Origin of the sequence: Stutzerimonas kunmingensis, assembly GCF_900114065.1 — a bacterium.
GTDB lineage: Bacteria > Pseudomonadota > Gammaproteobacteria > Pseudomonadales > Pseudomonadaceae > Stutzerimonas > Stutzerimonas kunmingensis.
The window spans coordinates 1-112,465 of sequence record NZ_FORS01000001.1; the positions used below are offsets into that span (position 1 = coordinate 1).

The 112,465-nt window shown below is 62.8% G+C and carries 106 protein-coding genes, 1 tRNA gene and 2 pseudogenes; 59 read left to right on the plus strand and 50 right to left on the minus strand.

Annotated elements, in window-relative coordinates; all coding sequences use genetic code 11:
• On the plus strand, nt 1-335 hold a 335-nt coding region (locus BM275_RS00005; RefSeq protein WP_139229561.1), incomplete at its 5' end, for an integrase core domain-containing protein.
• A 2-nt stretch (nt 336-337) separates the two neighbouring features.
• Here BM275_RS00005 and BM275_RS00010 read toward each other — a convergent pair.
• Nucleotides 338-1,111, minus strand: a pseudogene (locus BM275_RS00010) (cupin domain-containing protein); the annotation flags it as partial.
• 282 nt (nt 1,112-1,393) lie between these two features.
• Here BM275_RS00010 and dusA point away from each other — a divergent pair.
• Both dusA and tal read left to right on the plus strand, forming a co-directional pair.
• Entirely contained in the window at nt 1,394-2,452 is a 1,059-nt protein-coding gene (gene dusA / locus BM275_RS00015; RefSeq protein ID WP_090518894.1) for a tRNA dihydrouridine(20/20a) synthase DusA, read from the plus strand.
• Between the two features lie 131 nt (nt 2,453-2,583).
• Nucleotides 2,584-3,510 carry a transaldolase gene (gene tal, locus BM275_RS00020; protein WP_090518895.1) on the plus strand — a complete coding sequence of 309 codons (927 nt, stop codon included), beginning with the start codon at nt 2,584-2,586 and terminating at the stop codon, nt 3,508-3,510.
• Here the strand turns inward: tal and rssC are convergent, their stop codons facing one another.
• A complete protein-coding gene (gene rssC / locus BM275_RS00025) occupies nt 3,511-3,993 on the minus strand; it encodes an anti-sigma factor antagonist RssC (RefSeq protein ID WP_003301853.1) in 483 nt (160 codons plus the stop codon).
• A complete protein-coding gene (gene rssB, locus BM275_RS00030; RefSeq protein ID WP_090518896.1) occupies nt 3,990-5,174 on the minus strand; it encodes a two-component system response regulator RssB in 1,185 nt (394 codons plus the stop codon). The genes rssC and rssB overlap by 4 nt, the downstream gene beginning before the upstream one ends.
• A gap of 194 nt (nt 5,175-5,368) precedes the next feature.
• Between rssB and BM275_RS00035 the strand changes: the two genes are divergently transcribed.
• On the plus strand, nt 5,369-5,668 hold the full coding sequence (locus BM275_RS00035; RefSeq protein WP_014820049.1) for a PilZ domain-containing protein: 300 nt from the start codon (nt 5,369-5,371) through the stop codon (nt 5,666-5,668).
• Between the two features lie 39 nt (nt 5,669-5,707).
• On the opposite strand, the gene BM275_RS00040 is transcribed toward BM275_RS00035, so the two are convergent.
• Nucleotides 5,708-6,409: an MlaA family lipoprotein gene (locus tag BM275_RS00040; RefSeq protein WP_023447141.1), complete on the minus strand. Its 702-nt coding sequence runs from the start codon at nt 6,407-6,409 to the stop codon at nt 5,708-5,710.
• Nucleotides 6,410-6,638: 229 nt separating this feature from the next.
• On the opposite strand from BM275_RS00040, the gene BM275_RS00045 reads away from it, so the two are divergent.
• Nucleotides 6,639-6,905, plus strand: a complete 267-nt coding sequence (locus BM275_RS00045; RefSeq protein WP_011912816.1) for a DUF4404 family protein — start codon at nt 6,639-6,641, stop codon at nt 6,903-6,905.
• 39 nt (nt 6,906-6,944) lie between these two features.
• Here the strand turns inward: BM275_RS00045 and queF are convergent, their stop codons facing one another.
• The 8 genes from queF to BM275_RS00085 form a co-directional block, all read right to left on the minus strand.
• Complete coding sequence (queF, locus tag BM275_RS00050; protein WP_090518897.1) at nt 6,945-7,775, minus strand: NADPH-dependent 7-cyano-7-deazaguanine reductase QueF; 831 nt, start codon at nt 7,773-7,775, stop codon at nt 6,945-6,947.
• Between the two features lie 93 nt (nt 7,776-7,868).
• Nucleotides 7,869-8,648, minus strand: a complete 780-nt coding sequence (locus BM275_RS00055; protein WP_014820047.1) for an ABC transporter permease — start codon at nt 8,646-8,648, stop codon at nt 7,869-7,871.
• The gene (locus BM275_RS00060) at nt 8,645-9,574 is read right to left on the minus strand and encodes an ABC transporter ATP-binding protein (protein WP_090518898.1); all 930 of its coding nucleotides are present in this window, start codon (nt 9,572-9,574) and stop codon (nt 8,645-8,647) included. The genes BM275_RS00055 and BM275_RS00060 overlap by 4 nt, the downstream gene beginning before the upstream one ends.
• A gap of 92 nt (nt 9,575-9,666) precedes the next feature.
• Complete coding sequence (locus BM275_RS00065) at nt 9,667-10,659, minus strand: succinylglutamate desuccinylase (RefSeq protein WP_090518899.1); 993 nt, start codon at nt 10,657-10,659, stop codon at nt 9,667-9,669.
• A 12-nt stretch (nt 10,660-10,671) separates the two neighbouring features.
• Complete coding sequence (locus BM275_RS00070) at nt 10,672-10,953, minus strand: topoisomerase II (RefSeq protein ID WP_090518900.1); 282 nt, start codon at nt 10,951-10,953, stop codon at nt 10,672-10,674.
• A gap of 57 nt (nt 10,954-11,010) precedes the next feature.
• The gene (locus tag BM275_RS00075; RefSeq protein ID WP_014820044.1) at nt 11,011-12,231 is read right to left on the minus strand and encodes an aspartate aminotransferase family protein; all 1,221 of its coding nucleotides are present in this window, start codon (nt 12,229-12,231) and stop codon (nt 11,011-11,013) included.
• A gap of 139 nt (nt 12,232-12,370) precedes the next feature.
• Entirely contained in the window at nt 12,371-13,060 is a 690-nt protein-coding gene (locus tag BM275_RS00080) for a crotonase/enoyl-CoA hydratase family protein (RefSeq protein WP_090518901.1), read from the minus strand.
• Nucleotides 13,061-13,189: 129 nt separating this feature from the next.
• Nucleotides 13,190-14,476 (minus strand): HD-GYP domain-containing protein, encoded by a 1,287-nt coding sequence (locus BM275_RS00085; RefSeq protein ID WP_046621120.1) that lies wholly within the window; start codon nt 14,474-14,476, stop codon nt 13,190-13,192.
• Between the two features lie 206 nt (nt 14,477-14,682).
• On the opposite strand from BM275_RS00085, the gene BM275_RS00090 reads away from it, so the two are divergent.
• Nucleotides 14,683-14,772 (plus strand) — tRNA-Ser (locus tag BM275_RS00090).
• 156 nt (nt 14,773-14,928) lie between these two features.
• Nucleotides 14,929-15,366 (plus strand): DUF1810 domain-containing protein, encoded by a 438-nt coding sequence (locus tag BM275_RS00095; RefSeq protein WP_090518902.1) that lies wholly within the window; start codon nt 14,929-14,931, stop codon nt 15,364-15,366.
• Between the two features lie 12 nt (nt 15,367-15,378).
• Here the strand turns inward: BM275_RS00095 and BM275_RS00100 are convergent, their stop codons facing one another.
• Complete coding sequence (locus BM275_RS00100; RefSeq protein ID WP_090518903.1) at nt 15,379-15,891, minus strand: hypothetical protein; 513 nt, start codon at nt 15,889-15,891, stop codon at nt 15,379-15,381.
• 348 nt (nt 15,892-16,239) lie between these two features.
• Here BM275_RS00100 and BM275_RS00105 point away from each other — a divergent pair, with 348 nt between their 5' ends.
• From BM275_RS00105 to pdeM, 7 genes are all read left to right on the plus strand, one after another.
• Nucleotides 16,240-16,596 (plus strand): rhodanese-like domain-containing protein, encoded by a 357-nt coding sequence (locus BM275_RS00105; RefSeq protein WP_014820040.1) that lies wholly within the window; start codon nt 16,240-16,242, stop codon nt 16,594-16,596.
• A gap of 132 nt (nt 16,597-16,728) precedes the next feature.
• Nucleotides 16,729-17,868 carry a mechanosensitive ion channel family protein gene (locus tag BM275_RS00110; RefSeq protein WP_090518904.1) on the plus strand — a complete coding sequence of 380 codons (1,140 nt, stop codon included), beginning with the start codon at nt 16,729-16,731 and terminating at the stop codon, nt 17,866-17,868.
• A gap of 113 nt (nt 17,869-17,981) precedes the next feature.
• The gene (locus tag BM275_RS00115) at nt 17,982-20,426 is read left to right on the plus strand and encodes an acyl-CoA dehydrogenase (RefSeq protein ID WP_090518905.1); all 2,445 of its coding nucleotides are present in this window, start codon (nt 17,982-17,984) and stop codon (nt 20,424-20,426) included.
• Nucleotides 20,427-20,546: 120 nt separating this feature from the next.
• Nucleotides 20,547-21,563: a ligase-associated DNA damage response exonuclease gene (locus BM275_RS00120; RefSeq protein ID WP_090518906.1), complete on the plus strand. Its 1,017-nt coding sequence runs from the start codon at nt 20,547-20,549 to the stop codon at nt 21,561-21,563.
• 79 nt (nt 21,564-21,642) lie between these two features.
• Entirely contained in the window at nt 21,643-23,352 is a 1,710-nt protein-coding gene (locus BM275_RS00125; RefSeq protein ID WP_090518907.1) for an ATP-dependent DNA ligase, read from the plus strand.
• 134 nt (nt 23,353-23,486) lie between these two features.
• Nucleotides 23,487-26,075, plus strand: a complete 2,589-nt coding sequence (locus BM275_RS00130) for a ligase-associated DNA damage response DEXH box helicase (protein ID WP_208607432.1) — start codon at nt 23,487-23,489, stop codon at nt 26,073-26,075.
• 28 nt (nt 26,076-26,103) lie between these two features.
• Nucleotides 26,104-26,793 carry a ligase-associated DNA damage response endonuclease PdeM gene (gene pdeM, locus BM275_RS00135; protein WP_044315303.1) on the plus strand — a complete coding sequence of 230 codons (690 nt, stop codon included), beginning with the start codon at nt 26,104-26,106 and terminating at the stop codon, nt 26,791-26,793.
• Here pdeM and BM275_RS00140 read toward each other — a convergent pair.
• Nucleotides 26,771-27,004, minus strand: coding sequence for a hypothetical protein (locus tag BM275_RS00140; RefSeq protein ID WP_023447125.1), 234 nt, complete (start codon nt 27,002-27,004; stop codon nt 26,771-26,773). The two genes, pdeM and BM275_RS00140, sit on opposite strands and share 23 nt — an antisense overlap.
• 191 nt (nt 27,005-27,195) lie before the next feature.
• Here BM275_RS00140 and BM275_RS00145 point away from each other — a divergent pair, with 191 nt between their 5' ends.
• The gene (locus BM275_RS00145; RefSeq protein WP_090518909.1) at nt 27,196-28,530 is read left to right on the plus strand and encodes an erythromycin esterase family protein; all 1,335 of its coding nucleotides are present in this window, start codon (nt 27,196-27,198) and stop codon (nt 28,528-28,530) included.
• Nucleotides 28,531-28,592: 62 nt separating this feature from the next.
• Here BM275_RS00145 and BM275_RS22195 read toward each other — a convergent pair whose 3' ends face one another.
• The 7 genes from BM275_RS22195 to BM275_RS00175 form a co-directional block, all read right to left on the minus strand.
• A complete protein-coding gene (locus BM275_RS22195) occupies nt 28,593-28,730 on the minus strand; it encodes a hypothetical protein (RefSeq protein ID WP_167362140.1) in 138 nt (45 codons plus the stop codon).
• A gap of 108 nt (nt 28,731-28,838) precedes the next feature.
• A complete protein-coding gene (locus BM275_RS00150; protein ID WP_090518910.1) occupies nt 28,839-29,378 on the minus strand; it encodes a DUF2058 domain-containing protein in 540 nt (179 codons plus the stop codon).
• 110 nt (nt 29,379-29,488) lie between these two features.
• Entirely contained in the window at nt 29,489-30,319 is an 831-nt protein-coding gene (mazG, locus tag BM275_RS00155; RefSeq protein WP_090518911.1) for a nucleoside triphosphate pyrophosphohydrolase, read from the minus strand.
• 184 nt (nt 30,320-30,503) lie between these two features.
• Nucleotides 30,504-32,747 (minus strand): GTP diphosphokinase, encoded by a 2,244-nt coding sequence (gene relA / locus BM275_RS00160; RefSeq protein WP_090518912.1) that lies wholly within the window; start codon nt 32,745-32,747, stop codon nt 30,504-30,506.
• 105 nt (nt 32,748-32,852) lie between these two features.
• Nucleotides 32,853-34,205, minus strand: a complete 1,353-nt coding sequence (rlmD, locus tag BM275_RS00165; protein ID WP_041013656.1) for a 23S rRNA (uracil(1939)-C(5))-methyltransferase RlmD — start codon at nt 34,203-34,205, stop codon at nt 32,853-32,855.
• A gap of 85 nt (nt 34,206-34,290) precedes the next feature.
• The gene (gene cysM, locus BM275_RS00170) at nt 34,291-35,193 is read right to left on the minus strand and encodes a cysteine synthase CysM (protein ID WP_046621148.1); all 903 of its coding nucleotides are present in this window, start codon (nt 35,191-35,193) and stop codon (nt 34,291-34,293) included.
• 115 nt (nt 35,194-35,308) lie between these two features.
• Complete coding sequence (locus BM275_RS00175; RefSeq protein WP_044315305.1) at nt 35,309-36,202, minus strand: HTH-type transcriptional regulator ArgP; 894 nt, start codon at nt 36,200-36,202, stop codon at nt 35,309-35,311.
• Between the two features lie 140 nt (nt 36,203-36,342).
• On the opposite strand from BM275_RS00175, the gene BM275_RS00180 reads away from it, so the two are divergent.
• The 5 genes from BM275_RS00180 to BM275_RS00200 all read left to right on the plus strand — a co-directional run bounded on the left by BM275_RS00180 (nt 36,343) and on the right by BM275_RS00200 (nt 43,461).
• Nucleotides 36,343-36,969 (plus strand): trimeric intracellular cation channel family protein, encoded by a 627-nt coding sequence (locus BM275_RS00180; protein WP_003283735.1) that lies wholly within the window; start codon nt 36,343-36,345, stop codon nt 36,967-36,969.
• 91 nt (nt 36,970-37,060) lie between these two features.
• Nucleotides 37,061-39,817: a response regulator gene (locus tag BM275_RS00185; RefSeq protein ID WP_208607433.1), complete on the plus strand. Its 2,757-nt coding sequence runs from the start codon at nt 37,061-37,063 to the stop codon at nt 39,815-39,817.
• 70 nt (nt 39,818-39,887) lie between these two features.
• The gene (mnmC, locus tag BM275_RS00190; RefSeq protein ID WP_090518913.1) at nt 39,888-41,870 is read left to right on the plus strand and encodes a bifunctional tRNA (5-methylaminomethyl-2-thiouridine)(34)-methyltransferase MnmC2/FAD-dependent 5-carboxymethylaminomethyl-2-thiouridine(34) oxidoreductase MnmC1; all 1,983 of its coding nucleotides are present in this window, start codon (nt 39,888-39,890) and stop codon (nt 41,868-41,870) included.
• A gap of 104 nt (nt 41,871-41,974) precedes the next feature.
• Nucleotides 41,975-42,532, plus strand: coding sequence for a Tll0287-like domain-containing protein (locus BM275_RS00195; protein ID WP_090518914.1), 558 nt, complete (start codon nt 41,975-41,977; stop codon nt 42,530-42,532).
• 173 nt (nt 42,533-42,705) lie between these two features.
• The gene (locus BM275_RS00200) at nt 42,706-43,461 is read left to right on the plus strand and encodes a sulfite exporter TauE/SafE family protein (protein WP_090518915.1); all 756 of its coding nucleotides are present in this window, start codon (nt 42,706-42,708) and stop codon (nt 43,459-43,461) included.
• Here BM275_RS00200 and BM275_RS00205 read toward each other — a convergent pair.
• The gene (locus BM275_RS00205; protein ID WP_023447115.1) at nt 43,455-43,691 is read right to left on the minus strand and encodes a DUF1127 domain-containing protein; all 237 of its coding nucleotides are present in this window, start codon (nt 43,689-43,691) and stop codon (nt 43,455-43,457) included. The genes BM275_RS00200 and BM275_RS00205 overlap by 7 nt on opposite strands.
• A 96-nt stretch (nt 43,692-43,787) precedes the next feature.
• On the opposite strand from BM275_RS00205, the gene BM275_RS00210 reads away from it, so the two are divergent.
• Nucleotides 43,788-44,642 (plus strand): LysR substrate-binding domain-containing protein, encoded by an 855-nt coding sequence (locus tag BM275_RS00210; RefSeq protein WP_090518916.1) that lies wholly within the window; start codon nt 43,788-43,790, stop codon nt 44,640-44,642.
• A gap of 12 nt (nt 44,643-44,654) precedes the next feature.
• Here BM275_RS00210 and BM275_RS00215 read toward each other — a convergent pair whose 3' ends face one another.
• On the minus strand, nt 44,655-45,032 hold the full coding sequence (locus BM275_RS00215; protein WP_090518917.1) for a transcriptional regulator: 378 nt from the start codon (nt 45,030-45,032) through the stop codon (nt 44,655-44,657).
• A 144-nt stretch (nt 45,033-45,176) separates the two neighbouring features.
• Between BM275_RS00215 and BM275_RS00220 the strand changes: the two genes are divergently transcribed.
• Nucleotides 45,177-45,473: a hypothetical protein gene (locus BM275_RS00220; protein WP_090518918.1), complete on the plus strand. Its 297-nt coding sequence runs from the start codon at nt 45,177-45,179 to the stop codon at nt 45,471-45,473.
• Between the two features lie 16 nt (nt 45,474-45,489).
• Here BM275_RS00220 and BM275_RS00225 read toward each other — a convergent pair whose 3' ends face one another.
• Nucleotides 45,490-46,821 (minus strand): DEAD/DEAH box helicase, encoded by a 1,332-nt coding sequence (locus BM275_RS00225; protein ID WP_090519496.1) that lies wholly within the window; start codon nt 46,819-46,821, stop codon nt 45,490-45,492.
• Nucleotides 46,822-46,970: 149 nt separating this feature from the next.
• On the opposite strand from BM275_RS00225, the gene BM275_RS00230 reads away from it, so the two are divergent.
• The gene (locus tag BM275_RS00230; protein ID WP_044315313.1) at nt 46,971-47,405 is read left to right on the plus strand and encodes an anti-virulence regulator CigR family protein; all 435 of its coding nucleotides are present in this window, start codon (nt 46,971-46,973) and stop codon (nt 47,403-47,405) included.
• A 46-nt stretch (nt 47,406-47,451) separates the two neighbouring features.
• On the opposite strand, the gene BM275_RS00235 is transcribed toward BM275_RS00230, so the two are convergent.
• Entirely contained in the window at nt 47,452-47,772 is a 321-nt protein-coding gene (locus BM275_RS00235) for a hypothetical protein (protein WP_023447110.1), read from the minus strand.
• Nucleotides 47,773-47,833: 61 nt separating this feature from the next.
• Here BM275_RS00235 and BM275_RS00240 point away from each other — a divergent pair, with 61 nt between their 5' ends.
• From BM275_RS00240 to BM275_RS00250, 3 genes are all read left to right on the plus strand, one after another.
• The gene (locus BM275_RS00240; RefSeq protein ID WP_014820018.1) at nt 47,834-48,742 is read left to right on the plus strand and encodes a LysR family transcriptional regulator; all 909 of its coding nucleotides are present in this window, start codon (nt 47,834-47,836) and stop codon (nt 48,740-48,742) included.
• A gap of 28 nt (nt 48,743-48,770) precedes the next feature.
• A complete protein-coding gene (locus tag BM275_RS00245; RefSeq protein WP_090518919.1) occupies nt 48,771-49,325 on the plus strand; it encodes a peptidylprolyl isomerase in 555 nt (184 codons plus the stop codon).
• Nucleotides 49,326-49,422: 97 nt separating this feature from the next.
• Nucleotides 49,423-49,845 (plus strand): DUF6306 domain-containing protein, encoded by a 423-nt coding sequence (locus BM275_RS00250; RefSeq protein WP_090518920.1) that lies wholly within the window; start codon nt 49,423-49,425, stop codon nt 49,843-49,845.
• Nucleotides 49,846-49,854: 9 nt separating this feature from the next.
• Here the strand turns inward: BM275_RS00250 and BM275_RS00255 are convergent, their stop codons facing one another.
• From BM275_RS00255 to tcdA, 3 genes are all read right to left on the minus strand, one after another.
• The gene (locus tag BM275_RS00255; protein WP_090518921.1) at nt 49,855-50,985 is read right to left on the minus strand and encodes a GNAT family N-acetyltransferase; all 1,131 of its coding nucleotides are present in this window, start codon (nt 50,983-50,985) and stop codon (nt 49,855-49,857) included.
• Between the two features lie 83 nt (nt 50,986-51,068).
• Complete coding sequence (locus tag BM275_RS00260; RefSeq protein WP_090518922.1) at nt 51,069-52,373, minus strand: OprO/OprP family phosphate-selective porin; 1,305 nt, start codon at nt 52,371-52,373, stop codon at nt 51,069-51,071.
• A 168-nt stretch (nt 52,374-52,541) separates the two neighbouring features.
• A complete protein-coding gene (gene tcdA / locus BM275_RS00265) occupies nt 52,542-53,351 on the minus strand; it encodes a tRNA cyclic N6-threonylcarbamoyladenosine(37) synthase TcdA (protein ID WP_090518923.1) in 810 nt (269 codons plus the stop codon).
• A 127-nt stretch (nt 53,352-53,478) separates the two neighbouring features.
• Between tcdA and dapE the strand changes: the two genes are divergently transcribed.
• From dapE to BM275_RS00280, 3 genes are read left to right on the plus strand one after another with little or no spacing between them, the layout of a single operon-like run.
• Nucleotides 53,479-54,627, plus strand: coding sequence for a succinyl-diaminopimelate desuccinylase (dapE, locus tag BM275_RS00270; protein ID WP_090518924.1), 1,149 nt, complete (start codon nt 53,479-53,481; stop codon nt 54,625-54,627).
• On the plus strand, nt 54,621-55,427 hold the full coding sequence (locus BM275_RS00275) for a putative RNA methyltransferase (RefSeq protein WP_046621181.1): 807 nt from the start codon (nt 54,621-54,623) through the stop codon (nt 55,425-55,427). Before dapE ends, BM275_RS00275 begins: the two co-directional genes overlap by 7 nt.
• 56 nt (nt 55,428-55,483) lie before the next feature.
• Nucleotides 55,484-55,855 (plus strand): hypothetical protein, encoded by a 372-nt coding sequence (locus tag BM275_RS00280; RefSeq protein WP_003303949.1) that lies wholly within the window; start codon nt 55,484-55,486, stop codon nt 55,853-55,855.
• A 99-nt stretch (nt 55,856-55,954) separates the two neighbouring features.
• Here the strand turns inward: BM275_RS00280 and BM275_RS00285 are convergent, their stop codons facing one another.
• The 4 genes from BM275_RS00285 to BM275_RS00300 all read right to left on the minus strand — a co-directional run bounded on the left by BM275_RS00285 (nt 55,955) and on the right by BM275_RS00300 (nt 59,866).
• Complete coding sequence (locus tag BM275_RS00285) at nt 55,955-56,164, minus strand: cold-shock protein (protein ID WP_003283763.1); 210 nt, start codon at nt 56,162-56,164, stop codon at nt 55,955-55,957.
• A 204-nt stretch (nt 56,165-56,368) separates the two neighbouring features.
• A complete protein-coding gene (locus BM275_RS00290; RefSeq protein ID WP_090518925.1) occupies nt 56,369-58,204 on the minus strand; it encodes a GldG family protein in 1,836 nt (611 codons plus the stop codon).
• 10 nt (nt 58,205-58,214) lie between these two features.
• Complete coding sequence (locus BM275_RS00295) at nt 58,215-58,946, minus strand: ABC transporter permease subunit (protein WP_014820009.1); 732 nt, start codon at nt 58,944-58,946, stop codon at nt 58,215-58,217.
• Nucleotides 58,943-59,866: an ABC transporter ATP-binding protein gene (locus BM275_RS00300; protein WP_090518926.1), complete on the minus strand. Its 924-nt coding sequence runs from the start codon at nt 59,864-59,866 to the stop codon at nt 58,943-58,945. Before BM275_RS00300 ends, BM275_RS00295 begins: the two co-directional genes overlap by 4 nt.
• A 270-nt stretch (nt 59,867-60,136) precedes the next feature.
• Here BM275_RS00300 and BM275_RS00305 point away from each other — a divergent pair, with 270 nt between their 5' ends.
• From BM275_RS00305 to BM275_RS00325, 5 genes and pseudogenes are all read left to right on the plus strand, one after another.
• Complete coding sequence (locus tag BM275_RS00305) at nt 60,137-61,471, plus strand: serine hydrolase domain-containing protein (RefSeq protein ID WP_090518927.1); 1,335 nt, start codon at nt 60,137-60,139, stop codon at nt 61,469-61,471.
• Nucleotides 61,472-61,593: 122 nt separating this feature from the next.
• Nucleotides 61,594-62,081: pseudogene (locus tag BM275_RS00310) on the plus strand (GNAT family N-acetyltransferase).
• A gap of 95 nt (nt 62,082-62,176) precedes the next feature.
• Nucleotides 62,177-62,959 (plus strand): class D beta-lactamase, encoded by a 783-nt coding sequence (gene blaOXA / locus BM275_RS00315; RefSeq protein WP_090518928.1) that lies wholly within the window; start codon nt 62,177-62,179, stop codon nt 62,957-62,959.
• 74 nt (nt 62,960-63,033) lie between these two features.
• Nucleotides 63,034-63,744: a class I SAM-dependent methyltransferase gene (locus BM275_RS00320; protein ID WP_090518929.1), complete on the plus strand. Its 711-nt coding sequence runs from the start codon at nt 63,034-63,036 to the stop codon at nt 63,742-63,744.
• Between the two features lie 36 nt (nt 63,745-63,780).
• Nucleotides 63,781-64,155, plus strand: coding sequence for a hypothetical protein (locus BM275_RS00325; protein ID WP_244153823.1), 375 nt, complete (start codon nt 63,781-63,783; stop codon nt 64,153-64,155).
• 17 nt (nt 64,156-64,172) lie between these two features.
• Here BM275_RS00325 and katG read toward each other — a convergent pair whose 3' ends face one another.
• The gene (gene katG / locus BM275_RS00330; protein ID WP_090518931.1) at nt 64,173-66,401 is read right to left on the minus strand and encodes a catalase/peroxidase HPI; all 2,229 of its coding nucleotides are present in this window, start codon (nt 66,399-66,401) and stop codon (nt 64,173-64,175) included.
• Nucleotides 66,402-66,831: 430 nt separating this feature from the next.
• Here katG and plsB point away from each other — a divergent pair, with 430 nt between their 5' ends.
• Nucleotides 66,832-69,333: a glycerol-3-phosphate 1-O-acyltransferase PlsB gene (gene plsB / locus BM275_RS00335; RefSeq protein ID WP_090518932.1), complete on the plus strand. Its 2,502-nt coding sequence runs from the start codon at nt 66,832-66,834 to the stop codon at nt 69,331-69,333.
• A gap of 5 nt (nt 69,334-69,338) precedes the next feature.
• On the opposite strand, the gene BM275_RS00340 is transcribed toward plsB, so the two are convergent.
• Entirely contained in the window at nt 69,339-69,767 is a 429-nt protein-coding gene (locus BM275_RS00340) for an N-acetyltransferase (RefSeq protein WP_090518933.1), read from the minus strand.
• 191 nt (nt 69,768-69,958) lie between these two features.
• Between BM275_RS00340 and BM275_RS00345 the strand changes: the two genes are divergently transcribed.
• Nucleotides 69,959-70,630: a DUF4197 domain-containing protein gene (locus tag BM275_RS00345; RefSeq protein ID WP_090518934.1), complete on the plus strand. Its 672-nt coding sequence runs from the start codon at nt 69,959-69,961 to the stop codon at nt 70,628-70,630.
• 25 nt (nt 70,631-70,655) lie between these two features.
• Here BM275_RS00345 and BM275_RS00350 read toward each other — a convergent pair whose 3' ends face one another.
• Entirely contained in the window at nt 70,656-72,272 is a 1,617-nt protein-coding gene (locus BM275_RS00350; protein WP_046621220.1) for an ATP-binding protein, read from the minus strand.
• Between the two features lie 11 nt (nt 72,273-72,283).
• Nucleotides 72,284-73,000 carry a winged helix-turn-helix domain-containing protein gene (locus BM275_RS00355; protein WP_090518935.1) on the minus strand — a complete coding sequence of 239 codons (717 nt, stop codon included), beginning with the start codon at nt 72,998-73,000 and terminating at the stop codon, nt 72,284-72,286.
• A 707-nt stretch (nt 73,001-73,707) separates the two neighbouring features.
• Between BM275_RS00355 and BM275_RS00360 the strand changes: the two genes are divergently transcribed.
• The 3 genes from BM275_RS00360 (at nt 73,708) to BM275_RS00370 (ending at nt 80,941) form a co-directional block, all read left to right on the plus strand.
• The gene (locus BM275_RS00360) at nt 73,708-76,587 is read left to right on the plus strand and encodes a ribonucleoside-diphosphate reductase subunit alpha (protein ID WP_090518936.1); all 2,880 of its coding nucleotides are present in this window, start codon (nt 73,708-73,710) and stop codon (nt 76,585-76,587) included.
• A 478-nt stretch (nt 76,588-77,065) separates the two neighbouring features.
• Nucleotides 77,066-78,313 carry a ribonucleotide-diphosphate reductase subunit beta gene (locus BM275_RS00365; RefSeq protein WP_023445554.1) on the plus strand — a complete coding sequence of 416 codons (1,248 nt, stop codon included), beginning with the start codon at nt 77,066-77,068 and terminating at the stop codon, nt 78,311-78,313.
• 78 nt (nt 78,314-78,391) lie between these two features.
• Nucleotides 78,392-80,941 (plus strand): toll/interleukin-1 receptor domain-containing protein, encoded by a 2,550-nt coding sequence (locus BM275_RS00370; protein ID WP_090518937.1) that lies wholly within the window; start codon nt 78,392-78,394, stop codon nt 80,939-80,941.
• Between the two features lie 452 nt (nt 80,942-81,393).
• On the opposite strand, the gene gcvA is transcribed toward BM275_RS00370, so the two are convergent.
• Nucleotides 81,394-82,293, minus strand: coding sequence for a transcriptional regulator GcvA (gcvA, locus tag BM275_RS00375; protein ID WP_090518938.1), 900 nt, complete (start codon nt 82,291-82,293; stop codon nt 81,394-81,396).
• 117 nt (nt 82,294-82,410) lie between these two features.
• On the opposite strand from gcvA, the gene BM275_RS00380 reads away from it, so the two are divergent.
• The 4 genes from BM275_RS00380 (at nt 82,411) to BM275_RS00400 (ending at nt 85,228) form a co-directional block, all read left to right on the plus strand.
• On the plus strand, nt 82,411-83,136 hold the full coding sequence (locus tag BM275_RS00380; protein ID WP_090518939.1) for an FMN-dependent NADH-azoreductase: 726 nt from the start codon (nt 82,411-82,413) through the stop codon (nt 83,134-83,136).
• Between the two features lie 80 nt (nt 83,137-83,216).
• Complete coding sequence (locus BM275_RS00385; RefSeq protein WP_090518940.1) at nt 83,217-83,567, plus strand: TfoX/Sxy family protein; 351 nt, start codon at nt 83,217-83,219, stop codon at nt 83,565-83,567.
• A gap of 107 nt (nt 83,568-83,674) precedes the next feature.
• Nucleotides 83,675-84,367, plus strand: a complete 693-nt coding sequence (locus BM275_RS00390) for a GNAT family N-acetyltransferase (protein ID WP_090518941.1) — start codon at nt 83,675-83,677, stop codon at nt 84,365-84,367.
• A 282-nt stretch (nt 84,368-84,649) separates the two neighbouring features.
• Complete coding sequence (locus tag BM275_RS00400; RefSeq protein ID WP_244153825.1) at nt 84,650-85,228, plus strand: MFS transporter; 579 nt, start codon at nt 84,650-84,652, stop codon at nt 85,226-85,228.
• 41 nt (nt 85,229-85,269) lie between these two features.
• Here the strand turns inward: BM275_RS00400 and BM275_RS00405 are convergent, their stop codons facing one another.
• The 3 genes from BM275_RS00405 to BM275_RS00415 all read right to left on the minus strand — a co-directional run bounded on the left by BM275_RS00405 (nt 85,270) and on the right by BM275_RS00415 (nt 87,606).
• Nucleotides 85,270-85,878 carry a DJ-1/PfpI family protein gene (locus BM275_RS00405; protein ID WP_090518942.1) on the minus strand — a complete coding sequence of 203 codons (609 nt, stop codon included), beginning with the start codon at nt 85,876-85,878 and terminating at the stop codon, nt 85,270-85,272.
• A 164-nt stretch (nt 85,879-86,042) separates the two neighbouring features.
• Nucleotides 86,043-86,786 (minus strand): class I SAM-dependent DNA methyltransferase, encoded by a 744-nt coding sequence (locus BM275_RS00410; RefSeq protein WP_090518943.1) that lies wholly within the window; start codon nt 86,784-86,786, stop codon nt 86,043-86,045.
• Between the two features lie 172 nt (nt 86,787-86,958).
• Nucleotides 86,959-87,606 carry a TetR/AcrR family transcriptional regulator gene (locus BM275_RS00415; protein WP_244153827.1) on the minus strand — a complete coding sequence of 216 codons (648 nt, stop codon included), beginning with the start codon at nt 87,604-87,606 and terminating at the stop codon, nt 86,959-86,961.
• Nucleotides 87,607-87,679: 73 nt separating this feature from the next.
• Between BM275_RS00415 and BM275_RS00420 the strand changes: the two genes are divergently transcribed.
• The 3 genes from BM275_RS00420 (at nt 87,680) to BM275_RS00430 (ending at nt 90,771) form a co-directional block, all read left to right on the plus strand.
• Entirely contained in the window at nt 87,680-88,783 is a 1,104-nt protein-coding gene (locus tag BM275_RS00420) for a DUF2855 family protein (protein WP_090518945.1), read from the plus strand.
• A 104-nt stretch (nt 88,784-88,887) separates the two neighbouring features.
• Nucleotides 88,888-89,274, plus strand: coding sequence for an ester cyclase (locus tag BM275_RS00425; RefSeq protein WP_090518946.1), 387 nt, complete (start codon nt 88,888-88,890; stop codon nt 89,272-89,274).
• 186 nt (nt 89,275-89,460) lie between these two features.
• Complete coding sequence (locus tag BM275_RS00430) at nt 89,461-90,771, plus strand: methyl-accepting chemotaxis protein (protein ID WP_090518947.1); 1,311 nt, start codon at nt 89,461-89,463, stop codon at nt 90,769-90,771.
• Nucleotides 90,772-90,809: 38 nt separating this feature from the next.
• Here BM275_RS00430 and BM275_RS00435 read toward each other — a convergent pair whose 3' ends face one another.
• Complete coding sequence (locus tag BM275_RS00435) at nt 90,810-91,592, minus strand: NAD(P)H-dependent oxidoreductase (protein ID WP_090518948.1); 783 nt, start codon at nt 91,590-91,592, stop codon at nt 90,810-90,812.
• A gap of 84 nt (nt 91,593-91,676) precedes the next feature.
• Here BM275_RS00435 and BM275_RS00440 point away from each other — a divergent pair, with 84 nt between their 5' ends.
• Nucleotides 91,677-92,567, plus strand: a complete 891-nt coding sequence (locus BM275_RS00440; protein ID WP_090518949.1) for a LysR family transcriptional regulator — start codon at nt 91,677-91,679, stop codon at nt 92,565-92,567.
• Here the strand turns inward: BM275_RS00440 and BM275_RS00445 are convergent.
• Nucleotides 92,564-92,947, minus strand: coding sequence for a winged helix-turn-helix transcriptional regulator (locus BM275_RS00445; RefSeq protein WP_090518950.1), 384 nt, complete (start codon nt 92,945-92,947; stop codon nt 92,564-92,566). The two genes, BM275_RS00440 and BM275_RS00445, sit on opposite strands and share 4 nt — an antisense overlap.
• 88 nt (nt 92,948-93,035) lie before the next feature.
• Between BM275_RS00445 and BM275_RS00450 the strand changes: the two genes are divergently transcribed.
• The 3 genes from BM275_RS00450 (at nt 93,036) to BM275_RS00460 (ending at nt 95,192) form a co-directional block, all read left to right on the plus strand.
• On the plus strand, nt 93,036-94,094 hold the full coding sequence (locus BM275_RS00450; RefSeq protein ID WP_090518951.1) for an SDR family oxidoreductase: 1,059 nt from the start codon (nt 93,036-93,038) through the stop codon (nt 94,092-94,094).
• A 72-nt stretch (nt 94,095-94,166) separates the two neighbouring features.
• On the plus strand, nt 94,167-94,634 hold the full coding sequence (locus BM275_RS00455; protein ID WP_090518952.1) for an RNA methyltransferase: 468 nt from the start codon (nt 94,167-94,169) through the stop codon (nt 94,632-94,634).
• A gap of 135 nt (nt 94,635-94,769) precedes the next feature.
• Nucleotides 94,770-95,192 carry a DUF2141 domain-containing protein gene (locus BM275_RS00460; protein ID WP_090518953.1) on the plus strand — a complete coding sequence of 141 codons (423 nt, stop codon included), beginning with the start codon at nt 94,770-94,772 and terminating at the stop codon, nt 95,190-95,192.
• Between the two features lie 81 nt (nt 95,193-95,273).
• Here BM275_RS00460 and BM275_RS00465 read toward each other — a convergent pair whose 3' ends face one another.
• A complete protein-coding gene (locus tag BM275_RS00465; protein ID WP_090518954.1) occupies nt 95,274-95,522 on the minus strand; it encodes an FmdB family zinc ribbon protein in 249 nt (82 codons plus the stop codon).
• 317 nt (nt 95,523-95,839) lie between these two features.
• Here BM275_RS00465 and BM275_RS00470 point away from each other — a divergent pair, with 317 nt between their 5' ends.
• Entirely contained in the window at nt 95,840-96,931 is a 1,092-nt protein-coding gene (locus tag BM275_RS00470) for an SMP-30/gluconolactonase/LRE family protein (protein WP_041013596.1), read from the plus strand.
• An 89-nt stretch (nt 96,932-97,020) separates the two neighbouring features.
• Here the strand turns inward: BM275_RS00470 and BM275_RS22515 are convergent, their stop codons facing one another.
• The 3 genes from BM275_RS22515 to BM275_RS00475 form a co-directional block, all read right to left on the minus strand.
• Nucleotides 97,021-97,143 (minus strand): hypothetical protein, encoded by a 123-nt coding sequence (locus BM275_RS22515; RefSeq protein ID WP_003281475.1) that lies wholly within the window; start codon nt 97,141-97,143, stop codon nt 97,021-97,023.
• Between the two features lie 130 nt (nt 97,144-97,273).
• Nucleotides 97,274-97,417 carry a hypothetical protein gene (locus tag BM275_RS22200; protein WP_167362141.1) on the minus strand — a complete coding sequence of 48 codons (144 nt, stop codon included), beginning with the start codon at nt 97,415-97,417 and terminating at the stop codon, nt 97,274-97,276.
• Between the two features lie 124 nt (nt 97,418-97,541).
• On the minus strand, nt 97,542-97,943 hold the full coding sequence (locus tag BM275_RS00475; RefSeq protein WP_090518955.1) for a MerR family transcriptional regulator: 402 nt from the start codon (nt 97,941-97,943) through the stop codon (nt 97,542-97,544).
• Nucleotides 97,944-98,005: 62 nt separating this feature from the next.
• Between BM275_RS00475 and BM275_RS00480 the strand changes: the two genes are divergently transcribed.
• Nucleotides 98,006-98,653 (plus strand): cation efflux transmembrane domain-containing protein, encoded by a 648-nt coding sequence (locus BM275_RS00480; RefSeq protein ID WP_090518956.1) that lies wholly within the window; start codon nt 98,006-98,008, stop codon nt 98,651-98,653.
• 19 nt (nt 98,654-98,672) lie between these two features.
• Here BM275_RS00480 and BM275_RS00485 read toward each other — a convergent pair whose 3' ends face one another.
• Entirely contained in the window at nt 98,673-100,583 is a 1,911-nt protein-coding gene (locus tag BM275_RS00485; RefSeq protein WP_090519498.1) for a metallophosphoesterase family protein, read from the minus strand.
• A 139-nt stretch (nt 100,584-100,722) separates the two neighbouring features.
• Complete coding sequence (locus BM275_RS00490) at nt 100,723-101,559, minus strand: CAP domain-containing protein (RefSeq protein WP_046621769.1); 837 nt, start codon at nt 101,557-101,559, stop codon at nt 100,723-100,725.
• 153 nt (nt 101,560-101,712) lie between these two features.
• On the opposite strand from BM275_RS00490, the gene BM275_RS00495 reads away from it, so the two are divergent.
• The 3 genes from BM275_RS00495 to BM275_RS00505 all read left to right on the plus strand — a co-directional run bounded on the left by BM275_RS00495 (nt 101,713) and on the right by BM275_RS00505 (nt 105,067).
• Nucleotides 101,713-102,114, plus strand: coding sequence for a hypothetical protein (locus BM275_RS00495; protein ID WP_090518957.1), 402 nt, complete (start codon nt 101,713-101,715; stop codon nt 102,112-102,114).
• A gap of 199 nt (nt 102,115-102,313) precedes the next feature.
• On the plus strand, nt 102,314-104,314 hold the full coding sequence (locus tag BM275_RS00500) for a peptidase U32 family protein (protein WP_090518958.1): 2,001 nt from the start codon (nt 102,314-102,316) through the stop codon (nt 104,312-104,314).
• 219 nt (nt 104,315-104,533) lie between these two features.
• Complete coding sequence (locus tag BM275_RS00505) at nt 104,534-105,067, plus strand: hypothetical protein (protein WP_244153828.1); 534 nt, start codon at nt 104,534-104,536, stop codon at nt 105,065-105,067.
• An 84-nt stretch (nt 105,068-105,151) separates the two neighbouring features.
• Here BM275_RS00505 and BM275_RS00510 read toward each other — a convergent pair whose 3' ends face one another.
• Nucleotides 105,152-106,342: a sugar transporter gene (locus BM275_RS00510; protein ID WP_090518960.1), complete on the minus strand. Its 1,191-nt coding sequence runs from the start codon at nt 106,340-106,342 to the stop codon at nt 105,152-105,154.
• Nucleotides 106,343-106,703: 361 nt separating this feature from the next.
• Here BM275_RS00510 and BM275_RS00515 point away from each other — a divergent pair, with 361 nt between their 5' ends.
• Both BM275_RS00515 and BM275_RS00520 read left to right on the plus strand, forming a co-directional pair.
• Entirely contained in the window at nt 106,704-107,567 is an 864-nt protein-coding gene (locus BM275_RS00515) for an SDR family oxidoreductase (protein WP_046621776.1), read from the plus strand.
• A 180-nt stretch (nt 107,568-107,747) separates the two neighbouring features.
• Complete coding sequence (locus BM275_RS00520; RefSeq protein WP_041013588.1) at nt 107,748-108,344, plus strand: hypothetical protein; 597 nt, start codon at nt 107,748-107,750, stop codon at nt 108,342-108,344.
• Here BM275_RS00520 and BM275_RS00525 read toward each other — a convergent pair.
• Nucleotides 108,341-109,090: a DUF72 domain-containing protein gene (locus tag BM275_RS00525; RefSeq protein WP_090518961.1), complete on the minus strand. Its 750-nt coding sequence runs from the start codon at nt 109,088-109,090 to the stop codon at nt 108,341-108,343. The genes BM275_RS00520 and BM275_RS00525 overlap by 4 nt on opposite strands.
• An 87-nt stretch (nt 109,091-109,177) precedes the next feature.
• Between BM275_RS00525 and BM275_RS00530 the strand changes: the two genes are divergently transcribed.
• Both BM275_RS00530 and BM275_RS00535 read left to right on the plus strand, forming a co-directional pair.
• Complete coding sequence (locus BM275_RS00530) at nt 109,178-109,966, plus strand: ion transporter (protein ID WP_090518962.1); 789 nt, start codon at nt 109,178-109,180, stop codon at nt 109,964-109,966.
• A 94-nt stretch (nt 109,967-110,060) separates the two neighbouring features.
• The gene (locus BM275_RS00535) at nt 110,061-112,421 is read left to right on the plus strand and encodes an SUV3 family DEAD/DEAH box RNA helicase (protein WP_090518963.1); all 2,361 of its coding nucleotides are present in this window, start codon (nt 110,061-110,063) and stop codon (nt 112,419-112,421) included.
• The last annotated feature ends 44 nt before the right edge of the window (nt 112,422-112,465 follow it).

Genomic DNA, 112,465 nt, shown 5'->3' on the forward strand with positions numbered 1-112,465 from the left:
AGCGTGGCAAACCGCAGCAGGTACTGTTTCATTCCGATCAGGGCAGCCAATACGCTAGCCGCCTGTTTCGGCAACGGTTGTGGCGATATCGGATGGAACAGAGCATGAGCCGCCGGGGCAACTGCTGGGATAACTCGCCGATGGAGCGATTGTTCCGCAGTTTGAAATCGGAGTGGATTCCACCGACCGGTTACCTGACAGCTCAGGAGGCCCAACGGGACATCAGTCATTACCTGATGCACCGCTACAACTGGATCAGGCCGCATCAATTCAACGATGGGCTACCGCCTGCGGTGGCCGAAGAAAAACTTAACCCACTGTCCGGGATGGGTTGACCACTACACGGCGTGGTGCCGACCTTGCGTTCGAACAACAGATAGAGCGAGCGCAGGCTCATGTTGGCCAGCTCGGCCAGCTGTTCGACGGATATGTCCCGCTTAAGATGCTCATCTATATAGTCAGCAATCCGCCCGAAGGACGGGCAACTGTCACCAAACGGATCGCGGCGGATGTTGCTGGCCAAACTGCAAAGCAGCTTGCTGGCGATGATCCGGCTGTACTGTTCCTGAATCTGCGGAATGCTCTGCTCAGAGCCCGCCTCTTGGCAGATCAACCCAAGCAGGCTGCCAAACCCATCGAGTTCACTAAGCGCGTGACGGTTGCTGCCGAAGCGAATCCCCTCCGCCGGAGCCTGCCACTGGTTCTCGCTACAGGCCTTCTCCAAAAAGGAAGCCGGCAGTTTGACGATGAGCTTCTCACAGTCATCCGAATAGGTCAGGTCGACCGGATCGTCCGGATTGATCAGCAGCAGCTCGCCGGGGGTGAAATAGTGCTCCTGGCCCCGGCCGCGCCACAGGCAATGGCCGCGCTGCAGCAGCTGCAGGTGGTAGATGGTCTCGAGCGCCGGCGAAGTGACGTGAACGCTGCCGCCATAACGGATCTGGCAGAGGTCGAGTTTGCCGAACTTGCAGTGGCTCAGGCTCGCCTGCGGGCTGCCCGTGCGCGGCAGACGAATGCAGTGCGCCCCCACGTGCTGATTGACGTAGTCCGAAACGGCATGCGGATCGGCATGCTCGAAGATCCTGCTTTTTTCGTTCAGCAGTCGTTCCATCACCAGACACTCGCATTGTTCTTATAGTCGGCCGGTCCATCGTCAACGACGCCGGCGGCGATTCCTGCCACGCACATGCATGCTCAGGCTTGATCTGCGTCAAGACTATCGCTTCGTTCGAGCATAGGAGATTCGACCAACGAACGACACCCCGTCGTTCGGTGACCGCACGGTTTTTGGCTGGACCGCAAGACGGGCACCTGGAAAAGGCAGCCGCCACTGATCCGGACCGGACGAGAGGCTTGCAAGCCGGGCGCTGGCCCATGGGCAGCATCCTGTATAATGCCGCCCCCATTTACCGCTCGTGTGCGCCTGCACCGACTCTCCAAGTTATCCGGCCCGATAGTGCAAAGTCCTCGTTCGAATCAGTCTGTTGCAAGTAGAAAGTTCTCCGTCGCACCCATGATGGACTGGACGGACCGCCGCTTTCGCTACTTTGCCCGGCAGTTTTCGCAGCACACCCTGCTCTACACCGAGATGGTGACGACCGGCGCGCTGCTGCATGGCGACGCCTCGCGCTTCTTGGGCCACGACGAGTGTGAACACCCGCTGGCGCTGCAGCTCGGCGGCAGCGTGCCGAGCGATCTGGCAGCCTGCGCCAAGCTTGCCGAAGCCGCGGGTTATGACGAGGTTAACCTCAACGTCGGCTGCCCCAGCGATCGGGTGCAGAACAACATGATCGGCGCCTGCCTGATGGGCCACCCGTCACTGGTAGCCGATTGCGTAAAGGCAATGCGCGATGCAGTGGATATCGAGGTCACCGTCAAGCATCGCATCGGTATCAATGGACGCGACAGCTATGCCGAGCTGTGCGATTTCGTCGGTCAGGTTCGCGACGTCGGATGCCGCAGTTTCACCGTGCACGCGCGCATAGCAATCCTCGAAGGGCTGTCACCGAAGCAGAACCGTGAGGTGCCGCCATTGCGTTACGACATCGCCGCGCAGCTGAAAAAGGACTTCCCGGACCTCGAGATCATCCTGAACGGCGGCATCAAGACGCTGGACGAGTGTCGCGCGCACCTGCAAACCTTCGATGGCGTCATGCTAGGGCGCGAGGCCTACCACAACCCCTATCTGCTGGCCCGCGTCGACCGGGAGCTGTTCGGTAGCGAAGCGCCGGTGATCAGCCGGGCACAGGCACTACGCAATATGCGACCCTACATTGAGCGCCACTTGAGCGACGGTGGCGCGATGCATCACATCACCCGTCATGTGCTCGGTTTGGGCCAGGGCTTTCCCGGCGCGCGGCGCTTCCGCCAGCTGCTCTCGGTGGACATCCACAAGACGAGCAACCCCCTTGCGCTGCTCGATCAGGCGGTGGCGCTGCTCGAAGGGCACTGACGCTCCACGTTCAAGGAACGCAACCCCGGCATCTGAATCAAAGGCCAGGCGCATCCGGGTCCACCCGCTCGTTGAGCGGGCTGACTGGCTCGGGTAAGGTCATGCCACTCACAGGACGGAGCCCCTCTTACATGACTTCCAAGCTGGAACAACTCAAGCAGTTCACCACTGTCGTCGCCGATACAGGCGACATCGACGCCATTGCTCGCCTGAAACCGGTGGACGCCACCACCAATCCTTCACTGCTGCTCAAAGCAGCGGCTATGCCGCGTTATGCCGATGACCTGGCGAACGCGATGAAGCAGTGCCACGGCGATATCGGTCTGGCGTGCGACCTGTTCGCCGTCGCGGTAGGCAAGCAGATTCTGGAACTGATCCCCGGGCGCATCTCCACCGAGGTCGACGCGCGATTGTCTTTCGACACTCAAGCCATGGTCCAGCGCGGTGAGCGCCTGATCGGCCTTTACGAGCAGGCTGGCATCAGCCGCGAGCGCGTTCTGATCAAGATCGCTTCGACCTGGGAAGGCATCCGCGCAGCCGAACAGCTGGAGAAAGCCGGCATCCAGACCAACCTTACCCTGCTGTTCACCTTCACCCAGGCCGTGGCATGCGCCGAGGCCGGTGTGTTCCTGATTTCACCGTTCGTTGGCCGCATCTATGACTGGTACAAGAAGCACGAAGGTCGTGACTACCAAGGCGCGGAAGATCCGGGCGTGCAGTCGGTCAGCCGCATCTACGACTACTACAAGGCTCACGGATACAAGACGGTAGTGATGGGCGCGAGCTTCCGCAATGTCGGACAGATCGAGGCACTGGCCGGTTGCGACCGGTTGACCATCAGCCCGGAACTGCTCGGCGACCTGGCCGCAGCCAGCGGCGCGCTGGAACGCAAACTGCAGCCCGGCCGCGAGTCAGAAGCGCGTATCAGTCTGGATGAAAAGAGCTTCCGCTGGGGCCTGAACGAGGATGCGATGGCGACCGAAAAGCTTGCCGAAGGCATCCGTCAGTTCGCGCGGGACCAGGAGAAACTCGAAGCCCTGCTGGCCAAGCTGGCCTGATCAGGACCGCTCCAAGGCGGTGACGAGGTCATGGAAGGCCTCGCGGTTGGATTCATTGAGGCTCATCAGGATGCGGTGAGCCTCGAGCACCTTGGCCTTCACCACCTCTTCGGATTGATCCTGCGATGGCAGATCGGCCAGGCATTCCGGGCAAGGCAACGGTGTATCGACGATGTTGAACACCTGATCGAAGCCCATAGACTGCAACAGCCGGGTGATGTCCGGGTGGGTGGTGACCAGCGTCGGTAACATACCCACCTTCTGCCGCGACAGTATCGACAGCTTGGCCAACAGGCCCAAGGTGGTGCTGTCAATGCTTCGGCTTTCGGTCAGATCAATGACAATCGAAGAAAAATTGCGCGACGAGAAGATCTTCTCGATCGTTGCATCCAGCGCCGAACAGAGCGTCAAACGGATTTCACCTATGAACTTCAGAACAAAGGTGCCATCCATCTCGGCGAACTGGATTCTACCAGTACTCATGCAAGGTTCCTGCTCAACACCAGCAAGGCGATATCGTCGGGCATGTCAGCCAGCTCGGCCAACCCGAAGACTCGACGTAATCCATCCAGCGTGCCACCAGCATCGGTAATCAGACCGGGCAGCGCGGACTCTTTTTCTTTGAGTGTGTCGCCGGGCAAAAGGTCCAGAATGCCGTCGGAGAGCAAGGTCAAGCTGAACGTCTCGGGCAGCTTCAGCTCGAAATTCTGATAGGTCGCCTCGACGAACAACCCGACCGGCAACCCACGCCCTTCGAGATAGTGCGCGCCCTCTCCCGTGTACAGCACCGGCATAGGCAGATGACCGCCAATGCTGTAGTGCAGCACGTCATGCTCCTGATCGATAACGCCGCCCAGCATGGTCACGTGCTTGCCCAGCTTGCAATTGATCAGCCCGCGGTTGATGTGATCTAGCACTTCCGACGGTTTGAACTCGCGCAGCGTGCCGCTACGGCGCGACTCGTACAGCAGTCGGGTCGTCATGAACTTGAGCAGCACGGTCACGAACGCCGAGGAGGCACCATGGCCGGAAACATCGGCCAGGTAGAAACCGATGCGCCGCTCATCCACGCGGAAATAGTCGACGAAGTCACCGGACAGGTACAGCGAAGGGATGATCTGGTGGGCGAAATCGAAGCCATCGACGCTCCAGGGCGTCACCGGCAGCATGTTCATCTGCACTTGGCGACCGGCGTCCTGGTCTTCCTGCAGCAGGTGCAGGCTCGCTTGCAGATCACGATTGGCCGTCTCCAGCTGTTCACGATAGCGGCGATTTTCCAGCCGCAGACGAGAACGGTCCAACGCCCGGCGTACCGAGTGCTCGAGCATCGCCAGGTCTTCGAGTGGCTTGATCAGGTAGTCGGCAGCGCCCAAGCGCAGGGCCTCCACCGCGTCGCTCATCACGCCGGCACCGGAAACCACGATCACTGGGAGGTCGAGCTGGCGCTCACTGATCTGACGGATCAGCTCAAGGCCATCCATCTGCGGCATGCGCAGATCGCAGATCACCAGATCGGGCTGCTCCGACTCGAAGAGCTCCATGCCCTGCGGGCCATTGCCGGCCTGCAAGACACGAAAACCACTGTCATCCAGATAGGCAGCCAGACTGGCTCGAACCACATCGTCGTCATCTATGATCAGCAGCGTCGCGCTTGGTTTATGCATGTTCCTACCAGGCGGGGTCGCCAGGATGATTGGCGAAAACATTGGCCCCGCATGACGCCGGGCTTGGGTTCGTTTCAAGGCGCAGACGGTACTCCCATACGATCGGGGTTTCAAGCCGACCGGCTGGCGCCTTTACAGGTCGAATTGAGGGGAGCTATAAGAATGCCGCGAGCCATATATAAAAGGTTGAAACCATGAGCCAGAAAGACCGCGATTACAGTGAAAAACGCGATTTCATCCGAATGCAGATCGAAACCACCGTTGCGCTGGAACATGGCGATACAAAACTGAGCGGCACCTGTATCGACCTCTCCAGTACCGGCATGCAGGTTCTGGCCAGCGCCCAACTACGCATGGGCGACAAGGTCCGCGTACTCATTCCATCCGAGCACAGCGAACTGAAAGGGCTGGATGCTCAGACAGAAGTCGTACGCGTCAGCCAGCTCGACGATGGCCGGCAGAGCCTGGGTCTGGCAATCCTCTCGATGTCCTGACCCTGCTCCAGCGATGGCCGCAGCAAATGCGGCCAGGCTTCAGAAGTCGTCTTCGACTTCCCCGTCCTTGACCCGGAATTCGCGATTCTGAAGGTAGGCGTTGCGTACGAAGATGTAGCGATCACCCTGAATCATCTTCTCGGCTGACAGCAGTCCTGCGCGCGTATCGATCAGGTCCACACCCCGCGTCACGTTGCGGGTCGGCACATGATCCATGTGCGGATACGGTTCGAGGAAGGAATCCGGCACCCGGCCGACGGCATCACGCACCGTGCTTGGCCCAAGCAGCGGCAGCACGACATATGGCCCACTTCCCAGCCCCCAGGCACCCAGCGTCTGGCCGAAGTCCTCATCGTTCTTGTGCAGCCCCATACGGGTGGCAACGTCGAAGAAACCGAGCACGCCGAATGTGGTATTGAACAGGATGCGACTGGTGTCGATGCCGGCATCGCGGACCTTGCCCTGCAGCAGGTCGTTGGTCAGCACCACCACATCACCGAGATTACTGAACACATTGCCAATGCCGTCCTCGAGGAAGCTCGGCGTTACTTTCTGGTAGCCCTGTGCCAAGGGCTTGAGGGTGTAGGTGTCAACGGTGTCATTGAAACGAAACACCGCGCGGTTGACGCCTTCCCACGGATCTTCTTCGGCCGCTAACGCAGGCGCTGCGCCAAGCGTGGCGATCGTAGCGACGAAACTGGCCTTGAGCACGGCGATCCAGGCCGTAGCGATCTTGGGCATCACTTTTCTCTCCCTTAGGTATTTGGTGCATGCGGCGCACCGACGCAGACCGCGCAGTATAGAGTGAACATCCTGTTTTCGGCAGTCAGCCGGATGTTCGGCTTTCGTGGCACAGTCCGGAGCTTGCGCCAGCGCCGGTAAAGGCACAGACAAGGCCTGGCCGCTGGTTTAACCTTCAGCTATCGACGTTCATTACACGCCGCCCGTAAACCCATGAGAGGGAAGCAAAATGCCGGAACATGATCTGCAGTCGCAGCTCGAAGAACTGCGTTATCAACTGGCCCAGGACACGCCGCTGACCGATGAGGAGCGGGCTTCGCTGCAAGCGATCGCCCAGGACATCGAAGTTCGCCTGGCGACGCAGGGCAGCACCGACCACAACGACTCGCTGGTGGATGGCGTCAACCTGGCCGTCGAGCGCTTCGAGGTCAGCCACCCAAGCATGGCCATGACGCTGCGCAACATCATGCAGACCCTGGCCAACATGGGCATCTGAAGCAGGTCACGGGTCGCGCTGCGACCCTGACTCGCTGCGTTACTGGCGCACCAGACGGCGATTGTCCACGACCATCGCCTCGGTACTGCGGTACGGATTGATGTCCAGCCCGCCACGGCGCACGTAACGCGCGTAGACGGTCAGCTTCTCCGGCTGCAGCAAACGCTGCAGATCGAGAAAGATGCGCTCCACGCATTGCTCGTGAAAGTCGGCATGCTGACGGAAGCTCACCAGATAGGCCAACAGGCTCTCCGCCTGCAACGCCGCGCCGCGGTACTCGACGACTACGCTGCCCCAGTCCGGCTGACCGGTCACCGGACAGTTGGACTTGAGCAAGTGGCTGTGCAGCGACTCCTCGACCATATGCCCGGCATCACAGGCCAACAGTCCCGCTTGAGGATGGTCGTAATGCTCGATGGTCACGTCCAGATCGTCGACGCAGCGCCCCGGCAGCGTCGCAACACCCTCGGCCGCCACCTCATCCAGTGTGCGCAGGCGCACCTTCACCGGCTTGCCGGCTGCCGCGGAAAGATCGCTGCTCATCACCTCGGCCAGCGCTTCCCGCGACTCGAACACCGACTGGTTCAGCGAGTTCAGATAGAGCTTGAACGACTTGGATTCGATGATGCTCGGCGAGTCCGCCGGAATCTCGAATTCACCGATCGCCACCACCGGCTTGCCGGAAGGCAGCAACCATGACAGTTCGTAGCAATTCCAAAGATCCACGCCCTGGTAGGGCAGCGTCTCGGCGGTGAGACCAAGCTCGGCCCACTTCGGCGCGCGCGGAATCGGGAACAGCAGATGTGGGCTGTAGGTGGCGACGTAGTCACTGGACTTGCCCAGCGGGGAATGTTCGGCGGGATGCTGCATGGGAAATGGACCTGAACGAGAAACGCTGCGAAGTTTAGCGTTTCGCGGCGTTCTTTTCAGCGGCATCGACGTAGCCGCCGAACGGTCGGCGGTCTATTGGCGCATCCCGCGTCCACTCTTGAGCAGTCCGACGGAGACCAGATAGAGCGCCGCCACCGCCACCAGCATGAAGCTGATCGCTACACCGATGCGGATATCGGATACGCCGAGGATGCCGTAACGGAAAGCGTTGACCATGTGCAGCACCGGGTTGGCCAGCGACAGCGTCTGCCAGAACGGCGACAGCAGGTTGATTGAGTAGAACACCCCGCCCAGGTAGGTCAACGGCGTCAGCACGAAGGTCGGGATGATCGAGATATCATCGAAGTTGCGCGCGAACACCGCGTTGATGAAGCCCCCTAGGGCGAAGATACTCGCCGTCAGGGTGATCACCAGCACGGTCACGCCCAGGTGGTGCACCTGCAGATCGGTGAAGAACATCGACAGCAGCGTGACGATTACCGCAACCGCCAGCCCGCGGGTGATACCACCCAGGGCAAAACCAATGACGATCACATGCGGCGACACCGGCGAGACCAGCAGCTCCTCGATGGAGCGCTGGAACTTGGTGCTGAAGAAGCTCGACACCACGTTGCTGTAGGAGTTGGTGATCACCGACATCATGATCAGCCCCGGCACGATGTAGTCCATGTAGCTGAAGCCGTCCATGTCGCCGATCCGCGCGCCGATCAGGCTGCCGAAGATGACGAAGTACAGCACCATGGTGATCGCCGGGGGCAGCAGCGTCTGCGGCCAGATGCGTGTATAGCGACGGATCTCGCGCTGGACGATGGTCTGCAGCGCGACCAGGTTGGGACGCAGTTCGCCGCTCATGACTTCACCTTCAGGTTGTTCTCCACCAGCGACACGAACAGCTCCTCCAGTCGGTTGGTCTTGTTGCGCAGACTCAGCACCTCGATGCCCTGAGCGCTGAGTAGACGGAACAGTTCGGTCACGCCCTGACTCTTCTCCACCTGCACCTCGAGGGTGTGATGATCGATCAACTGCGCCGGATAGCTGTCCAGCTCCGGCGCGACCAGTTGCGACTCCTTGAGGTCCAGCAGAAAGGTTTCCACGTGCAGCTGCGAGAGCAGCTCGCGCATGCTGGTGTTCTTGACGATCTGGCCATGGTCGATGATGCCGATGTTGCGGCACAGCTGTTCGGCCTCCTCCAGATAGTGGGTGGTGAGGATGATGGTGATGCCTTCACGATTGAGCTCGGTGAGGAACGACCACATCGAGCGGCGTAGCTCGATATCCACACCCGCGGTGGGCTCGTCGAGAATCAACAGCCGCGGTTGATGGATCAGCGCCCGCGCGATCATCAGGCGGCGCTTCATGCCGCCGGAGAGCATCCGCGAGGAAACATCACGCTTGTCCCACAACCCCAGCTGGTTGAGATAGCGCTCCGCGCGCTCCTTGGCAATCTTTGCCGGGATGCCGTAGTAGCCGGCCTGGGTGACCAGGATGTCGAAGGCCTTCTCGAACTGGTTAAAGTTGAATTCCTGCGGCACCACGCCCAGGCAACGCTTGAGCCCGGACGGGTCGCGATCCAGGTCATGGCCGAACACATTGACCGTGCCGCCGCTCTTGTTCACCAGGGTGGAGAGGATGCCGATGGTGGTGGATTTGCCGGCGCCATTGGGCCCGAGCAAGGCGAAGAAGTCGCCTTCGGCCACGTCCAGGTCGATACCCTTGAGGGCCTGGAAGCCGTTGCCGTAGGTCTTGGTCAACTGCCGGATGGACAGAGCAGTACTCATAAGAAGGTGCACACAACGCGAAGGGAGTGAAGCTAGATAAGGGCGCAAGTGACCGATTGCAACCGCCCATTTCCGGAGCGAGCGCCTCAGTGCTACGTGTCGGACTGCTCCAATGGCACAACGATCAATGCAGCACGCTGTCCTTCGGCAACATCGGCCATGGGGAAAAGAATGCGCGCGTCCGGCTCATCGACCACCCAGCGCATGCCGTCGTCCTCGGCAAGCAGGCTGCCAAGCGGCAATGGCGCAAAGTTCTCGATGTCAGCGGGTAGACACAGCCGAAACCGCGAGCTGCGCTTGATGATCTCTCGAGAAATACTCAGCAGCTGCGGTTGCGCCTCTGCACCCGCAGGCAACTCGCGCCCCTCGATCATTGCGATCAGCCCCTGCTCGAACTGCAGCACTGCCGGCGGCAGTGCCTCGTCCTTGCCTTCGGCAAGCTCCAAGGTAAACGCCTCGGCGCCATGAAGCGTGGCGGTCATGGCACTGAAGGTAGAGCTGGGCTGGCGCTGCAACAGGACTCCGTCGATTGCCAGAGCATGCAGTCGGGCCAACGCATTGGGTTGTGCGCCCCCTCCCTCGCGCCAAGGGCAGATCGCAAACTGGGCGAGACGCGACGGGCGCATCGCTGAGTGCAGGTCATAGTGCCGGCGCTGGCGTCCGGACACGCTGAAGAAACCTCCGACCAATGCCTCAAGCTCTGACGCACGAATGGCTTCGCCGCCCCATACATCAGCATGGGCACCGAGAAAGAGACGGTTAAGGTCATGTTCGATGTACCGAACCATGCGACGCATCGCTGCAGGATTGGCGAACAGCAGCAACAGTCGCGCACGGGGCTGCACATCGCCCCGTGCGAGCGCACGGATCAGGCGATCCAGGACATGTATGGGGATGAGTTCATTGCCGTGTATGCCGGCCGACAGGACCAGATCGCCGCCTTGATCCTGGCCGCTCGGCGGCGATACCAGCAGCGCGCCCTCGGCCAGCCAGTGCAGCTTCACCCCGCGCGGGGTGAGCTGGACTTTCTCGCAGGGCTCGCGCCCGGCGAGGGTCAGTTCCAGCAGCTTGCCGATGGCGAGCATGCTGGTCTGCCGTCAGTGATTGCAGTCAGGGCCGTGGACGTGCTCGTCGTCATCGGCCTCGACCGGCTCCATTTCCAGCTGCAGGCTGACCAGGTTGGTCGCCAACGGGCGCAGCACCAGATTGGCGTACTCGGTGTCGCCGTTCTCGACGTCCACACCGATCATCAGCTGACCGTTGCCGACCTGCTGAATCCAGACCTCGCGGCCCTGCCAAATCACGGCAAAACGGGTGCAGGAAGTTTCCAGCTGGGTTCCGTCGACATCTTCCAGAACCAGTTGCAGGCTATCGCTCATTGAATTGCTCTCGCTAGTAGAACGCGCGACGCCCGCGGCGCCGCGCATGGGGAACGGTCAGGCCTGGGTCAGCGTCGCGACGGCGCGCTCGAGGCGATCCAGTCCTTCGTCGATATCAGCTTCGTCGATGACCAGGCTCGGCGCCAGGCGCACCACGTCGGGGCCGGCCTGCAGCACCATGAGAGCTTGCTTCTCCGCGGCCGCGCAGAAGGCACCGGCCTTACCCTTCCAGGCCTCGCTCAGCACACAGCCGATCAGCAGGCCACGGCCACGCACCAGGCTGAACACGCCATAGCGCTCACCGATCTGCATCAGGCGCGCCTTGAAACGCTCGTGTCGCGCCTTGACGCCTTCGAGCACCTCAGGCGTATTGACGATATCCAGCACCGTCTCGGCAACTGCGCAGGCCAGCGGATTGCCGCCATAAGTGGTGCCGTGGGTGCCGACGCTCAGGTGCGCGGCGATCTCGTTGGTGGTCAGCATCGCGCCGATCGGGAAGCCGCCGCCCAGGCTCTTGGCGTTGGTCAGGATGTCCGGCGTAACGCCGTAGTGCATGTAGGCGAACAGCTCGCCGGTACGGCCGAGGCCGGTCTGCACCTCATCGAAGATGAGCAGCGCGTTGTGCTCGTTGCACAGCTGGCGCGCGCCTTCCAGATAGGCCTGATCGCCCGGCAGGATGCCGCTTTCGCCCTGGATCGGCTCCAGCACTACCGCGCAGGTCTTGTCGGAGATCGCCGCTTTCAGGGCGTCGAGATCGTTGAAGGGTACATGGGTAATCCCTTCGATCTTCGGCCCGAAACCGTCGGAATACTTCGACTGCCCACCTACCGTGACGGTGAACAGGGTGCGGCCGTGGAAGCTGTTGAGCGCCGAGATAATCTCGAATTTCTGCGGCCCGTAGACGTCATGGGCATAACGACGGGCCAGCTTGAACGCCGCCTCGTTGGCTTCCGCGCCGGAATTGCAGAAGAACGCGCGGTCGGCGAAGGTCGCTGCCGTCAGCTTCTTCGCCAGGCGCAGCGCCGGCTCGTTGGTATAGATGTTGGAAATGTGCCAGAGCTTGCCAGCCTGCTCGGTCAGCGCCGCGACCATCGCCGGATGCGCATGGCCCAGTGCGTTGACCGCGATGCCGCCAGCGAAGTCCACCAGTTCTCGCCCGCTCTGATCCCATACTCGCGAACCCAGGCCACGTACCGGTACGAAGGCTGCTGGGGCGAAGGTGGGAACAATGACCTGGTCGAAATCGGCGCGTTCTACCGGGGTGTGCGGGGCGGACATCGGGGCTCTCCTGCAAGGCGACACGGAATGAGAAATGAAAACGCCCCGCCATCGGCGGGGCGTCACTCGCGCAGTGTAAACGCAGGGCTGGCCCTCGTGCGCACTCGAGAAGAAATTCTCTTGCGCTCCGCGCGCTCTTTCAGCCGAAGTGCTGCTGGTCCAGCGCGATCGCTTGGTCCAGGGTTTCCAGCAGCGCCTTGCGCACTTTGAGCTTGGTGTTCTTGTGCGCCACCATGTTGATCTTCTTCAGCTGCTCGGCCGCGGCTTTGGCGACTGCCAGCAGCTCACCGGTCGGCACCACCTTGTCGAGAAAACCGGCATCCACCGCGCCAATCGGATCGAACATCTCGCCGTTGATCACCGAGCGATGGAAGGCTGACTTGCGCAAACGGTCACGCGCCAACTCGATGCCTGCATGGTGCATGGTCATGCCGATCTGCACCTCATTGAGGCCTATATGGAATGGCCCTTCGACACCAATGCGGTAATCGGCGGACAACAGCAGGAAGGCGCCTTTGGCGATCGCATGCCCTGGGCACGCCACGATGATCGGGAACGGGTGTGCCAGCATCCGGCGGGAGAAGGTTGAACCGGTAGCGACCAGCGTCATGGCGTTCTGCGGACTCGACGTCATGACCTTCAGATCGTAGCCGCCGGACAGGATGCCTGGCTGCCCGGTGAGAATCACGACGGCACGGTCCTGCTCGGCGCGATCCAGCGCGGCGTTGAGCGCCTCGAACACGGCAGGCGAAAGGGCGTTGACCTTGCCATTGCACAGCGTCAGCGTGGCAACGCCGTCTTCGAATTGGTAGGAGACCAGCTCACTCATGACGAGATTCCTTGTTTTTAAAGTGGGCAGACGTTACCCAGCGCTCAGGCTCAGGTAAAGCGCGATGACCGACCGGCCGGTCACGCCAGAGGCGTCAAAGCCGCACCGAAACGTATCTGTACAGAAGGATCAGCTTGATTCGAAGTCGGCCAGTGTCTCGGGGTGCAGGATGGCCTGTAGCTCGGGGTCGGCGAGATGAAGCCCGAAAGAGCCATCCGGCAGACCGACGGATATCCGGTAAGGCGCACCCTCCTCGTCCACGGTGATCTGCGCCAGATCCAGATAACGCGGCGTGCAGCGTTGCTTGGCGGCATCGCGCAACACCACGACACGGGGGCGGAGTTGGTATTGCCGATGTTTTTCCACTACCACGGCGACCTCGCCGGTGTGCAACTCGACGAGCGTACCCACCGGGAAGGCTCCCAGCCAGCGGATGAATTCGCTCACCAGGTCCTCGTCGAACTGCCTGCCGCTGGCGCTGCGCAGGATCTCGAAGGCCGATTGCACCGGTCGCGCGCAATCGTAGGCCCGGTGGCTGGTAATGGCGTCGAAAGCGTCGACAATGGTGATGATGCGCGTCATGTAGGAAATCTGCGCCGGCCCCGAACCCAGCGGATATCCAGTGCCATCGAGTCGCTCGTGATGGCCATACGCGGCGTGCAGTGCAGCTTCCGGAATACCGGGTTGCGCTCGCAGCGCTTCCAGGCCGAAGACCGGATGCCGCTTGATCACCTCGAACTCCTGCGCGGTGAGCTTTCCGGGCTTGTTGAGAATCTCCGGATCAATGCGCATCTTGCCGACGTCATGCAGCAACCCCGCCATGCCCAGCAGCTGGAGTTTGTCGTCCTGCAGGCCGAGATGATTGCCAAAGCCCATCGCCATGATCGACACCGACAAGCAGTGCAGGCTGGTGTAGAGATCCTTGTTCTTCAGCCGGACCAGCCAGAGCATGGCGCTTTCATTGCGCAGCATGCTGGCCAGGTTGCGCTTGACGGCGCCATGGCATGCGCGGGTGTCGATCACTCGTCCATGCTGCACGTCGGCCAGTACCTGTTCGATCAGGCGGGAGCCATCCAGATAGGCTGCGCGGGCCTCTTCCACCTCGGTCGAAAGCGCGTGATGCGGTCGCTCTATCGGCTTGCGAACACGCGGCCCGACGACCGGAACCGGCGTATCGTGCTGCAAGCGAACTCTGCGCGTATCGTCGACATAGACATACTCGCAACAGTTGCGTAGCGCGCGTATCTCGGCGGGCTTCAGCAGCGGAAAACCCTGGAACGCAAAGTTCGTTTCATTCCACGGCCGATCCAGCTCGCAGACGTACATACCCAATTCCAGACGGGCGACAGCAACCCGACGCCGGGTCGGCACCAGCAAGGTATCGATATGCTTACCTGACTTGCTTGTCAGTTTCATGGAACAGGTGAGCTCCGCTCGGCTTCTTATTCAAAAGAACCCAGGCATCGGCCAAGGCTGCAATCAGGAGTCTAGCGGAACGTGCAGCCTGTCACCAGAGCGAGACGAATTTGTTAAGCGCATGAATAAGCTAAAAAAGTTTTTGCCAAAGGCACAGGGTTCGATTACATTAGCGCGCCTCGACGGACATGAACCTCCGTCGATCCGGTGAGGTGTCCGAGCGGTTGAAGGAGCACGCCTGGAAAGTGTGTATACGAGAAATCGTATCAAGGGTTCGAATCCCTTCCTCACCGCCATATTCGATTCAAGCAAAACCCCTGACTTCCCCGAAGTCAGGGGTTTTTGCGTTCTAGAGCCCCAATCCGAGGGCACCGTACGTCCGTCAGCGATTGTCGAGCCGTCTGGCCTGCTGCAGATTGCTCGCAGTCCTTTTTCATGCCGCAATCACTTCCATGGCCGATCCCTACCACCTGCAGCGCTTCGTCGACGCTCAACAACTCCAGTATCAGCAGGCGCTGGCAGAACTGCGCAGCGGGCGCAAACGTACGCACTGGATGTGGTTCATCTTTCCGCAGCTGCAGGGGCTTGGCCGCAGCGCCATGGCACAGCGCTACGCGATTTCGGGCCGAGCCGAGGCTGAAGCCTATCTGCAGCACCCGCTGCTGGGACCACGTCTGCTGGCCTGCACCGAGGCGATGCTAGGGCATCACCGCAACAGCGCACAGCAGATTCTGGGAAGCCCAGACGACCTGAAGTTTCACTCCTGCATGACCCTCTTCGCCCATGTAGCGCCAGACTCCGCCCGGTTCGAGCAGGCGCTGCAAGCCTTCTTTGACGGTCAGCCCGATCCGGCCACCCTGAGACTTCTGAGCAGCGGCGACACCAGCTGAACGCCGGCCGACTCAACGCTGGCCGGCGGCGCCACCCGTTGTGCCGCCGCTGGCCGCACCGCCGCTGCTGGCTCCGCCTGCACCGTTACCGCCACCTGTTCCGATTCCACCCGGCGGTGTGACGCCGCCCTGATTGGCGTTTCCATTGGCACCACCCGGAGCGGTCTGCGGCTGGGTGGTGCCCGGCGCAGGATTCGCGCCCACGCCACCGTTCGGCTGGCGGACATTGTTCTGCGGACTCGGCAAACCGGTCCCGGTCGGCGGGTTCGTGGCACCCGGAACGTTGGGTCGGGGGTTGTACGCATCACTCTGCACGCCCCCTCGGTTGACACCAGGCGCCTGCTCCCGAGTGGTGCCCGGCTCACGGATACGGTTGATATCGCGACCGATCTGCTGGCGATTTTCTTCCAAATCGGCACCCATCTGGTCACGCTCCTGCTGCAGTGTCATGCCCTCCTGCTGCGCCAATGCAGCGCTGGAAATGGCGGTGAGTAACAGTACTAGCGGTAACTTCGGCTTGTTCATTGTCTGTCCTCCGATGCGGTGTAAAACGGAAGACAACCAAAAGAAGCGACCAGCTCCATCTCTAGAGCGTTCGCTGGTGCGGAAATTGCTTTCTCTTGAGTCTGGGCGAATGTCCAGCACGTCTCGTTTACCGGCGTCGGATTCTGGAAACCGCGGTCACGTACCGTCTCCGCCCTTCGGCAAGGCGATAATCGCTACACACAAGAATAAAAGGCCATGTCATGCTCAAGCAGAAGAAATTTCGGCAGGCGACACTGATCGTCATTGCCACGGCAGTGATTCTCATCCTGCCCAACCTGACCCGTATATTCAGCTGAGCGCGCCACCGGCGCGCTGCGAGGAGTTCCCATGCGCGCCCCGATTCTTTCCCTACTGCTGGCTCTGAGCCTGCACGCATCGGCTGGCGAGATCGATCAGCCCACCGCCCTGCAGATGCTGCAGCGAGCCGACACCGTACTGATCGATGTAAGGACTGCTGACGAGTTCGCCGAAGGAGCGCTACCCGGCGCGGTTCGCATCGAGACTCCGGATATCGCCGAGCGGATCGGAATGCTGGCCCCGGAAAAGGACACCCCGGTCGTGCTCTACTGCCGCAGCGGCCGACGCGCCTCCGAAGCGCAGGACGTGCTCGAGAAGCTCGGCTACACACAGGTCATTAACGCCGGCGGCTACGACGAGCTCGCCACTTCCTTACCGAGCGACTGATAGCACCAACGCAACCACCGAGCCCGCTAGCACCACCCATCCGACCGCCGACATAGGGAACTTATGAGCAGCGAGGACCACTGAAAAACGTGGCCTTCGCTGCATCATGCGCACCCTTATCGGAGGATATGAATGAACTGGGACGCCCTGCTCAACGAGACACTCTGGATCAACCTGGCTATCGTGCTGGGGATCACCATCGTCAGCTACCTGGTCCTGCGCACCATCCTCGGGATCGTCACCAGGCGCCTCAACAAACTCGCAACCGGGTCCAAGACCAAGTTCCTCGGCATCGCCGCCGAACTGCTTTCACGCACCAGCAATCTGCTGATCCTGGCGTTCTCGCTACTGATCGCACTGAAGACGGTTGAACTGTCGCCTCGCTGGGAATCGACAATGTCCCACGGCTGGTTCATCGCCCTCGCGTTCCAGTTCGCGCTGTGGATGGACACCGGCGTGCGCCTGTGGATGGAGAGCCTGACCCGCGACGGCAAGGCCCGCAATCCGGTCACCACCACCATCATCGGCATCATGATCCGCATCGTGGTCTGGACCATGATGCTGCTATCGATCCTCGCCAACCTGGGTGTCGACATCACCGCCATGGTCGCCAGCCTCGGCGTTGGCGGTATCGCAATCGCCCTGGCAGTACAGACGCTGCTCAGCGACATCTTCGCCTCGCTGTCCATCGGCGTGGACAAGCCGTTCGAGATCGATGACTTCGTGGTATTCGGCGAGGTGGCCGGCAACATCGAGCACATCGGCCTGAAAACCACGCGCATTCGCGCCCTCAGCGGCGAACAGGTGGTCGTATCCAACGCCGACCTGTTGCGGCAGATCGTGCACAACTACAAGCGCATGAACACACGGCGGATCGTCTTCAAGTTCGGCATCACCTACGACACGCCAACCGAAAAGGTGAAAGAGGTGACGGCACTGGTGAAGCGCATCATCGAAGGCATCGAAGTGGCGAAGTTCGACCGCGCGCATTTCCTCGGCTTCGACGACAGCCAGCTGACCTTCGAGGTCGTCTACATCATGCAGGTCTCGGACTACAACAAGTACATGGACACTCAGCAGGAGATCAACCTCGCCCTGCTGCAGGGCATTCGCGACATGGACGTGCAGTTCGCCTTCCCCACCCGCAGCATCGAATTCATCGGTGGGCGATTGCCGGAAATCAATGTTGCCGGCGTGCCGCAGGAAAAGACGGCAGCCAACCAGAACGCCGACGATGCCGACACGCAAATGCTCGGCACCCGGCCGAGCTGAACCATCCCCCGTCGCCGCCCGTTGGCCGGCGGCGACACCTCGTCCCTTCGCTGCAGCGGCGCAAGCGCCTATGCTGAAGACGGAAGCTGTTCGAACCTGAAAGGATAAGACTCATGACGCTGCTCTGGTTGCTGGTTCTACTGCTCGGCATTGCCGTAATCGCCCACCTGCGCCTGTCGCCGGTGCCGGCACTGGTGATCGTCGCCACCTACCTGGTCTTCATGACCGCTGCCGACACCTCCGGGGTGGTGGTATTCCTGCTCTGGCTCGCCTTGATCGCCATTGCGGTGCCCCTATTGATCGCAGACGTGCGCCGCAAGTACTTCAGCGGGCCGATGTTCGACTGGTTCAAGAAGGTGCTACCGCCGATTTCCGCCACCGAGCGCGACGCCATCGACGCCGGCACCGTCTGGTGGGACGGCGAACTCTTTAGCGGCCGCCCGGCGTGGGACACCCTGCTCGGCTATCCGAAGGCGCGCCTCACGGATGAAGAACAGGCCTTTCTCGACGGCCCTACCGAAACCCTCTGCGCCCTGGTCAGCGAATGGGATATCGCCCAGCGCATGGACCTGCCGCCCGCCGCCTGGGACTACATCAAGGCCGAAGGCTTCTTCGCCCTGATCATCCCCAAGGAATACGGCGGCAAGGGCTTCTCCGCCTACGCCCACTCGCAGATCGTGATGAAACTCGCCACCCGCAGCGGTGACCTGGCCAGCACCGTGATGGTGCCCAACTCTCTCGGTCCGGCCGAGCTGCTGATGCACTACGGCACCGATGAGCAGCGCAACCACTACCTGCCGCGCCTGGCCAATGGCACCGACATTCCCTGCTTTGCCCTGACCGGCCCATATGCCGGCTCCGACGCCGGCGCTATGAACGACAGCGGCGTGATCTGCCGCGGCCAGTGGCAGGGCGAAGAGGTGCTCGGTCTGCGGCTGAACTGGGAGAAGCGCTACATCACCCTCGGCCCGGTGGCGACCCTGCTCGGCGTGGCCTTCAAGACCTACGATCCGGATCACTTGCTGGGCGATGAGGAAGAACTCGGCATCAGCCTGGCGCTGATCCCCACCGACACTCCCGGCGTGGACATCGGCCGTCGCCACCTGCCGCTGGGTGCGGCCTTCATGAACGGGCCGAACTGGGGCAAGGATGTCTTCGTGCCGCTGGATGCGATCATCGGCGGCCGCGACATGATCGGCAAAGGCTGGATGATGCTGATGAACTGCCTGTCGGTCGGCCGCTCGATCTCCCTGCCGGCGACCGGCACCAGCGCCGCCAAGGTCTGCAGCTATGTGAGCGGTCGCTATGCGCAGGTCCGCGAGCAGTTCAACATGCCGCTCGCCGCCTTCGAAGGTATTCAGGAGCCGCTGGCGCGCATTGGCGGCAACGCCTGGCTGATGGATGCCGCGCGTATTCTCACCGCCAACGCCGTCGACCTGGGCGAAAAGCCCTCGGTGCTCTCGGCGATTCTGAAGTACCACCTCACTGAACGCGGCCGTGCCTGCATCACCGACGCCATGGATATCCACGGCGGCAAGGGCATCATCCTCGGCCCGAACAATTACCTCGGACGCCTGTGGCTGTCGGCGCCGATCTCCATCACCGTGGAAGGTGCCAACATCCTCTCGCGCAACCTGATGATCTTCGGCCAGGGCGCAATCCGCTGCCATCCATTCGTGCTGCGCGAAATGGAGCTGGTCCACGAGCCGGATCGTGAAGCCGCTGTTGTGAAATTCGATGACCTGTTGATGCAACACATCGGCTTCGCCGTCAGCAACACGGCCAGCACCCTGCTGCTGGGTCTGAGCTTCGGTCTGATGGGGCGTGTGCCGGGGACGAGCGTCACGCAACCCTACTTCCGCGCGCTCAATCGCATCGCCGCGGCATTCGCGATGCTGGCCGATCTGTCGATGATGCTGCTCGGTGGCGAGCTCAAGCGTCGCGAGCGGCTTTCCGCGCGTCTGGGCGACGTGCTCAGCCATCTCTACCTCGCCTCCGCAGCACTCAAGCAGTTCCATGACCTCGGCCATCCGACTGAACAGGAGCCGCTGCTGCGCTGGGCGCTGGAGGACTGCCTGGAGAAGGCCGAATCCGCCCTGCAGGACGTGCTGGCCAACTTCCCCAACCGCATTCTCGGGCACCTGCTGCATGCTCTGGTGTTCCCCTTCGGTGCGCGTCACAAGGGGCCGTCCGACGTCCTAGACGCCGAGGTCGCCGCCCTCCTCGGCCGCCCGGAAAGCGATCCGGCTTTGGAGCGCATCCTCGATGGCATGTACCGCCCGCAGAATCCCGAGCAGCCGCTCGGCGCGCTGAAGCACGCCTTCGAGATCCTCGCCACCAGCCAGGACGCAGCGAAGAAGCTGGCCAAGGCGCTCAAGTCAGGCGCGGTTATGCCGGCCGCTGGCGAAAATTCGATCGATGCCGCGCTGGCTGCCGGCGTCATAGATGCCGTGGAGGCCGAGCAGCTGCAGATGGCAGAACTCGCACGGCGCAAAGTCATCGACGTGGACGACTTCGCCAAGGAGAACCTGCAGTTGCAGGAAGGACGAATCCGCTGATTTCCGACCAGCCCTGCAGCCCGTTCATTGAACGGGCCTGCCACTGCCATAGCCTGGCGAGCGAACTCCAAACGCCTCGTCGGGCTCCAACCCTGCAAGCCCATCGAACTGCCAGTCGTCATGGATCTTGTCGTTGCTCGTCCCGAAGGCCTCTACTGCCCACCCGGTGATTTCTACATCGATCCCTGGCGTCCGGTCGATCGCGCCGTCATCACCCACGCCCATGGCGACCACGCGCGCTGGGGCATGGGCCATTACCTGGCTTCAAGCGACAGCGAAGGCATTCTGCGTTCACGCATCGCCGCAGATATGCCGCTGCAAACGCTGGCCTATGGGGAATCCATCGAACATCACGGCGTAAAGCTCAGCTTCCACCCGGCCGGCCATGTGCTCGGCTCGGCTCAGGTGCGACTGGAATACAAGGGTGAAGTCTGGGTGGCCTCAGGCGACTACAAGGTCGAGCCGGACGGCACCTGCGCCCCGTTCGAGCCGGTGCGCTGCCACACCTTCATTACCGAATCGACCTTCGGTTTGCCGATCTACAAATGGCCGTCCCAGGCCGAGGTATTCCGCGACATCAATGACTGGTGGCGCGCCAACGCCGCAGCCGGGCGCGCCTCGGTGCTGTTCTGCTACGCCTTCGGCAAGGCGCAGCGCATCCTTCACGGATTGGATGAAAGCATCGGCACCATCGTCGTCCATGGCACGGTGGAGCCACTGAACAAGGTCTATCGCGAAGGCAGCGTCTATCTTCCACCGACCGTTTATGCCGGCGACCTGAAAAAGGGCGACCCGCGCCTGAAGCACGCCATCATCCTCGCCCCGCCGTCAGCTGGCGGCAGCACCTGGATGCGTCGTTTCGGCGACTACGCCGATGCTTTCGCCAGCGGCTGGATGATGCTGCGCGGCACCCGCCGTCGACGCGGGGTCGACCGTGGGTTCGTGCTCTCCGATCACGCCGACTGGCCGGGCCTACTCTGGGCCATCGAGCAGACAGGCGCCGAGCGGGTAATGGTGACTCACGGCTCCGTTCCGATCCTGGTCCGTTACCTGCGTGAGATGCGCGGGCTCGATGCGCAGGCATTCGAGACCGAGTATGGCGAGGAAGACGACGCGAACACCCAGGAGGCCGAATGACTCGGCGGATCACCACCCCGCCTTGTAGGAGCGAGCTTGCGCGCAAACCGGCCGCACCACACCGGTACGGAGGCGCCGCATGAAAGCCTTCGCCACTCTCTATAGCCGGCTCGACGCGACCACCTCGAGCAACGCCAAGCTCGCGGCAATGCGCGACTATTTCCGCGAGGCCGATCCGGCCGACGCCGCCTGGGCGGTCTACTTCCTTTCCGGCGGTCGACCTCGCCAACTTGTGCCGACCAAGGTATTGCGCGAAACCGCCATGCAGGCCTCGGCCTTGCCGGAATGGCTGTTCGAAGAAAGTTATCAGGCCGTCGGTGACATGGCCGAAACCATCTCGCTGCTGATGCCCGAGGCCAAGCACAGCTCCGACGATGGCCTCGCCGTATGGATGCAGGACAAGCTATTGCCCTTGCGCGGTCTGCCACCAGAGGAGCTGGCCGAGCGCTTGCCGGCACTATGGGCGCAGCTGGACCGGCTCAGCCTGATGGTCTGCATCAAACTGATCACCGGCGCCTTTCGTGTGGGCGTCTCGAAATTGCTGGTCACCCGTGCGCTGGCCTCGCTGGTCGATCTCGATCCGAAACGGGTCGCGCAGCGGCTGGTTGGCTATACCGACCTTTCGCACCGTCCCAGCGCCGAAGGCTACCTCGCGCTGATTGCCGACGAGTCCGAACACGAACATGCGCAGCGCGGCGGCCAGCCCTACCCCTTCTTTCTCGCCCATCCGCTGCAGGCCCCGGTCGAGGAGTTCGACACCCTGCTCAGCGCGCCGGAGATCTGGTTCGTCGAATGGAAGTGGGACGGCATCCGCGCCCAGCTGGTCAAGCGCGACGGGCAGATCTGGGTCTGGTCGCGTGGCGAAGAGCTGGTCAGCGAGCGCTTCCCGGAACTCTGCGAGCTGGCCAGCGAACTGCCGGATGGCACGGTGATCGACGGCGAGATCCTGGTCTGGAAGCACGCGCCGGGCGACCCAGCAACCGAACTCTTCGAGCAGCCGGACCGCGGTGATACCGACACAACCGAACGCTTCGGCGTACAACCCTTCGCCCTGTTGCAACAGCGCATCGGCCGCAAGAACCTGACCGCCAAGGTACTGCAGGATGCGCCGGTGGCGGTGCTCGCCTACGACCTGCTGGAATGGCAGGGCGACGACTGGCGGCAGCGCGAGCACCGCGAACGCCGCCAGCAGCTCGAGGCGGTCGTAGGCCAATGCCCCAGCCCGCAGCTGATGCTTTCGCCGCTGGTGAGTGGAACGGATTGGCAGGACCTGGCCCGCCAGCGCGAATCCTCCCGCTCGTTGGGCGTGGAAGGCATGATGATCAAGGCGCGCGCCGCCCAGTACGGCGTCGGTCGGACCAAGGACGTCGGCGTCTGGTGGAAATGGAAGATCGACCCCTACTCCGTCGATGCCGTGCTGATCTATGCCCAGCGCGGTCATGGCCGCCGCGCCAGCCTCTACACCGACTACACCTTTGCCGTCTGGGACGGTGAACCGGGCGACCCCGAGCGCAAACTGGTTCCCTTCGCCAAGGCCTACTCTGGGCTGACCGACGAAGAAATGCGCAAGGTCGACGCCATCGTGCGCAAGACCACCGTGGAGAAATTCGGCCCCGTTCGCAGCGTGACGCCGACGCTGGTGTTCGAGCTGGGCTTCGAAGGTATCGCCGCCAGCAGCCGGCACAAAAGCGGCATCGCCGTGCGCTTCCCCCGCATGCTGCGCTGGCGCCTCGATAAGCCGGTGGAGGAAGCCGATACGCTGGAGACGCTGAAGGAATTGCTGGGATGAAACCAAGGCACCCGGCACCCGCTCAGCCCTCACCCCACCCCTCTCCCAGAGGGAGAGGGAGCAAGACTGGAGCAGTGCCAGACGAAGATGCCGAGCAGCCACACGATCACTCCCCTCTCCTTCCGGGAGAGGGGGTGAAGGACGGGGCCGAGAGCCTCGCTGCAGGCTGGTTTTCCAGCCGTGCCTGGCAACCCTTCCCGTTCCAGCAGGAGGTGTGGCAAGCGATAGGCCATGACGAATCGGGGCTGCTACACGCCACCACCGGCTCCGGCAAGACCTACGCCGTCTGGCTCGGAGCCCTGGATCGCTTTGCGACCAAGGCACCCTCTTCCACCGCGACGGACAAGGCAGCGCCTTTGACGGTGCTCTGGATCACCCCGATGCGCGCATTGGCGGCCGATACCGCGCGTGCTCTGCAAGCACCGTTAGAAGACCTCGAGATCAACTGGAGCATCGGCCTGCGTACCGGCGACACCAGCAGTTCAGAACGCGCGCGCCAGGGAAGACGGCTACCCAGCGCGCTGGTGACCACGCCGGAAAGTCTGACCCTGCTGCTGACCCGCGCCGACGCACGCCAGGCCTTCGCCGGACTGCGCATGCTGGTGGTGGACGAGTGGCATGAGCTGCTGGGCAACAAGCGCGGCGTGCAGTTGCAACTGGCGTTGGCGCGGCTTCGTCAGTGGATGCCGGAGCTCATCGTGTGGGGGCTGTCGGCGACCCTCGGCAACCAGCCCCATGCGCTGGAGGTGCTGTTGCATCCGGGGCGCGGCAAGCTGGTGCAAGGTCGGGTCGACAAGGATCTGCGTGTCGATACCTTGCTGCCGCCGAGCATTGAACGCTTCCCCTGGGCCGGCCATCTCGGGCTGCGCATGCTGCCGCAGGTGGTCGAGCAGATCGACTCGGCGGCCACAACGCTGGTCTTTACCAATACCCGCTCCCAGTCGGAGATCTGGTACCAGGCGATCCTCGGCGCGCGGCCGGACTGGGCCGGGCTGATCGCGTTGCACCACGGCTCGCTCGCTCGCGAGGTACGCGACTGGGTGGAGCTGGGCCTCAAACAAGGTGCGCTGAAAGCGGTGGTCTGCACCTCGAGCCTGGATCTCGGTGTCGATTTTTTACCCGTCGAGCGGGTCCTGCAAATCGGCTCGCCCAAGGGCGTGGCTCGGCTGATGCAGCGGGCCGGTCGCTCCGGGCATGCGCCGGGTCGGACTTCCCGCGTCACGCTGGTGCCTACACACAGCGTCGAAGTCGTGGAAGCAGCGGCTGCCCAGATCGCGATCGCCGAACGCCGCATCGAAGCCCGCCGCGCGCCCCATCGACCACTAGACGTACTGGTACAGCACCTGGTGAGCATGGCGCTGGGCGGTGGGTTTCGTCCGGAAGAATTGTTCGATGAGGTTAGGCAGGCTTGGTCGTACCGCGATCTCACTGACGATCACTGGCAATGGGCCCTGGCCTTCGTACGGCACGGCGGACATTCCCTGACCGCCTACCCGGATTACCAGCGTGTCGAGCCGGACGACACCGGGCTGTGGAAAGTACCTAGCCGCCGTGTGGCGCTGTGCCATCGCATGAGCATTGGCACCATCGTCAGCGATGCCAGCCTGACGGTGAAATTCTGGGCCAAGGGCGGCAGTGGCCGTTCGCTGGGCACCATCGAGGAAGGCTTCATTGCGCGCCTGCGCCCGGGCGACAACTTCCTCTTCGGCGGCCGTTTGCTGGAGCTGGTACGGGTCGAGAACATGACCGCCTACGTCAGCCGCGCCACGGGAAAGAAGGCCGCCGTGCCCCGCTGGAACGGCGGCCGCATGCCGCTATCGAGCGAACTGGCCGATGCGGTTGTGGAACAACTCGGTGCCGCCTCGCGTGGCCGTTTCGAAAGTGACGAGATGCGCCTGATCGAGCCCCTGCTCCGTGTACAGATGGACTGGTCCGCGCTGCCCACGGAAACCACGTTGTTGGCCGAGGTGATGAAGTCCCGCGAGGGCTGGCACCTGTTCCTCTACCCTTTCGCCGGCCGCCACGTACATCTGGGCCTCGCAAGCCTGCTGGCCTGGCGCATGGGCCAGCAGCAGCCGCTGACCTTTTCGATTGCGGTCAACGACTACGGTTTCGAACTGCTTTCTGCGACCGAGGTGGACTGGCTGAAATGGCTGACGCCCGAACTGTTCAGCCAGAAAAATCTGCTGCAGGACGTGCTCGCCAGTCTCAACGCCGGCGAACTGGCACGCCGGCGCTTCCGGGAGATCGCGCGCATCGCGGGGCTGGTTTTCTCCGGATATCCCGGCGCGCAGAAGAGCGCGCGCCAGCTGCAGGCATCCAGCGGCCTGTTCTTCGACGTGTTCCGCCAATACGACCCGGCCAACCTACTACTGACCCAGGCCGAGGAAGAAGTGCTGCGGCAGGAGCTGGAGGTCGAGCGGCTGGAGCAGACCATGAACCGGCTGCAAGGGCGCCAACTGGACATCCATCAGGTCAGACGCACCACGCCGCTTGCATTTCCTTTGATGGTCGAACGCTTTCGCGAAAGCATGAGTTCGGAAAAACTGGCCGACCGGATCCGCCGCATGGTCGCCGAGCTGGACAAGGCGGCTGGTCCCGGCGGCTATCAGCCTGAGGCGAATGCCAGCATCATGGTCGAACGTGAAACCGCGCCCAAGCGCAAACCGCGGCAGACCAAGGACGGCACGCCACGCCTTAGGAAGCCGAAACGCGCCCCATGACGCTAGCCTCAGCACGCCCATGTCTCATATGAATCCTTACCAGCCCATCGAACTGGCCGGCAGTACGCTCTGGTTGCTTGCGGAAAAGGCCGTCTACTGGCCTGAGCAGCAGGCGTTGCTGATAGCAGATATACATTTCGGCAAGGCCGCAGCCTACCGGCGCCTGGGCCAGCCCGTGCCCCACGGCACCACCGACGCCAACCTGCGCCAGCTGGACGATCTGCTGGCGCGGTACGCCTGCCGCCAACTGATCTTTCTCGGTGATTTCCTGCACGCGCCGGAGTCCCGTGCACCATCCACGCTGGCCCGTCTGGCCGAATGGCGTGCGCAACATGCGCAACTGGAAATTACGCTGGTGCGTGGCAACCACGACCGCCGTGCCGGCGACCCACCGCGCGAGTTAGACATAAGCGTAGTCAGCGAGCCGTTACTGCTCGGCCCCTATGCCCTGCAGCATGAGCCGGACCCGCATCCGACCCATCACGTACTCGCTGGCCACGTACATCCAGCCTTTCAGCTACATGGCCGCGGCCGCCAGCGCCTGCGCCTGCCTTGCTTCTGCATCGGAGCGCGGCTCAGCCTGCTGCCGGCCTTCGGCAACTTCACCGGAACGATGACGGTGGCAGCCGAAGACAACTGGCAGATTTATGTGATCGGGGATGGAGAGGTCTGGCCGCTGAGACGCCCTGCGCCGGTCAGGCCTGGGATATGCCCGTGATGGTGATGCCATAACGCTCGGCCAGGCGTGTGGCCGGGGTGTCCTCCAGATCGGGCTCGTGCTCGTGCTCGATCTCCTGATCCGGATACAGCTCTTCTGCCTTGCGACTCACCAGTTCCACAGCCTCATCGATATCCGGCTGGTGCGCCGAGTCGATCTTCAGTGTCGCGGTGTTGCCGTCTTTGTTGTACGCAATGATCCAAGTCGTCATGAAAGTGCCCCTCGCCTTAAAGAAACCCGTGTGGACGTAATAACGCCCATTTTGGTTTTTGTAAGTTTTTAGACCCATCCGGCGTCGGCAGTTCGGTCCCTCACTTCAAAGTTAGCAGCTTTAATTGAATTGCCAGGAACAACCATGCGGACGCCCGGTCATCCGTATGCAAACACCATGGAGTCGGGAATATGAATGCCTCGCCTCTACGCATTACCGAACCGTCCGAAGAGCATTTGGTGAGCTTGCTGCGCCAGCACGCCGAACCGCTGCCCGCTCTGGATGGCCCGCGCTTCGCCGATGCATTCGAACGCTTCGCCGACGCTCGGGTGGTGCTGATCGGTGAAGCCAGCCACGGCACCTCTGAGTTCTACCGCGCCCGGGCCGCGATCACCCGGCGCTTGATCGAGCGCCATGGTTTTTCCATCGTCGCGGTCGAGGCGGATTGGCCCGATGCCGCGCGAATCGACTGCTACTGTCGCCAGCGTGAATCGGTCGCCTGGACAGAGGATGCCTTCAAACGCTTCCCGACCTGGATGTGGCGCAATCGCGAAGTCGACGCTTTTGTCCGCTGGCTGCACGAGCACAATGCTGCGCTTGATGCCGCGCGGCGCGCCGAGTTTCGCGGCCTGGACGTCTACAGCCTAGGCAGCTCGATCCGCGAGGTGCTGCGTTACCTCGACCACACCGACCCTGAAGCCGCGGCGGATGCGCGCCAGCGCTATGGCTGCCTGAGCCCCTGGCAGGAAGACCCGGCCGACTACGGTCGAAACGTCATGCTCGGCCAGCCAATCTGCGAACAGGCAGTGATCGAACAGCTGCAGGCCCTGCTCGCCCAGCGTCTCGAATATATCGGCCAGGATGGTGAACGCTTCTTCAACGCCGAACGCAACGCGCGGGTGGTACTGGCCGCGGAGAGTTACTACCGGGCGATGTGCCGCGGCACGACAGAATCCTGGAATCTGCGCGACCGCCACATGTTCGACACCCTGCAGGCTCTGCTCGACCACCGCGGGGCAAACGCGAAAGCGGTAATCTGGGCGCACAACTCGCATATCGGCAATGCTGCGGCGACTTCGATGGGCTGGGGTGGCGAGTTCAACATCGGCGAACTCTGCCGCACCGCCTTCGGTCGCGATGCAGTGCTGATCGGCATGGCAACCGATCGCGGCGAGGTGGCCGCGGCGGCCAACTGGGACGAACCGATGCAAATCAAGCAGGTCATTCCGTCACGGTCGGACAGCTGGGAGCAGCTTTTTCTGCGCGCCGGCGTGCCGGCCTCGCTGACCGACTGGCGCGATGATGGCGGCGAATTTCGCAAGGCGCTCAGCCATCCGCGGCTTGAGCGTGCGATTGGCGTCATCTACCGGCCGCTGACCGAGCGACAGAGTCACTACTTCCGCGCCATCCTTGCCGAGCAGTTCGATGCGTTGATCTGGTTCGACCAGACGCAGGCGGTGACGCCCATCGGCCCGCAGGACATCGATGCGAGCGTCGTACCGGATACTTACCCGTTCGGCGAGTGAGACGTCATCGCGGCGCCGGAGCGCTGCGACGCCGTCACGCAAGAAAGGGACGGTCGACCGGCTTATGCCACCGGCGCTGGCGGTGGCTGATCGGGCACGGTGGGCTCGCCGGGCTCGGACGGCTGGGTGGGAACGCCTGGCTCCTCCGGATCACCCGGAACGCCGGCGGCGTGGAAATAGCGATTCGATCGAGCGTCCATAACGTCCTCCACTGCATTAACCCGCAGCTGCGGGCTGGTCTGTAGTAGAGGTCAGTGCAGGCGCTTTCTATCCAACCTTCCGTCGGGCGGCCGGCCTGCCCCAGCGGATTACCACATCAGGTCGTCCGGCACCTGATAGGCGGCGTAGGGATCGTCGGCATCCGGCTCTTCGGTGCGGATGTTGAGCTGCACCACCCGCTGCGGGTCGCGCTCCTGAATCTTAAGCGCCGCTTCACGCGGGATCACTTCGTAGCCGCCGCCATGACGAACGATTGCCAGCGAGCCGCTGGCCAGCTTTTCACGCATCAGCTTGTTCACCGACAGCCGCTTGACCTTCTTATCGTCGACGAAGTTGTAGTAATCCTCGGTGGTCAGCTTCGGCAGACGGCTGGTCTCAATCAACTGCTTGATCTGTGCTGCACGGGCCTTCTGTTCGGCCTTTTGCTGCTGCTGGCGGTTGAGCTCCTGATCGCGGGCGATCTTTTCCGCCTGCGCCTTCAGCGCCGCTTCGCGCTGCGAATCGTCCTTCTCGACCTGGCCTTTCTTCTCCAGGCGCTGCTGCTTCTGCTTCTGCTTGACGGCCTGCTTGGCCTGCTTTTCGTTGACCAGCCCGGCTTTGAGCAGCTGATCACGGAGGGAAAGACTCATGTTTCGGCTCGTCTCGTCGTGAGTTCAAGTGGACGCGGGTGGACGCTTCGGCCGCCCACCGAGCGGCATTGTGGTGGATGTGAAAAGCCACATCCACCCGGAAAGTGCAGTTAGGCGCAGGACGGCGATCGTTCGGCCTTCTTCGCCTCGCCCCAGAGCGCGTCAAGCTCTTCGAGATCGCAGTTCTCGATTGGCCGCCCCCCTTCACGCAAGGCCTGCTCGATGAAGCGAAAACGCCGCTCGAACTTGCCATTCGCGGCACGCAAGGCGTTCTCCGGATCGACCTTGAGATGGCGCGCCAGGTTGACCACGACGAACAGCAGATCACCAAGCTCTTCGGCAATGGCTTGCGGATCGTTCTCGCTCATTGCCTCCAGCACTTCGCCGAGCTCCTCGCGCACCTTGTCCACCACCGGCAGCGCCTCGGGCCAGTCGAAGCCGACCTGGGCGGCGCGCTTCTGCAGCCTGGCGGCACGACTGAGTGCCGGCAGTGCGCTCGGGACATCGTCGAGCAGTGACAACTGTTCAGGAGCAGCGGCTTTCTCGGCACGCTCCTCGGCCTTGATCTCTTCCCAGCGCTGCTTGATCGCCGTCTCGTCGAGGCGCGGTAGCTCCGGCGAGCCATACAGGTCGCCATCCGGGAACACGTGGGGGTGGCGACGGATCAGCTTGCGGGTGATGGCATCGACTACCGTGGCGAACTCGAAACGCCCTTCCTCCCGGGCCAACTGGCTGTAGTAGACAACCTGAAACAGCAGGTCCCCCAGCTCGCCGGGCAGATGATCGAAGTCGCCGCTCTCGATGGCATCGGCCACCTCGTAGGCCTCTTCCAGCGTATGCGGCACGATGCTCGCGTAGTTCTGCTGCAAATCCCAGGGGCAGCCATGCTGCGGATCGCGCAGCCGGGCCATGAGGTGCAGGAGATCGTTGAGTTGGTACATAGGATTCCTCAGCGAATCGAGGGCTGGTGAGGGACGCTGATGACATCACGGTGGATGTAGAAAGCGACATCCACCCTACGGTTCGGTCACGGGCCAAACGCCCAAAAAAACCCGTATTGCATCGTAGGGTGGATGACGCTTCACCCATCCACCATGGCAGTTGGCGCCGCCGCTGTGCTGAGCCTTACGTCGCTCTTTGGCGCTTGGCTTCGATGATGTTCGGCAGCTGCGAAATACGGCTGAGCAGGCGACCCAGGGCGTTCAGCCCGGGAATCTCGATGGTCAGCGTCATCTGCGCGGTGCTGTCTTCCTTGTTCGAGCGGGTGTTCATCGACAGCACGTTGATGCGCTCGTTGAGCAGCATCTGCGAGATGTCGCGCAGCAAGCCGGCGCGGTCGTAGGCGCGGATCATGATTTCCACCGGATAGGTCTTCTCCGGTACCGGCCCCCAGCTGACCTGGATGATCCGCTCCGGCTCGCGCCCGGCCAGTTGCAGCACGGACGGGCAGTCCTGACGGTGGATACTGACACCGCGGCCTTGGGTGATGTAACCGACGATGGGATCGCCCGGCAGCGGCTGGCAGCAGCCGGCCATCTGCGTCAGCAGGTTGCCGACGCCCTGGATCTGCACGTCGCCGCGCTTGCCCGGCTTGTACGGCGCCGAGCGCCGCGGAATCAGCTCCAGCTGGTCGTAACCGCGCTCCGGCTCGACCAGCTGTTGCGCCATGTTGACCAGGTGCGCCAGGCGCAGGTCACCCGCGCCAAGCGCCGCGAACATGTCCTCGGCGTTCTTCAGGTTGGCCTTTTCGGCCAGCTTGTCGAAGTCCACCGGCGGCAGATCCAGACGTCCCAGTTCGCGCTCCAGCAGCGCCTTGCCGGCGGCGACGTTCTGGTCACGAGCCTGCAGTTTGAACCAGTGGACGATCTTCGCCCGAGAGCGCGAGGTGGTGATGTAGCCCAGGTTCGGGTTCAGCCAGTCGCGACTCGGCGAGCCGTGCTTGCTGGTGATGATCTCCACCTGCTCGCCGGTCTGCAGGCTGTAGTTGAGCGGCACGATGCGCCCGTTGATCTTGGCACCGCGACAGTTGTGGCCGATCTCGGTATGCACCCGATAGGCGAAGTCCAGCGGCGTGGCGCCCTTGGGCAGATCGATGGCATGGCCGTCCGGGGTGAACACGTAAACCCGATCCGGCTCGATATCCACCCGCAGCTGGTCGGCCAGGCCGCCGATGTCGCCGAGCTCTTCATGCCATTCCAGCACCTGACGCAGCCAGGCAATCTTCTCTTCGTAATGATCGGAGCCGGAATTGACGTCGGTGCCCTTGTAGCGCCAGTGCGCGCAGACGCCCAGCTCGGCCTCTTCGTGCATGGCGTGGGTGCGAATCTGCACCTCCAGCACCTTGCCCTCCGGGCCGATCACCGCGGTGTGCAGCGAGCGATAGCCGTTCTCCTTGGGGTTGGCGATGTAGTCGTCGAATTCTTTCGGAATGTGCCGCCACAGCGTATGCACGATTCCCAGCGCGGTGTAGCAGTCGCGGACTTCCGGCACCAGCACGCGAACGGCGCGAACGTCGTAGATCTGGCTGAACTGCAGGCCCTTCTTCTGCATTTTCCGCCAGATGGAATAGATGTGCTTGGCGCGCCCGTCGATGTCCGGCTGGATACCGGTCGCAGTCAGTTCGTCCCTGAGCTGCTGCACGACGTTCTGGATGTACTGCTCGCGATCGAGGCGACGCTCGTGCAAGAGCTGGGCGATCTGCTTGTACTGCTCGGGCTCGAGGTAGCGGAAGGACAGGTCCTCCAGCTCCCACTTGATATGACCGATACCCAGACGATGGGCCAGCGGCGCGTAGATATCGAAGACTTCGCGGGCGACGCGCTGGCGTTTATCGTCGTCGGTCAGCTTCACCGCGCGGATGGCGCAGGTGCGCTCGGCCAGCTTGATCAGCGCGACGCGCACGTCGTCGACCATGGCCACCAGCATCTTGCGCAGGTTTTCCACTTGCGCCTGGGAACCGAGTACGAGCGATTCACGGGGATTGAGACTGGCGCTGATCGCCGCCATGCGCAGCACGCCTTCGATCAGCTTGGCCACCACCGGGCCGAAACGCTGGTTCACATCAGCGAGCTGAATCTTGCCTTCGCGTACGCCACGATAGATGACGGCGGCGACGAGGCTGTCCTGGTCCAGCTTGAGGTCGGCGAGGATCTCGGCGATCTCGAGGCCGATCTGGTAGCTGGAGGTGCCTTCACTCCAGAGATTCTGCGCCGCGTTGGCCTGCTGTTCCGCCTCGCGGGCGAACTCGCAGGCCTCCTTCAAGGCCGCGCGGTCGAGTGCCGGGTCCATCCCCAGCACATGATCGAGCCAGCCATCCAGGTTGATACTGCCGTCCGTATTGATCGGCTGAAGCGCTCTGACCTGTACCATCTAACCTTCCCTTCTGCGCAGCTGCTGCGCCATGAACGCCGGCATTCTGCGTGCCGGTCGGTTGAACCACAGGCAACTTGCCTGTCAAGAATGCAGCATCGAGCGCTAACTGCGCTCGAACAACGCCATGGCTTCGACATGGGCGGTCTGCGGGAACATGTCCAGCACACTCGCACGCTTCAGGCGATATCCCTGGCTGGCCAACTCGCGCGCATCGCGCGCCAGGGTGGCCGGATTGCATGAAACATAGACCACGCGCCGCGCCTTCAGCTTCGACATTTGTCGAACGATTTCCAGCGCGCCGTCGCGCGGCGGATCGAGCAGCACCGCGGCGAAATCATTGCGCGCCCAGGGTGCGTCAGCCAGCGGCTTCGACAAGTCGGCCCGATAAAAGTGCGCGTGCGCCAGAGCATTGCGACGGGCATTTTCCTGCGCCCGCGTAACCATCGTCTCGACACCCTCGACACCCACTACCTGAGCGCCCGAGCGCGCCAGCGGCAGGCTGAAATTGCCTAGCCCGCAGAACAGATCAAGCACTGTCTCATCCTGGCCGGCGTCCAGCCATTCCAGAGCCTGAGCGACCATCGCATCATTGACCGGCGCGTTGACCTGGACGAAATCACCCGGACGCCAGGCCAGCTCCAGACCCCAGGCATCCAGTCGGTAACCCAGCGTCGCCGCGGGATCATCCGATTCAGGCTCACCTTCGCCCTGCCACCAGAGCTGCGCTCCATTGACGGCGGCGAAGCTGCGCAAACGTGCCACGTCTGTTTCCGACAAGGCTGCGGTGTGGCGGATCAGCACCGCCTCGGCCGTACCACTGAAGAGTTCGACGTGGCCGATAACCTGCGGCTTGCTCAGATCACGCAATGCAGCCAGCAATGCCGGCAGCAGCGACTGCAAGGGCTGTACCAGAACCGGGCATTCACTGATAGAGACGATTTCCTGGCTGGCGCTGGCGCGGAAACCGATGTCCAGATGCTTGTGCTTGATGTCCCAGCGCACCGCCAACCGAGCGCGACGGCGATAGCCGAAAGCCGGTCCCACCAGCGGCTCGGCCCATACCTCCGGCTGCAGATCGGCCACCCGCGCGAATTGCTCGGCGAGCGTGTGCTGTTTCAGCGCAAGCTGATCGGCGACGGGCACATGCTGCAGGTTGCAGCCGCCACATCGGCGAGCATGCGGACAGGGTTCGGCCCGACGCTGCGCACTGGCCTGGAGCACGCGCTCGCAGCGCGCTTCGACGATCTGACTGCGCGCAGCCAGCACGCGCGCCTCGACCTCTTCGCCAGCCAGCGCGCCTTCGACAAACCAGGTGCGCCCCTCGATGAAGGCAATGCCGCGCCCATCATTGGCCAGTCGCTCGATAATCAGGCGCTGCTTCTTGCCGACCGGCACCTGGGGCTTGCGCTCGCCGCCGCTAGGTTGAAAGCGCAGAGCGCCGCTACGTTTGGCCATCAGCTGAAACCTGCGCTGTTGTGTTCGTTGAAAATGTCATGGGCGATGCAATGCGGCGCGTGGGAGCGCGCCGCTGATGCGCGAGTCAATTGGGCGCGTCATACACACCGGTCGACAGATAGCGGTCGCCGCGGTCGCAGATGATCGCCACGATCACTGCGTTCTCGACCTCCTGCGACAGACGCAACGCCGCGGCAACGGCGCCACCGGAGGACACGCCACAGAAGATGCCCTCTTCGCGGGCCAGACGGCGCATGACCTGCTCGGCCTCGGCCTGCGACATGTCGACGACGCGGTCGACGCGCTCGGCCTGATAGATCTTCGGCAGGTATTCCTGCGGCCAGCGGCGGATGCCGGGGATAGCCGCCCCCTCCATCGGCTGCAGCCCGACGATCTGCACCGCGGCGTTCTGCTCCTTGAGGTAGCGCGAGACGCCCATGATGGTTCCGGTGGTACCCATGGAGCTGATGAAATGGGTGATGCTGCCGTGAGTCTGCCGCCAGAGCTCCGGCCCCGTACTGTTGTAGTGCGCTTCCGGGTTGTCGCCATTGGCGAACTGATCGAGCACCTTGCCGCGACCTTCAGCCTGCATCTTCAACGCCAGGTCGCGGGCACCTTCCATGCCCTCCTCCTTGCTGACCAGGATCAGCTCGGCGCCATAGGCAGTCATCGCCGCCTTGCGCTCGGCCGTGGAGTTGTCCGGCATGATCAGGACCATCCGGTAGCCCTTGATCGCCGCCGCCATGGCCAGGGCAATCCCGGTGTTGCCGGAGGTCGCCTCGATCAGGGTGTCGCCGGGCTGGATGTCGCCGCGCAGCTCGGCACGGTTGATCATCGACAGCGCCGGGCGGTCCTTGACCGAACCGGCCGGATTGTTGCCCTCGAGCTTGACCAGAATGGTGTTGCTGGTCTTACCCGGCATCCGCTGCAGGCGAACCAGCGGGGTGTTGCCGATGCAATCGGCAATGGTCGGATAGTGTGTAGTCATGGCGTCGCACGGCAGCGGAAAAGGTTGCCATGATACCGGCAACGCTCGACGACGGGCAGACCGTCTCTGCCTGTCCGGCACGACATCGGCTCACCCACCGCCCCTCCCGATCAGGCTATGGCCGCGCGAGGATCTTCGGCGCCGCTTCGATGATCTGTCGCGAAAGGTGCTCCATACGTGGCGATTGCACCTTCCAGGTATGCCAGTAGAGGGCAATTTCCAGCGGTTCGTCGGTCGCCAGATCGACCACCTCACCAGTCTGCAACGCATCATGCAGCAACAGTTCCGGCACCATCCCGTACCCCAGCCCGTAGCGGATCGCGCTGAAATGCGGTTCGGCACCGGGGACGAAATGGCAGGGATAGGCGCCCTCCGGAAGCCCGAAGCGGCGCAGCAGGAACGACGACTGCAGGGTGTCCTTGCGCGTGTAGGCAACCACCGGCGCCTTGCGCGCGGCGTTGCGGGTCAGCCCGTTGGCAAAATGCTTCTGCCGGAACTCGCTGGATGCCACCAGTCGGTAGCGCATGCTGCCCAGCGGGCTGGCCGTGCAGCCACGCATCGGCTTGGGCTCGGTGCTGATGCAACCGATCGCCAGCCCCGTCTCCAGCAGGCTGTAGGTGTGATCCTGGTCCTCGACGGTGAGATCGAGCAAGACCCGCTCGCGGATCAGCACCTCGGCCAGCGCCGGAAAGAACCAGGTGCCCAGGCTGTCGGCATTGAGCGCCGCGACCACGACCAGTGGCGCATCGCTGCGCTCGGCGAGGTCCGCCAGCAGATCGGCCTCGAGCAGGGTGGCGCGTTTGAGGTACTGCAGCAGGCGCTGACCGGTTTCGGTGGGTCGGCAGGGTCGACTGCGCACAACCAAGGCGCTGCCCAGCGCACTCTCCAGTGCGCGCACCCGCTGTGAAATCGCCGGTGGCGTCAGGTGCAGGCGCTGCGCAGCCTGTTCGAAGCTGCCAGTACGGATCACCGTGCGAAATGCTTCAGTCTGCTTCGGATCGAGATTCATGCGACCTGCCGATTAAGAAAATGTTTGGATGGCCTAAAAATACTTAGCCACGACAAATTTAACCAGCATTGCTCCATAATCGCGCATCCCCCGCTGCAGCGCCCCACTGGTGTGCAGCCCAGCCCGTCCGGAGTATCGTCGTGGAACTGCTGCACACCATCTACCTGATCGCCATCACGGCCGAAGCAATGTCCGGCGCCATCATGGGCATGCGCCGCGGCATGGACCTGTTCGGCATCTGCCTTCTCGGCACCGTGACGGCGCTGGGTGGCGGCACCGCGCGGGACGTGCTGCTCGGTCATTATCCGGTCGGCTGGATCGCTCACCCCGAGTATCTGACCTTCACCATCGGCGCGGCGATCGTCACCGGTTTCATCGCCCGCCACCTGCATCACCTGCGCATGGTCTTCCTGCTGGTGGATGGCCTCGGCCTGGTGGCGTTCACCGTGATCGGCTGCGATGTGGCGATGGGCATGGGCGCGCACCCGTCCATCGTCGTACTGGCTGGCGTGATCACCGGTATCTTCGGCGGGCTGATGCGCGACGTGTTGTGCAACCAGGTGCCGATGGTGCTGCAGCGCGAGCTGTACGCCACCGTCGCGCTGTTCACCGGTGTGTTCTACGTCGGCATGCTGTGGCTGGAGATCAACACCACGCTGGCCACCCTGGCGGCGCTGGGCAGCGGCTTCCTGTTCCGCGTACTGGCGATGACCTTTCACTGGAAGCTGCCGGACTTCAACGGCAAGGAAATCCGCGGCCTCGACTGAGGCTGCGACGCCACAGCTAGACCTGGCGTGCAGATTCCGCCGAGCCGAGTCGCTACACTAGCGCGCTGCAATCAGGATCGGTGGACGGACTGTGCTGAAAGACCTAGGAATTCGTGGCCGCGTGCTGATGCTGACGCTGCTGCCCAGCACCTTGCTGGCGGTGGTGCTCGGTGCCTACTTCACCTGGATGCAGCTGTCCGAGATGCGCCACCAGCTCGACGAACGCGGCCAGCTGATCGCCGAGCAGCTGGCGCCACTGGCCGCGCCCGCCATGAATCTGGGCTACGACAAACGCCTGCAGCGCATCCTGACCCAGGTGCTGGATCAGGCCGACGTCCGCGCCGTGACCATTCTCGATCCCGAACGCGTGCAGCGCGTACATGCCGGTCCGCGCATGTTGACCCCGCCTCCGCCGAGCGATCCGGAGAGCCTGACCCACGTCAGCAGCATGGACCACACGCGCATTCTCATGCCGGTGCTCAGCCGCCACCTCAACCTCGCCGACGAAACCCGCGGACCGGACGAAAAGCTGATCGGCTGGCTGGAGCTGGAGCTGTCGCACCACAACACCCTGCTGCGTGGCTATCGCAGCCTGCTGACCAGCCTGTTTCTGGTGAGTGCCGGCCTGATCATCACCGCCCTGCTGGCTCTGCGCATGAGCCGTGCCATCAGCCTGCCGCTGCAGCGTGTCAAAGGCGCCGTCGCGCAGCTCAAGGACGGCCACCTGGAAACCCGCCTGCCACCATTGGGCAGCCATGAAATGGACGAGCTCGCGTCCGGCATCAACCGCATGGCCGAAGCACTGCTCAGCGCCCGTGAAGAACTGCAGCAGAGCATCGACCAGGCCACCGAGGATGTGCAGCAGAACCTGGAAACCATCGAGATCCAGAACATCGAACTGGATCTGGCGCGCAAGGAAGCTCTGGAGGCCAGCCGGATCAAATCCGAATTCCTCGCCAACATGAGCCACGAGATCCGCACACCGCTGAACGGCATCCTCGGCTTCACCCAGCTGCTGCAGAAAAGCGACCTCACCCCGCGCCAGCAGGACTATCTGGGAACCATCGAGCAGTCCGCCGACAGCCTGCTCGGAATCATCAACGAGATTCTCGACTTCTCCAAGATCGAGGCCGGCAAGCTGGTGCTCGACAGCGTCCCGTTCAACCTCCGTGATCTGATCGAGGACACACTGACCATCCTCGCCCCGGCTGCACACACCAAGCATCTGGAGCTGGTCAGCCTGGTCTATCGCGACACGCCGCTGTCGCTGCTGGGCGATCCGCTGCGCCTCAAACAGGTGCTGACCAATCTGATCAGTAACGCGATCAAGTTCACCAACGAAGGCACCATCGCCGTCCGCGCCATGGTCGAGGACGACAATACCGATCGCGCCCAGCTGCGCATCAGCGTGCAGGACACCGGCATCGGCCTGACCGATCAGGACCTGCGCGCGCTGTTCCAGGCCTTCAGTCAAGCGGACAACTCCATGTCGCGCCAGCCAGGCGGTACCGGCCTTGGACTGGTCATTTCCAAACGACTGATCGAGCAGATGGGCGGCGAGATCGGTGTCGACAGCATCCCCGACGAAGGCTCCGAGTTCTGGATCAGCCTCAGCCTGCCGAAGGCGCGGGATGACATCGAAGACCTGCCGCACCCGGCCTTGCAGGGCCGGCGGATCGCATTGCTGGAGCAGCACCCACTGGCCCGCCAGGCATTGCAGCATCAGCTGGAAAGCCTAGGCCTCGAAGTGCACACCTTCGATACCCTCGACCAGATGCAGGAAACCATCAGCGCTCAGCGCCAAGGCAGCCAGCTGATCGACCTCGCCGTGCTCGGCGTCACCGGCCGCGAAATCGAGCCGGACGCGCTCAGCCGGCGCCTGATGGAAATCGAGGCGCTCGGCTGCAAATGTGTGGTGCTGTGCCCGACCACCGAGCAGGGCCACTACCACGACGCCCTCCCGGAAGCCCACAGCTATACCCAGCTGCAGGGCAAACCCGCCTGCACGCGCAAGCTGCAACGCGTACTGGTGGCGCTGGTACGCCCCAACCAAAGCTACCCGGAACCCACCGCAGCGGCGCCCGACCGGCCGGCGCGTGTGCTTTGCGTGGATGACAATCCGGCCAACCTGCTGCTGGTAAAAACGCTGCTCGGCGATATGGGCGCCGAAGTCGTTGCGGTGGATAACGGCCCCGCCGCGCTGGACGCGGTCAAGCAGCATGCGTTCGACCTGATCCTTATGGACGTGCAAATGCCCGGCATGGACGGCCGACAGGCCACCGAAGCCATTCGCCACTGGGAGCACACCAACAACAGCGCGCCGTTACCGATCATCGCGCTCACGGCTCATGCACTGGCGAACGAGAAACGCTCGCTGCTGCAGAGCGGCATGGACGACTACCTGACCAAGCCGATCAGCGACCGGCAGCTCGCCCAGGTGGTGCTGAAGTGGACCGGCCTGGCCCTGCGCAGCCAGCCGCAACGTGCAGCGGAGCCGCCGCAGCAGGCTGAACCGAGCCTGAAAGTGCTGGATGAGGAAGAAGGCCTGCGCCTGGCGGCAGGCAAGGCCGATCTCGCCGATGACATGCTCGGCATGCTGCTGCAGTCACTGGAAGGCGACCGCCGAACCATTCGCGAAGCCCGCCAGGCAGGAGATCGCCAGGCGTTGATCGAGCGCGTACACCGCCTGCATGGCGCCACCCGTTATTGCGGCGTGCCGCAGTTGCGCAACGCCTGTCAGCAGAGCGAGACCCTGCTCAAGCAGAACCATCCGGACAGCGAGGCCGCGCTCGACGAGCTGGACGCCGCCATCAGCCGCCTGGAGCAGGAAATCCAGGTCGACAGCTGATCGACCGCGCCGGGTGCCTCATCTGCGCCCGGCGACGCCCATCGCGTTGCCCGTCCTTTCAGGAACCAGCATGAACGACCACCCCGCTTCCGACGCCTTCCAGCATGCCGAACTCGACTGGGACGAGAACGGCCTGCCGCAGTCCCGCCAGTACGGCGACGTGTACTTCTCCCGCGCCAGCGGCATGGCCGAGACCGAACATGTGTTCCTCACGCAGAACGATCTGCCCCAACGCTTCGCCGCGCTACAGGACAACCAGCGCCTGGTGATTGGTGAGACCGGCTTCGGTACCGGGCTGAACTTTCTTTGTGCATGGCATCTGTTCGAGCGCGTAGCCCACCCGCAGGCGCGGCTGCACTTCATCAGCGTCGAAAAACACCCGCTGACCCGCGAGGACCTGCAGCGCGCACTGGCCCTGTGGCCAGAGCTGCGAGAGCAGTCTGAGCAACTGCTGCAACAGTACGTGGCGCTGAATCCGGGCTATCAGCGTTTCGTCTTCGCTGGCGGCCGCGTTGTGCTGACCCTGCTGATCGGCGACGTGCTCGAATGCCTGTCGAGCCTGGATGCGCAGGTCGATGCCTGGTTCCTCGACGGCTTTGCCCCGGCGAAGAATCCGCAGATGTGGCAACCGATGCTGTTCGCCGAGCTGGCCAGGCTTTGCGCGCCCGACGCAACGCTGGGCACGTTCACCAGTGCCGGCTTTGTGCGGCGCGGCCTGATCGAGGCCGGCTTCGACATGCAGCGGGTGCCCGGCTACGGCCACAAACGCGAGATTCTGCGCGGGCGCCTGCGAGCCGCCAACGCCAGCATTTCGGACAAGCCCTGGTTCGCTCGCCCGGGCTATACGACGGCCGAACGCCACGCGGTAATCGTCGGCGCCGGCCTGGCCGGCTGCGCGACGGCTGCATCGCTGGCCGCCCGCGGCTGGAAGGTGACAGTCCTCGAGCGCCACGCCGCGGCGGCACAGGAAGGCTCGGGCAACCCGCAAGGCGTGCTCTACCTCAAGCTTTCTGCCCACGGCACCGCACTGTCGCGGCTGGTGGTCAGCGGCTTCAGCTATACGCGCCGCTTGCTGCGCAATTTGCAAGCAGGCCAGGACTGGCAGGCATGCGGCGTACTGCAACTGATTTACGACGAAAAGGAGCGCGAACGCCAGGCCGAGCTGGCGGCAGCCTTCCCGGCCTCGCTGGTCCATCCGCTGTCGCGCGAAGCCGCCGAGGCGCTGGCCGGAGTGGCCCTGCCCGAGGGCGGATTGTTCTACCCCGAAGCCGGCTGGGCCAACCCACCGGCGCTATGCCAATGGCTGCTGCGGCGACCGGGAATCGAGCTGCACAGGCATCATGAAGCGCTCGAACTGCGCCGTAATGGGCGATCCTGGCAGGTGCTGGGCGGCCAAGCGTTGTTGGCCGAAGCGCCCGTGGTGGTCCTGACCGGCGCGGCGGACGCCGCGCGCTTCAGCCAGAGCGCCTGGCTGCCGCTCAAGCGTATTCGCGGGCAGATTTCCTGCCTGCCGGCGAACACCCAGAGCGGCCAGCTGCGCACCGTGCTGTGCGCCAAGGGCTACGTCGCGCCACCCCGAGATGGCACGCACACGCTGGGTGCCAGCTTCAACTTCCAGCAGACCGACGATACCCCCAGCGTCGCCGAACACCAGGCGAATCTGGAAATGCTCGAGCAGATTTCAGCGGATCTGTACCAGCGTCTGCAGGCGGACCCGCAACGTACCGAGGAGCTGGACGGGCGCGTGGCATTTCGCTGTACCAGCCCGGACTATCTGCCGCTGATCGGGCCACTGGCCGAGCCCGAGGCCTTCGCTGAAACCTATGCGGCGTTGGGCAAGAACGCCCGTCAGTCGCTACACGCGCCCTGCCCGTGGCTCGACGGGCTCTACGTCAATACTGCACATGGCTCGCGCGGAATGATCAGCGCCCCGCTGTCCGGCGAGCTGCTGGCCGCCTGGCTGGACGACGAACCGTTGCCGTTGCCTCGGGACGTCGCCGAAGCCTGCCACCCCAATCGTTTCCTGCTACGCAAGCTGATTCGCGGCACCTGAGACGCTCCGATGCCCGAGCCGCTGCCTACCGCAGGCTGTGACTTGCATCGTGCGTCGCCCGCACGGATACTCCCCCCACTATATTTCGCATCCTGGGAGGCATCATGAAATCACTGTCTTTGCTGACGCTCGGCTGGTTTGCATTGCAGGCCCACGCCGCGCCTGACGTCGATACCGAGCAGCTGCGCGGCGAGGCTGCCAGCCTGATTCCACCGTTCCAGCAGCAGTTGCTTGGCACGGTCAAGCAGGCGATGGCAGACGGTGGCCCGGCGGAAGCCGTCAAGGCATGCCGTCTTCTCGCGCCGGAAATCGCCAGCCAGCATAGCCAGGCGCCCTGGAAGGTAGGCCGCACCGCGCTGAAGCTGCGCAATCCGGACAACGCACCAGACACCTGGGAGCGCTCGGTGCTGGAGCAGTTCGCCAAGCGTTCGGCTGCAGGTGAACCGATCGAACAGCTCAAGCATGGTGAGATAGTGGCAGGCGAGTACCGCTACATGCAGGCGATTGGCACCGCTGAGGCCTGCCTGGGTTGTCACGGCGAAAAGATCAAGCCGGAGCTGGTGGAGCTGATCGACCACCACTACCCGCAGGATCAGGCCCGCGGGTTTCGCGAGGGCGATCTGCGCGGCGCCTTCACCCTCAGCCGTGCCCTGCCACGCTGATAGGCCTTACACTCCGTCGGCGGGTGCGTGGCACCGCTGCGATCCGCCGTTCATCCAAGGAACGCTCGCCAGCGCGAGCGTACCAACGATGGACGATGGAACGCTGACGACGGAGCACGCATGCAAACCGATACGGTCCCTACCATTCCCCTGGCATCCGGCAGCTTTGCCTGATGGACGTTCTACTGCTGGAAGCACTGGGCATCGGCCTCATTCTCGGCCTGTTGCTTGGCCTCACCGGCGCCGGTGGCTCGTTGGTCGCCTTGCCCCTGCTACTCAGCCTGCACCTGCCATTGCGCGATGCCATCGGCGTCAGCCTCGGTGCGGTGGCCATGTCCGCACTCATCGGCGCGATTCCGCGGGCGCGGCTCGGCCAGGTCGCCTGGCGCCCGGTCATGCTGCTGGCTGTCTGCGGCTTGCCGGGCAACGCTGCCGGTCAATGGCTCGGGCAGTTCATACCGGAGCGCGCACTGATCATCGGTTTCTGCCTGTTGGTGCTGTGGTCCGCTTGGCGCATGTGGCGCGGCGCCAACCTGCCAGCCAAGGAGAACGTCGAGGATCGACAGCTGGCGCTGCTGGGCATCGGCGTTGGCGTTGGCCTGCTCTCCGGGCTGATGGGTGTCGGCGGCGGCTTTCTCATCGTCCCGGCGCTGCTTTGGTTTACTTCGCTATCGCTGCTCAGCGCCATGGCCACATCGATGGCGGTGATCGCCGTCGTCAGCGGCGGTGGCTTCCTGCTCTACCTTACCGATGCCGAGCCACCACTACCGCTGCTCGGCGGCCTGGCGCTGGGCGGTGCCTTCGGCGTGCTGGCCGGCAACCGCCTGGCGCAATACCTCAACAGCAGCCTGCTGCAGCGCCTGTTCGCGCTGATGTTGGTCACCGTCAGCCTGTCGCTGGGGGTTCAAAAGCTGGTGCTGGGTCACTGACGATCAGGGTCGTCCCAGAACGGCCGGTTCGCTTCCCATTCGATGTCGGCACGGCTGCGGCCGATGTCCTTGAGCATGTCGTCACCGAGCGCGGCCAGCTGGCGCCGTTGGCGTGCCAGTTCGTTCCAGCGCTGCAGCTTGTGCCAGGCCTGTCGCAGCAATCCCGGTGCGGGTGCCCGAAGTGCCTTCGGCAGATGGAAAGATTGCAAAGCGACTTTGTGCATGTTCATCACGACGCCCTCCAGTTGAGTTGGCGTCAGTCTCGCGCCCGGATTAAGATCAATCCAACGAATGTTCCTGATGCCTCGCATCTCGAGGATTGATGAATGGCCAACTACCCGAATATCGACACCGAGCTGCTGCGCAGCTTCGTGGCCATCGCTGACCACGGTGGCTTCACCCGTGCCGCAGCCGCGGTGAACCGCACCCAGTCGGCGGTGAGCATGCAGATGAAACGCCTGGAAGAGGATGTGTTGCAGCGTCCGCTATTCGAGCGCAACGGTCGGCAGGTCAGGTTTACTGCCGAGGGCCAGATACTGCTGGGCTACGCGCGGCGCATTCTCAAACTGCACGGCGAAGTCATGACCACCCTGCGCCAACCACACATGGTCGGCGCGGTACGCATCGGCACGCCGGACGATTACGTCATGCGCTTTCTACCCGGCATTCTTTCGCGCTTCGCCCAGGCGTATCCGCTGGTGCAGGTCGAGGTGCATTGCGAACCATCGACCCAGTTGTTGCAGCGACGGGATCTGGACCTGAGCATCGTCACCCGCGAACCGGGCACCGAGATTGGCCAGTTGCTGCGCCAGGAGCATGTCGTCTGGGCCGCCGCCCCGGGCTTTGACCTGCATGAGCATCGCCCCCTGCCGCTGGCAACGTTCAATACCGATTGCTTCTGCCGCGCCTGGGTATGCAGCGCGCTGGATGCGCGGGAAATCGAGTACCGGATCGCCTATAGCAGCCCGAGCCTGTCGGCGATCATGGCGATCGTGGGTGCAGGATTGGCGCTGACCGCACAGCTGCAGAGCCTGATTCCTGCCGATCTGCAGATACTCGGTGAAAAGGAGGGCCTGCCGCGCCTGCCTCAGACCAGCATCGTGCTGCTGCGCAACCCGCAGCAGCAGTCGCCGGTCAGCGAAACGCTCGCCGGCTACATCGCCGATGGCTTTCGCCTGTAACGAGAACGCCGGTCATCGGCGACCGGCCGCCATCTCGTCGAACACTTCCGGCACCAGCGCCGCATCGCCCTTGTCCGCCAGGTGCTGGCGCTGCGCCTCCTGCGGATCGTCAAGGATCGCCAGCAAGCGCGAGCCGCGCTCGGTCAGGACGAAGTTCTCGCCATTGCCGCCCTCTTCCTCGGGCCGCGAAACGATGAAGCCACCTTCGAATAGCAGACTTTCGTAATCGGCCGCTTCGGCACGCAGACTGTCAAGATTCGGCATCGGCTGACCTTCACTTTCCATCTGCGTCGCATGTTCTTCGGCGTAGTGGCGTGGCTTGAAACTGTCATTGGCGCCGCGTTGAACTTCATGCAACAGACGCTGGATAAGGCCCCAGTTATAGCTCATGGTCGTTCTCCCTCAGCAGATGTCCGCCTCACGAATGAGGCGCCTACTGATTGGGACCTTTCACCACGTCGACCGGTTCGTTGTCTGAACTAAAGTGGCGGCGCTGCGATCCACCGTTCAGACCGATTGAACGAGGAGCGAGCCATGATATTGTTGATGATTGCCCTGACCGCCGCCGCACTGGCCAGCCCGACCGTGCACGCCGCGTGCACCCCGGACGAAGTGAATGCCAAGGCCGAACAGCTGGCCGAACGCGTCAATCAGCTCACCAAGAGCAATCCGGAGCGCGCCAAGGAAATCAATGAGGAGATTCGCCAGATGGAAGCCAAGCGCACCGCCGACCAGTTGGGCGACGAGTGCGAGGCCTATGACAAGCGTCTGAAGCAGATCGAGGAAGCGGAGCGCGAGGCCGACATCCCACCGGCCGACGCGCAGCGCTGAGGCTGAAGGCCGACGGTTACTCGGCCGTCGGCTTCTTGCGCTTGAGCGGTGCCATGCCATCCTGGCTCACCACCGGCGATAGTGACTCGCGCTTGGCGCCGTTCGGGCGCTTGCCGGCGGGTTTGGCTTTCTTCTCGGTGCCTTTCTTCTTTTCGATCTTTTTCTTCTTGGTGCCAGCTGCCTTGCCCGACGCTTTAAGGTTCTTCGGGCCCATATAGCTGCCTTTCAGCCCCTTGATCACCCGCCGCTCGAAACGCTGCTTGAGATAACGCTCGATGCTGGACATCAGGTTCCAGTCGTTGTGACAGATCAGCGAGATCGCCAGCCCTTCGCCACCGGCGCGCCCCGTACGACCTATACGGTGCACGTATTCGTCACCCGAGCGCGGCATGTCGAAGTTGATCACCAGATCCAGCCCTTCGATGTCCAGCCCGCGCGCCGCCACGTCGGTCGCTACCAGCACCTTGACGCCACCTTCCTTGACCCGGTCGATCGCCAGCTTGCGGTCTTTCTGGTCCTTGTCACCATGCAGCACGAACGCCTTCACGCCCTCGGCAACGAGCCGGCCGTAGAGGCGGTCGGCCTGTACGCGGGTGTTGGTGAAGATCACTGCCTTCTTGTACGTCTCGTTGGCGAGCAGCCAGTGCACCAACTTTTCCTTATGTTCGGTGTTTTCGGCAGTGATGATCTGCTGGCGCGTGCCTTCGTTGAGTTCGCTGACGCGGTTGAGCTGCAGGTGCAGCGGATCGCGCAGCACACTGGCGGTCATCTCGCGCAGCGCGGCGCCGCCACTGGTCGCGGAAAACAGCAGCGTCTGCTGGCGTTTGGCGCACTCGCCGACCAGACGCTGCACGTCCTCGGCAAAGCCCATGTCGAGCATGCGGTCGGCTTCGTCGAGGATCAGCATCTCGACATCCTTGAGGACCAGCGTGCCGGCATTCAGGTGCTCGATCATGCGCCCAGGCGTGCCGATGAGAATGTCCGGCACCTTGCGCATGACTGCGGCCTGGACCTTGAAGTCCTCGCCACCGGTAATCATCGCCGACTTGATGAAGGTGAATTGCGAGAAACGCTCGACCTCCTTCAGCGTCTGCTGCGCCAGCTCTCGGGTCGGCAACAGAATCAGCGCACGAACATCGGCGCGCACCACGGCATCGCCAATCAGCCGATTGAGCATCGGCAGTACGAAGGCGGCGGTCTTGCCGCTGCCAGTCTGTGCCGTCACCCGCAGGTCACGCCCTTCCAGCGCCGGCGGAATGGCCGCCACCTGCACTGGAGTCGGCTCGACGAATTTGAGTTCGGCGACAGCCTTTAGCAGGCGTTCGTGCAGGGCGAATTGGTCAAACAAGGGAGCTACCTCGGAGGTCGAAAAAAACAATGGCATAGGGTAACTCGTCTGCCGGGCAAAGGCGCGTTCTGTAACGGTCGCCATGTTTTCCCAGGCAAACACAGGCTAAGCTGAGGAAATAGAAGCGGCTTAATACCCAAGAGGTTCGCATGATGTCCAAAAAGCGAGTGGTACTGCTGACTGGCGCGCTTTCACTGGCGTTATACGCCGCTGCCGGCGCAGCGCAGCCGAAAAGTGATCACCCTGGCAAGGGCAAGCCCGACCGCGCACAGCAGCATCAGCCTTCGGCACAGCAGCCGCATCGCTACCAGGGTCCGTCGGTGGACATCGGTTCGGTCCGCATCACCCTGCGTAGTCATCGCGATCTGCTAGCGCCGGTCTCGTCCCTGCCACCGGGCATCCAGAAGAATCTGGCGCGCGGCAAGCCGCTACCGCCGGGCATCGCCAAGAACATGGACAGCCGCCTGCTGGGACACCTGCCGCGCTACGAAGGCTACGAGTGGAAACAGATCGGCCGCGACGTGGTTCTGGTCGCCATCGCCACCGGCATCGTTTACGAAATACTCGAGAACATACTGGATTGATCGGTTCGCGTTCAGGCAGCCCGCGCGATGAGGGCAGCCTAGCGTCCTATTCTGGCTGGCAGGTCAACTTGATGCGCAGGCGAATCACGTCGCGCTTGAACTTGGACGTCAGTGCCTTGCGCTCACCTGGTTGCAACTCCGTGCGTCGCGTGCGCGGCGCTTCCGGGCCGTTCTGGAACACGGCGGTACACACCGCAGCCGTGCCCCCATAGTTGAGCAGCAGTAGCCCGGCGAGGTCACGATCAATGGTCTGCGGGGTGACGGTGATCTCCGCGCCGTTGAGCTGCTGCTCGACGTCTACCGGATAAGTGACCGCATTGGCCGTGAGTGGCAGCAAGGCGACGAGTAGGTAACCGATTGTTTTCATTTTGACTGGGCTCCTCTACAGAGTGGCCAGCCTAACAGACCTTGCTAAAGGAACCGAAGGAATGAAAGTGCCCCGTGTGACCCTCGATCAGTGGCGCACCCTGCAGGCGGTCATCGATCACGGCGGCTTCGCCCAGGCGGCCGAAGCGCTGCATCGGTCGCAGTCGTCGGTCAGCTACACCGTGGCACGCATGCAGGAGCAATTGGGCGTACCGCTCCTGCGCATAGACGGGCGCAAGGCAGTGCTGACCGAGGCAGGAGAAGTGCTGCTGCGCCGGTCGCGACAGCTGGTCACACAGGCCAGTCAGCTGGAAGAACTGGCGCACCACATGGAACAAGGCTGGGAAGCCGAGGTGCGCCTGGTTGTCGATGCCGCCTACCCCAGCGCCAAGCTGATCCAGGCCCTCACCGAATTCATGCCGAAGAGCCGCGGCTGCCGGGTGCGCCTGCGCGAGGAAGTGCTCTCCGGGGTCGAGGAAGTGCTCAAGGACGGCACCGCGGACCTCGCCATCAGCGGCCTGGACATCACCGGCTATCTGGGCAGCGAGCTCAGTACCGTGGAGTTCGTCGCCGTGGCACACGCCAACCATGCCCTTCACCAGCTCGGACGCAAGCTCAGCGTGCAGGACCTGCAGAGCCAGATGCAGATCGTGGTGCGTGATACGGGCCTGCGCCAACCTCGTGATGCCGGATGGCTGGGTGCCGAACAGCGCTGGACGGTGGGCAGCCTGGCGACGTCGGTGGCCTTCGTCAGCAGCGGTCTGGGCTTCGCCTGGCTGCCCCGGCATCTGATCGGGCGCGAACTGGCCGAGGGCATACTCAAGCCGCTGCCACTGGTCCAAGGCAGTATTCGCCGGCCACTGTTCTATCTCTACACTAACCACGACAGACCGCTCGGGCCGGCTACCCGGATTCTCATCGAGCTGATCAAGACGTACGATGCTGGCCAGGCCACTCCACTGGCCGGCTGACAGCTTCCCCAACATCAGGAAAGACATCATGTTGAAACGCATTGCCCTCGCCGCCTGTACCGTTCTGCTGGCCGGCAACCTGTTCGCCGCGGAAAACCCTCGCGTACTGCTGACCACCAGCCTGGGCGAGATCGAGCTGGAGCTCGAAGCGGAAAAGGCACCGATCAGCGTCGAGAACTTCCTCGGCTACGTCGGCAGCGGCTTTTATGACGGCACCGTGTTCCACCGCGTCATTCCCGGGTTCATGGTCCAGGGCGGCGGCTTCGGCGAAGGCCTGAACCAGAAGCCGACCAAGGCCCCGATCAAGAACGAGGCGGACAATGGGCTGCACAATGTGCGCGGCACCGTCGCAATGGCCCGGACCCAGAACGTGAATTCGGCTACCAGCCAGTTCTTCATCAACCATCGCGACAACGATTTCCTTGATCACGGTGGCCGCGACTTCGGCTACGCGGTGTTCGCCAAGGTCGTACGCGGCATGGAGGTGGTCGACCAGATCGCCCAGGTGCCCACCGGCAACCGCGCCATGATGCAGAACGTGCCGCTGACCCCGGTGAAGATCATTACCGCGAAGAAACTCTGATCCCCGAGGGGCCGGTTCACCGGCCCTTTTCATTTCTGCCGGCACATACCCGGCTGCCGCCAGCGTGCGAAACCCTCGACCGACAGGAGATCGCGACATGACCGAACTACAAAGTCCACTGAACACCCCGGAAGGCGAAGCACAGCTGCTGCAGGACCTGCTCAGCGCGGAGCGCGCCGGGGCCAAGGTGGCCGGCGACTCGTTGCAACAACCCTGCACGCCCGAGCAACGGCAACTGCTTGAGCAGGTCCGTCAGGGTGAAATCGAAAGCTGCAAGTTGCTGCTCAACTGCCTGCAGCATCTGGGGCTGGAGCCCAACAAGGACACCGGCACCTTCTACGGCAAGGCGATGGCCATCGAATCGCTGGACGAGCGCCTGCCCTTCATCGACAGGGGCCAGCAATGGGTGATCCGCAAACTGCGCGAGTACCTGCCGGGATGCCAGGACCCGCTGTTGCGTAGCGAACTGCAACGCATGCTGCTGATCCACGAGGAGAACAGCGCCGCCTCCCACGCCTGAGACAAACGACTAGCTGCCGGCCTGCCGGTACGGCAGCGCCTGGCGCGCCGCCTCGGCGTACGCCAGCACCCCCGCATGTTCCTGCTGGAGGAAATCCGCTACCGCGGCGCGCAACCCGGGGTGCTGCAGATAGTGCCAGGAGCGCGTGATCACCGGCTCGAAGCCACGAATGAGCTTGTGCTCACCCTGCGCCCCGGCATCAAACCGCTCCAGGCCGCCCGCGATGGCCTGATCGATACCCTGGTAAAAGCACGTCTCGAAGTGCAGCCGGTCGAACTCCGCTAGACAGCCCCAGTAACGACCGTACAGGCCAGACGCACTGCGCAGGCTGAAAGCCATCGCCACCGGCCTCGAGCCCTGTAACGCCAGCACCACGCGAATCGCCTGCGGCATGCGCTCGGCCAGCAGGCTGAAGAATTGCCGAGTCAGATAGGGCGTCTGACCGCGGACCTGATAGGTGTTGGCGTAGCAGGCATAGACGAAATCCCATTCCGCCTCGCTGAGCTCGTGCCCATCGCGCCACTCGAAGCTGATGCCCTGCCCCGCCACCTGTTCGCGTTCCTTGCGCAACTGCTTGCGCTTGCGCGAGGTCAGTGCATCGAGAAAGTCCTGAAAATCGCGGTAACCACGGTTGTGCCAATGAAACTGGCAGCCGATGCGCTCCAGCCAGCCATCCCGCCCCGCCAGCAGCTGATCAGTCTGCTGCTCGCTGAAATTCACGTGGAGCCCCGACAGTTCCTGCCTTTCAAGCCCAGCGGTGAGTACATCGAGCAGCTCACCGGCAGCCTGTACGTCGCCCAGCAGGCGACTGCCGGCGACCGGGGTGAAAGGCACCGCGCAAAGCAGCTTGGGGTAGTAGGCGATCCCGGCTCGTTGGCAGGCATCCGCCCAGGCCCAATCGAACACGTACTCACCGTACGAATGAAACTTGCGATACAGCGGCAAGGCTGCCTGCAACGCGCCCTGCGGGTCGCGCAGCAGGAGATGGGCAGGTTGCCAGCCGCTACGCCCACCCACGCTGCCGCTGTCTTCCAGCGCGCAGAGGAAGGCGTGACGAAGGAAGGGCTGATCATCGCTCAGCAGCGCGTCCCATTCGGCGGGAGGCAGTTCGGCGAGGCGGTACAGGGTCTGGATAGGCATGCGCGCAGTCTGGCCTGTCCCGCAGGCGAAAAAAAGCCCCGCCAGGGCGGGGCTCAATGGAGCATCACGGATGAGGCGATGTTTTAGAACACGTACTGGGCGCGCAGGCTGATGGCGTCGCCGTCGTCGTCGCCATTGGCGTTTACCACGTCGTCCACGCTGGTCTTCAGGTAGTTGGCCGAGAGCTTCACCGACTCGTTGGCGTACCAGTTGAGACCGATGGTGTGGGTCTTCGCACCAGCTTCTGCGCTGTCCAGCGCACCGACATAACCGCTCGGTGCAACACCGGTTTCATCGACGGTAATGTCGTCGAAGCGGTAGAACACTTCCCACGCACCGATCTGCTTGTTCTCCGGCTTGATCTTGTCGAACTTGCCGCCGTCGAGCTTGTAGGAGCGCGACTCACCGGTGAGGGTGTAGGCCAGCTGCACGTTGTAGCCGGTGGCTTCGAGGTCTTCGAAACCTTCCATGCCATCGACGGTACGGGTCAGGTATTCACCCTGCACCGAGAACGGGCCGATCATGTAGGCCGCTTCCAGGCCCCAGGCCTGATCGGTCCCGTCGGTCATGGTGCCGCCGAAAGTGGCACGGTTGCCGTTGGCGCTGTCTTCGGTGGTGCCGCGCACCGACAGGCGCGGACGGATGCGCTCGCGGTAGCCTTCTTCCAGGTCACGCTTACCGAAGCTGGCGCCGAAGTGCAGCACCTGGTCCTTCTCGACGATCGGAGCTACCACGCCACGCAGCACGAAGCTGGTGTTGTTGGAGCCATCTTCATCTTCCAGCATGTCGGCACCGGGGTCGGGGGCGTCGGCGTCGACGTCCTGACGGTAAGCACCGGCTTCACCGTGGAACATGCCGACAGTGGTACGCACGCGGATGCCTTCGCCGTCTTCGTGGCTGTTCAACCAGGGCGCCAGGTCATAGATCGCCGAGCGCTCGATGGCGGTGATCCACTTGGAGCTGACGGCTTCTTCCAGGCCAAAGGTCGGCTTGATACGACCAACCGAAACCTGGACCGGCTTCCAGCCGTTGTAGTGGATGGCCAGCTCGTCCCAATCGCTGTCATCGTTGCCAAAGTTGCGGTTGAAGGTGTAGCCCCAATCGGTGAAGGCAACACCGGAAATCTCCAGACGCGCACGACGGAAGTAGGTCTCATCTGCGCGCTCGCCGTTCTTGGTGTAGAAACCATCGAAGCTGTCGGCATCAGCCTGCAGACGGCCATTGATCTTGAACGAGAACTCCTTGTCGGTGGTTCCGACCTCCAGGCCGCCCTTGGTCTTGATAACGAGATCGGCGCCGTCAGTGGTGACGGTACCGGCGAAAGCCTGGGCGGAAACGGCCAGAGCCAGAGCGCTGGCAGCGAAACCGGCGAAGTGCTTACGGATCATCCAAAATTCCCCTTTATGTTTAGCGTCGGAAACACACGAGATGGGCTCTTTGTGTTGGGGGGAATCTTGGCGACGGCGTATGTCAGCCAAATGGCTGATATGTAAAGCTTTTGTGACAGCGGAACTTTCCGTGGAGCCGCATCACAGAGCGGCTGAGGCACTTTTTCGTCAGCTGCGAACGTTGCGCTCGCTGGGGCGTCGGGCTCCGGCGACCAGCTTGTCGACGGCCCTGGCGGCTGCAACCATGCCGAAACTGGCGGTCACCATGGTCACCGCGCCGAAGCCTCCGGCGCAGTCGAGCTTGACCCCCTCGCCAACGAAGCTCTTGCTCTGGCACACGCCGCCGTCCGGCTTCGGGTAGCGCAACTGCTCCGTGGAGAACACACAGGGCACGCTGTAGGTGCGCCCCGGCGTGCGCGAGAAGTTGTATTCGCGGCGCAGCAGCGAGCGCACCTTTGCCGCCAGCGGATCGTTGAAGGTCTTGTTCAGATCAGTGACCTGGATCTGTGTCGGATCGACCTGTCCACCGGCGCCGCCGGTGGTGATGATCTGGATCTTGCGGCGCTTGCACCAGGCGATCAGCGCCGCCTTGGCCGGCACGCTGTCGATGCAGTCGATGACGCAGTCCATGTCTTCGGTGATGTACTCGGCCATGGTTTCGCGGGTGACGAAATCCGCCACTGCATGAACCTGGCAGGCCGGGTTGATGGCGCGAATACGTGCGGCCATCTCGTCGACCTTGGCTTTGCCCACTGCGCCATCGAGGGCGTGAATCTGCCGGTTGGTATTGGTGATGCACACATCGTCCAGGTCGAACAGGCTGATCTCGCCTACCCCGCTGCGCGCCAGCGCCTCGGCCGCCCACGAGCCGACGCCACCGATGCCGACCACCGCCACATGCGCAGCCGTCAGCCGCTCGAGGCCGATGCGGCCATACAGGCGGGCAATACCGCCGAAACGCTGATCATCGATAGACATGCCGACTCCCCGGAAAAAACCTGGCGATTATAAGACCTCAGCACGCCACGACCACTGCATCCAGCCGTCACCGCAACCGCGCCTTTGCTTTAATATGGCGCCCTTTCCCCGCCGCACCGGAGCCCTGATGACCGCGCCTGCCCTCTCCCCGACGCTCGAACTCGCCTGCGAGCTGATCAATCGCCCATCGGTGACGCCGCTGGATGAAGGCTGCCAGCAGCTGATGAGCCAGCGCCTGGCGGCCTGCGGCTTCGCCATCGAGCCGATGCATATCGAGGACGTGGAGAACTTCTGGGCCATTCGCGGCAACGAAGGCCCGGTGCTGTGCTTCGCCGGCCACACCGACGTGGTCCCTACGGGCCCGCTGCAGGCCTGGCAGAATCCGCCGTTCAGTGCGCGCATCGACGAGCAGGGCATGCTCCACGGCCGCGGCGCGGCAGATATGAAAGGCAGCCTGGCGGCGATGGTCGTGGCAGTGGAGCGCTTCACAGCCGATCACCCGAATCACAAGGGGCAGATCGCCTTTCTCATCACCAGTGATGAAGAAGGCCCTGCGCACCACGGCACCAAGGCCGTCGTCGAGCGCCTGCGCGAGCGTGGCCAGCGCCTGGACTGGTGCATCGTCGGCGAACCGTCGAGCACCGCCTTGGTAGGTGACGTGGTGAAGAATGGCCGCCGCGGCTCACTCGGCGGCACCCTCACCGTACGTGGCCAGCAGGGCCATGTGGCCTATCCGCATCTGGCGAAGAACCCCATCCACCTGGCCGCGCCTGCGCTGGCTGAGCTCGCCGCAGAGCACTGGGACGACGGCAATGCCTTCTTCCCGCCGACCAGCTTCCAGATCTCCAACCTGAACGCCGGCACCGGCGCCACCAACGTCATTCCCGGCACGCTGGAAGCGGTGTTCAACTTCCGCTTCTCCACCGAATCCACCGTCGAACAGCTCAAGCAGCGCACCGCCGCGATTCTCGACAAGCACGGTCTGGACTGGAACGTGGACTGGGCACTGTCCGGCTTGCCGTTCCTCACCGAACCGGGCGCGCTGCTCGACGGCGTGGCCAAGGCAATCCGCAGCGTCACCAGCCGTGAGACCACGCCGTCCACCAGCGGCGGTACCTCGGACGGGCGCTTTATCGCCACCCTCGGCACCCAGGTGGTCGAGCTCGGCCCGGTCAACGCGACCATCCACCAGGTTGACGAACACATCCTGGCCAGCGATCTCGACCTGCTGACCGAGATCTACTACCAGACCCTGGTGAACCTGCTCGCATGCTGATCTGCCCGATCTGCCAGGCGCCGCTGAGCGCGCTCGACAACGGCGTGGTCTGCGCGGCCAACCACCGTTTCGACCGCGCGCGTCAGGGTTACCTGAACCTGCTTCCGGTGCAGCACAAGAACAGCCGCGATCCGGGCGACAACCAGGCCATGGTCGAAGCACGGCGACGCTTTCTCGACGGCGGCCACTATGCGCCGCTGGCCCGACGCCTCGCCGAGCTGGCCGCCGAACGCGCGCCGCAGCGCTGGCTGGACATCGGCTGTGGCGAGGGCTACTACACCGCCCAGCTGGCCGAGGCATTACCGGACGCCGAAGGCTATGCACTGGACATCTCCCGCGAAGCGGTCAAGCGCGCCTGCAAACGCGCGCCGCAACTGGAATGGCTGGTGGCGAGCATGGCCCGCGTGCCGCTGGCCGATGCCAGCTACGACCTGCTCGCCAGCGTGTTCAGCCCGCTGGACTGGCAGGAGGCGCGACGCCTGCTCGCACCCGGCGGCGGACTGCTGCGCATGGGACCGACCCGCGAGCACCTATGGGAGCTACGCGCCCGGCTCTACGACGAGGTACGCGACTACGATGACGAGAAGCACCTGTCGCTGATTCCCGAAGGCATGCGCCTGGCCCACAGCGAAACCCTCAGCTACGAGCTGCAGCTGGACAACGCCCAGGCCCGTGCCGACCTGCTGGCGATGACCCCGCACGGCTGGCGCGCCAGCGCCGAGCGCCGCGCCGCCGTGATCGACAGTCACCTCAGCGTGCGGGTTGCGATACGCTACGACTGGATCGAACGCACACCCTAGCGTCCGTATATTTGCCTACGACCAAAACCTCGCACCACCACATAAGGCAGTCGCCCATGCGTCAACCCGATATCGAGATCTACCTCAGGGATGCCAGTCAGGAGGCCGTCGGCGAGTGGCTGGCCCAAGCCATTGGCTCATGTTCCGCCTGGCAACAGAAAGGCCAGACCTTCAAGTGCAGCGCCGCCGGCATTCCGGTGACCTGGCTGCCGAAGGCGGTGGGCAAATGGCATTGTCTGCTGCTGGAAAGCGATGCCACCCCTTGGGACGATGACCTCGCCTGCGCCCGCGCGGCGTATCAGGCTTTGGGTGTGGAAATCCGCTGCGCGCCAGGCGGCTGGCAGGAAGAGGAAGCCGTTGAAGAGGCCGACCGCTGGATCCGCATCAGCGATGACGGTGAAGAGGAAATCGTCTGGCGGACGGGCTGATCGGCATCGGCCGTATCGCTCATCCGTGGTGGACCGAAACCACCGAATAGCAAAACAAAGCCCGTCACTTGGACGGGCTTTGTCATTGCGCAACCGAAGTTACACGCCGGCGACGTCTTCGGCCTGCAGGCCCTTCTGGCCCTGGGTTACCGAAAACTCCACCTGCTGCCCTTCGGCCAGCGAGCGGTGGCCGTCGCCACGGATCGCGCGGTAATGCACGAACACGTCGGCGCCATTACCCCGCTGAATGAATCCATAGCCTTTTGCATCGTTGAACCACTTGACGGTTCCGGTCTCGCGCTCAGCCATTACCACTTCTCCAACTCGCTTTTTGTTATTCCTCGGAAGAGGGGTCGACGGTCAGGCCTTCGTGCATTCGGCTCCGGCGCAAATGCGACTCGAACGCGACCGTTGCCGGAGTATAAAACAACGATTTTCGCTGTCAGCCTCTTTTTTCCGCTGCGGATTTGACACCCTCACCCGCCCCGGCCAATGCCGGAACGGGTGCTCTGTTCAGGCGCTCCGGCGGCGGCGCCATAGCCACAAGGCGAGCACGCCCAGGGTCAGCAGCAAGGGCACCAGAGCGATGTTGGCGAACTTCAGCGTACGCCCCAGCGCTTCGATATCGGCATTGAGCTGGTAGCGCACCTCACGCAACTCCTTGCGGATACGCACCTTCTCCTGCTGGAACTGACGCAACGCCTGCTCCTGCTCAGCCGTCAGCTCCAGCGCCTGCTCCGGCTCCGGACTCTGCAGCTCGGCCAGTTGCTGCTCGGTATCAGCCAGGCGCTGCTGGAGCACTTCTTCCTTCTCGCGGAAACGATCCTCGGCCTCGCGTTGCAAGGTTTCTACCATCACGAACGGACGGGTGAAGCGACCACGCGAACGCACGCTGATCAGCGCATCGGTGCCGGAAAGGTTGTCCAGCGCATTGATCACGAACGCGCCGTTGTCCGCCCACGGCTGCGGAACGCGCTGGCCGAAGAAGTCCTGCACCTGCACCCACATGCGATCACTCAGCAGATCGGTATCGGCGACGGCGATCACGTTGATGTTCTGGCTTTCCTTGATGCCCTCTTCACGGCCTTCGATGCCGTCCGGAAAGGCAGTTTTCGCCGGCCCCTGGATGCGCGCCGCCAGGGTGTAGCGCTCGCCGGTCGGCTCGAGACCAAGCAGCAGGGTTTCCGGGTTGTCCAGCGTGGCGAAGCGCTCGGCCTCCACCGGCATGGCGTAGTCGGAACTGCCGAACAGCGGCGTGAAGCGCGTCGTCGCGTCCTCCAGCGGCTCCAGAATGCCGGCGCTGGCGATGGTGATGTTTTCCAGCGCGGCGGTGGTCACGTCATCCTGATCCAGCGCGTTGCGCGGCAGGCTCAACCAGCCTGCGTGGCGCACCGGACGGCGCTCCGCACCGACGCCAACCGACATCGCGTAGGCTGCATCGACCAGCGCCTGTTGCGGCACCATGCGCACGCCCCAGGCCTTGAACAGTGGCTCGAGGTCGGACGCACGCTCCTCGCCGAATTCTCCTGGACCGATGCCCATGCCCGGATCGGCCTCGCTGTGCGGATCGACGAATACCAGCAGCTTGCCGCCACGCAGGACGAACTGGTCGATGGCGTACAGCGTCTGCTCGGGCAGATCCTTCGGGTGAATCAGCAGCAACACCGAGACGTTGGTCGGGATCATGTCCACATCGCGGCGCAGGCTTTCGATATGGAACAGCTGGCGGACTTCCTCCAGCACCATCCACGGCGGCGTCGCCTGCTGAGTCCGCATGTCGAAACCGCCGGTCAGCTGCAACCCTGACAGCACGCCGACCACCGGCAGCTCGCCACTAGCCAGGCCCTGCACCAGGCGGCTGATCTCGTACTCGAGAAACTCTTCCTGATCCAGCGGGAAGAACGGAATGATCTGCGTGCTGCCCTCGGCATTGGTGCCGGCGAGGCCGAAGTAGATCTTGTCACCGCCCTGGTTGAGCGGCACCGCCTGCAGGCCGAACTCGGCGGCACGGTCCTCCTCTTCGGAGAACGGCTGCGGGTCGATCACATGCAGCTTGAGCTTGCCAGCGGAGGCCCGCTCGTAGGCCTTGAGCATCTCCTCGACGCGACGTGCGTAGTTGCGCAGCGCCACCAGCTCCTTGGAGGTCTCGTCCGAGTAGAAGAAGTGCAGTTCGATCGGTTCCTTCAGGCCGTCAAGAATGCGCTCGGTGCCCTCGGAAATGGTGTAGAGCTTCTGCTCGGTCAGGTCGAGCCGCGCATTGGTGAACAGCATGCCGGACACGCCGTTGAACAGCAGAAATGCCAGTGCGATCAGCAGCAGCCCGGCACCGGAATAGATGATTCGTTTCATGTCTGTTCCCTCAGGCGGCTTTCTTCAGATCGACGACCACGGCAGTGGCAGCCAGCCAGGCGACGATCAGCGTGACGAAATACAGCAGGTCACGCAGGTCGATCACACCCTTGCTGATGGAATCGAAACGGATCAGGAAGCTCAGCGAAGCCACCGCATCGATCAGCCACTGCGGCGCCCAGGCGAAGGCATCCAGCACCATCGGCAGGCCGCTGACGATGAACAGGAAACACACCGCCACCGCGAGGATGAAGGCGATCACCTGGTTCTTCGCCAGCGCCGACATGCACGAGCCGATCGCCAGAAACGCACCCGCCAGCAGCCAGCTGCCGAAATAACCAGCGACGATCACACCGTTGTCCGGCTCGCCCAGGTAATTGACGGTGATGACCATCGGGAAGGTCAGCAGCAGCGCGATGCCAGCGAATACCCAGGCGGCGAGGAACTTGCCGGTAACCGCCTCGAAGCGGGTGATCGGCAGCGTCATCAAGAGCTCGATCGAGCCGGACTTGCGCTCCTCCGCCCACAGGCGCATGGCGATCGCCGGCACCAGGAACAGGTACAGCCAGGTATGGAAGCTGAAGAACGGCGTGAGGTCGGCCTGGCCGCGCTCGTAGAAACCGCCCAGGTAGAAGGTGAACACCCCGGAGAGCACCAGGAAGATCACAATGAACACGTAGGCCAGCGGCGTGGCGAAATAGCTGCCCAGCTCGCGCTTGAAGATAACCGGCAACTGGGTCATAGCGACTCCCCGCGAGTCAGGTTACGGAACACCTCATCCAACCGGCCGCGTTCCACGTCCAGCTCCTTCACCACCCAGCCATGCTGGGCGATCAGCGCACTGACCTGAGGGAAAATCACCTGCCCCGGCCGCGCCAGCAACGTCAGGCTGTGCTCGGGCTCGTTGAATTCGACACCGGCCACGCCGGGCAACGCGGCCAGGGCAACGTCGTCCAGCGGACCGTCGCTGACCAGCGTGACGGCCTGGTGATATTTCGACCGGCTCTCCAGCTCCAGCGGCGTGCTGTCGGCCACCAGTCGGCCCTGGGCGATGACCACCGCGCGGGTGCAGACCGCACTGACCTCTTCGAGGATATGCGTGGAGATGATGACAATCTTGTCCTGCGCCAGCCCCTGGATCAGCTGACGTACCTGGTGTTTCTGGTTCGGATCGAGGCCATCGGTAGGCTCGTCGAGGATCAGCACCTGCGGATCGTGCAGGATCGCCTGGGCCAGGCCGACGCGACGCTTGAAGCCCTTGGACAGCGTCTCGATGGACTGCCCCAGCACGTTCTCCAGCTCCACCTGGGCGACCGCGGCTTCGACCCGCTGGCGCTTGTCCGCACCACGGAAGCCGCGGACTTCAGCGATGAACTCGAGAAAACCGCGCACCGTCATGTCGCCGTAGCAGGGCGCGCCTTCGGGCAGATAACCGATCTGCCGCTGGGCCTGCAGGGTCTGGGTGCGAATGTCGTAGCCGAGGATGCTCGCCGTGCCCGACGTCGGCGCGAGAAAGCCGGTTAGCATCTTCATAGTGGTGGACTTGCCGGCACCATTCGGGCCGAGAAATCCCAGCACCTCGCCGCGCTGGACCTGGAATGACAGGTCGTCGACCGCGGTGTGCTGGGCGAAACGCTTGGTCAGGTTGCTTATTTCGATCATGGACTCTCACCAGTGCACCAAAGGCCCTGGCGTGCCGCCGCGCGACCCGAGCCAGGTCCTGCAAAAATGCCGGCGGCACTATAAGAACAGCAACCCGACGAATGCAACCAGTCCCTAGACTGAGAGGACTACGCTGTTCATCACCGCTCTGCGCGCAACTCGCTATAAGGCCATGCCGCACGGATCGCAAACGCCCAAAATGCCGGCAGAGATTGAGAGACTTCCAGGCCGGCATGCGGCGACGCGCCAAGCCATTAGCAAGGACAAACCATGAAACTACGCAGGTCCAGAGAGCGAGCGAAAGTACATCTCTGCTGTTTGTTTGGCGCCATGGCGTGCTCAGCGTACGCCAGTGAGCCTGCGGAGTTTCCAGACGCACAAACCAGTGATCCAGCGACAATGGGATGGATGGTTGGCTCGCCGCCACCGGCTGATCGAATCCTGCGCTTCGAGGATGGCAGTTATTTTCGCTTCCCGCAGATGCGCTGGAGCGTCGCCAACTTTCGACAGCTGATGCCTACCGTCAATGTCTCACGCGGGTTAGGTGAGTCTTCACTACTCGAGCACCAGCCAAGCAATGAGATCGATGCGCTGACATTCGTCCCTCTTGGTGGGGGCGAGCCAATGACCTGGCAGCAATCGCTGCAAGCCAATTACACCGACGGCATCATCATCCTTCACCGCGGGAAACTGGTGTACGAGCGCTATTTCGGCGTATTGAAGCCGCAAGGACAGCATGCTGCCATGTCGATTACGAAAACCTTCACCGGTACATTGGCGACGCTTCTTGTGGCCGAAGAAAAGCTGGATCCCGAACGTCTGGTCGCAGATTACGTTCCCGAGCTGGCAGCGTCGGGTTTTGGCGATGCCAGCGTACGTCAGCTGATGGATATGACCACCGGCATTCACTTCAGCGAGGATTATGCGGACCCCAAGGCCGAAGTATGGGCGCACGCCGCCGCCGGCAATCCGCTGCCGAAACCCGCTGATTACCAGGGGCCACGGACCTATTACGAATTTCTGCAAACGGTCAAACCGCAAGGTCGTCATGGCGAGGCCTTTCATTACCGCACCGCAAATTCCGACGCTCTGGGCTGGGTAATCGCGCGAGTGAGCGGGCGGAACGTCGCACAGCTGTTGTCGGAGCGCATCTGGAGCCGCTTGGGCGCGGAACAGGATGCCTACATGTCGGTAGACTCCATCGGTACGCCGTTTGCCGGTGGCGGCCTGAATGCCAGCCTGCGCGACCTTGTGCGCTTTGGCGAAATGATGCGTAACGAAGGTCGATACAACGGCACTCAGATCCTGCCGCCGGAAGTCGTGGCAGATATCCGTGGTGGAGCAAGTCGAGACGACTTTGCGAAAGCCGGTTATCGACTGCTACCCGGCTGGAGCTATCGCAACATGTGGTGGGTCAGCCATAACGAGCATGGCGCTTTCATGGCCCGCGGGGTCCACGGGCAATCGCTTTATGTAGATCCGCTGGCGGAGATGGTGATCGCACGATTCGCCAGCCATCCAGTGGCGAGCAACGCGGCAAACGACCCTACTTCCTTGCCCGCCTATGAAGCGGTCGCCAGGCATCTGCTGAAACGCCGCCGATAGCGTGCGGAAGGTGCGAACACCCCTGGATTGAACGGCCTGTGATGACAGTTCTGAGCGACCTCCAGACAAAGCGCCTGCTTCTGCGGCAATGGTCGCCTGCCGATCGTGCACCGTTCGCCACGATGAATGCGGACCCCAGGGTCATGCGGCACTTCCCCGTTCTGCTCAGTCGGGCCGAGAGCGATGCAATGGCTGACCGCTGCCAGGCGCTGATCGAAGAACGCGGCTGGGGGTTCTGGCCGTCGAGCTGAAAGCCAGCGGCGCATTCATCGGCTTCGCCGGTCTGCATACGCCGTCGGCAACCTTGCCGTTCTCGCCGTGCGTGGAAATAGGTTGGCGCCTGGCGGCTGATTACTGGGGCCAGGGATTGGCCAGCGAGGCGGCGTGGGCCGCGCTAAAGACAGGGTTCGGCACGCTCGATCTTTCCGAAATCGTATCCTTCACTACTATCGAGAATCGACGTTCACGCGCCGTGATGGCCCGTCTCGGCATGCGTGAAACGGAGGTGTTCGAGCATCCAGGGGTACCCATCGGCCATCCGCTTCGCCGGCACTGCCTGTATCGACTGGATCGCGAACACTTTGCGGCGCAGTTGGCTGCAGCTGAATGACCGTTCATTCACGATTGGCTGGACTTCGCTGGAAACCCTGTTAGAACGGCACGCGCATAGCCGGACCCTGATCCCCACCCTACGGATATTCTTCAATGCCTCAGCTGTTCCTCGCGCTTCTGTTCCTCGGCTTTTCCGGCTTCGCTCATGCGGAAGATGCCGATATCGCCCGGCTGTTCGACGAGGCTGGCGTGGACGGAACACTGGTGATCGAATCGGCTGAAACCGGCCAGCGCTACGTTCACAACGAAGCCCGCGCGAAGCAGCCGTTCACCGCCGCATCCACATTCAAGGTGCTGAACACGCTGATCGCGCTGGAGGAAGGCGCCATCGCCGGCGCCGACGAGATCATCCCGTGGGACAACACCCGTTACGAGATCGAGGCCTGGAACCGAGACCAGACGCTGAAGAGCGCCTTCCAGGTCAGTTGCGTCTGGTGCTATCAGTGGCTGGCGCGGCGGGTGGGTGCGGCTGACTATCCGCCACACATCCGCCAGGCGCATTACGGTCAGCTGCGCGAGCCCTTCAACGGTACCGAGTTCTGGCTGGATGGCTCGCTGACCATCAGCGCCGAGCAACAGATCGAGCTGCTCAAACGCGTGACCGCGCGCAGCCTGCCGTACCGCAACAGCAGTTACGACACATTGAAGACGGTGATGCTCACCGAAGCCGCCAAGGACTATCGCCTCTACGCCAAGACCGGCTGGGCCGCCCGCAGCACGCCCGGCACCGGCTGGTACATCGGCTACGTGGAGACTGGTGAGAATACCTGGCTGTTCGCCTTGAACCTGGACACCCGAACCGTCAGGGACCTGCCGTTGCGTCAGCAGATCGCCCAGAACGCATTGCGAGCCAAAGGCATTCTGCCGGCGGACTGAAGCAACTCAGCATCTCAGCAACCCGGGTGGTGCGCCTATGCGCCCATCCAGAACAACCTCCTGGGAAATCCGCCATGCGCAACGATGAAATCAAGGCCATCTTCGACCAGCAGGCAACCAGCTACGACGAGCGCTGGGCGAGAACCGCGCCGATTCGCGAGGCCCTGCATTTCCTTCTGGAAGCCGTATTTGCCAACCTTCCAGCCGATGCCCGGATTCTGTGCGTCGGTGCCGGCACCGGCGAGGAAATCGCATACCTGGCGAGGCGCTTCCCGCGCTGGAGCTTCACCGCCGTCGAGCCCTCCGGTGCAATGCTCGAGGTGTGCCGCAACAAGGCGATCGAGGGCGGCTACGCCGAGCGCTGCCAGTTTCATGAGGGCTATCTGCAATCGCTGCCCGAGCAGGACGCCTTCGATGCCGCGACGTGCTTTCTGGTGTCGCAATTCATTCTGGAGCCTGAGGCCCGTACGGAATTCTTCCGTGCCATCGCTAGCCGGCTTCGTCCAGGCGCACGCCTGGCCAGCTCCGACCTGGCATCGGATATCGCCTCGGCCGAATACACGGCCCTGCTCGAAACCTGGATGAACTTGATGACCGCGGCCGGCATCCCGGCCGCCGGTGTGGAGCAGATGCGCGCAGCCTACTCCCGCGATGTGGCGGTGCTGCCTCGCGAGCGGGTCGCAGCCATCATCGAATCCGGCGGTTTCACCGACCCCGTCCTGTTCTACCAGGCCGGGCTGATTCGCGCCTGGTACTCGACGCGGTCAACGGTCGATGCACAATAACGCCGCCGCATGGCGGCTGCATCCGACCGGCCGAGCATGAAGCAACCCGTGTTGCGCTCGTTCCTTATCGCCGCGTTGGCCGGTGCGGCGATCTGGGGCCTGTCGCCTTCGATGACCGGCCATGTCGAGCCCTGGGATGCAGGTGGCCTGTATTACACCGCAGCGCTGGCCTTGGGTGGCTGCTTGTGTGGCTCTATCGCGCCGAAACCCTTGTGGCCGCTCTACGTTGGCTGTGTGGTCGGGCAAACTCTGTATCTGCTCGGATGGTTGCCGACCGGGCCATTGCTCCCCGTCGGGCTGGTGTTCGTGCTGCTGTGCTCCCTGGTCTTTCTCGCCGGTGCCTATGTCGTCTCCCGAGCCCGAACCAGATGGCAGGCTCGAAAGCAGCAGCCGCCCCGTGGCGGCGCCTGATGGCGCCGCCGCGAGCTCTAGGCTGAGAGCTTCTGGCTGAAATTATCGGCGGGCTTGCCGATATCGAGCCGGTCCACGTTCATTACCTTGTCCCAGGCTTTGACGAAGTCCTGCACGAACTTCTCGTTGCCGTCGGCCATGCCGTACACCTCGGCCTGGGCACGCAGCTCCGATTGCGCGCCGAAGATGAGGTCCACGCGGGTGGCGGTCCATGTGGGTTGGCGGGTTTTTCGGTCGAGGCCCTGGAAGCGGTTCTTGTGCTCGGTCGCGACCCACTCGTTCTGCATGCTCAGCAGGTTGACGAAAAAGTCGTTCGAAAGCGTGCCCACACGCTTGGTGAAGACGCCCTCCTGACCGCCGTCCGCGTTGGTGCCCAACACACGCATGCCGCCGACCAGCACGGTCATTTCCGGTGCGCTCAGGCGTAGCAGGTGGGCCTTGTCGACCAGCGCTTCCTCGGGCGCCATGAAGTGGGACTCGTGGTAGTAGTTGCGGAAGCCATCGGCGACCGGGCGCAGCGCTTCGAAGGACTGCGCATCGGTCCACTCCTCCTCGGCATCCATCCGCCCTGGCGTGAAAGGCACGGTGATCTCCACTCCGCCGTCCTTCGCTGCTTTCTCGATCGCCGCGCAGCCGGCGAGCACGATCAGGTCGGCCATGGAGACCTTCTTGCCTCCGGTTCCCAAGGCATTGAACGCGCTCTGGATCTCGCCGAGCTTCTGCAGCACGCGATCCAGCAGGGCCGGATTGTTGATCTCCCAATCCTTCTGCGGCGCGAAGCGGATACGAGCACCGTTGGCGCCTCCGCGCTTGTCCGATCCGCGATAGGTAGCGGCCGAAGACCAGGCAACCGACACCAGCTCGGATACGGAAAAGCCCATGTCGAGGAGCTTCTGCTTCAGCGCGGCGATGTCCGCCTCGTCGATCACCGGATGGTCGCGTTCGGGAATCGGGTCCTGCCAGATCAGCTGCTCCTTCGGCACCAGCGGCCCGAGGTAGCGGCCGATGGGACCCATGTCGCGGTGCGTCAGCTTGAACCAGGCCTTGGCGAAGGCATCAGCGAACTCGTCCGGGTTTTCCAGGAAGTGCCGGGAGATCTTTTCGTACTCGGGGTCGAAGCGCAGCGACAGGTCAGTGGTGAGCATGGTCGGCTTGCGCTTCTTGTTCGGGTCGAAGGGGTCCGGCATGATTTCCGGCGCATTCTTCGCTTCCCACTGGTGGGCGCCAGCCGGGCTTTTGGTCAGCTCCCAATCGAAGTTGAACAGGTTTTCGAAGAAGTAGTTGGACCAGCGCGTCGGCGTCTGGCTCCAGATGACTTCCAGGCCGGAGGTGATCGCATCGGCGCCGATTCCACTCTTGTGGCGGCTGCGCCAGCCCAGGCCCTGATCCTCGATCACCGCCCCTTCCGGCTCCGGCCCCATCAAGGACGGATCACCCGCACCATGGGTCTTACCGAAGGTATGGCCGCCAGCGATCAGCGCCACGGTTTCGTAGTCATCCATGGCCATGCGCGCAAAAGTATCGCGAATGTCGATGGCCGCCGCTTTCGGATCCGGGTTGCCGTTCGGGCCTTCAGGGTTCACGTAGATCAGACCCATCTGCACGGCACCCAGGCCCGGGTGCAGTTGCCGCTCGCCGCTGTAGCGCTCATCGCCAAGCCAGGTGCCTTCCGGCCCCCAGTACAGCTCCTCCGGCTCCCAGGTGTCGGCGCGGCCACCGCCGAAACCGAAGGTCTTGAAGCCCATGGATTCGAGCGCCACGTTGCCGGTGAGCACGAACAGGTCTGCCCAGGAAAGCTTGCGCCCGTACTTCTGTTTGATCGGCCACAGCAGGCGCCGGGCCTTGTCCAGCGCGGCGTTGTCCGGCCAGCTGTTGAGCGGCGCGAAGCGCTGCTGACCGCCACCGGCGCCGCCGCGGCCGTCGGTGATTCGGTAGGTGCCGGCGCTGTGCCAGGCCAGGCGAATGAACAGCCCGCCGTAGTGGCCGAAGTCCGCCGGCCACCAGTCCTGTGAATCAGTCATCAGGGCATGCAGGTCGGCGATGACCGCGTCGAGATCGAGCGAATTGAATGCTGCGGCATAGTCGAAATCGCCACCGTACGGATTGGAACGCGGCGAATGCTGGTTGAGCGATGTCAGGCTCAGCGCCTCAGGCCACCAATCTCGATTGCCAGGGCGTTTGCGGGGCGCACCAGCGCCATGACCGAATGGGCAACCACCACCCGCCTTTTCTCCAGACTCGTTCATGTTCTGCTCCTCACAGTTGTCGATGACGCACTCAAGCGCCGCTTAAAAACAACCTAGCACCCAGCTCATGATCGAACAAAAGCCCCAAATCCCCATCCAGGGCCACTCAAACCCCATGACAATCGCTGCAGAGCAGCAAGCAAGCGGCCTGCCGCGTCCCGATGGCAGTGGAAACGCACTACATGGATTTTCCCTATTGCCTCGATAGGCACAGCCTCCACCGCGCCATCAACGGCACGCAGCCGCCCGCCCACGAGTGGCTCCTAGCCTGCCATAAGCCGCTCTGCTCTGACGCGGATGCTCAGGGTTGGCCTTTGAGGACCCCAACCAATCGCCATCGCTTGGCAGCATATTTTTGCCCACCCTCCTCGCTTGCGGCACACTTGCCGCCTTCGAGGGCACCGCCCCCTTCCGTAGCCGAATCTGCCGTATGACCCGCTCCCCCCTTCGCCGTTTGTTCTTCTCCGTATTGCGTCGCGTGCTGTACTTCTGGGTGCGCTCGGAGACCATCAACCAATCCGCCTTTACCCTCAAGCTGGACCGCAGCAAGCCGGTCTTCTACGTGCTGCAACAGCCTTCGCTCAGCGACTTGGCGGTGCTGGATGCCGAGTGCAGCAAGGCCGGGCTGCCACGCCCGGTGGCCGATGTGGCGGTGGGCGAGCATGTCGAGCCAGCCGCGTTCTTCTTTCTCAATCCAGCGACGAGCTGGTTTGGCCGACGCACGCGTCTGGTGGCGCCGCCGACGTTAGTCAGGCTGGTCGGCGCGCTGGAGCACAATGCGGTGGAGAACGCGCAGATCATCCCGGTCAGCGTGTTCTGGGGGCAGTCGCCGAATCGCGAGACCAGCGCCTGGAAGCTGCTGTTCGCCGACAGCTGGGCGGTTACCGGGCGCCTGCGCAAGCTACTCAGCATTCTGGTGCTGGGGCGCAAGACCCGCGTGCAGTTCTCCGCACCGATCCAGCTCAACGAGCTGATCGCCCTGAATAAGGGCCACGAGCGCACCCTGCGCATGGTGCACCGCATGCTGCGCGTGCATTTCCGTAACCAGAAGACCGCCGTGATTGGCCCCGACCTGTCGCACCGGCGCAATCTGGTCAAGGGCCTGGTGCATGCGCCGCAAGTGCGGCAAGCGATTCGCGACGAGGCCGAGCGCGAGAACATTTCCATCGAAAAGGCCGAAGCCAGGGCGCTGCGGTACGGCAACGAGGTGGCGTCGGACTACGCCTACACCGCCGTGCGCTTCCTCGAAGTGGTGCTGTCCTGGTTCTGGAACAAGATCTACGACGGCATCCGCGTCAACCATATCGAGCCACTGCAGGAAGCCGTGCGCGGTTACGAGGTGATCTACGTCCCCTGCCATCGCAGCCATATCGACTACCTGCTGCTGTCCTATCTGCTGTTCCGCAACGGCCTGACGCCGCCGCACATCGCCGCCGGCATCAACCTCAACATGCCGGTGATCGGCAGCCTGCTGCGCCGGGGTGGCGCCTTCTTCATGCGCCGCTCGTTCAAGGGCAACCCGCTGTACACCTCGGTGTTCAACGAATACCTGCACAACCTGTTCACCCGCGGCTTCCCTGTCGAGTACTTCGTCGAGGGCGGCCGTTCGCGTACCGGCCGCATGCTGCAACCCAAGACCGGCATGCTGGCCCTGACCCTGCGCAGCTACGTGCGCTCGTCGCGCCTGCCGATCCTCTTCGTGCCGGTCTACATCGGCTACGAGCGCGTGCTGGAAGGCCGCACCTACCTGGGTGAACTGCGCGGCGCGACGAAGAAGAAGGAGTCCATCTTCGACATCTTCAAGGTCATCGGTGCGCTCAGGCAGCGCTTCGGCCAGGTCTGGGTCAACTTCGGCGAACCGCTCAAGCTCAACGAATTCCTCGACCAGGAGCAACCCGGCTGGCGCCAGCAAACCTACGCGCCGGATTACCGTCCCGAATGGCTGAACGACACCACCAATCGCCTGGCCAAGCGCATTGCCCAGCGCCTCAACGAGGCGGCGGCGGTCAACCCGGTCAACCTGGTGGCGCTGGCGATGCTCTCCACCAGCCGTCAGGCGCTGGACCAGCAGTCCCTGGCGCGAATTCTCGATCTCTACCAGACGCTGTTACGCGCGGTGCCCTACTCGCCGCACACCACGCTGCCGGAAGGCGACGGCAACGCGTTGATCGCCTACGTGAAGAGCCTCGATCTGCTCGCCGAGCAGAAGGACGCGCTGGGCAACATCCTCTATCTGGACGAGCAGAACGCCGTCCTGATGACCTACTACCGCAACAACGTGATGCACATCTTCGCGTTGCCGGCGCTGCTGGCGAGCTTCTTCCAGAGCAGCTCGCGCATCAGCCGAGAGCAGATCCAGCGCTTCACCGAGGCGCTGTACCCGTACCTGCGTGCCGAGCTGTTCATGCGCTGGGAAGTCGAGGAACTCGACGCCGTGGTCGACCAGTGGCTGGCGGCATTTGTCGAGCGCGGCCTGCTCAAGGTGGACGGCAACCACTACGTGCGCCCGGCCCCGAGCTCGCGGCAGTTCGTCCTGCTCACCCTTCTCGCTCGGGTCGTGGTGCAGACCCTGCAGCGCTTCTACATGGCCACTTCGCTGCTGCTCAACAGTGGCCAGCACAGCCTGAGCGCCGAGGAGCTGGAAAACCTCTGCACGGTCATGGCCCAGCGCCTGTCGATCCTGCATGGGCTGAACGCGCCGGAGTTCTTCGACAAGGCGCTGTTCCGCCATTTCATCCAGAGCATGCAGGAACAGGGCGTAGTCAGCCCGGACGAAAACGGCCGGCTCGGCTATCACGACAAGCTCGCGGAACTGGCCGAAGGTGCGGCCAAGCGCGTGCTACCGGCGGAGATTCGCCTGTCGATCCGTCAGGTGGCGCTGGAGCGTCATCACGACGATTCCGATTCACCGCCTCCCGACGCTGCCGCCTGACGCGGTCAGTCCCGCTGCCAGGCCATCGCCAGTTCAGGATGGCCGGTGTGCGGGTCCAGCTGTTCGCTGATCACAGCAAAGCCATGTCGGCGATAGAAGGCGACGCTGGCGGCATTGGCACTGTAGACCGTCAGCTCGAGCCGCTCACGCACGGCCTTGACCTGCTCGATCAACGCGGAGCCGCTACCGCCGCCCTGGGCACTCGGCGCCACGAAGATCGCCGCCAGAACGTCCTCGACAAGCGCGACAAATCCCAGCACCTCGCCTTCACGCTCATCGACCCAGATCTGTGCCGCTGGCAGGTAGATATCGCGCATGTCATCCAGCTTCGACTCCCAGAATGCCGGGGCGATGAAGTCATGAGCGCGAATGGATGCAGCCAGCCAGATCGTCAGTACCGGCTCCAGGTCATCGGGGCGAAAGGGACGGATCATGTTAGTCGGCTCCATAACGACGGGGGCCGCAACCTTAGCGCATCAGCAACAAGGTGTCCCCCGCCTTCATGGCCCATACTGCTGGTAAACGCCTGCGCCTTGCCCGGCATTGCTTTAGCATCGGCGCCTGACCATGCGGCCGGCGGCATTGCGCCGCTTCTGCACCATTCAATGAATATGAGGGTAATGCCATGTTGCGCATCACGACACTCGTTGCAGGCTTGGCACTTTCCGCCAGCGCTTTCGCCCTGTCACTGTCCGACCTGACCCAGAGCGACGCCAGCGGCGGGCTCAAGGATGCCTTGAGCCAGGGCGCCAAGGTCGCCGTGCAGCAGCTCGGGCGCCCTGGCGGTTTCAGCAGCGATCCTGACGTGCGCATCGAGCTGCCGGGCAACATCGGCAAGGCCTCGCGGATGTTGAAGATGCTCGGCATGGGCGCGCAGGTCGAGCAGCTGGAGAACAGCATGAACCTGGCCGCCGAGAAGGCCGTGCCGGAGGCACAGCAACTGCTGCTGGATGCCGTGCGCAAGATGACCGTGCAGGACGCCAAGGCCATCCTCGCCGGTGGCGATGACTCAGCCACCCAGTACCTGAACAAATCCAGCCGTGAACAGATCCGCGCGAAATTCCTGCCTATCGTCAAACAGGCCACTGACCAGGTTGGCCTAGCGCAGCAATACAACGCCGTCGCCGCCAAGGTGCCGTCGGGATTGAACGGCAGCTACGCCAATATCGAAAGCTATGTCACCGAACAAGCGCTAGACGGCCTGTTCACCGTGATCGCCGAGCAGGAAGCGAGCATTCGCAAGAATCCCGCCGCCGCGGCCACCAGCCTGGCGAAAAAGGTGTTCGGACTGCTTTGAGAGATTGGGTCGAGCTGCGCTGGCTTCAGCCAGCCGCTGCTCGGTCCGCCCTGCGCCGCGGCCAGACCAGGCTGAAACGCGCGCCGCCCAGGTCGCTGTGCCCCAGCTGCGAGCGGCCGCCGTGCCAGTAGATGATCCGCCGCACGATGGACAGACCCAGCCCGTGCCCACCCGAGGCGCGGGTGCGGCTGTCATCCAGACGCAGGAACGGCGTGAAGACCTTTTCCCAATCCACCTCCGGCACGCCGGGGCCGTCGTCGTCCACCTCCAGCCGCACCGTTTGCCCATCGATGGTGAAGCTGACCTGCACCCGACTCTCGGCATGGCGCATTGCATTGGTGATCAGGTTGCTCAGGGCGCGGCGCAGGTATTGCGGCTCCGCCTCGGCCCAGCAGCTGCCATCGGCTGCCGTTGCGCATTCGCCACGCCTGACGCTGACATCGGGACGTAACGGCGCCAGCTCACCGATCACCTGATCGACCAGCGCACCCAGGTCGACCTGCTGGAAATGCAGGGTCGGCGAGCCGCGCTCCAACCGCGAATACACCAGCATTTCGTCGACCAGCGCATCGAGGTCGTCGATGTCGCCGTCCATGCCTTCCAGGTACTTGCGCCGGGCCTCGTCGGTCTGCGCCTCGGCGCTCATTTCCAGGCCGAAACGCAGGCGCGCGACCGGAGTGCGCAGTTCATGGGCCACCGCGCTGACCATCTCCCGCTGCACCGCCAGCAAACGCTGCAGATGCCTGGCCATACCGTTGAACGCCGCCGCCAGGCGCCCGACCGAATCGGTACCGACATCCGGCACGCGGGTTTCCAGATTGCCCGCGGCGATGCGGGTCGCCGCGCCTTCCAGCACGCTCAGGCGCTGCTCCAGCTGGCGCACCAGCAGGTACACCGTCAGACCGATCAACGACAGGCCGAGCAGGCCGATCAAGATCAGCAGCTGCGGCGGATAGGGATTCATCTGGTACAGCGGACCGAGCTGCATGATCCAGCCGGTGCCGGCGATGGCCGCGAACACCCGCACGGCATCACCGCCGCGAGCGAGCGCCATCACCGTGTCGCCCTCGTCCAGCCGCCGACGCTGGTCGTCATCGAGGTTGGCGCTGTCACGTGTCAGCAATTCCAGATCGAAGCCGAAACCACGCGCCTTTTTCAGCTCGGCCAAGCGCTGCGGCTGTTCGGCTTCGGGATAGCGGATCAGCTCGTCGATCAGCAGATAGATGGTGGCGCGCGCCAGCTGTTCGCTGAGCTGCTCGACTTCGCCGGTAAGCACCAGCCGATCTCGCGCACTGACCAGGCTGAACACCGTGGTGCTCTGCGGTCGGATCTGCTCGACCAGCACCTGCCCACGCAGCAAGCGCGCCTCCAGGCGACTTTCCAGGCGAACGTCATCCAGTGTGCGCACCCGCAGCGGTATGCCCAGCAGCCGCCCCCAGAGGTTCGCCGCCTGGCGCCGTTCGATCGGCGTCATGCTGCTCATGTTGTGCGCCATCAGGCGGAAGGTGCCACTGGCCAGGCGCTCGCGGTGATCGTCCGCGCGGTACTGGTTGAGCAGGTGCAGGCCGCCGGCACCGAGCAGCGCCACCAGCACCAGCACCCCCAGCATGCCGCCATAGATGCGCAGGAAAATCGAGTTCATGGGCGGCGGCGCTACACCATCGCCACGGCAGCTTCGGAAACGAACAGATAGCCCTTGCCGCGCACCGTCTTGATCAGCCGCGGATGATCGGGATCGTCACCGATCTTGGGGCGGATACGCGAAATACGCACATCGATGGAGCGGTCCTGACCGTCGTATTCGATGCCGCGCAGCTCGGCGAAGATTTCTTCACGGGAAAGAATGCGTCCAGGGTTGGAGGTCAGCAGCCAGAGCAGGTCGAACTCGGCGCCGGTCAGTTCGATCTGCTGCTCACGCAGCCAGGCTTCGCGCAACGCGCTGTCGATCACCAACGGGCCGAACTGCAGGCGCTTGGCATTGGTCGGTGCCTCTGGCGGCTGACGACGCAGCAAGGCGCGGATGCGCGCCAGCAACAGACGCGGACGCACCGGCTTGCAGACATAGTCGTCGGCGCCGGTTTCCAGCCCCAACACCTGATCCAGATCGTCGGCCCGCGCGGTGAGCATCAGAATCGGGCCATCGTAGCGGTCACGCACCCGCCGGCAGATCGACAGGCCATCCTCGCCGGGCAACATCAGATCGAGCACCACCAGATCCGGGCGCTCCTCGATGATGCGCTCGGCGGCGCAGGCGCCATCCGATTCGATCAACACCTCGAAGCCGCCACTGCTCTGCAGGTATTCCTGCGTCAGCTCGGCCAGCCGTCGATCGTCCTCGACGATGAGAATCCGCCACGTCTCTTGCTCCATCCCCGCCCCCTGTCAGACCGTCAGGCCACAAACGAACAGCGCGCATTGTACCCAACGCCCGGCCCGGCACGATGCACAAAAAGCGGGCAGCGGCAAACACAACATGTAGTGTCATTGACCATCATCAAAATATGCCCGGCGGCGCGTATTTCGTCGGCATTCGGCCGAGCGCCGCAGCCATGCGGCCTGCGGCCGGACGCCGCGCTTTCACCCACAATCCGCACACACGTTATCCACAGGTTATCCCAGACGGCTGCCTTGCATTGGCCCGGAGCCAGCATTATCTTGTCGCTCCTGCGCGCCTTGACCCCTAGATATTGGGCCTGCGCACCGCAACTGACACAATCGAGACATTTTCGAGAGCTGGGCTATCGCCCTGCCTCCCATTGCTCTGCAACACCGTCGGCAGCCTCAGGTCAAGCATTAATGCAAGCCTTCGACAGTCGTCTCCCTGACTTCAAGCGCGGAACTAGCAGCTGTGCTCGGAGCCAAGACAAAACACAACATATTGTGTTGACAGTTTTTCCAGCCTGACTATCCTTCCGGCAACGACTTAGCTCGTCAGCGGCCTAGTCAGGACTATTCCTTGCGATACCACCATGCACCGCGATGCGGGGCATGGCTGATGCAGTAACGACGCCCGGGCTCAACGAAGCCCGCGCAGACAGAACCAGAACCGCGACTAAAAGAGAGAATCCGGAGCCCCCATGCAGAACCCATCCACTCGCGAGAACCCGCTGTCAGCCGATGCACCGGATCTGGCGGCTACCGCCCCGGGCCAGCTGCGCGTGATCAAGCGCAACGGTACCGTCGTCCCCTACACCGACGACAAGATCACCGTCGCCATCACCAAGGCCTTTCTCGCAGTGGAAGGCGGTAACGCTGCCGCTTCCTCGCGTATTCACGACACCGTCGCGCGCCTGACCGAGCAGGTCACCGCCACCTTCCGTCGTCGCATGCCCTCCGGTGGCACCATCCACATCGAAGAAATCCAGGACCAGGTCGAACTGGCCCTGATGCGCGCCGGTGAGCAGAAGGTCGCGCGTGACTACGTGATCTACCGCGAAGCCCGTAGCCAGGAGCGCAAGAGCGCCGCGGCCAACGACATCGCCCAGCCGCACCCGAGCATCCGCGTGACCCGCGCCGATGGCAGCCAGCAGCCGCTGGACATGGGTCGCCTGCAGACCATCATCACCGAAGCCTGCGAAGGCCTGGCCGAGGTCGATGGCGCGCTGATCGAGCGTGAAACCCTGAAGAACCTCTACGACGGCGTGGCCGAGAAGGACGTCAACACCGCCCTGGTGATGACTGCCCGCACCCTGGTCGAGCGTGAGCCGAACTACAGCCAAGTCACTGCGCGCCTGCTGATGGACACCCTGCGTGCCGAAGCCCTGGGTTTCCTCGACGTTGCCGAAGCCGCCACCCATCACGAGATGGCCGACCTGTACTCCAAGGCCCTGCCGGCCTACATCGAGAAAGGCGTCGAGTTCGAACTGCTCGATTCCAAGCTCAAGAGCTACGACCTGGCCAAGCTGGGCGCCGCACTCAACCACGAGCGCGACCAGCAGTTCACCTACCTCGGCCTGCAGACCCTGTACGACCGCTACTTCATCCACAAGGACAACGTCCGCTTCGAGCTGCCGCAGATCTTCTTCATGCGCGTCGCCATGGGCCTGGCCATCGAAGAAGAGCAGAAAGAAGCCCGCGCCATCGAGTTCTATAACCTGTTGTCGTCCTTCGACTACATGGCCTCGACGCCGACCCTGTTCAACGCCGGCACCCTGCGTCCGCAGCTGTCGTCGTGCTACCTGACCACCGTGCCGGACGACTTGGGCGGCATCTACGACGCCATCCGCGATAACGCCCTGCTCTCCAAGTTCGCCGGCGGCCTGGGCAACGACTGGACCCCGGTGCGCGCACTGGGCGCCTACATCAAGGGCACCAACGGCAAATCCCAGGGCGTCGTGCCCTTCCTCAAAGTGGTCAACGACACCGCCGTCGCGGTCAACCAGGGCGGCAAGCGCAAGGGCGCGGTCTGCGCGTACCTGGAAACCTGGCACCTGGACATCGAGGAATTCCTCGAGCTGCGCAAGAACACCGGTGACGACCGTCGCCGCACCCACGACATGAACACCGCCAACTGGATTCCGGACCTGTTCATGAAGCGCGTCTTCGACGACGGCCCCTGGACCCTGTTCTCCCCGTCCGACGTCCCCGACCTGCACGACCTCACCGGCCGCGCCTTCGAGGAGCGTTACGAGTACTACGAGGAGCTGACCAAGTACGGCAAGATCAAGCTGTTCAAGACCCTGCCGGCCAAGGACCTGTGGCGCAAGATGCTCTCGATGCTGTTCGAGACCGGCCACCCGTGGCTGACCTTCAAGGACCCGTGCAACCTGCGCAGCCCGCAGCAGCACGTCGGCGTAGTGCACAGCTCCAACCTCTGCACCGAGATCACGCTGAACACCAACAAGGACGAGATCGCCGTCTGCAACCTGGGCTCGATCAACCTGGTCAACCACATCAAGGACGGCAAGCTCGACGCCGCCAAGCTGGAGCGCACCGTGCGCACCGCTGTACGCATGCTCGATAACGTCATCGACATCAACTACTACAGCGTGCCGCAGGCGCAGAACGCCAACTTCAAGCACCGCCCGGTGGGCCTGGGCATCATGGGCTTCCAGGACGCGCTGTACCTGCAGCACATCGCCTACGGTTCCGATGCCGCCATCGACTTCGCCGACAAGTCCATGGAAGCCATCAGCTACTTCGCCATCCAGGCTTCCTGTGACCTGGCCGACGAGCGTGGCGCCTACTCCAGCTTCCAGGGCTCGCTGTGGTCCCAGGGCATCCTGCCGCTGGATTCGCAGCAGATCCTCATCGAGGCCCGTGGCCAGAAGTACATCGACGTCGACCTGACCGAATCCCTGGATTGGGCGCCGATCCGCGAGCGCGTCAAGAAAGGCATCCGCAACTCCAACATCATGGCCATCGCCCCGACCGCGACCATCTCCAACATCGTTGGCGTGTCGCAGTCCATCGAGCCGACGTACCAGAACCTGTACGTCAAATCGAACCTGTCCGGCGAGTTCACCGTGATCAACCCGTACCTGGTCCACGACCTCAAGGCCCGCGGCCTGTGGGACCCGGTCATGGTCAACGACCTCAAGTACTACGACGGTTCCGTACAGCAGATCGAGCGCATCCCGCAGGATCTGAAGGACATGTACGCCACCGCCTTCGAAGTGGAAACCAAGTGGATCGTCGACGCCGCCAGCCGCCGCCAGAAGTGGATCGACCAGGCGCAGTCGCTGAACCTGTACATCGCCGGCGCCTCGGGCAAGAAGCTCGACGTGACCTACCGCATGGCCTGGTACCGTGGCCTGAAGACCACCTACTACCTCCGTGCCCTGGCCGCGACCAGCACCGAGAAGTCCACCATCAACACCGGCAAGCTGAACGCCGTGTCCAGTGGTGGCAGCGAGGCGGCGAACTCCGCCAGCGCCGCGCCGGCCGCCGAGCCGCAGCCGGCTCCGGTGCCGCTGGCGTGTTCCATCGATAACCCCGACTGCGAAGCCTGCCAATAACTTCAAAGTCGCGGCCCCCAGAGCGGTCCGCGCGTTGTTGCCCGCCAGCCCGGCCCCCATCACGTACATGCGTACGCTCAGGGGCTCCGGACTGACGGGCGCCTAGCGCGACCTCGCTCTGGAACCCGCTCACACCGAGCGGTTTTTTAAGAACGAAGCGAACGACCCGTTCTCGCTTGCCAGGTACCCACAGCCAACGCGGTGGCTATCGATCGAACAAGCCAGACGCCAACACCAAACCAGTCCCCCTGGGGGAGAGGGTTAGGGTGAGGGGCAACCCTCCAGACAAACACAAGCGGTCGGACCAGACACCCGACCGCCCCCTCGCCCCTCCGGGGAGAGGGGCAGCCCCACCAGACGATACAAAAGGCCGGACCTACCTCGGCCCAAACCAAATACCCGCTTTTGCGTGCAAACCAAAAGCACCCAAACATATCCGACCGGCCAAGCCCCGGTCCCCGATCAGGAGCTATCGCACATGCTGAGCTGGGACGAATTCAACGAAGAAGACACCACCACCGCCGCGCCGGCCCCCGCTGCCGCGCAGCCTGCAGGCCAGACCGCAGCCAAGCTGGACAACGACGCCGCCGGCTCCGTGGAAGAAGCCCGCGCCGTTGCCGCCAGTGACTCCGACGCCATCGCCCGCGCCAAGCGCGCGCTGGACGACCTGGACATCCAGGAAGGCCTCAACGAACTGGAAGGCGAATCGGCCCGCGTGCGCGTCGACGAGAAGCGCATGATCAACGCCCGCGCCGACCTCAACCAGCTCGTACCCTTCAAGTACGACTGGGCCTGGCAGAAGTATCTGGATGGTTGCGCCAACCACTGGATGCCCCAGGAAGTGAACATGAACGCCGACATTGCCCTGTGGAAGAGCAAGGACGGCCTCAGCGAAGACGAGCGCCGCATCGTCAAGCGCAACCTCGGCTTCTTCTCCACCGCCGACAGCCTGGTCGCCAACAACCTCGTGCTGGCCACCTACCGCCTGATCACCAACCCCGAGTGCCGCCAGTACATCCTGCGCCAGGCCTTCGAAGAGGCGATCCACACCCACGCCTACCAGTACTGCATCGAATCGCTGGGCATGGATGAAGGCGAGATCTTCAACATGTACCACGAGATCCCGAGCGTCGCGAAAAAGGCCAGCTGGGGCCTCAAGTACACCCGCTCCATCTCCGACCCGACCTTCCAGACCGGCACCCCGGAGACCGACAAGCAGTTCCTGCGCAACCTCATCGCCTATTACTGCGTACTCGAAGGCATCTTCTTCTACTGCGGCTTCACCCAGATCCTCTCCATGGGCCGCCGCAACAAGATGACCGGCACCGCCGAGCAGTTCCAATACATCCTGCGTGACGAGTCCATGCACCTGAACTTCGGCATCGACATGATCAACCAGATCAAGATCGAGAATCCGCACCTGTGGGACGCCGACATGAAGGACGAAGCGACCCAGATGATCCTCCAGGGCACCCAGCTGGAAATCGAATACGCCCGCGACACCATGCCCCGTGGCGTGCTCGGCATGAACGCCGCGATGATGGAGGACTACCTCAAGTTCATCGCCAACCGGCGTCTGACGCAGATTGGGTTGAAGGAAGAGTATCCGGGCACTACCAACCCGTTCCCATGGATGAGCGAGATCATGGACTTGAAGAAGGAGAAGAACTTCTTTGAGACGCGGGTTATTGAATATCAGACTGGTGGGGCGTTGAGCTGGGACTGATAAGCTATTTGTCTACAGGGGAAAGCCAGTTCAGATGAGCTGGCTTTTTCGTTATCGGCTTTAAAAGGGACTTTATAAATGCGGAAAAAAGTATTCATCAGCTATTCGCATAAAGACGAAGCTCATCGGGAAGACTTGGAAGACCACCTTTCCATGCTAAAGAGAAAGGAAATTATTTCGATATGGCATGATAGAAAGATAATTCCTGGCGATGACTGGAAAGGCAGCATTGATGAAAACCTAGACTCTGCCGATATCATAATTTTCTTAGTTAGCCCGAGCTTCCTCGCATCTTCATACTGCTTAGACGTAGAAGTAAAGCGCGCAATAGAAAGACATGCTGAAGGATCAGCCAAGATTATTTCAATAATAGTCAGGCCGTGCGACTGGCACGAGTGCGACTTCTCTAAATATCAAGCAGTCCCTAAAGACGCAAAGGCAATCACCCTTTGGGAAAATAAAGACTCAGCGTGGCTGGATGCAGTAACTGGGCTAAAGAAGTACATCACTGAATTCACGACCAGGCCGCCAAGCAAAGAGATTTTGCAGGCAGAATCGCCTGTAACGGTCTCAGTTGATTTCAATCGCTGGTTAAAAGACACAGAAATTGTATTGAGCCATAGAAAGGTCGACAAGGTTCTACTTTCAGACATTTATGTAATCCCTGACGTCGAATTCGAAAGAGAATTCAAAGAAAAAGAGATCAATATCTCCGAAGCCGACACCGTATATAAAGAACCTGGCTTTTATTTGATTCTTGGCGAAGAGCAGCAAGGCAAAACGTCATTCCTTAAAAAGGCTTTTTTTGAGCTAGCATCAAAAGGAATCACACCTGTATATCTAGATGCGACAGGAATCACCAAATCTGACACAGATAAACTTATAGAAAAGCGCCTAACAAAGCAATATGACGGCCCGATTCTGGAAAAACTTGTCGATAAACAACGCAAAGTAGCGTTGATCGACAATCTAGATGAGATAGGGTTAAACGAGAAATACAGGAATATTTTCTTAGAAAACCTAGCGAAGGAATTTGACTGGATAATTTGCACTTGCCACAGCGCGTTCAATTACATAAGAACGGAAGTGCCAGCACTCTCAAAATACACGGCGTGCACACTTTTAGGCTTGGGAAACTTTAAGCGCGAGGAAATAATTAGAAAATGGATCGCACTTGGAGTAGAAGAAAGCATCAACGAAAACGATCTATACTCAAAGTGTGATGAGCTAAAGTCGCAACTCAACACCGTTATCAAACGAAACATCGTTCCACCAAAACCGATCTACGTACTTATGCTCATGCAAATGTTCGAAGCATATGCTCAGCAGAACATCGAGCTAACATCGTATGGTCACTGTTACCAGCAACTCATATACCAGTCGTTCGAAAAAGCAAAAATTAACGGCAGAGAGTACGAGAAGTACTTAAATGTTCTAACTGAAATATCGTGGCATATTTTCAAACTAGGTGAAGGACTGAACCGGCATCAGATCGATAACTTTTTCCTTGAGTACGAAAAGACTTATCTTTCCGTCGACAAAATGGAGATCCTTGAAAAGCTACTAGCACATTCAATACTTTCCGAAAAACATGGAAAAATTGGCTTCAAATACCCATATATCTACTATTTTTTTGTCGGAAAGAAAATAGCCGAAGGCTTTGCCGAAGATCCCTTTATTAAAGAAAACGTTGATCTTTTACTTGAGCGCCTTCACCGAGAAGATTACGCCAATATACTTATATTTATTACCCACCATACAAAAGACTCATGGGTACTTAACAAAATTAATGAGGTACTTGGATCCTTATTCCAAGAACAGTCTTGCGCAACCTTGACGAAACATCAGCTTTCGTTCATGGATGACTTCATGAAAAAAATCCCTGATTTAGTTTTAGAACAAAGGGAAATTCAAAACGAAAGAGACGAACGCAACCGCTCTCTTGACGCCATGGAGAGAGATCGCAGCGCGACGACGTATGATGATGCGGATGCTCCATTGGACATTCTTTCCAGCATCAATAAGTCTTTTAAAGGCATGGAAATTGCCGGCCAAATAATTCGAAATCGTTATGCGACCATACCAAGAGATGCTCTTTATCAGCTAGCAAACAGCGGTGCAGCTACCGGATTACGGTTCCTAGATTATTTCATAAAAATATCTGACTCCTCAAAGTCAGAAATAATCAAAGTGATTGAGCAGATGCTATCCGAGCATCCACATATCTCTGACAAGGAGATTGAAGGGTACGCTCAAAATACGTATCTACACTTAACCTACGGCGTAATAAATGGCGTTGTTAGAAAAATTGCGTCCTCTATTGGATCGAAGGAGGCGTTTGAGGTCTATGACGCTCTATCAAAACAGGAAAACACACCTGCTTACACCTTAATCAATCAAGCTGTTCAACTTCAATTTACAAGATCACTGCACATACCAACCATTGAACAGACAAAGGAAAGACTAAAAAATAACCCTGTTTGCTTACGAATATTAAAAGAAATGGTTATTCAGCATATCTATATGTTTCCTGTTGACTACAAGGAAAAGCAACAGCTTTCTAGCATGTTAGGAATCTCGATACGGGGCCAGCGTTTAATGGACCATAAAAAAGCTGGAAAAGCCTAATATTTAGCGAGGTAGCCTGGAAGTGACGCGTGGAAAAGGCTTCGCCGGTTTTTCCACCCTACGCTGCTACGCAACACCTCCACTCTGCCAACTGACGGGGACGGACTTCGAGTCGCCCGAGAACTCTTTGGTTATTTGCTTCTTCTGCACGGACCGGCAGGCGACACCAATCGCCCCTTATCAGGAGGGTGAGTGGAATCGTCGTGGAAGGGGTTGAGCGGCATGGATGCCGCGAGAGCCGCGATGGGCCAGGGATGGCCCTTCGCGGCGTGCCCCTGGAATAGCGATGGAGCGAACGAACCCGGAGCGAAGCGCAGGGCCGGATGGAGGGGCAAGCGTTTTTGGTTACTTTTGTCGCGACTGACAAAAGTGACCCGCCCAGCAGGGCGGAACCAGTGCTTCAATCCCCCAGTGATAAACAGCAGCGGCACAGACGCAAACAACCAGCGAAGCTACAACTCACACAACCCACCCGGCACTGCCATCACCCACTCCCTCACCGCCCGAACCGTCGGGTCATCCCAACGGCTCTCGGGATATACGAGATGAAACGGCTTGCCCTCCATCTCCGGCCCGAACGGTTGCACCAGCCGCCCTTCCCTCAGTTCGTCCTCGATCAACTGCCGACTCATCAGCGCCACACCCTGCGCACCGATGGCGGCGGAGATGGCGTGGGTTTCGTCGGAGAAGACCAGCCCGGCGCTCACATCCAGTCCCGCCACGTTGGCGAGCTTCTGCCACGACGCCCAATGAATCGGGGCGGACAAGGCGGCTTGCGCACGGAAGTGAATCAGCGGGTGTTTGGGCAGCTCGGCTATATCACGCAAACCAAGGTGCGGGCTGCAGACCGGGACGAAGGTGTTATCGAACAGCTTCTCCGCCACCAGCCCGGGCCAGCGGCCGTCGCCGTAGCGGATGGCGATATCCGCCGTGACGCCATCCAGCGCGACTGGCTCATGGGAGGTATGGAAGCGCAGATCGATATCCGGATGGGAATCGCGCAGCAGGCAGACCCAGGGCACCAGCCAGCGCACCGCGATGGCCGGTGTGGTGCTGAGGGTGATCGCCTGGCGGCAGGGCTTCGCACTCAGGCGTTCGACCGTAGCGCTGATGCTGTCGAACGCGGCTTCCAGCGTCTGTTGCAGCTCGCGCCCCTGGTCGGTCAGTTCCAGCTTCCGCGGTTTGCGCAGGAACAGCGCCACGCCGAGGGATTCCTCAAGCGAACGAATCTGGTGGCTAACCGCCGTAGCGGTGACATTCAGCTCCTCGGCGGCCTGCTTGGCGCTCTCGTGGCGGGCGGCGGCTTCGAAGGCCCGCAGCGCAGAAAGCGAAGGTAACCGGCGGTGCGCCATGGCTGAGTTTCTCTCATCTGTAGTTGTAAGAAATGGTCGTTTGTCGCCAGTACAGCCTAGCCATAGGCTGGATTTACCGCGAACCACAGATGAATTCAATCACAGAGGAGAATCATCATGACGCACCTTCTGCACCTCGATGCCAGCGCCCGCCCCGGCCTTGCCGGCAAGGACGAGCACGGTTCCCACAGCCGTAACCTCACTCACCGCTTCGTCAGCCAGTGGGCGGCCCGCCGCGCGCAGGACGGCATCGTCTACCGCGATATAGGCCAGAACCCGCCTTCGTTTATCAACCATGACTGGATTGCCTCCAGCTTCACGCCGGAAGAGCGCCGCGAGCCGTGGATGCGGGACACGCTGGCGGAAAGCGACCAGCTGGTCGATGAGCTGATCGCCGCCGATGTACTGGTCATCGGTACGCCGCTCTACAACTTCGGCATGCCCGCGGCACTGAAGGCCTGGATCGACCAGATCGTGCGCCCGGGCCGGACGGTCGAGGTCGACGAAAGCAAGTTGCCCGACCCGTACGTGCCGCTGCTGGCGGACCGGCCACGGCATGCGGTCATCCTCAGCGCCCGCGGCGGCATCGGCTTTGGTCCCGGCGGGGAGATGGCGCACATGAATCACCTGGAGCCGAACCTGGTGACGGCGCTTAATTTCATCGGGATCACCCGCATTCACCAGATCGCGATTGAAGGTCAGGAAACCGGTGGCGAGGTATTGGCCGCCTCGGTGGCCGAGGCGCTGCGCCAGGTCGATGCCTTAGTCACGGAGCTGCAGTCGGCACTCGATGCGCCCCCACTCCATGCGCGGGCAAGGCAGGTGGAGTTCGATCAGGTGTAAGGCGGCAACGCGTGGAAACGGCCTCGCTTTCCACGATACGCTCCATGGGTATGGCACCCGGTCGAGACAACGGAGCAGACATGGCGAGCGACAAAGATTTCGTGCTGTACGTGGCGGAGCAGATCGGCCTGGGGAGCAGACTGACGTACAGGAAGATGTTCGGCGAGTACGCCCTTTATCTGGACGATAAGGTCGTCGCGTTCGTCTGCGACAACAGCCTGTTCATCAAGCCCTCGGCGGCCGCCGAGACGCTCGCCCCGGACTTGCCGCAAGCGCCGCCCTACCCCGGCGCGAAGAACTATCCGGTGGCGGACGAGCTGCTGGACGATGCCGACGAACTCCGCCGCCTGGTGATCGAAACGGCTCGCCTCATGCCGGCACCTGCGCCACGCAAGCCGAGGAAAAGAAAGCCAGATACGGCTGCCCCATAGCGGCAGACTGCATCGTTCGTAGCATCGATCGTCCTGCGGCTTCACCTGGCCAGTCGCATGCCACCCGGTACAATGCGCCATTTTCCGTACCGCCCCGGAGCGCCGCCATGTTCACCCTCACCCACCTCGACACCCCGCCGCCGGAATCGCTGAAAAGCCAGGTGCTGCAGATGGTGGTGGATTACCTCGGCGACATCAGCCCCGTCTCGCTGCAGCCCAGCAACCCGCTGTATCAGCTGTACCAGTACGTGGTTGGTTTCGAGGTGCATCGCTATCTCGACAGCATGGACGGCGCGCAGGCGGGCAAGCCGGAGCTGATCATGGCGTTGGATGCTGAGGACCCGGCGGTCCTGCTCGGCTTCGCGCTGTACCTGCCCTTTGTGGACGATCCCGAAGCCTGCGCGCTGGTCTATCTGGCGGTGGACGCCGGCCATCGCCGCCAAGGCATCGGTCGGGCCATGGTCGAGACGATGGTGGCGCGTTATCCCCATGCCGAGGTGACCTGCGTTGCAGGCAAGGTGCCGTATTTCAGCGCACTGGGCTTTCAGCCGCTGGTGGCGCGCGGCCCGCAGGTGGTGATGAATACCCGTAACGAGGCTTCGAACGGTGCGGTGGCGGTGCAGGATCTGGAGCCGATCTTCCAGTCCAAGGAAGTTCGGCAGATCTACAGCTACCTGGTGCAGCAGAACGGCCGTAAGGCCATGAGCGAGGCGGAGAAACAGCGCGACTGTCTGCTCGATCAACTGGCGCGCCAGGCGCAGGAGCTGGTGCAGCAATCGAGCGTTCGGCGCTTGCATTGATCGCGCGAGGAGTCACTTGGCTCGGGTGATACCGAGCCCGCGCAACTGCTCCATTCACGAGCCACACCTCAATCCATCGCGGATATACGCCTCGCCTTGTCGAACCGCGCGTTCTTTATCGCGGCTTACGCCAGGCGTCGCGCTAGCGCCCGGCCAGCCACTTGCCCAGCAGCCTGTCGAGCTGTTCCTGTTCGTCGCGACTGAGTGTGGCGAGGGCCGTTTTTTCGTTCTCGACGTGGGCGGTCATCAGGCCGTCGATCAGAGCGAACCGCCTCCCGGCCGTTGCCGCTGAAATCGCCACATGCCTGGCGGCTGTTGCTGTTCTTCGGCATCGGTACGGCGGCCTATACCCTGGTGCTGGCCTGGCTGCCGCCCTATTACACGGGCCTTGGCTGGAGCGCTGCGGACGGCGGCCTGCTGCTCGGCGGCATCAGCCTGGCGGAAGTGGGCGCCGGATTGCTGCTCTCCGCGCTGATCGGACGAATCCGGCAGCGGCGGCCGCTGGTGCTGGGCGTGTTGGCCGTGGTGCTGGGCGGGTTGTTGTGCCTGGCATTGGCGCCGCTGGCGCTGGCAATCCCGACGGCGATTCTGCTGGGTGTAGGTATCGGCGCGCTGTTCCCGCTCTCGTTGATCCTGGCCATGGACCATGCACGTGACTCGGCCGACGCCGGCTCGCTGCTGGGATTCGTTCAGGGCGGCGGCTACCTGATTGCCAGCCTGGCCCCGCTGGGAGCAGGCCTGTTGCGCGACCGACTGGCGAGCCTGGCGGATGCCTGGCTGCTGATGGCCGTTGGCATCATGCTGTTGATGGGCCTCGCCGTGCAGCTCACCGCGCCGTCGCAAGAGGCGCAACCGCTATGACGCAGCCGTATCGAGATACCTGATCAACCAATTGGCGACGCTCAGGCGCAGTTCAGATACGGCTCGATATTGGCGAGCGCTCGCGCTACGTAGTCCTCCTTCTCCCCTACCGGCGCGACGTAGTGCAGCGCCTCGGCTGCCGCATCGAGCCCAACCAGCCGTGCCAACGTCCAAGCCGCCAGATAGATGGACGCCAGACAGCCGCCGGCGGTTGCCAGGTTGCCGCGGGCGAAGAAGGGTTGCTCCAGCACGTCGATACCCGCTTCCTGCACCCAGGGCTTGGTAGTGAGGTCGGTGCAGCCGGGAACGCCATTCAGCAAACCCGCTTTGGCAAGCAACAGAGTGCCCGAACACTGGGCGCCGATCAGCTGGCGTGCGGGATTGAGCCGTGCCAGCAGCTGCATCACGGCGAGATCCTGAGCGACTTCACGGGTTCTGATGCCGCTGCCGACCAGCACGGCGTCGCAGAACTCGAGCTCGTCTAGAGAAGCCTGTCGATACAGCCGCACGCCATTCATCGAGGTGACCATCTCGCTCGGCGAAGCCAGCGCCACGCGCCAGCCCGGCCGCTTGATGCGGTTCAGGATGCCGAGCGCGATCAGCGAGTCCAGTTCGTTGAAGCCGTCAAAGGTAACAATGGCAATGTGCATGGCTGGGTCCAGCGCTGGTGAGTCGACCTATTCTCAAAGCGAGGCAGGCGCGCGCAAAGGCACAGCCGGAAGCGGCGATACCAGTGCAGCGCGTAAGGCTGGCCACCGGGCGAGAAAGCACTTGGTCACTCCACGGACTTGGACGAAGGGCCTGGCTTTCGCCGCTAAATCTTCACGCAGACGAATATCGCGTTCCCGGATGCCTGGTCCCAGGGCACGATCTTCTCGTAGTCATGCTCGAGCACATGCACTTCGAAGTACCGCTCCAGCAGCTCGCTTAGCTCGGCAAAGCTCACCGCCACCATCCTGTGTTCGTCGTGCCAGACCTGGCTTTCATTGCTGATGGTCTTTTCGATTCGCAGCTTCAGCCATTGCTGCGCGCCGGCACCCGGGTAGTGCCAACCGGAGCTGAAGGTGAACAGGCCGTCCGTATGCCTGGCCGTGTGCGAGACGAATGAGGCGTTGTCGATCCGACGCTTGTCCACGGCGTTGAAGCAGAACAGCCCGCCCGGGGCCAACGCGGCATGCACGCTGGCGATACAGGCCTGCAGTCGCTGAAGCTCGGCGCTGTAATGAATGGAGTAAAGAAAGCAGGTGATCAGATCGGCCGGCTGCTCGACCGCAAAGCCACACATGTCCTGCAGGGAAAACAGCGCTTGCGGGCAGCGCGCGGCTGCTCTGTCCAGCATCGGCTGGTTGATGTCGAGCCCGCCGCTGGTATAGCCGGCATCGATGAAATGGCGGACGTGCGGGCCAGTGCCGCAGGCGAGGTCCAGATGCCTCGTGCCGCCGTTGCCGAACAGCTGCTGCAACCGATGAACGCAGTGGCTTTGCGCCCGGTAGTCGATGTCCGCGCACATGAGGTCGTAGTAACCCGACAAGTCGGTGTAGAGAGCATCGCCGGGCATGATGACCTGATGTGTGAGGAAACGATGGGCGCGCGCATATTATCCCGGCCGGCTAGAAATCGCCCGGCAATTACCGCCGCGCTGGCACATCCTGTTGCCCGTCCTCCGGATACCCGGCGACCGTATGCCGCCCCCTCTTTAGCGAGTCAGCTGAACGAAACGAAAGGCTGCCTCATGCTTGATCGCGCTCAGGCTGGGGCGACGGGCCAGCGAGCCTGACCAGGCACAGCTGCTCCATACAGTTGGCCCAGTCAGCCTTCCGATCCGCTTCAAGCTGCACCAGCATGGCGTAGCGGCGCCCGCCCCATACCGAAAGATGCAGCGCTTCCAAGGTTGCCGGCGAGGGACGCACCGGAAGGTCAGGCGCCGCATCAATGACCCGATGCCAGGCGCCCAACAGATCCTCGTAGGCCCGACGCTGATGCTTGGGCTCGGCCACCAGCGTTTCCAGTTCGAGCATATCCGGGTGGAACCAGGGCAGCCGTGACTCGACCCCGGCAAGGGTGCGGACCAGTCGCCGGATGCGCTCGGGCCAGGCAAGCGCGGTTGGCGCTACCGCTTGCGCGTCGATGGCCTCCAGCAGCTGCTCGACGCAATAACGCACGTAGCCCGAGTGCAGCGCGTGCTTGTTAGGAAAGTAGTCATACAGGGTGCCGATGGCCACGCCGGCTTCCAGGGCAACCGCGCGGGTCGTCAGTCGAGACCAGCCGTCGCGCTGCCATATCCGAACATAGGTGTCGAAAATCGCCTGAACGGTGGCCTTGGCGCGCTGCTGAGTCGGCCGTTTGAGCGGCTTGGCGCTCGGCAATCGTGTGCTCATGAAATCCGAACCCGGCGGTGAAACGAAAGGGATAGAGTCGAAGCCGTCCATTTACGAACCCAAGGTGCCATCGATGAGCGTCATCCGCCAGTTGCAGAACAACAAGAAAGACATGCAGCAGACCCGCATTCAGACCCAGGCAATGCCGGAGCTGCAACCCGGCGAAGCCCTGCTGCGTATCAGCCGGCTGGCACTGACCACGAACAATGTCACCTACGCCGCATTCGGCGAGACGCCTCACCTGCGCTATTGGGACTTCTACCCCACGGGCGATAGCGAGTGGTTCCACATGCCGGCGTGGGGCTTCGCCGAAGTCGTGGAGAGCACCGTCGATGGCCTGGCGAAGGGCGAACGCTTCTATGGCTTCTGGCCGATCGCCAGCCATGTCGTGATGCAGCCGGTACGGGTTTCCGAGCGCGGCTTCTACGACGGCGCCGAACACCGACTCGAACTCACATCGGCCTACAACCAGTACCAGCGCATCAGCAGCGACGCCGCCTATCGCGCCGAGAGCGAAAACTACCAGATGCTGTTGCGCCCGCTGTTCATCACCTCGTTCATGCTGGCCGATTTCCTCGACGACAACGCATTCTTCGGAGCGCGCCAGATCCTGATGTCGAGCGCCTCGAGCAAGACCGCGTACGGTACGGCGTTCTGCCTGCAGGACAACCCGGCCGTGCAGCTGATCGGGCTTACTTCCGCGGGCAACACGGACTTCGTAAAAGGGCTGGGTTGCTATCGCCAGGCAGTAGGCTACGACCAACTCGCTTCGCTGGACCCGAGCGTGCCCACGCTTTACGTCGACTTCTCCGGCAGCGCCGATCTACGCCGGCAGATCCACAGCCATTTCAAGGATGCCCTGGTGTACGACTGCTTCGCCGGCTCAGCCCAGAACCATGAATACAGAAAGACGGACGCAACGCTGGCCGGTCCGCAGCCTCAGCCCTACTTCGCGCCTTATCAGATCAAGAAACGCAACGCCGACTGGGGTCCCGCCGAGGTGACCCGCCGCTTCAACGAGGCGCAGCTGGCCTTTATCGCCCGGGTGAGCGATGCGCAGCAGCCCTGGATGCAGGTGAACGAGCACGCCGGCATGGAGGCCGCACAGGCGCTGGCCGAATCCCTGATCAAAGGCGACATCAATCCGCTGGAGGGCCACGCCGTGGTGCTCGACTGACCAGGTAATCGGATAACCACAGCGAGCGCGACCGGTAGATGCGACTGGCGTATATCGAGCCAATCGCTAGCCTGACTATCGGGCTTTCTTTGCGGGGAACGATCATGACTGGCGACGAGATCGCTGATTGCTACCGAGGCTACATCGCCTGTTTGAACAACAGGCGCTGGGCAGAGCTTGAGCGCTTCGTCCATAAAGAAGTGCACTACAACGGCCAGTTCGTCGGGCTGGACGGCTATCGCCAGATGCTCGACGGCGACGTTCGGGCGATCCCCGATCTGCAGTTCAATATCGGGCTGCTCATCGTCGAGCCGCCCCATGTGGCGGCACAGCTGCGGTTCGATTGCACGCCCACAGGCGAACTGTTTGGCTTTGCTGTGAATGGCAAGAGAGTCGTCTTTACCGAAAACGTCTTCTACGAGTTCCTCGAGGGAAAGATCCGCAACGTGTGGTCGGTGATCGACAAGAAGGCAGTTGCCGATCAGCTCTAAGGCGATGGCGGCTCACATCACATGTGGGGCGAAGACAAACGCGTGGTAATCGCACCCTTTCATGTTCTCGCTTCGGCACGCACCGCGTCGGCTCAACGGCTTTCGCTGGCGCGACACGGAAGTCGCTCAAGCGCCCGCACTCTTCGCCGATATCGGAAGCACAACTAGATCGATTGGATGCCCTGCATGTTTAACAACCGCTTGAAAAAGGATTTGGAAGCCAAGGATGCCGAGCTGGCAATCCTGCGCCAGCTCATGGGCAAGATGAACGGTGACATGCTGTCGGTCACGCTGGATACCGACTTCAAGATCTGCGCGTTCAATGATCGATTCGCCAGTACCTTGGGTTACTCGCACGGGCATCTCCAGGGCCGGCCCCTGGCCGAGATCGTTCCGCCCTACGTGAAGAACCTGCCCTGCTTTCACAACTTTCGCGCCGCGGTGGCCAAGCTCGAGCCGGTCAGCGACGACTACCGCTACCTGCGCGCCGACGGCAGCCTCGCCTGGTTGAAGATCCATTGGTATCCCATCGCAAGCGCCGACGGAAAGCTTTCGCATATTCAGGGTTTCGGCAGCGATATCAGCGAGGCCGTGTATCAGGCGAAGGAGAACGAGGCATTCATCACCGCCCTGCTCCGCTCGACCGCGGTTATCCAGTTCAATCTGGACGGAACGGTGGTCACGGCCAATGAGCAGTTTCTCCAGACCATGGGCTATTCGCTCGGGGAGCTGAAGGGCAAACATCACAGCCTGTTCTGCACGCCGGAAGATGCCGCTTCGGCGGATTACAAGGCGTTCTGGCAGAAACTGAACCGCGGCGAGTACGTCGCCGACCGCTTCAAGCGTGTCGACCGCCACGGCCACGAAGTTTGGCTGGAGGCGACCTACAACCCGGTGCACGACACCGAAGGCAACCTCTACAAGGTGGTCAAGTTCGCCAACGTGGTGACCGATCAGGTCATGCGGGAGGCTGAAGTGCGGCAAGCCGCGGGCGTTGCCTACGACATTTCGCTGCAGACCGACGTCAGTGCCGAGCGCGGCGCCAGCGTGGTGAAGGACACCCTGGTGACGATGCAGAAGATCACCGACCAGGTGCAGTCCGCCACCGATGGCATCGAGGCGCTCGGCAAGCAGTCGCTGCTGATCAGCTCCATCGTCCAGACCATTGGTGGCATCGCCGCGCAGACCAACCTGCTGGCCTTGAACGCGGCCATCGAGGCCGCCAGGGCTGGCGACCAGGGTCGCGGTTTCGCGGTGGTGGCCGACGAGGTCCGGCAACTGGCCGCGCGCACGAGCACCGCTACCGACGAGATCGTCAATGTGGTGCAACAGAACCAGGCGCTGGCCGACGAAGCCGTGCGCAACATGTTCGCCAGCCGCGAACAGGCGGTGCAGGGCCTGGGGCTGGCCAACCAGGCCGGTGCGGTGATCGTCGAGATTCAGGACGCCGCCAAGCAGGTGGTCAGTGCGGTCGAACGGTTCGCCAAGGAACTCTGACGACGTAACGACAGAACATGCCGCTGCCCCTGGAGCTGTTACGGCTGTTCGACATGCGCGGCAAAGCCGACCTGCGCTGGCGCCACGTCGGCCCTGAGCGTTAGCGCCGGAATGTCGTAGTCGCCGCCGTTCTGTTTGCGATAGGCGATGGGCTCAGTGCGCCAGAGGTGGTCCAGGCGCTTGCCCAGTTCGTGTCGGAGTGTGTCGAATCGGGCCCGGTCGATGCGGCTGGTGCGGTGCACCAGAAACGGTGGCAGTACATCGAAGCCCGGGTAATGCAGGATGCCGTGATGGATGGGGAACAGCAGGTCCTCGATGGGCCCGTTGATTCCCCGCGGGCTGTAGTGTGATTCCCAGCCACCGGTAGTCACGATCAGCATCGCCCGTTTGCCCGCCATCGAACCTTCGCCGTAGCGATCGCCCCAGCGCGCATCCGAGTGCTCTCCGACGCCATAAGCGAAACCGTAGGCATATACCCGGTCGACCCAGCCCTTGAGGATCGCCGGCATCGAAAACCACCAGAGCGGGAACTGCAGGATCAGCGCATCCGCCCAGCGCAGCTTGTCCTGCTCCGCCGCGATGTCAGAACTCTGCCGGCCACTGGCGAACGCGCGTCGGGAATCCTCGGAAGCATCGAAACGCGCTTCGGGGTCGCGATCCAGGCTGTCGCCGGCATCGATCGCGGCCTTCCAGCCCATGGCATACAAGTCGGAAACCTGGACCTGATGGCCAGCCGCCTGCAGGCGTTGTACGGCGAACTCCTTCAATGCGCCATTCAACGAGCGCGGTTCGGGATGGGCATAAACAAGCAGAACATTCATGGGAAACCTCCGTAACGGGAAGGCTGCAGAATGTGGCTTGCCCAGGTATGTTTGAAATGAATAAGCCATATTCCAGGTATTGCCATGAATAATCTCAGACGCCTCGATCTGAATCTGCTGGTGACCCTGGACGTGTTGCTGGCCGAGCACAATGTCACCCGCGCCGCAGAGCGCCTGAATTTTTCCCAGCCCTCGGTGAGCGTGCACCTGGCCAAGCTGCGGGACATTTTCGACGATCCTCTACTGATACCTGGGCCGCGAGGCATGCGCCCGACTGCACGCGCAGAAGAATTGCGCGAGCCCCTGCGCCTGGCACTGGAAGCGCTGGAGCAAGCCGTCGCCCCAGCCAGTCCGTTCGACCCTGGCGCCGCGCAGAACGTCTGGCGCATCGCAGCCAGCGACTATGGCGAGTCCGCGATTGTGCTACCCGCTCTGGCCGGCCTGCGGTCCGCCGCACCGGGCACCCGCATAGCCGTGGTCGAGATGCAGCCTTCGCGCATCGCCCGCCAGGCAGAACAGGGTGATATCGACCTCGCCTTGCACACCGTCGATGGTTCGCCGTCCAGCCTGCGCCGCCGCGTTCTGTTCACCGAGCGCTACGTGCTGGCCGGCCGTGCCGGGCATCCCCGCCTGCGGCGACGGCCGACGCTAGAGCAGTTCTGCGCGCTGGATCAGGTGATCGTCTCGCCGGATGGCGGCGGCTTTCACGGTGCCACCGACGATGCCCTGGCCACGCATGGCCTGCAACGGCGCGTGGTGCTGTCGGTGCCGCATTTCCTGTTCCTGCGCTCGGTGCTGGAAAGCACCGACCTGGTGGCGATGCTGCCCGAACGGCTGGTTCAGGGTGTTGCACTGCAGGTCGTCGAAGCGCCGCTGGAGATTCCAGGCTACGAAATGGCCATGCTCTGGCACGAACGCGCCCATCGCGACCCGGCCCATCAATGGCTGCGCGAGCAGATCGTCAACGCGATCTAGCCCCGCCTGCGCGATGTGCTTCTGGGCTGCAGCTGATCCAGCGCGCCGGAGTTCTGCCTTGCCCAGTCGTAGATCAGTTCGATGGGTTCAACCATCAACTGGCCCAGCGGCGAAAGCGCATAGCTCACCTCTGGCGGCACCGAATCGAGCGTGTGGCGCTCGATCAGGCCGCTTTGCTCCAGTTCACGAAGCGTCTGGATCAGCATTTTCTTCGAGATGCCGGGCAGACTCCGATGCAACGCGCCGCTGCGTGCGGTGCCATCGTGCCGGGCATGCAGCGTGTGCAGAATCATGCTGGTCCACTTGGTGGAGAAGAGCTCGAGCACGCGTCTTGGTGCGCAGTCTTCGCGCCATTGTTCTTCGTCAGAGCCCGGTTGCATGGGGGATGGTCACCATTTGGTGCCGACTTGGATCGGCATTTTCGAGTGGGTAAGGTGCAGGCCTGTTTCGCTTTGTGGGGGTCTGTACATGACAAATCAAGCACTGGTGGTCGGCGCGAGCGGCATTGTCGGCAGCGCGCTGTCGCGCCTGCTGGCCGATGAAGGCTGGAACGTCGCCGGGCTGGCTCGCCGACCGAATACCGACGCGGGTGTCACGCCGATCAGCGCCGACCTGCTGGACCCCAAGGCGCTCGCCTCGGCGCTGGCCGGCGTTTCACCCACTCACGTCTTCCTCACCACCTGGGGGCGCCAGGCCAGCGAGGCGGAGAATATCCGCGTCAACGCGCAGATGGTACGCAACCTGCTCGAAGCCGTCCGGCCGGCTGGTACGCTGCGCCATGCCGCCCTGGTCACCGGCCTCAAGCACTACCTCGGCCCGTTCGAAGCCTACGGCAAGGGTGCGCTGCCGCAGACGCCGTTCCGCGAGGAACAGGAGCGGCTGGATGTCGAGAACTTCTATTACGCCCAGGAAGATGAGGTGTTCGCCGCGGCGGAGCGCGATGGCTTCAGCTGGAGCGTGCATCGCCCGCACACCATCACCGGCGTGGCGGTCGGCAACGCCATGAACATGGCCACCACGCTGGCCGTGTACGCCTCCATCTGCCGCCATACGGGGCGGCCTTTCCGCTTTCCGGGCTCGGACGTGCAGTGGAACAGCCTGACCGACATGACCGACGCCGGCCAGCTCGCCAGGCACCTGCGCTGGGCCGCCAGCACGCCGGCAGCCGCCAACCAGGCCTTCAATGTCGTCAATGGCGATGTGTTCCGCTGGAAATGGATGTGGTCGCGCATTGCCGAGTGGTTCGGCATCGACGCTGCGCCGTTCGATGGCCCGGCCCCGCTGGAGCAGCAGATGGCGGGCGACGCGGACATCTGGAACGACATGACCAAGCAGTTCGGTCTCGCCGAGGCGGACATAGGCAAGCTCGTCTCGCCGTGGCACACCGATGCCGATCTCGGCCGCCCGATCGAGGTGGTGACGGACATGTCGAAGAGTCGCAAGCTCGGTTTTCTGAATTATCAGGCCAGCGACGAGGCGTTCTTCGAGGTGTTCGCCAGGCTGCGGGCGAGCAAGCTGATTCCCTGAGCCGGCCATCCGAGCCGTCATCGGACTGGACACTCCCGTATACTCGCGCGTTTTCCGCGCGAGTCCCCTTCCGTGAGCAACAAACGCTATGCCTGCATCGGCCTGAGCAACCCGAAATCGCCGTCCAACGTGGGGGCGATCATGCGTGCCGCAGGCTGCTATGGCGCCGTTTCGGTGTTCTACACCGGCACCCGCTACGACCGCGCCAAGGACTTCGTCACTGACACCAAGAAGGTCCATCAGGACATTCCGCTGATCAACATCGACGACCTGCGCAAGATTCTCCCGCTCGGCTGCGTGCCGGTTGCGGTGGAGCTGGTCGAAGGCGCCCGCTCGCTCCCCGAGTACACGCACCCGGACCGCGCGCTGTACATCTTCGGTGCCGAGGACGGCTCGCTGAGCAAGGAGATTCGCGACTGGTGCGAGGATGTGGTGTACATCCCCACCAATGGCTGCATGAACCTCGCCGCGACGGTCAACGTGGTGCTCTACGACCGCCTGGCCAAGGGCAACAACACCCGCTCCGGGCCGCAGTTCTGACCGAACGATGGATGCGCTACACGCCGCACGTGGACAACGCTTCGCTTGTTCGCTGAAGATGGCGGCGATCGACCCAGCGTCGCCGGCCACGTTTGAATCCGGCGATTTCCGCATCCTCGACTTCAAGAGCACAGCATGAAAGCACTTCCGATTCTGGGCGCTGCCCTCGCACTCTTGGTCCCCTCGGCCTATGCCGAGGAACTGCAGGTCACCCTTGACGGCCTGCAGCACGACAAGGGTCAGGTGGCCGTGGCGGTTTATTCCAGCGCGAAAACCTTCCGCAAGGACGACCAGGCGTTCGCCGCGCAGAAGGCCAAGGCCGAGCAAGGCGCCGTGACCCTGGTGTTCAAGGACCTGCCGCCCGGACGCTACGCGGTGCTGGCCTACCATGACGAGAACGGCAACGGCGAGATGGATCGCCGCTTCGGCATGATCCCCACGGAAGGCTATGGGCTGTCGAACAATCCCAAGGTGATGGGCCCGCCGTCCTTCGAGGACAGCGCATTCGAGGTGCCCGCCGGCGAACCGACCCGGGTCACGCTGGAGATGCGTTACTAACGAAACAACTCGGGAAACCGCGTGGAAAAGGCTTCGCCGTTTTCCACCATACCGACGCCGCATCCATGTCCGCGGCTGAACTCAGCGGCAGTTGCCGGCACAGCCGCCGCGGGCACATGCCGGCGCTTCCGGATTCTTCAATACGCGGCTGTTGACCACCCCGGCAGCCGTCATCAGTTTGGTCACCGGCGCGTCGTCCGGAATGTTCGAATCTTCGGCCAGCGCGCCGGCCGCGCGCAGTTCGCCCCAGGTTTTCGGCCGTAGCGCCATGGCATGGCGAACTTCATAAACCTGACCGTTGGCATCGCAGCGGTAGTCGTAGGTCGGCATCTGTCTTCCTCTCTCAGTCTGATCCTTGTCATGCGGCGCCGTCAGACGGACCCTGCGGCGGCGCGGGCGATTGCACGAACAGATTTGCGCCACGCCATCCCCTGCCTCTAACCGAGCCTGCCCAGTTCAGGAGCCGGGTTCAACCCAGCAATGTCATACGACAACATTGATATATTACCCAATCATTATCTATCTGTTTTAAGGAGAATTATTCGAAAGACCCCTTCTATCCGTTCGCTTTTCATCCCGCCTCCTTGAAAGTCATCGTACCTCTACTATCATGGATTTCGCTTGCCTCCATCCATGAAGGTCTTCCGATGAACGAACAAGAACAACAACGATCAAGCGATTCCCGCCGCCAGTTCCTGAAACAGTCGCTCGCCTACTCAACCCTGTTTGCCGCCGGCCTCACCCTGCCCCGCCTTTCGCAGTCAGCCGAGCTGCTGAGCAGGCGCTATCCCGACCCCTCGGTGGAAGTGCTGGACGAGAGCTTTCTGCAATTGCGCCTGTTCAACGCCAGCGTCGAGAAACTGGCCGATGGTCTGCGCTGGGCCGAGGGTCCGGTCTGGGTCGGTGACGGCCGTTATCTGCTGTTGAGCGATATCCCAAACAACCGAATCATGCGCTGGGACGAGATTTCTGAGTCGCTCAGCGTTTACCGGGAACAGTCGAATTTCTCCAACGGGCTGACGCGTGATCGCGAAGGCCGTCTGGTGGTTTGCGAGGGCTCGACCACCCATGAGCTGGGGCGTCGCGTCACGCGCACCGAGCACAATGGCAGCACCACGGTGCTGGCCGACAATTACCAGGGCAAGCGCTTCAACTCACCGAATGATGTGGTGGTCAAGCGCGACGGTTCTATCTGGTTCAGCGATCCGCCGTTTCAGGCCGGCAACTACTACGAAGGGCACAAGATCGAGACCGAGCTGCCGGATGCCGTGTACCGCATAGACGGCGAGACACTGGAGGTCACGCGCGTGATCGAGGGCATCGCCGGGCCCAACGGCCTGTGTTTCTCGCCGGACGAAACGACGCTTTATGTGGTGGAGGGGCGCGCCAAGCCGAACCGGCTGGTCTGGGCCTACAAGGTGAACGCCGACGGCACGCTGGGCGAGCGCAGCAAACATATCGAGGCCACCGCCCATGGTGCGCTGGATGGCATCAAATGCGACGAGGGCGGCAACCTGTGGTGCGGCTGGGGAAGCTCCGGCTCACCAGAGGCGAGCCCGGAAGGTCTGGACGGGGTGCGGGTGTTCAACCCCGCCGGCAAGGCGATCGGCCATATCCACCTGCCGGAGCGCTGCGCGAACCTGTGCTTCGGCGGTACGCAGGGCAATCGCCTGTTCATGGCCAGCAGTCACGGCATCTATGCGCTGTATGTGAACGCCAGAGGCGCCACCTTCGCCTAGCGGCAACCGCGCCCGCGTCGTCTCAGGTGGGTGACGCCCTGTCGCCTACCCGCGCCGCTGCACCGCGTGGCTGGCGCGGCGAGATGCGCCTACTTGCCCATCACCAGCGCGAAGCCCACCACGATGCCGGCCAGGGCGATCAGCCAACCGATGCGGTGGGCACGGTTCTTTTCGGCCTGGCGGACGGGGTCTACGGGCTTTTTCTTTCTCACGATTCACCTGCTTCTGGACGCTGCTGCCGGTTGGCGCCTGCGCCTCCGGGCGCAGCGTGCCTTTTTAGGCCGGGCGGCTCGAATTGTCCAGCGATGCAACCTTTGCATGACGTCCCGCCGGCGCTGGCGTCTATCCGAGCGGGCTCTGATCGGCTTCCGGCTGGTCGTTCGAATCGGCGCCTGAATCGCTTTCGCCGGAGTCCGGCACATCGCCGTACTCGTCGTAATCCGGTGGGGTCAGGCCGTCCTTGAGCGGGTCGTCTGAATCGATCATGGCAGTGCTCCTCTGGCAATGGCTTGGGTGACATTGCCTTGGAACCCGAGGGCAGACCGGGCGTTTCGTCAGCGCCGTACAACTCGATGTGCGGTGCGCAAGCGGGCCGAGACGCGCGGCGAATCTAGGGCCGCCGCGCTCCGGTCAGGGTCTCGATGATGCGGCACTCGCGGACCGAGGACTCGCTGCAACCCGCCAGGCGCTGCAGCTCCGCTTCGAGCCGCTGCAGGTCGGCGATGCGCTGGCGCACTTCGACCAGGTGCGTCTGCACCAGGCGATCGACATCGGTGCAGGCATGCTCCGGCTGGTCGGCCAGCTCGACCATGGTGCGGATCTCGTCGAGGGAAAAGCCCAGCTCCCGCCCACGCTTGATGAAACGCAGCCGCGCGGCGTTCTGCTCGCTGAAGGTGCGATAGCCGGATTCGGTGCGCGAAGGTGCCGCAAGCAGCCCGATGCGCTCGTAATAGCGGATGGTTTCCACGTTCACGGCCGTGGCCTTGCTGAGTTTGCCGATGGTGAGTGGCATCGCTTGACCCTGTAGTTGCTACAGGGTTTAGCGTAGCGCCATCGACAACTGGAGGCGATGTCATGGCGGGAAATTGTTGCAGCGGCGGCTGCGCCACCACGGCGGCACGCGGACGCTATCGGCGCATTCTCTGGATTGCGCTGCTGATCAATCTGGCAATGTTCGGTGTGGAAATCGGCGCGGGCGTGCGTTCCGAATCGGTATCGTTGCTGGCCGACTCGCTGGATTTCTTCGGCGATGCGGCGAACTACGGTGTCAGCCTGTTCGTGCTGGGCCTGGGCGTGGTGATGCGGGCGCGGGCGTCGCTGGCCAAGGCGCTGACGATGGGCCTGTTCGGCGTGTTCATCCTGGTGGTGGCGATTGGCAATTTCGTCGATGGCAGCGTGCCGCATGCCTCGACCATGGGCGTCGTCGGCGTGATCGCGCTGCTGGCCAATATCGCGGTGGCCGCCATGCTCTACGCCTACCGCGAAGGCGACAGCAACATGCGCAGCGTGTGGCTATGCAGCCGCAACGATGCGCTGGGCAATCTTGCCGTCATGCTGGCAGCGCTCGGCGTATTCGGCACAGGTGCCGGCTGGCCCGACCTGATCGTGGCGACGATCATGGCATTGCTCTCGATCAGCGCGGCGGTGCAGATCACCCGCCATGCTCTGGAAGAGTTGCGATCCGAACGGATGGCGGTCAGCGATGTGGAGCGACGCGCCTGATCCCGCGGGGCACGCGCGACTAAGCCTCGCCACGAGGGCGAGCGCGCTCGGCAAGGAACGCCACCGGTGCCGTGCCATCGGCATTCAACTGGTAGATCTCACGCGGCCTGCCCTGCTCGTCGAGCACCAGCAGGCCGATACCCGAGCCGTTCCATAGCCGTTCGCCGGCGTTGCTGCGGTCAGGCACGCGCGGCACGACTTCCAGCCGGCGGCGCTTGGTCAGCCAGTTCAGTGGCGACCAGGGCGCGTAGAGCCAGCGGTTGAGGCGATCGAACCAGTCCAGCAGGCGCCGCGGAAACTCGTTCTTCACGCCGCTGCTGGTGATCTGCCACAGCTGGGGCGCTGTATCGCGACCGCGAATGTGCACTTCGTAGACGAAGGAGTAATGCACGTCGCCGGACAGCACCACATAGTTTCCCGGCGTTCGCGTGTGGCGAAAGATGTTCATCATCACGTGGGCGGCGCCGCGATGGGCCATCCAGTTCTCCGCATCGACCAGCAACGGCTGGCCGGCCCAGCTGAACACGCGCTGCACCGCCTCGATCAGCTTGACGCCGAACATCGGTGCCGGCGAGACGATCAGCACCGACGGCTTATCGAGAATGTTCTGCTGGAATTCGCTCAGCGCTTCCCAATCCATCAGGCCTGACGGGCGACTGAGGTTGCGCTCGCTGCGCCAGCGCCGGGTGCGCGTGTCGAGCACCACCAGCGGCGGATCGGTGGGCAGCTCGTAGCCCCAGCCGTCGAGTTTGAACAGCGTGTCGATCAGCTGATCCTGCGTCGCGCAATCCAGCCAGCCATCGCTCGCAGTCGCCAGCAGCTCATGGAGCGGCGGCAGCAACTCGGCGAAACGCGTAGGATCGTTGCCCCAGGCCTGACACAGCAGATAGGCGAGCAGCGCGTTGCCAATGATGCGCCGCGACAGCGGATGGCCGTAGGCAGTCTCTTCCCAGCGCGCGGAGAGATTCCAGTCGTCGGTGATGTCGTGGTCGTCGAAGATCATCAGCGAAGGCATATGAGCCAGGGCGCGTGCCACCTTCGGCAGTCCCGCGATAAAGCCTTGCAGGCAGGCCTCTTCACTCCGGTAACGCTCGGCCTCGGCTGGCTCCAGCGCGGGCATCTGCGGGGCGATCAGCGACCAGGGCGTCGGCGACCAGACGAGCAGGTACATCGCCATGACCTCGCCCAGGCTGATCAGATGGTTCTGCCCGTTGGCGGTGGTGAACACCGGCTTTTCCACGCCACCGAAGAAGCGCTCGCGCAACGCCTCGTTGGACTTGAATGCGGGCAACAGCTGCTCGCGACGGTAATAGCTGGCCGGATGGGTCATCAGCTCATCGCTATTGTTCACCACCGCGCCTTCGAGCTGTTCGCCATAAAGTCCCAGCCGGCGCACCAATGCATGGATCGCCACCAGCATCGGCCCCGCGACATCATCGGCATAGACCTGATCACCCGTCATCAACAGCACGGCCGGGCGCTCGGCCGGACTGTCCAGCGCGTCACTCAGCAGTTCGTCGACACACAGCAGACCATCTGCCGCAGCATGGTGCGGCTTGCGGCAGGAACCATGCAGCACACGATCGAGCCGCGACTTGATGACGAAGCTCGGCCGCGTCGCGCCGTCGTAGAGCAGATGCGGCGCCCAGCCGGCGATACCCTGCTCCCCTGCACCATCGTGGATGCGCAGGTCGTATTCGATCAGGCAATCGGTTGGCAGCGGTGCGTCCGGCACGAACTCGATTAGATGCAATACCGCGTGCTTGCCGATCGGCAGGCGCTGGCAGCTCAGCTCATCGAGCGACACAGATTTTTGCAATCCGCCCGCCGGGCTTTCGAGAATCAGCGACAGATCGAGCGGCCGTGAGCCGACCAGCCAGAACGTCACAAGGCCAGGCTCGAGACGCCGCAATAGCGGGCCCGCCAGCACGGCGGGCAGTTGCTCGGGGGTAGGGATATCGGTCAAGGGCAACCCTGGTGATGGGAACAGGTTCGTCTGACAGCGCGCTCGGCCGGATCGCTCAACAATCGAGCCGAAAGCGGCTTGGCGGTGGTCGCTGAACGACTGCTCAAGGCGCGCCGAACATCGCCGTCCAGTAGATGGCCGCGTCGCTCTGCGGATCGACCGCGTAGGCCGCGCCAAGCTCGCTGAACTGCGGATTCATCAGATTGGCGCAATGACCGGGGCTGGCCAGCCAGCCGTCCAGCACCTTGCGGGCAGTCGGCAGCGCCGCGGCAATGTTCTCGCCAACCTGCCTGCCGGCGTAACCCGCCAGCTCGGCGCGGTCGCCGGGGGTGCGGCCATCTTCGCTCAGATGGCTGAAGAAGTTGCCGTTGGCCATGGCCCGGCTGTGGGCTTCGGCGGTGCTGCCCAGCGTCTCGTTCCAGCTGAGCGGCCCGGCTGCGGCGAAGTCCTGCTTACCGCAACGGCGCGCGGAGGCGCGGGCCGTGTTGATCTGCTCCAGCAGCTTCTGCCCTTCGGCCTGCCAGTCACCCAGACGACCATCGAGCAACGGCCGCGCCACCACGATGCGCCAGTCACGGCCGTTGCGGCTCACACCGATATCGGCGAACTGCGGATCGAGGATCACCCGACAGAAGCTCTCGCGCAGCGCCTGCATCGCGGCCTGGGCATCCCGCGGGCCGGACAGCGTGATCGCCTGCACCGTCACCATCGGATAGCCCGCGCGGGACAGTGCCTGCTGCAGGTCGCCTGCGCCATCGACCGGCAGATTCAGGCGCGAGTCGGCGGTAAGCGGCGGCAGCTCTTCGCTCGCCTTGTCGCCACAGCGCTGCACTTCACCACGGTAGGCATTGATCGCCTCGACCAGGCGGGCCTCCTCGGCCACAGCAGCGCCAGCAACGCACAAGGTTGCGATCAGCAGGACGGATGACAGAACACGCATGACAGTTCTCCAGCTAAATCCCTGACGGAACGAGGCGCACCCGGCGCAGAAATGAAGCGCCATGGTGCGCGACGCTGCCACACTTGTCATCACCGGGCAGGCACAACGCCACTGGCTGTGCGCATTGCGCCGGCTTGGCTATGATCGAAAGCCATGAATAGCCTGCCGCCTCTCCGCCCATCCTGCCCGCCCGGCACCTGTACCTGCCGGCGCGACGAGCTGCTGGAAACAGCCGGCGCCGACGTGCGCATTCTCATGCTGACCCGTCACGAGGAACGCCGCCTGCTCGAGCGCCTGGAAAACGTGCAGAGCCTGGACGATCTCGAGCGCGTGCAGCAACGCATGCTCGACCAACTCGGCATCCGCATGACCGTCGCCCCCGGCCACAACGAGGTGCGCAGCATGCGTGGCATCGCCATCGAGTTCGCCGAACAGCCCGGCCTCTGCCGCAAGACCCGCCCCGCCATCGCCGCCGCCGTACGCCGCGGGCTGGAGAAACAGCCGGAAATCGCCTGGCGCCTGCTCGACGCGCACGATCTGCTGGGTGGGCTTTGACAGCAGCGCCACGACGCCAGCCTGACTCGATGGGTGATCGTGCCAGGCACCGGTGTAGCAACGCCTACCAAACGCTCGAGTGACCTTGAGTAGCAGCGGGCCGTTTGTCCCCGCACACCACGGTTGGCCCGGCGGCCAGTCCCAAACCGGCCGCAAGCCATTACAATGCGCGCCTTTCGATTCAAATCCGGTCCGCGCCATGTCCCTGCCCAAGCACCATCTCGAACTGCTCGCCCCCGCCCGGGATGCCAGCATTGCCCGTGAAGCCATCCTGCATGGCGCCGATGCGGTGTATATCGGCGGCCCGAGCTTCGGTGCGCGGCACAACGCCGAGAACAGCGTGGCGGACATTGCCGAGCTGGTGAAATTCGCCCACCTGTTTCATGCGCGGGTGTTCGTCACCATCAACACCATCCTGCACGACGACGAGCTGGAAACCGCGCGCACGCTGATCCACCAGCTGTACGAGATCGGCGTCGATGCGTTGATTGTGCAAGACATGGGCATCATGGAGCTGGATATTCCGCCCATCGAGATTCATGCCAGCACCCAGACCGACATCCGCACACTGGAACGGGCCAAGTTCCTCGACAAGGCCGGCTTCTCGCAGCTGGTTCTCGCCCGCGAGCTGAACCTGCAGGAAATCCGCACGATTTACGATGAAGTGGATTCGACCCTGGAGTTCTTCATCCATGGCGCGCTGTGCGTCGCCTTTTCCGGCCAGTGCAATATCAGCCACGCGCAGACCGGGCGCAGCGCCAACCGCGGCGACTGCTCCCAGGCCTGCCGCCTGCCCTACACGCTGAAGGACGATCAGGGCCGCGTGGTGGCCTTCGAAAAGCATCTGCTGTCGATGAAGGACAACAACCAGAGCGCCAACCTTAGCGCCCTGGTCGACGCCGGCGTGCGTTCGTTCAAGATTGAGGGGCGCTACAAGGATGTGAGCTACGTGAAGAACATCACCGCTTACTACCGTCAGCGCCTGGACGGCATCCTCGCCGAACGCCCTGACCTGGCCCGCGCCTCCAGCGGCCGCACCGATCACTTCTTCGTGCCGGACCCGGACAAGACCTTCCACCGCGGCAGCACCGACTACTTCGTCACCGACCGCAAGATCGACATCGGCGCCTTCGATTCGCCGACCTTCACCGGCCTCGCCGTCGGCGAAGTACTCAAGGTCGGCAAGCATGATCTGACCGTGCAGACCCGCGAGCCGCTGTCCAACGGTGACGGCCTCAACGTGCTGATCAAGCGCGAGGTGGTGGGTTTCCGCGCCAGCGTGGTCGAGCCGCTGAAGCAGTTCGAGGAAGATGGTCAGTCGCGCTACGAGTACCGCGTCGAACCCAACGAAATGCCCGCCGCGATGCGCCAGGTGCGCCCGAACCATCCACTCAATCGCAACCTGGACCACAACTGGCAGAACGCGCTGCTCAAGACCTCCGCCGAACGCCGCATCGGCGTACGTTGGCTGGCAAAATTGCGCGCCGATGAGCTGGAGCTGCACGTCACCAGCGAGGAAGGCGCCTATGCTACGGCCACCCTGCCCGGCCCCTTCGGCGAAGCTAAAAAGCCCGAGCAGGTGCCCGGCCAGATCGCCGATCTGCTGAGCCAGCTGGGCACCACCATCTACCACGCCGAAGAAGTCGAAGTGTATGCACCGCAGGCCTTCTTCATCCCCAACTCGCAACTCAAGGCGCTGCGCCGCGAAGCCATCGAGGCGCTGGGCGAAGCGCGCGAAGCCATCCGTCCGCACGGCGGGCGCAAGCCGGTCAGCGTGCCGCCGCCGGTCTACCCGGAGTCGCACCTGTCGTTCCTCGCCAACGTCTACAACGAGAAGGCCCGCGCCTTCTATCACCGCTACGGTGTGCAGCTGATCGACGCGGCCTACGAGGCCCACGAGGAAACCGGCGAGGTGCCGGTGATGATCACCAAGCACTGCCTGCGCTTCTCCTTCAACCTCTGCCCGAAGCAGGCCAAGGGCGTCACCGGGGTGCGCACCAAGGTCGCGCCGATGCAGCTGGTCCACGGCGATGAAGTGCTGACCCTGACCTTCGACTGCAAGCCCTGCGAGATGCACGTGGTGGGCAAGATGAAGGGGCATATCCTCGACCTGCCGCTGCCGGGCAGCGGCAGCAGCGTGGTCGGACACATCACGCCGGACGATCTGATGAAGACCATCCGCAACAAGCCGCACGCCTGACGTCCATACATCCCGAGAGGCGCTGCCGTGACTGTACTTGCGACATGGGCAGAGATCCGCTCGCTCTATCGACAATGCCAACCCGGCGTGTTCACGGCGAGCTTCACGCATGGCGGGCTGCGCATGGTCTGGCCTTCCTGGGCGCTGACGATCGCTGTCGGCATATTGCTGGTTGGGACCTTGCTCAATAGCCAGTCACCTTTGCAGGGGTTGGCTGCCATGGCCGGCGCACTGCTTGCTCTGTTTGGCATGCTGCTGGCCCGGGAGCGCTATTGCGCGTGGTACTACCGCGATATCTATGCCCGTGAAACGCTGAACCGCTACGGTTTTCTACGCCGCGAAGAACTGCTGCGCTACGCACTGTTCCGAAATACCCTTGTAGAGCGCGGGCTCAACGCAGCGGACATTCAGGAGTTGGCGCGCATCGCCGAGATCGCCGGCCCGCCACCGCAGGAACGCTGGGTCTCCCAGAATCTCGTCATCGTCATGCTGGTTTCGGCGATCGTCAGTCTGTCGACGGACGTCATCAAGCTGACCGATACCTGGATCGTTGGAAAAGGCATCGTATTCGTGCTGGCGTTAGCCACGGTTACATATGTGGTTCTAGCCCTGTTGGATGGCATCCGCAGCAACCAGCATCGTGACCGGGTAATCGGCCGCTGCCTGGAGCGTGCGGCATTGGATATCGCACGCACCCAGGCCGCCCACAGCACACCGCAGGCATCTTTCGAAAGCACCGCTACGCATGAATAGCCACAGCTTTCCGAGCTAACTCTGCGAAAGCCTGCTGATCCCACCGCAACAACCGAGCCCGGCAGCGGATCACACGTAGCCCAGCTACACCGCCGTGCCGCTGGCAGGCCTGGCCAAGCGATAGGTCGCAAAGCTGCACAGCAACAGACCGGCGACCGCGAGCAAGCCGGCGGCGACGCCAATCTCACGCAACCCCAGATGGCTGACAACGAGGCTGCCGAGCAAGGCGCCGCCGCCGATTCCGACGTTGTAGATGCCGGAGAACATGGCCATGGCAACGTCGGTCGCGTCCGAAGCCAGGTTCAGTACCTTCGATTGCACGGCCAGGCCGAAGCACATCCCGGCGATACCCCAGATCACCACCACCGCACCGAGCAGCGAACTCTCGCGCGAAGCCGGCAGCAACAGCAGCAGACAGATCGCCATGACCGCGATCGCCGCGATCAGAAAGCCCCTCGGATAGCGCGCACTGTATCGGCTGAACAGCAACGAACCGAGCAGACCGGCACCGCCGAAGAGCAACAGCAGGACGGTGGTCATGTCTCCGCTCAGGTGCGCGACGGTTTGCGCAAAGGGCTCGATGTAGGTGTAGGCGGTGAATTGCGCGGTGATGACCAACGCGGTCAGCACATAGGCGGTCAACAGCGCAGGGCGTTTGAACAGCACCGGCAGACTGCGTAACGAACCGGAATTCTGGCTCGGCAGCGATGGCAGCGTCCGCGCCAGGACGACCAGCACCAGCGCGGCGATCACGCCGATGGCCAGGAAGGTGGTGCGCCAGTCCAGCGCCTCGCCCACCACGCGCCCCAGCGGAATGCCCAGCACCATCGCCAGCGCACTGCCGGTCGCAAGCAGGCCCAAGGCTTGCGCCTGCTTGCCTGCGGGTGCGACACGCACCGCCAGCGATGCGGTGATCGACCAGAACACCGCGTGCGCCAGGGCGATGCCGATCCGGCTGAGCATCAGCATGCCGTAGCTAGACGCCACGCTCGAAACCAGATGGCTGCCGATGAACACCACAAAGACCAGGACGAGCAGCGTGCGGCGCTCGAAATTGCGCGTCAGCAGCATCATCGGCAGTGACATCAACGCAACCACCCAGGCGTAGATGGTCAGCATCAGCCCGACCTGGGATGGCGGCATGTCGAACGAGCGGCCAATGTCGCTGAGCAGCGCCACAGGGACGAACTCGGTGGTGTTGAAGATGAAGGCGGCCAGCGCCAGTGCGATCACGCTGAGCCAGCTCCCGGCCGGGGAGCTTTGCGATTCGTTCATGGAGAAGTGGGTCTGGTATCGATTCAGTCGAAGCAAAGCGCGACGAATGAGGGTGTAAGGGCGACGGTTCCTGCCCGAATGCCATGACGCACGCGGCCCGCGCGCGCGAAGCGAGCAGGAAGGCAGCGGGAGCGGATGGAGTGAGGGACGGGACAGTCGAAGCGGCGCGGATTCTACGCCCGCCATCCACTGATGTCAGGTCGCAAACGTGCGCCACGACGAGCGGCCGCAAAGGCGTCGCTGCTGTCGGTGGTTCGTCACTGCGCTCTGCCGCTGCCTGACTTCCGTTCGGCATCCTGGCGAAACTTTCCAGGCGAGCGCCAGCCGTACCTACAGAACCCATTTCAGGACTGGAGTACGTATGGCTTACCCGAAGATTCCCGCTCAGCAGCAGGACCGTCTGCCCGGTCGCGAAACCGAAATGCACCCGCAGGCCGAGTTCATCCGCGACAGCTACACGGGCAGTGGCAAGCTGGCCGGCAAGGTCGCGCTGATCAGTGGCGGCGACAGTGGCATCGGTCGCGCGGCAGCGGTGCACTTCGCCCGTGAAGGCGCGGACGTCGCGATCATGTATCTCAACGAACACGAGGACGCCGAAAACGCCAGGCGCATGGTGGAAACCGAAGGTAGGCGCTGCCTGTTGATCGCTGGTGATATCCGCGACAGCCGCCACTGCAACGATGCCGTCGAACAAACCGTGAAGGCCTTCGGTCGGCTGGACGTGCTGGTCAACAATGCCGGCCGCCAGGAGGTCCAGACCCGCCTTGAGGACATCACCGACGAGCAGTGGGAGAAGACCTTCGCCACCAACATCCACGGCTACTTCTATCTCACCCGTGCCGCCCTGCCCCATCTGCAGGCCGGTGCGTCGATCATCAACACCACCTCGATCAACTCCTTTATCGGGCACCCGCTGCTGGTCGACTACACCTCGACCAAGGGCGCGATCGATGGCTTTACCCGGGCACTGTCACAGCAGCTGATCGAGCGCGAGATCCGCGTCAACCAGATCGCGCCAGGCCCGATCTGGACGCCGCTGCAGCCACCGTCGCTCGGCAAGCACGACCCGCAGATGCTCGAAGACTTCGGCAGCCAGATGCCCATGGGCCGCTGCGGCCAGCCTTCCGAACTGGGTCCGGCTTATGTCTATCTGGCCTGCGAGGACTCGTCCTATGTCAGTGGCCAGACCATTCATATCAATGGCGGCAAGGTGGTCAACGGCTAGCCAGCGGCCGGAAGCCGCGCCGGGGTCGAGTCGGGGCCAGCCCTAAGCGAAGCATCGGGTAATGAGTCCAAACGGAACCATCGTGCGGCTTGCCGCGCCCAAGGATCAGTACCCATGCGTTGACCGCTATTGGTCCAGACGCCCGCCACCGCAGCCTCGCTGCATATGAAAGGTGAAGTCATGACCCAGATTCTAATTGCCGCTTTCGACCGCTATGCCGAAGCAGAGAAAGTGAAAGCCGAACTCGTGAGCGAAGGAGTGTCCAGCGACGACATCCAGATATCGGCATCCTTCAACAGCGACACCGTCGACAGCAGCCGTGTGGAAGTGGTCGGCGAAGAGCCGGGTGAAGACGCAACAGTGGCCGACAAGATCGGCAGTTTCTTTCACAAGGTCTTCGGCGACGGATCGAGCCAGCATGCCGGTCGTTACCCCGAAGCGGCCCGCCGCGGATCGACCATCGTCACCGTGACGCTGGAGGACGACAGCCGGGTTTCCGCAGTCGAGCGTGTCATGGAGCGCAACGGCGCCATCGATATCGACGAGCGCAGCGCCAAGTGGGGCGACGACGATGCCACCCCGGTTACCGCCAGCACCGAGACGCTGACCACCGGCTACCCGGACGCCACCTCGATCAGCGTCGACGAGCGCGAACTGGACGGCAGCTCGACACCGGATCGCGGAGCGGATTTCGGCTCGATTCCCGGCCGCGCGGAAAACGAAAAGGCTGCCCGGCGCGACAACACTGCGGGTCGCGTACGCATCATCCCGCGCTAGGGCGACCAGGCGGTTTCGTCTGCCACCAGCGCCTGCAGTACCAACGCATTGCTCACCGCAGCGCCGCTGGCGGTATTGTCGAAGATGCACCAGCACGGCACGCCGGACCGAGCAGAAGTCCGCAACTCGCCAGCCAGCCGCTCCAGCCATTCGGCCGAGTACGCAGAATGGTAGATGCGTGGCGACCCGTGCAGTCGGTAGTAGCGCATGCCCGACCAGCCGCCCGGCTTGTCTCCACCCGCAAGCGGCGAAGGGTCAGCCGCCACCCGTGCGATACGCCAGCGCTCGAGCAGCTCACCGGCGTCCAGCCAGCTCGCATGCCGCGGTTCGAGTACCAGTGCACCGTCGTAGCGTGCGCGCATGGCAGCGAAGAAGTCCTCCGCCGTTGAAGGATCGAAGGTCAGCGATGGCGGCAATTGCAGCAACAGGCAGCCGAGCTTTTCAGCCAGCTCGGTCGATTCGCCGAGAAAGCGCTCGAGCGCCTCGTCACACTCGCGCAAGCGCAGCTCATGGCTGATCTGCCTGGGCAGCTTCACGCAAAAGCGGAAGTCCTCCGGCACGCTCGCCGCCCACTTGCGATAGGTGGCCGGACGATGCGGTCGGTAGAACGAGCTGTTGCTCTCGACCACCGATAGCTCTCCGCTGTAGCGCTGCAGGTGCGTACCTTGCTCAGCGAATGCCGGCCACGCCTCGCGCGGCAAGCTCCAGCCGGCACAGCCGATACCAACCATCTTGCGCACTTCCATACCCAACATTCCTGCCCATCGTTCCGGCCCGATTACCGCGGTGTGCTTTAAACTCGCGCCCACCTGCCCCACGAACCCGGTTGACTCATGAAGCAGCGCGCCATCACACCCTTTCAGATCTTCATCCTGCTGCTATCGGTCTACGTGATCGGTGCGCTGGTGGCTGATCTGGTGTTCGACTTACCCGACGACGTATCGACTCTGCTCGGGTATCTGGACAACATCGTGTGCTTCTTTTTCTTCATCGATTTCTGGATGCGCCTGCAGGAAGCCGACGACAAGCTGCGCTTCATGCGCTGGGGCTGGATCGACTTGCTGGCCAGCGTACCGGCGGGCGGGTTGCAGGCAGCCAAGCTGTTTCGGGCCTTCCAGATTCTGCGGGTGCTGCGGGCGATCAAGTCGTTGCGGCTGATCTGGCGAATCCTGTTCCGCAACCGCGCCGAAGGCATCGTCGCCTCCGCCGCCACAGCAACCATGCTGCTGGTAGCGTTTGGCGCGCTGACCATGCTGCTGGTGGAAGCGCCGAACCCAGAGAGTTCGATCAACACGCCGGAAGAGGCCTTGTGGTGGGCGTTCGTCACCGTGACCACGGTCGGCTACGGCGACTTCTATCCGGTCACCACCCTGGGCCGTATCGTCGCAGTGCTGCTGATGGTGTCCGGAGTCGGTCTGTTCGGTAGCTTCGCCGCCTACATCGGTTCGCTGTTCGTCGCCGACCGCAACGAGGAAGACAACCGCGACCAGCTGGCCGACCGCGAAACCCTGCAGCGACTACTGGTACAGGTGGAATGCCTGACTGAAGAAGTGCGCAGCCTGAAGCTCCAGCTGGGGGACGATCGCCGTGACGATGGCGATGCCGTAAAGCGAGGGGTTTGATTTGTACGTATCGTCGACCAAGGCGCACAGTCTGGCGAGCAAACGAGCGCAACGCGAGTCGTACAAAGAAGACTGATCAGCAAAGGTGTCGATCATGGCCAAGACCGGGGGCAAGCAGTTCAAATCCATCAGGCTCGAACGTCTGGCGCGCTTCCTCGACTGGGCAACGGCGCGATATCCGGAATTCACCGCGAAGAAGCATCACCAGGAAAAGTGGTTCACCCCGTACGTCGGCTATCCCATCGTCGGATTGGCTCGCGCGGCCAAAGCGTTCTGGTTGGGGCTGCATGGGCGGGCGGTGGATGAACTGCTGGCGGCACCTGCTGCAGACGAGTTGCTCGATCGGGTCGTCAGCCGTGATCTCGGCGAGATCCACTGCAGCGTGGATGTGTTCGGCAGCGAGAAGACCTTCAGCCTGGGCTCGCCGGTCCATCTGCTGGAGCCGGACTGGGCGCTGCGTCTGGACGATAGCCCGCGGCGCGACGATTTCGCCGACAACCTGAAACAGGCCGTGCAGCGCTATGTGCGCAATCGGCTGCAGGTGCTCGAACGGCCCTTCGCCGAAATGGACGAGGACGAGCGGCAGCGGTGCCTGGCGCGCATCCGCCCGGAACTGCCACGGGTCGATGAATTTCTGCCGCATGCCATCGCCACCCTCAACGAGATTCGCCATGAGCTGCGCTACGTGGTGGCCTTGCAGCGCGGCAATCTCACCCTCGAATTGCCGCGGCGGGTTCCTTCCGGCCAGGATCATCTGCTCAGCGTGGCGGAAGTCGAGGCGTGGAAGCGCCAGGATCGCGACGAGCTGCAGGCCACCTTCGAGCGCATGCTCGAGCTCGCCGGCGATTTCGACCTGCAACTGCTCGGGCACAAGCGTCTTACCGAGCTCATCGCCCTGGAGCCCGGCCGCATGCGCAAGGCGATTCGCGCCGCCCGCCGCGAGCACGAGGAAAAAATGGCGTTTGCCGTGCTGCTGGAGAACAACCCGCGCTTCGTCCACTACCACAAGCTCTACCCGGCCCGGCGCCTGACGCGACGCTGGACCGCCCTGCTCGGCCCCACCAACAGCGGCAAGACGCATCGCTCTATCGAGGCGATGGCTGCGGCCGAGCACGGCATCTACCTGTCGCCGCTGCGCCTGATGGCGCTGGAAAACCAGGAGCGCATTGAGGCGATGGGCGTGCCCTGCTCACTTGTAACCGGGGAGGAAGAAATCATCCGCGAAGGCGCCACACACTTCTGCTGCACCGTGGAGGAGTTCGCGCGTTTCCGCCATCAGCATTGGGATGTGGTGGTGGTCGACGAGGTACAGATGATGGCCGACTCGCAACGTGGCTGGGCCTGGGTCGATGCACTGGTCAGCGCCCATACACCGCAACTGATGATGACCGGGCCAGCGCTGATCGAACCCTCCTTACGCACGCTTTGCGATCTGTGCGAGGACAAGCTGGTGGTGCAGCGCACCAAGCGCCTGTCCCCGGTTGAAGTCGCCCGCCACGCCACGACGCTGGAACGGCTGGAACCCGGCTCGCTGCTGGTGGCGTTCAGCCGCAAGCTGGTGCTGGAGCTCAAGGGCATGCTCGAGAGTGCCGGCAAGAGCGTCTCGGTGGTCTACGGTGCGCTCTCGCCCGAGGTCCGACGCGAGCAGGCCCGGCGCTTCCGCGAGGGCGAGGCGGACATCATGGTCGCTACCGATGCGGTCGGCATGGGCCTCAACCTGCCGGCGCACACGCTGTGTTTCTATACCGATGAGAAATTCGACGGCATCCAGAATCGCCAGCTCAAGGTGCAGGAGGTCAAGCAGATCGGCGGCCGCGCCGGGCGCTTCGGTCACCACGACAGCGGCGAGATCACCGCGCTGGACCCGCAGACACTCAAGTCCATCCGCCGCCTGTTCAACAGCCCGGATGCGCCGGTGGACCTGAGTCAGTTCCAGGTGCGCCCTTCCATCGATCACCTGTCCGCCATCTCCGAACTGATGGGCGAGCCGAGTCTGCTGCGGTCCTGGCTGACCTTCAACGGCAACATAAACTACGGCGAGGCATTCATCTCGGTACTGCCAGACGAACTAGCCGAATGGATCGAGCTGATCGACGACCCGAAGATTCCGCTCTGGCTGCGCTGGACGTTCGCCTGCACGCCGATCCGCGGCGGCTTCGACAGTCCGGCCAGTCAACATGCCCAGCGCTGGATCAAGCGAGTCGCCGAAGGCCACGCCATCCCGATGCCCAAGCTGCTGCTCGGCAGCGACCTGTCCAGCCTGGAAAGTACCCTGCATGTGGTGGAAACCTACCTGCATCTGGCCCGCAGCCTGCCCGAGCATTTTCCCGAGCACGACGACGGTGAAGACGCGCGCAAGCTGCTCAACGACGCCATCACCCGTGAACTGTCACGCCAGCGCAAACCGCGGGCTGCACGACGCGGCGGCGGCCGCAAGGCCGGGCGACGACGCTGAGAATATCCACCAACCACGATCCAGCCAGGCCGGCCGCTCTATAA

Bases quoted from the DNA above. Each gene is read 5' to 3' on its own strand.
- dusA (WP_090518894.1), top strand. From the start codon at position 1,394: ATGCCGCCCCCATTTACCGCTCGTGTGCGCCTGCACCGACTCTCCAAG.
- tal (WP_090518895.1), top strand. From the start codon at position 2,584: ATGACTTCCAAGCTGGAACAACTCAAGCAGTTCACCACTGTCGTCGCC.
- rssC (WP_003301853.1), bottom strand. From the start codon at position 3,993: ATGAGTACTGGTAGAATCCAGTTCGCCGAGATGGATGGCACCTTTGTT.
- rssB (WP_090518896.1), bottom strand. From the start codon at position 5,174: ATGCATAAACCAAGCGCGACGCTGCTGATCATAGATGACGACGATGTG.
- BM275_RS00035 (WP_014820049.1), top strand. From the start codon at position 5,369: ATGAGCCAGAAAGACCGCGATTACAGTGAAAAACGCGATTTCATCCGA.
- BM275_RS00040 (WP_023447141.1), bottom strand. From the start codon at position 6,409: ATGCCCAAGATCGCTACGGCCTGGATCGCCGTGCTCAAGGCCAGTTTC.
- BM275_RS00045 (WP_011912816.1), top strand. From the start codon at position 6,639: ATGCCGGAACATGATCTGCAGTCGCAGCTCGAAGAACTGCGTTATCAA.
- queF (WP_090518897.1), bottom strand. From the start codon at position 7,775: ATGCAGCATCCCGCCGAACATTCCCCGCTGGGCAAGTCCAGTGACTAC.
- BM275_RS00055 (WP_014820047.1), bottom strand. From the start codon at position 8,648: ATGAGCGGCGAACTGCGTCCCAACCTGGTCGCGCTGCAGACCATCGTC.
- BM275_RS00060 (WP_090518898.1), bottom strand. From the start codon at position 9,574: ATGAGTACTGCTCTGTCCATCCGGCAGTTGACCAAGACCTACGGCAAC.
- BM275_RS00065 (WP_090518899.1), bottom strand. From the start codon at position 10,659: ATGCTCGCCATCGGCAAGCTGCTGGAACTGACCCTCGCCGGGCGCGAG.
- BM275_RS00070 (WP_090518900.1), bottom strand. From the start codon at position 10,953: ATGAGCGATAGCCTGCAACTGGTTCTGGAAGATGTCGACGGAACCCAG.
- BM275_RS00075 (WP_014820044.1), bottom strand. From the start codon at position 12,231: ATGTCCGCCCCGCACACCCCGGTAGAACGCGCCGATTTCGACCAGGTC.
- BM275_RS00080 (WP_090518901.1), bottom strand. From the start codon at position 13,060: ATGAGTGAGCTGGTCTCCTACCAATTCGAAGACGGCGTTGCCACGCTG.
- BM275_RS00085 (WP_046621120.1), bottom strand. From the start codon at position 14,476: ATGAAACTGACAAGCAAGTCAGGTAAGCATATCGATACCTTGCTGGTG.
- BM275_RS00095 (WP_090518902.1), top strand. From the start codon at position 14,929: ATGGCCGATCCCTACCACCTGCAGCGCTTCGTCGACGCTCAACAACTC.
- BM275_RS00100 (WP_090518903.1), bottom strand. From the start codon at position 15,891: ATGAACAAGCCGAAGTTACCGCTAGTACTGTTACTCACCGCCATTTCC.
- BM275_RS00105 (WP_014820040.1), top strand. From the start codon at position 16,240: ATGCGCGCCCCGATTCTTTCCCTACTGCTGGCTCTGAGCCTGCACGCA.
- BM275_RS00110 (WP_090518904.1), top strand. From the start codon at position 16,729: ATGAACTGGGACGCCCTGCTCAACGAGACACTCTGGATCAACCTGGCT.
- BM275_RS00115 (WP_090518905.1), top strand. From the start codon at position 17,982: ATGACGCTGCTCTGGTTGCTGGTTCTACTGCTCGGCATTGCCGTAATC.
- BM275_RS00120 (WP_090518906.1), top strand. From the start codon at position 20,547: ATGGATCTTGTCGTTGCTCGTCCCGAAGGCCTCTACTGCCCACCCGGT.
- BM275_RS00125 (WP_090518907.1), top strand. From the start codon at position 21,643: ATGAAAGCCTTCGCCACTCTCTATAGCCGGCTCGACGCGACCACCTCG.
- pdeM (WP_044315303.1), top strand. From the start codon at position 26,104: ATGAATCCTTACCAGCCCATCGAACTGGCCGGCAGTACGCTCTGGTTG.
- BM275_RS00140 (WP_023447125.1), bottom strand. From the start codon at position 27,004: ATGACGACTTGGATCATTGCGTACAACAAAGACGGCAACACCGCGACA.
- BM275_RS00145 (WP_090518909.1), top strand. From the start codon at position 27,196: ATGAATGCCTCGCCTCTACGCATTACCGAACCGTCCGAAGAGCATTTG.
- BM275_RS22195 (WP_167362140.1), bottom strand. From the start codon at position 28,730: ATGGACGCTCGATCGAATCGCTATTTCCACGCCGCCGGCGTTCCGGGT.
- BM275_RS00150 (WP_090518910.1), bottom strand. From the start codon at position 29,378: ATGAGTCTTTCCCTCCGTGATCAGCTGCTCAAAGCCGGGCTGGTCAAC.
- mazG (WP_090518911.1), bottom strand. From the start codon at position 30,319: ATGTACCAACTCAACGATCTCCTGCACCTCATGGCCCGGCTGCGCGAT.
- relA (WP_090518912.1), bottom strand. From the start codon at position 32,747: ATGGTACAGGTCAGAGCGCTTCAGCCGATCAATACGGACGGCAGTATC.
- rlmD (WP_041013656.1), bottom strand. From the start codon at position 34,205: ATGGCCAAACGTAGCGGCGCTCTGCGCTTTCAACCTAGCGGCGGCGAG.
- cysM (WP_046621148.1), bottom strand. From the start codon at position 35,193: ATGACTACACACTATCCGACCATTGCCGATTGCATCGGCAACACCCCG.
- BM275_RS00175 (WP_044315305.1), bottom strand. From the start codon at position 36,202: ATGAATCTCGATCCGAAGCAGACTGAAGCATTTCGCACGGTGATCCGT.
- mnmC (WP_090518913.1), top strand. From the start codon at position 39,888: ATGAACGACCACCCCGCTTCCGACGCCTTCCAGCATGCCGAACTCGAC.
- BM275_RS00195 (WP_090518914.1), top strand. From the start codon at position 41,975: ATGAAATCACTGTCTTTGCTGACGCTCGGCTGGTTTGCATTGCAGGCC.
- BM275_RS00200 (WP_090518915.1), top strand. From the start codon at position 42,706: ATGGACGTTCTACTGCTGGAAGCACTGGGCATCGGCCTCATTCTCGGC.
- BM275_RS00205 (WP_023447115.1), bottom strand. From the start codon at position 43,691: ATGAACATGCACAAAGTCGCTTTGCAATCTTTCCATCTGCCGAAGGCA.
- BM275_RS00210 (WP_090518916.1), top strand. From the start codon at position 43,788: ATGGCCAACTACCCGAATATCGACACCGAGCTGCTGCGCAGCTTCGTG.
- BM275_RS00215 (WP_090518917.1), bottom strand. From the start codon at position 45,032: ATGAGCTATAACTGGGGCCTTATCCAGCGTCTGTTGCATGAAGTTCAA.
- BM275_RS00220 (WP_090518918.1), top strand. From the start codon at position 45,177: ATGATATTGTTGATGATTGCCCTGACCGCCGCCGCACTGGCCAGCCCG.
- BM275_RS00230 (WP_044315313.1), top strand. From the start codon at position 46,971: ATGATGTCCAAAAAGCGAGTGGTACTGCTGACTGGCGCGCTTTCACTG.
- BM275_RS00235 (WP_023447110.1), bottom strand. From the start codon at position 47,772: ATGAAAACAATCGGTTACCTACTCGTCGCCTTGCTGCCACTCACGGCC.
- BM275_RS00240 (WP_014820018.1), top strand. From the start codon at position 47,834: ATGAAAGTGCCCCGTGTGACCCTCGATCAGTGGCGCACCCTGCAGGCG.
- BM275_RS00245 (WP_090518919.1), top strand. From the start codon at position 48,771: ATGTTGAAACGCATTGCCCTCGCCGCCTGTACCGTTCTGCTGGCCGGC.
- BM275_RS00250 (WP_090518920.1), top strand. From the start codon at position 49,423: ATGACCGAACTACAAAGTCCACTGAACACCCCGGAAGGCGAAGCACAG.
- BM275_RS00255 (WP_090518921.1), bottom strand. From the start codon at position 50,985: ATGCCTATCCAGACCCTGTACCGCCTCGCCGAACTGCCTCCCGCCGAA.
- BM275_RS00260 (WP_090518922.1), bottom strand. From the start codon at position 52,373: ATGATCCGTAAGCACTTCGCCGGTTTCGCTGCCAGCGCTCTGGCTCTG.
- tcdA (WP_090518923.1), bottom strand. From the start codon at position 53,351: ATGTCTATCGATGATCAGCGTTTCGGCGGTATTGCCCGCCTGTATGGC.
- dapE (WP_090518924.1), top strand. From the start codon at position 53,479: ATGACCGCGCCTGCCCTCTCCCCGACGCTCGAACTCGCCTGCGAGCTG.
- BM275_RS00275 (WP_046621181.1), top strand. From the start codon at position 54,621: ATGCTGATCTGCCCGATCTGCCAGGCGCCGCTGAGCGCGCTCGACAAC.
- BM275_RS00280 (WP_003303949.1), top strand. From the start codon at position 55,484: ATGCGTCAACCCGATATCGAGATCTACCTCAGGGATGCCAGTCAGGAG.
- BM275_RS00285 (WP_003283763.1), bottom strand. From the start codon at position 56,164: ATGGCTGAGCGCGAGACCGGAACCGTCAAGTGGTTCAACGATGCAAAA.
- BM275_RS00290 (WP_090518925.1), bottom strand. From the start codon at position 58,204: ATGAAACGAATCATCTATTCCGGTGCCGGGCTGCTGCTGATCGCACTG.
- BM275_RS00295 (WP_014820009.1), bottom strand. From the start codon at position 58,946: ATGACCCAGTTGCCGGTTATCTTCAAGCGCGAGCTGGGCAGCTATTTC.
- BM275_RS00300 (WP_090518926.1), bottom strand. From the start codon at position 59,866: ATGATCGAAATAAGCAACCTGACCAAGCGTTTCGCCCAGCACACCGCG.
- BM275_RS00305 (WP_090518927.1), top strand. From the start codon at position 60,137: ATGAAACTACGCAGGTCCAGAGAGCGAGCGAAAGTACATCTCTGCTGT.
- blaOXA (WP_090518928.1), top strand. From the start codon at position 62,177: ATGCCTCAGCTGTTCCTCGCGCTTCTGTTCCTCGGCTTTTCCGGCTTC.
- BM275_RS00320 (WP_090518929.1), top strand. From the start codon at position 63,034: ATGCGCAACGATGAAATCAAGGCCATCTTCGACCAGCAGGCAACCAGC.
- BM275_RS00325 (WP_244153823.1), top strand. From the start codon at position 63,781: ATGAAGCAACCCGTGTTGCGCTCGTTCCTTATCGCCGCGTTGGCCGGT.
- katG (WP_090518931.1), bottom strand. From the start codon at position 66,401: ATGAACGAGTCTGGAGAAAAGGCGGGTGGTGGTTGCCCATTCGGTCAT.
- plsB (WP_090518932.1), top strand. From the start codon at position 66,832: ATGACCCGCTCCCCCCTTCGCCGTTTGTTCTTCTCCGTATTGCGTCGC.
- BM275_RS00340 (WP_090518933.1), bottom strand. From the start codon at position 69,767: ATGATCCGTCCCTTTCGCCCCGATGACCTGGAGCCGGTACTGACGATC.
- BM275_RS00345 (WP_090518934.1), top strand. From the start codon at position 69,959: ATGTTGCGCATCACGACACTCGTTGCAGGCTTGGCACTTTCCGCCAGC.
- BM275_RS00350 (WP_046621220.1), bottom strand. From the start codon at position 72,272: ATGAACTCGATTTTCCTGCGCATCTATGGCGGCATGCTGGGGGTGCTG.
- BM275_RS00355 (WP_090518935.1), bottom strand. From the start codon at position 73,000: ATGGAGCAAGAGACGTGGCGGATTCTCATCGTCGAGGACGATCGACGG.
- BM275_RS00360 (WP_090518936.1), top strand. From the start codon at position 73,708: ATGCAGAACCCATCCACTCGCGAGAACCCGCTGTCAGCCGATGCACCG.
- BM275_RS00365 (WP_023445554.1), top strand. From the start codon at position 77,066: ATGCTGAGCTGGGACGAATTCAACGAAGAAGACACCACCACCGCCGCG.
- BM275_RS00370 (WP_090518937.1), top strand. From the start codon at position 78,392: ATGCGGAAAAAAGTATTCATCAGCTATTCGCATAAAGACGAAGCTCAT.
- gcvA (WP_090518938.1), bottom strand. From the start codon at position 82,293: ATGGCGCACCGCCGGTTACCTTCGCTTTCTGCGCTGCGGGCCTTCGAA.
- BM275_RS00380 (WP_090518939.1), top strand. From the start codon at position 82,411: ATGACGCACCTTCTGCACCTCGATGCCAGCGCCCGCCCCGGCCTTGCC.
- BM275_RS00385 (WP_090518940.1), top strand. From the start codon at position 83,217: ATGGCGAGCGACAAAGATTTCGTGCTGTACGTGGCGGAGCAGATCGGC.
- BM275_RS00390 (WP_090518941.1), top strand. From the start codon at position 83,675: ATGTTCACCCTCACCCACCTCGACACCCCGCCGCCGGAATCGCTGAAA.
- BM275_RS00405 (WP_090518942.1), bottom strand. From the start codon at position 85,878: ATGCACATTGCCATTGTTACCTTTGACGGCTTCAACGAACTGGACTCG.
- BM275_RS00410 (WP_090518943.1), bottom strand. From the start codon at position 86,786: ATGCCCGGCGATGCTCTCTACACCGACTTGTCGGGTTACTACGACCTC.
- BM275_RS00415 (WP_244153827.1), bottom strand. From the start codon at position 87,606: ATGAGCACACGATTGCCGAGCGCCAAGCCGCTCAAACGGCCGACTCAG.
- BM275_RS00420 (WP_090518945.1), top strand. From the start codon at position 87,680: ATGAGCGTCATCCGCCAGTTGCAGAACAACAAGAAAGACATGCAGCAG.
- BM275_RS00425 (WP_090518946.1), top strand. From the start codon at position 88,888: ATGACTGGCGACGAGATCGCTGATTGCTACCGAGGCTACATCGCCTGT.
- BM275_RS00430 (WP_090518947.1), top strand. From the start codon at position 89,461: ATGTTTAACAACCGCTTGAAAAAGGATTTGGAAGCCAAGGATGCCGAG.
- BM275_RS00435 (WP_090518948.1), bottom strand. From the start codon at position 91,592: ATGAATGTTCTGCTTGTTTATGCCCATCCCGAACCGCGCTCGTTGAAT.
- BM275_RS00440 (WP_090518949.1), top strand. From the start codon at position 91,677: ATGAATAATCTCAGACGCCTCGATCTGAATCTGCTGGTGACCCTGGAC.
- BM275_RS00445 (WP_090518950.1), bottom strand. From the start codon at position 92,947: ATGCAACCGGGCTCTGACGAAGAACAATGGCGCGAAGACTGCGCACCA.
- BM275_RS00450 (WP_090518951.1), top strand. From the start codon at position 93,036: ATGACAAATCAAGCACTGGTGGTCGGCGCGAGCGGCATTGTCGGCAGC.
- BM275_RS00460 (WP_090518953.1), top strand. From the start codon at position 94,770: ATGAAAGCACTTCCGATTCTGGGCGCTGCCCTCGCACTCTTGGTCCCC.
- BM275_RS00465 (WP_090518954.1), bottom strand. From the start codon at position 95,522: ATGCCGACCTACGACTACCGCTGCGATGCCAACGGTCAGGTTTATGAA.
- BM275_RS00470 (WP_041013596.1), top strand. From the start codon at position 95,840: ATGAACGAACAAGAACAACAACGATCAAGCGATTCCCGCCGCCAGTTC.
- BM275_RS22200 (WP_167362141.1), bottom strand. From the start codon at position 97,417: ATGATCGATTCAGACGACCCGCTCAAGGACGGCCTGACCCCACCGGAT.
- BM275_RS00475 (WP_090518955.1), bottom strand. From the start codon at position 97,943: ATGCCACTCACCATCGGCAAACTCAGCAAGGCCACGGCCGTGAACGTG.
- BM275_RS00480 (WP_090518956.1), top strand. From the start codon at position 98,006: ATGGCGGGAAATTGTTGCAGCGGCGGCTGCGCCACCACGGCGGCACGC.
- BM275_RS00490 (WP_046621769.1), bottom strand. From the start codon at position 101,559: ATGCGTGTTCTGTCATCCGTCCTGCTGATCGCAACCTTGTGCGTTGCT.
- BM275_RS00495 (WP_090518957.1), top strand. From the start codon at position 101,713: ATGAATAGCCTGCCGCCTCTCCGCCCATCCTGCCCGCCCGGCACCTGT.
- BM275_RS00500 (WP_090518958.1), top strand. From the start codon at position 102,314: ATGTCCCTGCCCAAGCACCATCTCGAACTGCTCGCCCCCGCCCGGGAT.
- BM275_RS00505 (WP_244153828.1), top strand. From the start codon at position 104,534: ATGGCCGGCGCACTGCTTGCTCTGTTTGGCATGCTGCTGGCCCGGGAG.
- BM275_RS00510 (WP_090518960.1), bottom strand. From the start codon at position 106,342: ATGAACGAATCGCAAAGCTCCCCGGCCGGGAGCTGGCTCAGCGTGATC.
- BM275_RS00515 (WP_046621776.1), top strand. From the start codon at position 106,704: ATGGCTTACCCGAAGATTCCCGCTCAGCAGCAGGACCGTCTGCCCGGT.
- BM275_RS00520 (WP_041013588.1), top strand. From the start codon at position 107,748: ATGACCCAGATTCTAATTGCCGCTTTCGACCGCTATGCCGAAGCAGAG.
- BM275_RS00525 (WP_090518961.1), bottom strand. From the start codon at position 109,090: ATGGAAGTGCGCAAGATGGTTGGTATCGGCTGTGCCGGCTGGAGCTTG.
- BM275_RS00530 (WP_090518962.1), top strand. From the start codon at position 109,178: ATGAAGCAGCGCGCCATCACACCCTTTCAGATCTTCATCCTGCTGCTA.
- BM275_RS00535 (WP_090518963.1), top strand. From the start codon at position 110,061: ATGGCCAAGACCGGGGGCAAGCAGTTCAAATCCATCAGGCTCGAACGT.